The 85199-nt window shown below is 70.0% G+C and carries 75 protein-coding genes and 3 pseudogenes; 40 read left to right on the forward strand and 38 right to left on the reverse strand.

Translation table 11 applies throughout. The features are described 5' to 3' along the window. Positions 1–139: 139 nt before the first annotated feature. Positions 140–808, reverse strand: a pseudogene (locus NMK44_RS35535) (MerR family transcriptional regulator); the annotation flags it as partial. A gap of 203 nt (positions 809–1011) precedes the next feature. Between NMK44_RS35535 and NMK44_RS35540 the strand changes: the two are divergent. After that, positions 1012–1356, forward strand: coding sequence for an alpha-amylase inhibitor (locus NMK44_RS35540; RefSeq protein ID WP_254751010.1), 345 nt, complete (start codon positions 1012–1014; stop codon positions 1354–1356). Between the two features lie 127 nt (positions 1357–1483). Beyond that, entirely contained in the window at positions 1484–3109 is a 1626-nt protein-coding gene (locus NMK44_RS35545) for a serine/threonine-protein kinase (protein ID WP_254751012.1), read from the forward strand. A gap of 21 nt (positions 3110–3130) precedes the next feature. On the opposite strand, the gene NMK44_RS35550 is transcribed toward NMK44_RS35545, so the two are convergent. The 3 genes from NMK44_RS35550 to NMK44_RS35560 form a co-directional block, all read right to left on the reverse strand. Further along, the gene (locus NMK44_RS35550; protein ID WP_254751014.1) at positions 3131–4240 is read right to left on the reverse strand and encodes a helix-turn-helix domain-containing protein; all 1110 of its coding nucleotides are present in this window, start codon (positions 4238–4240) and stop codon (positions 3131–3133) included. Between the two features lie 7 nt (positions 4241–4247). Continuing rightward, the gene (locus NMK44_RS35555; RefSeq protein ID WP_254751016.1) at positions 4248–4409 is read right to left on the reverse strand and encodes a hypothetical protein; all 162 of its coding nucleotides are present in this window, start codon (positions 4407–4409) and stop codon (positions 4248–4250) included. A 538-nt stretch (positions 4410–4947) separates the two neighbouring features. Then, a complete protein-coding gene (locus tag NMK44_RS35560; protein WP_254751018.1) occupies positions 4948–5409 on the reverse strand; it encodes a MarR family winged helix-turn-helix transcriptional regulator in 462 nt (153 codons plus the stop codon). 79 nt (positions 5410–5488) lie between these two features. Here NMK44_RS35560 and NMK44_RS35565 point away from each other — a divergent pair, with 79 nt between their 5' ends. Next, on the forward strand, positions 5489–5860 hold the full coding sequence (locus NMK44_RS35565) for a VOC family protein (protein ID WP_254751019.1): 372 nt from the start codon (positions 5489–5491) through the stop codon (positions 5858–5860). Positions 5861–5898: 38 nt separating this feature from the next. On the opposite strand, the gene tpg is transcribed toward NMK44_RS35565, so the two are convergent. After that, complete coding sequence (tpg, locus tag NMK44_RS35570) at positions 5899–6456, reverse strand: telomere-protecting terminal protein Tpg (protein ID WP_254751021.1); 558 nt, start codon at positions 6454–6456, stop codon at positions 5899–5901. Between the two features lie 27 nt (positions 6457–6483). Beyond that, the gene (gene tap, locus NMK44_RS35575; RefSeq protein ID WP_254751023.1) at positions 6484–8727 is read right to left on the reverse strand and encodes a telomere-associated protein Tap; all 2244 of its coding nucleotides are present in this window, start codon (positions 8725–8727) and stop codon (positions 6484–6486) included. Positions 8728–8954: 227 nt separating this feature from the next. Between tap and NMK44_RS35580 the strand changes: the two genes are divergently transcribed. Further along, positions 8955–9830 (forward strand): aminoglycoside phosphotransferase family protein, encoded by an 876-nt coding sequence (locus tag NMK44_RS35580; RefSeq protein ID WP_254751149.1) that lies wholly within the window; start codon positions 8955–8957, stop codon positions 9828–9830. A gap of 187 nt (positions 9831–10017) precedes the next feature. Here NMK44_RS35580 and NMK44_RS35585 read toward each other — a convergent pair whose 3' ends face one another. The 8 genes from NMK44_RS35585 to NMK44_RS35620 all read right to left on the reverse strand — a co-directional run bounded on the left by NMK44_RS35585 (position 10018) and on the right by NMK44_RS35620 (position 14434). Then, on the reverse strand, positions 10018–10386 hold the full coding sequence (locus NMK44_RS35585) for a peptidase inhibitor family I36 protein (RefSeq protein WP_254751025.1): 369 nt from the start codon (positions 10384–10386) through the stop codon (positions 10018–10020). Positions 10387–10555: 169 nt separating this feature from the next. Continuing rightward, the gene (locus NMK44_RS35590; protein ID WP_254751027.1) at positions 10556–11548 is read right to left on the reverse strand and encodes a helix-turn-helix domain-containing protein; all 993 of its coding nucleotides are present in this window, start codon (positions 11546–11548) and stop codon (positions 10556–10558) included. A gap of 166 nt (positions 11549–11714) precedes the next feature. Beyond that, positions 11715–12098, reverse strand: coding sequence for a hypothetical protein (locus NMK44_RS35595; protein ID WP_254751029.1), 384 nt, complete (start codon positions 12096–12098; stop codon positions 11715–11717). Positions 12099–12195: 97 nt separating this feature from the next. Then, entirely contained in the window at positions 12196–12471 is a 276-nt protein-coding gene (locus NMK44_RS35600) for a DUF4190 domain-containing protein (protein ID WP_254751031.1), read from the reverse strand. Between the two features lie 2 nt (positions 12472–12473). Next, complete coding sequence (locus tag NMK44_RS35605; RefSeq protein WP_254751155.1) at positions 12474–12683, reverse strand: hypothetical protein; 210 nt, start codon at positions 12681–12683, stop codon at positions 12474–12476. A gap of 155 nt (positions 12684–12838) precedes the next feature. Then, positions 12839–13456: a TOPRIM nucleotidyl transferase/hydrolase domain-containing protein gene (locus NMK44_RS35610; protein ID WP_254751033.1), complete on the reverse strand. Its 618-nt coding sequence runs from the start codon at positions 13454–13456 to the stop codon at positions 12839–12841. A gap of 95 nt (positions 13457–13551) precedes the next feature. After that, positions 13552–13926 carry a VOC family protein gene (locus NMK44_RS35615; protein WP_254751035.1) on the reverse strand — a complete coding sequence of 125 codons (375 nt, stop codon included), beginning with the start codon at positions 13924–13926 and terminating at the stop codon, positions 13552–13554. An 88-nt stretch (positions 13927–14014) separates the two neighbouring features. Further along, positions 14015–14434, reverse strand: a complete 420-nt coding sequence (locus tag NMK44_RS35620) for a CBS domain-containing protein (RefSeq protein WP_254751037.1) — start codon at positions 14432–14434, stop codon at positions 14015–14017. A 206-nt stretch (positions 14435–14640) separates the two neighbouring features. Between NMK44_RS35620 and NMK44_RS35625 the strand changes: the two genes are divergently transcribed. The 3 genes from NMK44_RS35625 (at position 14641) to NMK44_RS35635 (ending at position 16333) form a co-directional block, all read left to right on the forward strand. Continuing rightward, a complete protein-coding gene (locus NMK44_RS35625; RefSeq protein ID WP_254751039.1) occupies positions 14641–15030 on the forward strand; it encodes a thiol-disulfide oxidoreductase DCC family protein in 390 nt (129 codons plus the stop codon). A gap of 401 nt (positions 15031–15431) precedes the next feature. Further along, a complete protein-coding gene (locus tag NMK44_RS35630) occupies positions 15432–16067 on the forward strand; it encodes a nucleotide-binding protein (RefSeq protein ID WP_254751041.1) in 636 nt (211 codons plus the stop codon). Continuing rightward, positions 16064–16333: a hypothetical protein gene (locus tag NMK44_RS35635; RefSeq protein ID WP_254751043.1), complete on the forward strand. Its 270-nt coding sequence runs from the start codon at positions 16064–16066 to the stop codon at positions 16331–16333. The genes NMK44_RS35630 and NMK44_RS35635 overlap by 4 nt, the downstream gene beginning before the upstream one ends. A 38-nt stretch (positions 16334–16371) precedes the next feature. On the opposite strand, the gene NMK44_RS35640 is transcribed toward NMK44_RS35635, so the two are convergent. Both NMK44_RS35640 and NMK44_RS35645 read right to left on the reverse strand, forming a co-directional pair. Further along, positions 16372–17832 (reverse strand): UbiD family decarboxylase, encoded by a 1461-nt coding sequence (locus NMK44_RS35640; protein ID WP_254751045.1) that lies wholly within the window; start codon positions 17830–17832, stop codon positions 16372–16374. 115 nt (positions 17833–17947) lie between these two features. Continuing rightward, positions 17948–18574: a non-oxidative hydroxyarylic acid decarboxylases subunit B gene (locus NMK44_RS35645; RefSeq protein WP_254751047.1), complete on the reverse strand. Its 627-nt coding sequence runs from the start codon at positions 18572–18574 to the stop codon at positions 17948–17950. A gap of 63 nt (positions 18575–18637) precedes the next feature. On the opposite strand from NMK44_RS35645, the gene NMK44_RS35650 reads away from it, so the two are divergent. From NMK44_RS35650 to NMK44_RS35665, 4 genes are all read left to right on the forward strand, one after another. Next, positions 18638–19123: a MarR family winged helix-turn-helix transcriptional regulator gene (locus NMK44_RS35650; protein ID WP_254751049.1), complete on the forward strand. Its 486-nt coding sequence runs from the start codon at positions 18638–18640 to the stop codon at positions 19121–19123. A 555-nt stretch (positions 19124–19678) separates the two neighbouring features. Beyond that, on the forward strand, positions 19679–23698 hold the full coding sequence (locus NMK44_RS35655; protein ID WP_254751051.1) for a non-ribosomal peptide synthetase: 4020 nt from the start codon (positions 19679–19681) through the stop codon (positions 23696–23698). Beyond that, positions 23698–33039 carry a non-ribosomal peptide synthetase gene (locus NMK44_RS35660; protein ID WP_254751053.1) on the forward strand — a complete coding sequence of 3114 codons (9342 nt, stop codon included), beginning with the start codon at positions 23698–23700 and terminating at the stop codon, positions 33037–33039. The genes NMK44_RS35655 and NMK44_RS35660 overlap by 1 nt, the downstream gene beginning before the upstream one ends. A 57-nt stretch (positions 33040–33096) precedes the next feature. After that, a complete protein-coding gene (locus NMK44_RS35665) occupies positions 33097–33969 on the forward strand; it encodes a TauD/TfdA dioxygenase family protein (RefSeq protein WP_254751055.1) in 873 nt (290 codons plus the stop codon). A gap of 102 nt (positions 33970–34071) precedes the next feature. Here NMK44_RS35665 and NMK44_RS35670 read toward each other — a convergent pair whose 3' ends face one another. Together NMK44_RS35670 and NMK44_RS35675 are read right to left on the reverse strand one after the other, a co-directional pair. Then, complete coding sequence (locus tag NMK44_RS35670; protein ID WP_254751057.1) at positions 34072–34674, reverse strand: DJ-1/PfpI family protein; 603 nt, start codon at positions 34672–34674, stop codon at positions 34072–34074. An 86-nt stretch (positions 34675–34760) separates the two neighbouring features. After that, positions 34761–35918 (reverse strand): ABC transporter substrate-binding protein, encoded by a 1158-nt coding sequence (locus NMK44_RS35675; protein WP_254751059.1) that lies wholly within the window; start codon positions 35916–35918, stop codon positions 34761–34763. 203 nt (positions 35919–36121) lie between these two features. On the opposite strand from NMK44_RS35675, the pseudogene NMK44_RS35680 reads away from it, so the two are divergent. Next, positions 36122–36631: pseudogene (locus tag NMK44_RS35680) on the forward strand (transposase family protein); the annotation flags it as partial. Here NMK44_RS35680 and NMK44_RS35685 read toward each other — a convergent pair. The 3 genes from NMK44_RS35685 to NMK44_RS35695 are packed head-to-tail and all read right to left on the reverse strand — an operon-like array spanning position 36619 to position 39326. Then, positions 36619–37902, reverse strand: coding sequence for a multidrug effflux MFS transporter (locus tag NMK44_RS35685; RefSeq protein ID WP_254751061.1), 1284 nt, complete (start codon positions 37900–37902; stop codon positions 36619–36621). The pseudogene NMK44_RS35680 and the gene NMK44_RS35685 overlap by 13 nt on opposite strands. Before the next feature lie 3 nt (positions 37903–37905). Continuing rightward, on the reverse strand, positions 37906–38550 hold the full coding sequence (locus NMK44_RS35690) for an NAD(P)-dependent oxidoreductase (protein ID WP_254751063.1): 645 nt from the start codon (positions 38548–38550) through the stop codon (positions 37906–37908). A gap of 23 nt (positions 38551–38573) precedes the next feature. Next, complete coding sequence (locus NMK44_RS35695) at positions 38574–39326, reverse strand: MBL fold metallo-hydrolase (protein WP_124290911.1); 753 nt, start codon at positions 39324–39326, stop codon at positions 38574–38576. A gap of 81 nt (positions 39327–39407) precedes the next feature. Between NMK44_RS35695 and NMK44_RS35700 the strand changes: the two genes are divergently transcribed. The 8 genes from NMK44_RS35700 to NMK44_RS35735 all read left to right on the forward strand — a co-directional run bounded on the left by NMK44_RS35700 (position 39408) and on the right by NMK44_RS35735 (position 47136). After that, positions 39408–40037, forward strand: coding sequence for a winged helix-turn-helix transcriptional regulator (locus tag NMK44_RS35700; protein WP_254751065.1), 630 nt, complete (start codon positions 39408–39410; stop codon positions 40035–40037). A gap of 156 nt (positions 40038–40193) precedes the next feature. Then, entirely contained in the window at positions 40194–40535 is a 342-nt protein-coding gene (locus NMK44_RS35705; protein WP_254751067.1) for a hypothetical protein, read from the forward strand. Positions 40536–40895: 360 nt separating this feature from the next. Beyond that, the gene (locus tag NMK44_RS35710; RefSeq protein ID WP_254751069.1) at positions 40896–41153 is read left to right on the forward strand and encodes a hypothetical protein; all 258 of its coding nucleotides are present in this window, start codon (positions 40896–40898) and stop codon (positions 41151–41153) included. Positions 41154–41306: 153 nt separating this feature from the next. Further along, a complete protein-coding gene (locus tag NMK44_RS35715; protein WP_254751071.1) occupies positions 41307–43172 on the forward strand; it encodes an alpha/beta fold hydrolase in 1866 nt (621 codons plus the stop codon). Positions 43173–43225: 53 nt separating this feature from the next. Next, positions 43226–43786 (forward strand): hypothetical protein, encoded by a 561-nt coding sequence (locus NMK44_RS35720; RefSeq protein ID WP_254751073.1) that lies wholly within the window; start codon positions 43226–43228, stop codon positions 43784–43786. A gap of 99 nt (positions 43787–43885) precedes the next feature. Further along, complete coding sequence (locus NMK44_RS35725) at positions 43886–44614, forward strand: hypothetical protein (RefSeq protein ID WP_254751075.1); 729 nt, start codon at positions 43886–43888, stop codon at positions 44612–44614. Between the two features lie 222 nt (positions 44615–44836). Next, on the forward strand, positions 44837–45538 hold the full coding sequence (locus NMK44_RS35730; protein WP_254751077.1) for a DUF998 domain-containing protein: 702 nt from the start codon (positions 44837–44839) through the stop codon (positions 45536–45538). 95 nt (positions 45539–45633) lie between these two features. Then, positions 45634–47136 carry an FAD-binding oxidoreductase gene (locus tag NMK44_RS35735; RefSeq protein WP_254751079.1) on the forward strand — a complete coding sequence of 501 codons (1503 nt, stop codon included), beginning with the start codon at positions 45634–45636 and terminating at the stop codon, positions 47134–47136. A gap of 88 nt (positions 47137–47224) precedes the next feature. Here NMK44_RS35735 and NMK44_RS35740 read toward each other — a convergent pair whose 3' ends face one another. Continuing rightward, positions 47225–47818, reverse strand: coding sequence for a DinB family protein (locus tag NMK44_RS35740; RefSeq protein WP_254751081.1), 594 nt, complete (start codon positions 47816–47818; stop codon positions 47225–47227). A 70-nt stretch (positions 47819–47888) separates the two neighbouring features. Between NMK44_RS35740 and NMK44_RS35745 the strand changes: the two genes are divergently transcribed. After that, on the forward strand, positions 47889–48248 hold the full coding sequence (locus NMK44_RS35745) for a DUF6204 family protein (RefSeq protein ID WP_254751083.1): 360 nt from the start codon (positions 47889–47891) through the stop codon (positions 48246–48248). 140 nt (positions 48249–48388) lie between these two features. Further along, positions 48389–48847 (forward strand): MarR family winged helix-turn-helix transcriptional regulator, encoded by a 459-nt coding sequence (locus NMK44_RS35750; protein ID WP_254751085.1) that lies wholly within the window; start codon positions 48389–48391, stop codon positions 48845–48847. Between the two features lie 68 nt (positions 48848–48915). Here the strand turns inward: NMK44_RS35750 and NMK44_RS35755 are convergent, their stop codons facing one another. Then, positions 48916–49392 (reverse strand): ArsI/CadI family heavy metal resistance metalloenzyme, encoded by a 477-nt coding sequence (locus NMK44_RS35755; protein ID WP_254751087.1) that lies wholly within the window; start codon positions 49390–49392, stop codon positions 48916–48918. 91 nt (positions 49393–49483) lie between these two features. On the opposite strand from NMK44_RS35755, the gene NMK44_RS35760 reads away from it, so the two are divergent. The 3 genes from NMK44_RS35760 to NMK44_RS35770 are packed head-to-tail and all read left to right on the forward strand — an operon-like array spanning position 49484 to position 51406. Beyond that, complete coding sequence (locus NMK44_RS35760) at positions 49484–49885, forward strand: ArsR/SmtB family transcription factor (protein ID WP_254751089.1); 402 nt, start codon at positions 49484–49486, stop codon at positions 49883–49885. Continuing rightward, positions 49882–50994, forward strand: a complete 1113-nt coding sequence (arsB, locus tag NMK44_RS35765) for an ACR3 family arsenite efflux transporter (RefSeq protein WP_308358714.1) — start codon at positions 49882–49884, stop codon at positions 50992–50994. Before NMK44_RS35760 ends, arsB begins: the two co-directional genes overlap by 4 nt. Continuing rightward, complete coding sequence (locus NMK44_RS35770; protein ID WP_254751091.1) at positions 50987–51406, forward strand: arsenate reductase ArsC; 420 nt, start codon at positions 50987–50989, stop codon at positions 51404–51406. The genes arsB and NMK44_RS35770 overlap by 8 nt, the downstream gene beginning before the upstream one ends. A gap of 31 nt (positions 51407–51437) precedes the next feature. Here the strand turns inward: NMK44_RS35770 and NMK44_RS35775 are convergent, their stop codons facing one another. Beyond that, complete coding sequence (locus tag NMK44_RS35775) at positions 51438–52073, reverse strand: helix-turn-helix domain-containing protein (RefSeq protein ID WP_254751093.1); 636 nt, start codon at positions 52071–52073, stop codon at positions 51438–51440. 98 nt (positions 52074–52171) lie between these two features. On the opposite strand from NMK44_RS35775, the gene NMK44_RS35780 reads away from it, so the two are divergent. From NMK44_RS35780 to NMK44_RS35795, 4 genes are all read left to right on the forward strand, one after another. Continuing rightward, complete coding sequence (locus NMK44_RS35780) at positions 52172–52798, forward strand: class I SAM-dependent methyltransferase (protein WP_254751095.1); 627 nt, start codon at positions 52172–52174, stop codon at positions 52796–52798. Between the two features lie 43 nt (positions 52799–52841). Then, on the forward strand, positions 52842–53342 hold the full coding sequence (locus tag NMK44_RS35785; RefSeq protein ID WP_254751097.1) for a DinB family protein: 501 nt from the start codon (positions 52842–52844) through the stop codon (positions 53340–53342). 223 nt (positions 53343–53565) lie between these two features. Further along, complete coding sequence (locus NMK44_RS35790; RefSeq protein WP_254751099.1) at positions 53566–54015, forward strand: SRPBCC family protein; 450 nt, start codon at positions 53566–53568, stop codon at positions 54013–54015. 545 nt (positions 54016–54560) lie between these two features. Then, complete coding sequence (locus tag NMK44_RS35795; protein ID WP_254751101.1) at positions 54561–55220, forward strand: HAD family hydrolase; 660 nt, start codon at positions 54561–54563, stop codon at positions 55218–55220. Here NMK44_RS35795 and NMK44_RS35800 read toward each other — a convergent pair. Further along, on the reverse strand, positions 55201–56484 hold the full coding sequence (locus NMK44_RS35800) for an NsdA family TPR-like regulatory protein (RefSeq protein WP_254751103.1): 1284 nt from the start codon (positions 56482–56484) through the stop codon (positions 55201–55203). The genes NMK44_RS35795 and NMK44_RS35800 overlap by 20 nt on opposite strands. A 203-nt stretch (positions 56485–56687) precedes the next feature. On the opposite strand from NMK44_RS35800, the gene NMK44_RS35805 reads away from it, so the two are divergent. From NMK44_RS35805 to NMK44_RS35820, 4 genes are all read left to right on the forward strand, one after another. After that, entirely contained in the window at positions 56688–57059 is a 372-nt protein-coding gene (locus NMK44_RS35805) for a DUF6415 family natural product biosynthesis protein (RefSeq protein ID WP_254751105.1), read from the forward strand. A 276-nt stretch (positions 57060–57335) separates the two neighbouring features. Further along, positions 57336–61691, forward strand: a complete 4356-nt coding sequence (locus NMK44_RS35810) for a hypothetical protein (protein ID WP_254751107.1) — start codon at positions 57336–57338, stop codon at positions 61689–61691. A gap of 83 nt (positions 61692–61774) precedes the next feature. Beyond that, positions 61775–61975: a type II toxin-antitoxin system VapB family antitoxin gene (locus tag NMK44_RS35815; protein ID WP_254751109.1), complete on the forward strand. Its 201-nt coding sequence runs from the start codon at positions 61775–61777 to the stop codon at positions 61973–61975. A 194-nt stretch (positions 61976–62169) separates the two neighbouring features. Next, positions 62170–62364 carry a hypothetical protein gene (locus tag NMK44_RS35820; RefSeq protein ID WP_254751111.1) on the forward strand — a complete coding sequence of 65 codons (195 nt, stop codon included), beginning with the start codon at positions 62170–62172 and terminating at the stop codon, positions 62362–62364. A 94-nt stretch (positions 62365–62458) separates the two neighbouring features. On the opposite strand, the gene NMK44_RS35825 is transcribed toward NMK44_RS35820, so the two are convergent. Both NMK44_RS35825 and NMK44_RS35830 read right to left on the reverse strand, forming a co-directional pair. Then, complete coding sequence (locus NMK44_RS35825; protein WP_254751113.1) at positions 62459–62785, reverse strand: hypothetical protein; 327 nt, start codon at positions 62783–62785, stop codon at positions 62459–62461. Between the two features lie 68 nt (positions 62786–62853). Continuing rightward, positions 62854–63390, reverse strand: a complete 537-nt coding sequence (locus NMK44_RS35830) for a PadR family transcriptional regulator (protein ID WP_254751115.1) — start codon at positions 63388–63390, stop codon at positions 62854–62856. A gap of 55 nt (positions 63391–63445) precedes the next feature. Here NMK44_RS35830 and NMK44_RS35835 point away from each other — a divergent pair, with 55 nt between their 5' ends. Further along, a complete protein-coding gene (locus NMK44_RS35835) occupies positions 63446–64891 on the forward strand; it encodes an MDR family MFS transporter (RefSeq protein ID WP_254751117.1) in 1446 nt (481 codons plus the stop codon). A gap of 80 nt (positions 64892–64971) precedes the next feature. Here the strand turns inward: NMK44_RS35835 and NMK44_RS35840 are convergent, their stop codons facing one another. The 6 genes from NMK44_RS35840 to NMK44_RS35865 are packed head-to-tail and all read right to left on the reverse strand — an operon-like array spanning position 64972 to position 71031. Next, positions 64972–65943 (reverse strand): fumarylacetoacetate hydrolase family protein, encoded by a 972-nt coding sequence (locus tag NMK44_RS35840; RefSeq protein ID WP_254751119.1) that lies wholly within the window; start codon positions 65941–65943, stop codon positions 64972–64974. A 17-nt stretch (positions 65944–65960) separates the two neighbouring features. Beyond that, a complete protein-coding gene (locus NMK44_RS35845) occupies positions 65961–66899 on the reverse strand; it encodes a VOC family protein (RefSeq protein WP_254751121.1) in 939 nt (312 codons plus the stop codon). Between the two features lie 19 nt (positions 66900–66918). Next, on the reverse strand, positions 66919–67917 hold the full coding sequence (locus NMK44_RS35850) for an amidohydrolase family protein (protein ID WP_254751123.1): 999 nt from the start codon (positions 67915–67917) through the stop codon (positions 66919–66921). Then, positions 67914–69047: an FAD-dependent oxidoreductase gene (locus tag NMK44_RS35855; RefSeq protein ID WP_254751125.1), complete on the reverse strand. Its 1134-nt coding sequence runs from the start codon at positions 69045–69047 to the stop codon at positions 67914–67916. The genes NMK44_RS35850 and NMK44_RS35855 overlap by 4 nt, the downstream gene beginning before the upstream one ends. 23 nt (positions 69048–69070) lie before the next feature. Beyond that, positions 69071–70036 carry a cyclase family protein gene (locus tag NMK44_RS35860; RefSeq protein WP_254751127.1) on the reverse strand — a complete coding sequence of 322 codons (966 nt, stop codon included), beginning with the start codon at positions 70034–70036 and terminating at the stop codon, positions 69071–69073. Beyond that, positions 70033–71031, reverse strand: a complete 999-nt coding sequence (locus NMK44_RS35865) for a fumarylacetoacetate hydrolase family protein (RefSeq protein ID WP_254751129.1) — start codon at positions 71029–71031, stop codon at positions 70033–70035. The genes NMK44_RS35860 and NMK44_RS35865 overlap by 4 nt, the downstream gene beginning before the upstream one ends. 131 nt (positions 71032–71162) lie before the next feature. Between NMK44_RS35865 and NMK44_RS35870 the strand changes: the two genes are divergently transcribed. After that, the gene (locus NMK44_RS35870) at positions 71163–72098 is read left to right on the forward strand and encodes a LysR family transcriptional regulator (protein WP_254751131.1); all 936 of its coding nucleotides are present in this window, start codon (positions 71163–71165) and stop codon (positions 72096–72098) included. Positions 72099–72313: 215 nt separating this feature from the next. Here the strand turns inward: NMK44_RS35870 and NMK44_RS35875 are convergent, their stop codons facing one another. Then, positions 72314–72532 (reverse strand): hypothetical protein, encoded by a 219-nt coding sequence (locus NMK44_RS35875; protein WP_254751133.1) that lies wholly within the window; start codon positions 72530–72532, stop codon positions 72314–72316. 60 nt (positions 72533–72592) lie between these two features. On the opposite strand from NMK44_RS35875, the gene NMK44_RS35880 reads away from it, so the two are divergent. The 4 genes from NMK44_RS35880 (at position 72593) to NMK44_RS35895 (ending at position 78793) form a co-directional block, all read left to right on the forward strand. Beyond that, entirely contained in the window at positions 72593–72748 is a 156-nt protein-coding gene (locus NMK44_RS35880; RefSeq protein ID WP_254751135.1) for an EthD domain-containing protein, read from the forward strand. Between the two features lie 143 nt (positions 72749–72891). Beyond that, the gene (locus NMK44_RS35885; protein WP_254751137.1) at positions 72892–75168 is read left to right on the forward strand and encodes an ATP-binding protein; all 2277 of its coding nucleotides are present in this window, start codon (positions 72892–72894) and stop codon (positions 75166–75168) included. Between the two features lie 76 nt (positions 75169–75244). After that, positions 75245–76183, forward strand: coding sequence for a LysR family transcriptional regulator (locus NMK44_RS35890; RefSeq protein ID WP_254751139.1), 939 nt, complete (start codon positions 75245–75247; stop codon positions 76181–76183). Positions 76184–76402: 219 nt separating this feature from the next. Next, the gene (locus NMK44_RS35895) at positions 76403–78793 is read left to right on the forward strand and encodes an ATP-binding SpoIIE family protein phosphatase (protein ID WP_254751141.1); all 2391 of its coding nucleotides are present in this window, start codon (positions 76403–76405) and stop codon (positions 78791–78793) included. Between the two features lie 115 nt (positions 78794–78908). On the opposite strand, the gene NMK44_RS35900 is transcribed toward NMK44_RS35895, so the two are convergent. The 3 genes and pseudogenes from NMK44_RS35900 to NMK44_RS35910 all read right to left on the reverse strand — a co-directional run bounded on the left by NMK44_RS35900 (position 78909) and on the right by NMK44_RS35910 (position 83621). Next, a complete protein-coding gene (locus NMK44_RS35900) occupies positions 78909–80003 on the reverse strand; it encodes an RICIN domain-containing protein (protein WP_254751143.1) in 1095 nt (364 codons plus the stop codon). A gap of 244 nt (positions 80004–80247) precedes the next feature. After that, a pseudogene (locus tag NMK44_RS35905) lies at positions 80248–81030 on the reverse strand (phosphotransferase family protein). An 80-nt stretch (positions 81031–81110) separates the two neighbouring features. Next, the gene (locus tag NMK44_RS35910) at positions 81111–83621 is read right to left on the reverse strand and encodes an ATP-binding protein (protein ID WP_308358717.1); all 2511 of its coding nucleotides are present in this window, start codon (positions 83619–83621) and stop codon (positions 81111–81113) included. A gap of 894 nt (positions 83622–84515) precedes the next feature. Here NMK44_RS35910 and NMK44_RS42820 point away from each other — a divergent pair. Then, positions 84516–84875 carry a peptidoglycan-binding domain-containing protein gene (locus NMK44_RS42820; RefSeq protein ID WP_374215392.1) on the forward strand — a complete coding sequence of 120 codons (360 nt, stop codon included), beginning with the start codon at positions 84516–84518 and terminating at the stop codon, positions 84873–84875. A 46-nt stretch (positions 84876–84921) separates the two neighbouring features. Here the strand turns inward: NMK44_RS42820 and NMK44_RS35915 are convergent. Continuing rightward, positions 84922–85199: hypothetical protein (locus NMK44_RS35915; protein ID WP_254751147.1), on the reverse strand; the 278-nt coding region annotated here is incomplete at its 5' end.

Consider the following 85199-nt stretch of genomic DNA (forward strand, 5'->3'; position numbering starts at 1 on the left):
TCGATCACCTGCCGGTGATCACGCCATCGCCCGCCCCGCTTCGGCGTCCGATCCGGCAACAACGGCTCAATCCGTGCCCATTGCACGTCAGTCAACGACACACCCGGTCCAACGACCCGATGATCCGGAAGAAACGGCCTAGCGGGTCACGCCAGTGGTGGACGGTGGAGACGGCCATCGCGACGTCGAAGGAGCAGTCCTCGAACGGCAGGCTCTCCGCGGCGGCGGCCACGCACGGCGCCGATCCGGCGGGCCGCTGCCCCCGCATGACCGCCGATGGCTCCACCGCAGTGACGTCGCGATCGGCGGGCTCGTAGGAGCCGGTGCCGGCACCGACGTTCAGCACCGTTCTCGCGTCCCCGAGCGCGTCCCAGATCTGCGCGGCGATCCGCGGCTCGGTACACCGTGTCGCGGGGTACGCGCCGCCGATCGCGTCGTACAGCCGTGCACCGAGCATCTCCAGTTGCTCCTCCGGGGCCACCTTCCGTCCCTTCGCCCGCGCGTCGAGTTCCCGGTCGATGGACGCCACCATGGCGTCGGCGCGATCACGCTGCTCCAGCAGCAGGCCGCGCAGTCGGCGCAGATGTGCGACCGCGTCGGCGGACGGATCACCGACCAGTTCCGCGATCTCCCGCAGCCCGAAACCCAGCCGCCGATAGGCCAGCACCTCCCGCAGCCGCTCCACGTCGTCCGCCGAATACGCCCGGTACCCGCCCGCGGTCCGTGCCGACGGCCGAACCCGCCTGATCGCGTCGTAGTGGTGCAGCGTGCGGACGCTCACGCCGGCCAGCTCGGCCACCCGCCCCACAGTCCAGTGATCTTCCACGGCACCGACTATGCGGCCTGACGCCACGTGAGGGTCAAGGGACTCACGCACGGTGGCGGGCCCCGAACGCGAAGCATCGGTCCGAGGCGGCTCCTTCGAAATCTCTGATCCAGCGTTGAGCGGACCGTTCGCCTCGATGAGAGTGCGGATGAGGCAATCGCCCGTAGAACAGATGGGATGAGAACATGCGGAAATTCGCTTCAGGCATCGCCGCGGTGGCCCTGGCAGGTACGGCACTGCTGGGCGTCGGCCAGGCGCACGCGTCCTCCGCGCCGACTGCCCCGGCGGCAACGGCCACGCCCGCGCCGAGCTGTGTCAAGGGAACGGGAGCGGTCGTCTTCTTCCGGTTCGTGACCGTCTGGATGACCAACAACTGTGCGACCACGCAGCGGGTCAAGCCGACGTGGAACCTGGAGATGGTTCCGGCACCCGACTGTTACGAGCTCAAGCCCGGTCAAGAGGCGCAGTTCCAGAGGGACAAGCCGATCATGGGCACCAATTGGAAGTTCCAGAGCCTCGTCAGCTGCTGATGCCTCCGCGTCCCTGATCGCACACCCTCGAATCCGCTGCTCGACACGGTGACTCAGCGCTTCGGGCGGCGAGTTGAGCTCTCACACGAACGCGGCATGCCGCGGGAGTGATCTATCGTCTACCGCTGTGGCGCGGCATGATCTGTGCCGGGAGGTGGTGGCGGTGGAACTCCTGACGGAAGCCGACCCGCGGGAGATCGGGCCCTACCGATTACTGGCCGTACTGGGCCATGGCGGTATGGGCCGGGTCTTTCTGGGGACTGCGTCGGACGGCCGGCTGGTGGCGGTCAAACTCATCCGTGCGGCTCTCGCCGACGACGCGCGTCATCAAGGGCGGTTCAGGCGGGAGGTCGCCGCGGCACGCGGCGCCCACACCGCCCCGGTGCTTGACGCGGATCTCGACGCGCCCACTCCTTGGTTGGCCTCGCCCTTCGTTTCCGGCCCGTCGTTGCAGCAGGTGATCGATGGTGGTGTAGCCGACGACGCCACTGGCGGGGTCACCGCCGATGACGCCACCGTCGGCGTCGCCGCTGCCGGGACACTTCCGGAGGAGGCCGCCCTGCGGCTGGCAGCCGGTCTGACCGCCGCCTTCGATGAGATTCATGGGGCAGGTCTGGTGCACAGAGACCTCAAGCCGGACAACATCCTCCTCACCGACGACATCGCCACGACGGGCATCCCGCTCATCGGCCAGGATGGCGTGCCGGTCGATGACGAGGGCGTCCGGGTGGTGGATTTCGGTATTGCGCTGGCCACCGACGACGCCCCGGGCAGCACCAGGCTGACACGGACCGGGTGGGTGGTCGGCTCGCCGCCCTACATGTCCCCCGAACAGGTCGAGGGAGCCACGATCACACCTGCGAGCGACATCTTCTCGCTCGGCTCCGTGCTGGTCATGGCCTGTACGGGAGTGAGCCCGTTCGCGGGAACATCGCTCCAGCAGGTGCTCCACAGCGTCCTGTACTCCGAGCCCGACCTGTCGGCGCTCCCCGACCGGATACGCGGGGTCGCCGCGGCCTGCCTGGCCAAGGACCCGTCCGAGCGGCCCGGCCTGAGCCGGCTACGAGACCTCATCGGCCACGTCGCCACGTCCACGGAGCCCTGGCCGTCGCATGTCATGCGCCTCATCAGGGACCAGCGCGCCGGAGTCGACCGGATTCTCGGACCTGCCGACGAGGCGACCACCACCGGACCAGAGGGAGGCGGCACGATCGACGCAGAAGCATGGAACAGCAGGGCAACGGATCCGATCCCGTTCACCGCGGACGCCCTGCTGCCCCAGCGGTTCGTCAACGATCTCGACGGCGAGTACGTGCGGGTGGCGGCAGGCCCGCGGCCGGCCGAGGAGGCCGGGCCGAGGAACCTCGCCTCCGTACTCACCTCCTGCGGCTGCCCGCAGGTGATGGCCGGGGTCTACCTGGAGCAGGGCAGCCCGAACCCACCGGCCCTGATCTCCGTCACCGTCTTCCCGATGCCGGACAGTGCGATGGCTTCCATGGTCTACAACTTCTGCCTCCAGGAAGGCGTGTGGCACGAAAAACTGACGTTGTGGTCCGCCCAGTCCCACAGTGACGGCAGCCCGCGCAGTGGCGACTACGGCGACGGATTCTTCGAACGTGGCCACATGCGCCCCTCCGGGCGCTACGTGATCGCCGTCCGAACCCTGCGCACCGACCTCTCCACCGAGAACTGGCTCTACCCGTACCTCTATGCTTCACGCTCATGCGGTCCGGAGAACTACGGAAAGTGCTGACCGAGCCGTCGGGTGAGGTGGTCAGAAGCCCGGCCAGTGGGACCAGTCCTGTCGCGGCTTCCTGCGGAACAAGTGGTCGACGGCACGGCCTATCCGTCCACGGGGAACCGGTGGCATGGCGCTCCTCACCGGGCGGTACTCCGTGGTCTCCGGGAGCGAGGCTCCGACGGTTGCGGGGTGACGGGGAGGCACTTCTCGGGGCAGCAGCGTGATGAGTCCGATCGTGCGGTTGCCGGGCGGCACATGCGACTGCTGCGACCGAGGTGAGAGGGTGAAGCGGTGAGGTGTCCTGATGGGCAGGCCGGAGCGGGTGAATCCGGCTACGGGGCGCGCGGGCTGAGGGCCCTGCAGTGCGTCCGGCCCGGTGAGGAGCACGGTCTCCAGGAGCACCTGGCCCCGGAGGAAGTCGAGATGCGCGGTGCTGATGTCGGGCGGCGGTCGGTGGCCGTCGGGTTCTTCGGCCGGCGGGGTGTCCACCACTTTGATCGTGACGGCCACGGACGACTTGCGGGCCGTGGTGTCCGCGAGGCGGTCCCACACCTGTTGCCAGCGCCGTACATTGCCTGGCGAGACGTTCAGCGCTTCCATGAACGCCGTGAGGTGAGCGCGTGAGGGAACTGCCTCACCTCGGAGGATGACACTGAGACTGCTCTTGGGCAGTCGGTGCCGCCGACCGTCGGAGGTTCGCCCCGCCGCTGCCTGTAGGTCACTGAGGGATGGCTGCCCCTCTCTGGCCCGCATCTCCACCATGACGTCGTGCAGCTTGCCGAAGCTGTCGATGAGATCGGGGTGGGTCATCACCGAGCGGAGTGACACGGCCAAGTCCCGGAACTCCGGAGAGATTCCCGCGCGGCGTCGACGCTCTTCTTCAGCCCTGCGTGCGGCCTTCCACAGGCGCATCCCTTCTTGGGTGTCCGCGTCGCAGGCGGTCGCGTACGCCACCATCAGGCGACGGGACGGAATCCTGCCACTGGCGCCGCGCGAGAGTGCCGACGCGGTGAACTGGTATCCAGTCAGTCTGGCCATTGCCGCATAGGTGAGGCCTCGGCGCTCGCGCTGAGCACGTAGCCACAGCGCGAGCGCTTCGGACTGCCGGGTGTCGGCGGCAACGGCGCTCTCACGCCGCCCCATGGGACCGTCAGACAGCCTCGGACGGCGGCATTTCCGCTGTGCGCACGGTCTTGACGGACCGGCAGGCGACGTAGAGGGATCCGGCGATGAACTCAAGGACACCGAAGACCGGCATCCCTGAAACCGCGAGGGCCGCTGCCACCACGACAACCACGACCACGACCATCATTTCCGTCGTCGTCAGAGCTCCCTGTGAGGGGCCGTGCCCGGGACCCGATGGGGAGGGGAACAAACGCATGCTCATTACCTGCCTGACGTCATGTCACGCCCTTTACAGACGCGACCGATTGGCTGCACCGTGAACTGCCGGCGGCGACTTCCAGGTCTGTCCGCCAACGGCGTTGATCCTCTCACCGGCGACCTCACCATCACAATGAATGGCCCCCGGGGCGGGATGGTTGATGCATACGCGTCCAGGCGTTCAGGGCCATGAGATCGCGAATGGGTGGACATGGAGAACCCCGACCATCCGAAAACCGCAGATCAGAGCGAACGAAGCCGCAATTTTCATTCATTTTCGTCCAGGTGCCATTGCCGAAGCGGGGCATCGGATGCCATCGTCCCATCAACGCCGCCTCCAGCACTCGCTGCCGAGGCCCCCTGGCGTCATGGCTGCACCATGAAACAGGGACCGGGCCCACCGCGTTCCAGCGCGGCGCCCACGAGGGGCGCATCCCTACGCGGATGCGCCCCTTCCACACGGTGAGTCAGTCCTCCAGAGCCGCCGCGATGCGGTCGAGGTCGCCGAGGAGAGCCGCGACGCGCTGGGGCGGGATCGCCTCGACCATGCGCTGCTCGATGGCGTAGACCGAGGCCTGGACCGCGGTCAGGCGCGCATGGCCCATTTCGGTGAGGCGGGCGGGCCGAGCCCGGCCGTGATCGGCGGTGGCGGGGCGGGCGATCAGTCCCGCTTCCTGCAGGCCCCGCAGGACGACGTTGCCGGACTGCCGGGTGACGAAGGTCGCGCGGGCGAGGTCGGCGTTCGACATACCCGGGTGCAACGCCAGCAGTTCGAGGGTGGCGTATTGCGGCACGGTCATCCCGTGCTCGCGCAGAACCCTGTCCATGGCGCCGCGCAGGGCCGCCTGGGCGCGTTTGAGCAGATATCCCACATGGTGGGTGACGTCATCCGTGGGGCCGGACGGCTCCGTCGGCACTCTCGCGTTCATGTCAGCATTTTGACATGGCAACTCCGGAACCCTAACCTCACCCATGTCAAAGTCCTGACATCACGAGTGAAGGAAGCCCATGCCTGTTGCTGTCGACGGTCCCGACTTCATCGCCCTGCAAGTCCACGATGTGGAAGGCGCGGCGGCCTTCTGTGAGCAGCACCTGGGTCTGCGCCGAGCCGCGGTCTCGCCACCGCACGCTGTCGTGTTCGACACCGAGCCGATCCCGTTCGCCGTCCGCGCGCTCCTGCCGGGCGTCAGCCTCACCGACACCGCACGACCGGGCCTCGGCGTGGTGCTCTGGTTCCGGACCCCCGACGCCCATCAGCTTCACAAGCAGCTCGTTGCCGCGGGTATCAAGATCCTCGCACCGATGACGGACAGCCCCTTCGGACCGGTGTTCTCCTTCGAGGGTCCGGAGGGTTACACGCTCACCGCGCACGGAGGCTGATCACGGACACACACGTCGAACAGCTCGCAGCAGCCTGCTCACAGATCGAACTCCACGTGTTCGAGATCGGTGAACTCCACCTCGAGGCCATGGGCGCGGCGGCCGTTGTCGCGGAAGTAGGTCTCGCCGAGGGCTTCGGCGGCGATGTCGCGGAGTTGCTGTTCGGTCGCCCCTTGTTCCTGGGCGTCGAAGAGGCGGGCGGCGTGGTGGGGCGGGAGGGCGAGGGTGAGGTGGCGCAGGCGGGCGTCGTCGGTGCTGCCGGGGGCGGCGGTGTAGCCGAAGCGGGCGCGGGTGTCGATGACGATGCCGTCGGTGGTGGCGGCGGTCTGTTTGGCCCTGGCGCGGATCTGGGGTTGCCATCGTTTCCTCACCTCCCGCTCCATGCGGGCGGCGAGGTCGGCACGGGGCCGTCTGATCTGGTTCTTCACATAGCGCTCGACGGTGCGCTGGGTGATGCCGAGCAGCTCGGCGACGCGCCTGGTGCTGCCCTGGTGCTGTTTGACCAGGTAACGCATCTGGGCGCCGGCGCTCTTGGGGATGGGGCGGGTGAAGGCGCCCTGCACCGCCTTGTCGAGACCTTCCCCGACCGTGGCCATCGGCTCGCTCCCTCTGCTGTCCTCGTCCTACTGTCCGTCGTCCTTGGCGGTGACCTCGCCAGTCTTGATGTACCGGGCGAGGTTGAGGACCTGGCCGTACTCCTCGCGTACGGCTTCGGACCACAGCACGCTCTGGGTGCCCTCGTGCTTGACCATTCCCGGCGAGACCCCGAGGCGGAAACTGCCGGGCACCGTCTTGCCGTCGGCGTCGTAGGGCAGCAGGTCCAGGGGTGAGGGTCCGGTGGCGGCGTAGACGGCACAGTCGGAGAGGATCGCCACCGGGTACTGGCCGGTGGCCGCGGCCAGCGCGAGCATCTTGCGGTGCATGTTGATCCGGGCCCGGGAGATGACGGCGGCGCGGATGTCGGGGCGCCAGGTCGGCCGGGCCAGGGCGGACCATGGCTGTCCGGGCCGCCAGCCGCCACCGCGCGGGCGCTCCCGCAGTTTGCCGATGCCGCCCTTGACGGTGGCTTTGATGGCGTCCAGGACGATGGCCATCTCCGGGTCGCGCTGCTTGTGGCCGTCCATCGCCTCCAGGAAAGCGTGCGGTGGCAGCTTCTCCCCCACGCCGAGGTCACCCATGGTGCCGACGTAGGCGTTGCGCAGCCGCTTGTACCAGCCGTCGAGGAACTTGCCCTTCTCCGGGCGCACCCAGGCTTCGAGCGGGGCCACGTCGTAGCCGAGCTCCACCGCGTACGCCACGGTCGGGGTGGCGTACCACGCCGGGCCGGTCGGCCGTTCGCCGGTGGGGGTGAAGGGGCTGGGCAGGAGTTCGGCGTCGAGGTGCTGCCACTGCTTGCCGACCAGAACGCGGGAGAGGTCGATATGGGAGAGGTCGACCAGCCACGCCCCCGGCAGCGCGGGGTCGAACTGGGGGTTGGCCACGTGGACCGGTGGTTGGGAGAGGCCGACGACCGCGCCGTTGGCGGCCGCGCCGAAGGCGAGGTTGACGTCGATACCGACCAGGAACCGCTTCATGCACTCGGCGTCGGTCAGCTCCCGCGCCCAGTCGTACGCCTCCTCGAACAGCATCTCCTCGGGCCCCCGCTGGTGGAAGCGGGGCAGATCCGCCAGCAGCGGATGCCCATCGGGTGCCTCACACGGCGCGCAGTCCATCGCCACCTCGCCCAGCGAACCGGGCCGGTGTTCCTTGTGCCGCCTGCCGCTCGCGTCCGGTTCACTCGCCCGTGTGGGCGGGTTCAGTGCGGTCATCAGCTCCAGGCCGGTCACCGCGGTGGAGCCACGTGGTGTGATCACCCGCTGCGCGTACGCCCCCAGCAGCCGGACCAGTTCCGCGGGCGGGAGCTGGGCGGCGGCGCCCCAGGTACGGGTGTCCAGTGCGCCCCAGGACGGGAGGCACAGCTGCACGCACTGTCGCTGATTGGCCTTGGCCGGACGGTAGATCCGCGCCCATGGCCCGAACCCACGCCTGGTCAGCTTCCATTCGGCCCTCTCGAGCTGCCCCAGAACTTTGTGGCCCTCCGGGAGCCGTCCGGCCAGCCGCTCCGATTCCGACAACGTGACCGGCAGCCCGTACCGCTCACACGCCGCCTCCGTGAACACCAGCAGCGGGTCGGCGTCCTTGCCGCAGCCGTGCAGCTTCACCGCACCGAGCCGCGCCTCCGTCAGCGTCCACTCCACCAGGGCCGGGAGGGACTTGGCGGGCACGTCCAGGAGAAGTCCGCCTACGCAGTACGCCACGACGTGTCCGTCCTGGCAGTCGACCACCGCCAGGGGCCCGTTCTCGAAACGGGGGTCGAGGGTGGCCGAGGCCGCGGTGGTGGACTTCCGCGCGGTGGCGGGCCGTGCGGCCGCGCGCCGCGTGGTCGATGTCTGCCGGGTGACCGTCGTAGGACGAGAGGGCGCCTGACGCGGCGGATTGGCATGGGGAGGAGCGGTCGCGGCCTCGACATCGTCGCTTGGAGACGGATGGGCCGAGCGGGCCGGTTCCGTGCTCTGCGGAGCGACGGTCGTCCTCTCGGGCGCCGACGGCTGCGCCGCGGTGGCCCTCGAGGCGTCGACGGGGTAGAGCTCGGCGAGCTTGTTCAGGAGGCGTGCGTAGGCCTCGCGCTCCGGCGGGCGCGGTTCGGTCTTCCCCGCCTCCCAGACACTCACCGTGGCCCGCCGCACCTTCAGCGCACCGGCGACCTGGTCCAGCGTCAGTCCATGCGCCTGACGCAGACGCTTCCGCTCGCTCGGCGAGGGCAAGGGAGAGGCGGAGGCGACCAGCGCGTCGACCGCCTCGAACAACCCGGTCTCGATCTCGGACATCGAAACACCTCCCGCGCCGACCCTATCCCAGGAACCGCACACACCGCGATCACCTTCCGTACTGATGGCGAACATGTCGCGTACGTGCGGGGAGCCGGTGCACGCGTACGGCGACCCCGTGAATCTGGTTCGTGCGTCGGCTCGCGTTAACGACGAGCGGTGGAAAAGCGGTGGACAAGGATCGCGCGGGCGGCAGACTGGCCCGTGTGAAACGACTGCCGGTGGATGTGGAGAGCGTCACCACGCGGTTGGTACATCGCTTCGGTCCCCAGGTTGCCCAATGGTGCGCCAGGACGCCGGATCTCATCGCGCGGCTGACGTCCCAGTGGGGACTTTCGCTCGGTGAGTCCCTCCCGGACGGTGCTTCGTCGGTCGCGTTGCGGTGCCGTTGGCCCGATGGCATGCCTGCGGTGCTGAAGATCAGTCCGGAGCGGGCCCTTCTGGCCGAACAGGTCGCAATGCTGGGGTGGTTCGCCACCTCGGGCCGGGTGCCCACTGTGCTGGCTTTCGACGAGGAGGCGGGCGCCATGGTGTCGGAGGAGATCGTGCCCGGAACGCCGGCGGAGGACATGCCTGCTGCTGCGCTTACGGGACAGTGGTCGGATCTGCTCGCCGCCTTGCACGGGGTCGCTCCGCCTCCGCTGCTGACACGTGTACTGCGCGGGCGGTGCGAGGAGGCCTTCGCCCGGGTCGGCAGGCGGCTGTCCGAGCCTGCGGTCAGTGCACGGATGGACGTCACCGCGTGGGACAGGGCCATCCAGCGGTGCGAGCGGCTGCTGGACACGGAATCGACCACCGTGCTGCTCCACGGTGACCTGCACCTGGGCAACGTGCTCGACGGCGGTGCGGATCGCGGTCTCATGGCCATCGACCCGAAAGCCTGTGTCGGTGATCCGTGCTTCGACGCTGTGGACTACGTCGTAGCGGGCGCCGGGCTGGAGGGCATCGATACCCGTTGCGCGCGCGTGGCGGCGGCGTGCGGGCTCGATGGCGACCGGCTCCACGCCTGGAGCCAGGTGATCGCGCCGTTCGCGGCCATCGCCCACCTCAGTAGCGGTGGTGAGAAACCGGTGATCGATGAACTGCTCGCGTTGACCCGGTGACCACACCCGGTATTCCCGATCGCCTCTCGCCCCGCGGCCAACAGCAGTCGACGCGCCTCCCGCCGCCTCCGGCGCCGCGGATGCGGTGCCGGAGGCGGCGGGACGGGAGTGGGCGGCGGCGACGGAACAGCCCGGCCAGACCGAGGGCCCATGGTCACAGGGCATCGGCGCCACCGGGGCCGCCCCGCTACTGCGGCCGGAAGGAGCGGATCTGGTACGTGCCCGCCAGGTTCCCGCCCGTGCCGGCCGCGGTGGAACCGATGCGGTCCTGATAGGACACGCCCTTGTAGTACTGCTTGCGGTGCCCCGTGCTGTTGGCCACGGACAGGACGTTGTGACCAGCCCGGATGAAGCCGCAGCCGACCGTGTCCGGACGGCTGTCGGTTGCCCAGACGCAGCGTTCCCCGGCGTAGTCGGCGCCGCTGAAGATGCAGAAATACCCCGTAGGGCAATTGGGGGCGGCCGGCGCGGGCGCCGCAGCGGCCGGGAGCGCCAGGCCGATTGCCGCCAGGCCCGAGACGGAGACCATGGCCAGGGTGGTCAGGGAGCGACGCATACCGGCTCCCTCCCCGTCGTCTTCCAAGTACCCACGTCTGTGATTCCCTTCGGTCGGGAACGGAAGGCGCGGGCCACAGCACCGTGCCTTCCGTCCTCTCGGTCCCCCGTGTGTTCGCCCTCACATCGTGGCGCGCTCGGTCGGCGGCGAGTTGGTGATGCGTGCGCAGTTATTTGTCACTGGACGCGGTCCACCGGCCGTCCGGCGGAGTGGGCAGCGCGGCCCTCCGGAGCTCGCTGGGCGTCATGCCGTACGCGGCTCGGAAGGCGCGGCTGAAGTCCGGGAGACGCAGAAACCCCCACCGGGCGGCGATGGCGGTGATCGAGCGCCGCCGCAGACGGAGGTCGGTGAGGTCGGCATGGCAGCGTTCCAGGCGGCGTCGGCGTATCGAGGCCGCCACGGTCTCGCCCTGTTGCCGGAAGAGCGTGTGCAGGGAGCGCACGGAGATGTGATGGTGCGCCGCGACATCCGGCGGACTCAGGTCCGGATCACCGAGGTTGTGATCGATGAAGGCGTTGACGCGGGCCAGCATGGCCTGCTGGCGGGTCTCGGCCGGAAGGTCGTCGTAGGCTCCGAGGTACTGGGCCAGGCAGGCGCCCGACAGATCACGCGCCATCACCCCTAATCGGCTCAGATCACGCGGTTCGCAGTCCGGGCCGTAGGCGTCCAGTGTGGTCAGGAACCGGGAGAGAATCGCTCCCATGCCGGTGCTCGTCGACAACGGCTGGGCGAGGAGGCCGTGGACCTTGTCCGAGGGAAGTGGCAGCTCCTCGCGCGGCAACTGCACGATGACCACCTGGGTATGGAGGCCGTGGTCGGGCACCGCGCCCTCGAACGGGTACGAGAGGTCGAAGAGCACCATGTCGCCGATCACCAGCCCGGAATCCTGACGCCGTTGGCTGATCCACAGAGGGGTGCCGGAGACGAAGGTCAGCTGGTAGGTGTCCGGGTCGGCCCGCCGGATGTCCGCCCAGGTGCGCCTCAGATACGCGGGCGGGCTGTTGAACGCGGCCACCCGTACCGGGCCGAGGTCCAGCACCGACGCCCGCGCGGGGAAGCCCACGTCGTTCGCACTGGTGAGGGTGAGCGGTGCCAGCTCACGGGAGACCAGCTCACCCCAGAAGGGCAACTGCTCCTTCGCGGGCAGATCCTCGTTCGACACTTCCAACCACATGGCACACCCCCGGAATCGCGGTACCGACGACCGTGTACGGACTCCTTCCATGCCCGGCCGGGGACGTCGACAAGCGGTGGCCATCAGCGCTCACGAGCAGAACTCGAGGTTCAGCGACGGCATACGGCCTCAACACGACGGGCGGCGCCGGCAGTCAGACGCCGCGGAGGGTGATCACCTCGTCGAAGAGGCTCCAGCCGTCGAGCTCCTCGACCACGGGGTCGTCGGCGCACCAACCCTGGTGCACGGCCAGGTCGAGGAAGGCCCTGACGGTACCCGGTTCGTGCAGGTTCAGGGTTCTCCCGAGGTCCGTGCCGACGGCTCCCGACGGCATGAACCCGTCCGGGACGAGTCGGTCGGGGCCGCCACGGAAGACTATGTGAAGGCGCCCTCGCGCTTGGAACGCACGGATGATGAGGGTTTCGCGACAGCCTTCGTAGCGGCCGTCGCCCAGCGCGCTGTGGGTGTGGCTCAGCGACCAGAGGAACGTCTCCTCTCCGACCACCAGGCGCCGTGCCTTCTTCTCGCTGCGAGCCATGCGTCCGATGCTAACGACAGCGATGGCACCACCACCCTGCGCCCGGCGGCACCATCGGCTCCGGGCGCAGCGGCCCACCGGCCCGTGGGCCGCGGTGTCAGCCGCCGAAGATCGACCACGATGTCGTACCGTGCACGGCCATCAGGACGGCGAGGATGACCAGATCGGCGATGCCCAGTCCGAGGCCGAGCAGCGCGCGGAAGCGGCGTGGAGTGTCCCGCCGAAGGGCCATGATGGCCAGGGTGATCGCGATGGGTCCGAGGACCAGGTTGAGGACGAGCAGTCCGATGAGTCCGAGGACGAAGGAGGCCACCGCCATGCCTTCGGTGTCCCGCCGACCGGTACGGCGTGCGGGCTGCGCGGTGAGATGCATCGTCAGACCTTCCTCGCGCGGTATCGGCGTCGTCGTTCGCGTCCCGCGAAGACGACGAGCCAGAGGGCGATCAGCGAGCCGATCACCACGGTGACCGGCCACGGGATGTAGGCGGCCGTCCCCAGGACGATCGCCAGCAGGAGCAGGCTCACGATCAGGAAGAGCACGGTCACCTCCCCGCGCCGTACGTACGGGCGTTGGGCGTCGGCCACTTCTCCCAGGCCTTCGGCAACCTCTTCGTCAACGGCTTCATGACATCGCGGGTAACCCGTCAGCGGGTCTTCACACGGCCTGTTCCTCCAAGAGTTACCCGCGAGTTACCCATCGGCTCGAGAACGGAGGGGGATCACCGGCCTCGTCCCGACGGTCAAAGACTGTTGAGGAGACCGACGAGCGGGGCGGGCACATCGTCGGGGGCGAGGGCCTCCACGAGGACACGACCGTAGTGGATCTTGCGCCCCTTCTTCGTGCCGAAGAAACGCCGCAACCGCTGCTGATCGGTGCGGTCCCGCTGTGCGGGCTGGTGCAGGAAGGTGCGCAGGGCGCGCTGGTCGCCTTCCGCCCGGACGAGTTCCTCGACCCGTGTCACGCCCAGCGCCCGGATGAGCTCGTCCTCCAGGTCCGCCGCACAGACGAAGAACGCGTGCTGCGCCGTACCGGCCCGCGCCATCCCGCGGGCGTAGTAGCCACGTTCCCCCTCGTCGCAGAGTCCGGTGAGGCGGAGACCCAGACCGGGTGGCCCGAGCAGCCGGGCGAAGCGCCCGATGTTCATCGCACCGCCCATCGGCAGCACGCACACTCCCTCGTCGGCCAGGTTCCGGCCGTGGAGCGCGGCCAGCGCCCTGACCGCGGCGGCGTCGCTCAGCCCCTCGAGCAGGACGGCCGTCCGGACGGAGAGCCGTCCGGCCAGCTCGCGCGCGGGCTCCTCGGGACCACCGGCCGCCCATGCGGTGACCGCCTCCCGGAACGACTCCATGTCAGCCATCAGACGAGTCTCCGCCCTTTCCGGCCCGGCGCGGTAGGGGTTTTCCGTGGGGTGCCGATCGGCGGTGCGCGGTTCCCGTCGCGCATGGGGTGTCCTCAGGCGCCCGGGAGGAACAGACAGAACGGGTGGCCGTGCGGGTCACGAAGAACGCGTACGCCCTCCTGGGGCTGGTGTGCTTCCAGCGTCGCCCCCAGGGCACAGGCCCGCTCGGTCTCCGCCTCCAGGTCGTCGACCTGGACGTCCAGGTGCGCCTGCATCTGCTGGGTACCGGGGCGTTGCGGCCACACCGGGGGCGTGTGACCGGCCTCCAGCTGGAAACTGAGGCTGGGGCGTTCCCGTTCCGGGGCCCGCAGGCGGACCCACTCCGGTTCACGGACGATCTCCTCCCAGCCCAGCAGGGCCCGGTAGAAGTCGGCCAGCGCGGGCGGATCGGGAGTACCGAGAACGAAGGCACCGAGCGTCGTCGTCATGCCCCCACCCTTGCCCACGACACCCGCCCTCACGCGTCGGCACACGCCCGGGCGGACCCGTGGCTCGTACCACCGCCCCGCGGGCCGGTCAGGCGTTGGGCCCCGCGGCGCTGATATCGCCCAGGGCGGAGCCGGGGTCGCGTTCCACCGCGAGATCGCCGAGCGCCACGATGCCCACGGCCTCGCCGTTCTCCACGACCGGCAGACGGCGAACGGCCTTGGAACGCATCAGTTGCACCGCCCTCTCGATGTCGTCGTCCGGGGCGACGGACACCAGCTCGCTGCTGCATGCCTCGCCCACGGTCCGCCCCGAGACATCGCCGCCGTCGGCCAGGATGCGCACCGTCAGGTCCCGGTCGGTGACCAGACCACGCAGCCGACCGTCCTCAACCACCAGCACCGCGCCGATGCCCTCGTCCCGCATGGCCGTGGCAACCTGCTGAACCGGTGTGTCCGGCCCCACGGCGGTGGGGTGTGCGGTCATGACCTCACGAACCTGCTGTGTCACGTATCTGTCCTCCTCGTCACCATCTGCATCGTTCGGGCCGACCGGGCCCGTCAGGCTCCGGCACGCCCTTCACCAGCGCATTCCACCGGTTCGTCATCCCTACGCCCCCCATCTGTCTCTTCACCCGCGCAGCGCCCCTCGACGGTCGCCCCCTCGAACCCGGGGCCACATGATCACCTTCCCGAAGGGCACGCGATGATGGGGCCATGCGGACTCAGCCAGTACTCGTCTTCGACGGAGATTGCGGTTTCTGCACCAGCTCGGTGCACTTCGCCGAAGGACGTCTCCGACCGCGCTGCGACTTCGTCCCGTGGCAGCGCGCGGACCTGCAAGCCCTCGGCATCACCCAGGAGCGGGCCGAGTACGAGGTGCTGTGGGTGACACCCACGGGGACGGTGTACGGAGGGGCCCGGGCCGTCGCGAAGATCCTGTTGAGCGCGGGCCGAGGATGGCCGGTCCTGGGTGCGTCGCTCATGCTGCCGCCCGCGCGGTGGGTGGCTCAGGGGGCCTACCGGCTGATCGCGGCCAACCGCCACCGGATGCCCGGGGGAACCGCGGCGTGCGCGCTGCCGGACCGCCGGGCCCAGGGGGCGTAGGGGTCTCCCGTAGCGGATCTCGCATCCCCGGGCAGTCGGGTCAGCCGTGCACCGGCCCCGCGGGGCTCAGCGCACGCTCCACGCGCTCACCGCGGACAGCGGCACCCGGAAGAACTCCCCCCGTGCGGCAGGGAGGCTGCCGGCCGAGCCGCCGGGCGTGGCGGGCCGTTGCTCTGGTTGGGCCTTTCCCGGAATACGCCACCTGGCAGTACGGCCATGGACGCCTCCGGACCGCTGCCGGAGGCGGTGGCGACACCTCCTGGCGGCCCGCGATGCGGCCCGGTGGCGGACCGCCGCAGCCTCCGGGGAGGGCCATGGACCCGGACCGCTTGCGGGTGAACGGAGGAACCGCGCGCTCGTGGCTGTGCCCTGCGGGAGAGCGGGTCACGTAGCTTCGGTTTGTGCTGCTGAGCTGTGCGTTCGTGAACCTCAAGCCCGGGGTCGGCAAGACGACCAGTGCCGTCTGGCTGGCTCACGCCCTCCATGAGTCGGGCTATTCACCCCTGCTGGTCGACGGCGACCCGGCCTCCTCCGCGCTCCGCTGGAGCGAACTGGCCGACGGCTTTCCCTTTCCGGTCATCGCCTTGCCGACGGGAGACGTCCACCGCCGTGTGAACGACTTCCTGGGCAACCGGCAGGCCGTGGTGCTCGATGCGCCGCAGTTGGAGGACCACCCGCGCATCGCCCGCAGCATCATGAGGTACGCCGGTGAATGGATCGTGCCGGTGACCCCCGCTCCCATCGAGCTGGACCGCATGGCTCCCATCCGGTCCGAGATGGACGATGTGCAGTCACTGCGTGCCACGCCCGCCCGTGCCGCCGTGCTGCTGAACCGCACCAACCGTCCCGACGCCACACGCACCGGCCCGGACTCCGACGCGCGTGAAGCGCTCACCGAGTGGGGCTTCGTCGTACTGGACACGCAGATCGCCCGGCTCGAGCTGTACGCCCAGTCGTTCGGGAGCACGGTCCAGGCCACGGGTTCGGCGTACATGGACCTCGCCAATGAGCTGATCAAGCGTCAGGAAGAGCGATGAAGGAACGGAAGGACAAGTACCGGGCGGCGCTGGACCGGTCGGCGGACACCGCCACGGCCCGGTCCGCGCGCGTCACCACGCTGCACAGCAGATTCGTCCGCGTGACCATCGAAGTCGACCCCGATGTGGAGCGCAGTGTGACGCGCTGGGTCGGCCCGCCCCTCTCCGCGCTGGCGCTCGCCGGTACGACGGTCCTGCGGACCCTGGCCGACACGGCCGCGCGGGTGCCGCGGGCCGTAGGCGGAGCCCGGCGCAGCGAGCCGTAGGCTGCCCGACCGTACGGATCGCCCCTGGCGCCTGTCCGTCAGGCGTCCCAGTGGGACAGGACCCGCTCCTGGATGTCCGGGGGGAAGATGTACCGGAACGAGCTGCGCCGCTCCCGGACCACGGGGAGCAGGGCGTCATAGGTCACCTTGGGGCCCGTCTGGCTGCGCCGTTCCTCGGCGGTGTAGACCGTCAGCAGGTGCAGGGCCTCACGCGTGCGGACGATGCGCCGCCCGGTCGGATGGACGCGGGTGGCGAGTGCCCAGGTGAGTTCACGTGGGTCGGAGGCGTCGACGTCGTCGTCCAGGACGAAGATGCGCGGAACCATGACCTGGAACCGCTGTGCGTCGATCACGTCGGTGATCCGCTGGGCGAGTTCGATGCTCTCCACCCCCGGCTGCCGCTCCCGCCAGTCGGCGGCGACGCTGACGACCAGCGCGTGCGCGGCCATGTCGAAGGGCTCCCACGCCGAGGTGACCGGCAGACCGGCGGACCGCAGCGCGGCGAGGGCCTCGGCCGCGAGCGTCAGCCCGGTGACCGTGTGGAACTCGTCGACCGGCTCACCCTCGACCACCGTGGGCCAGATGGGGTCGTCCCGGTGGGAGATGGCGTTGATGGTGTAGACGGGCTGCAGCGAGGTCCCCTGGGGCTGGTAGCCCGCGAACTCGCCCATCGGCCCTTCCACGGCGGTGCGCTCGCAGGACAGATGTCCCTCGATGACGATTTCCGCGCCGGCGGGCACCTCGAGGTCGACGGTCTCGCAGGGGACGAGTTCCAGTGGCTCCCCCAGCAGCGCACCGAGGTATCCGGTCTCCTCGATGCCGTCGGGCAGGGGCATACCCGCGACGAAGGGCACGGCCGGGTGGCCGCCCTGGACCAGTGCGAAGGGCATGGCCTCGCCACGCTCGGCCCACTGCTGCCAGACGTGGTGGATGTGCTGCCCGGGAACGACCAGGCCGGTCATGTGTTTGCCGTCGATCATCATGATGCGTGCGATCGACCAGTTGGTGAACGAACCGTCCGGGGTGCGGGCGACGATGGTGCCCCAGGTGTTGACGTAGGGCCCGCCGTCGCCTTCGTGCAACAAGGGGGTCGGGAAGCGGTCGAGCGTCGCCTCGTCGCCGAGCAGGACGTTCTGCTTGCAGGGTGCGGTGGCGGCGTCGACCAGCACCGGCTGTATCGGCTCCCGCGAGCGTGCCTCGGCGAGAGTGTCGATGATCTCTCGTGCGCCGGCCGCGATGTCGAGGCCGAGTGAGAGCGCGATGCGGGCCAGCGGCTTCCCGGGAGCCGAGCTGAGGGCCGCGGGCGCGCCGAGCAGCCGGAAGCCGGGGGCGGTCCCGTCGATGTTCGTGAACAGGGGCGCGGGTGCCACGGTTTCGTAGGCGCGGCGGATGACGGCGCCCGCTTCCAGGTGGGGGTCGACCCTGCGGTCGATGACACGTATGTCACCGAGTTCTTCCAGTGCGGCGATGTAGGTACGCAGGTCCTTCGGACGGGGCATGGCGTTCTCCGTTTCTGCGTGTGCTCGGTGCTGTTCGTGGGCTCGGTCCGACGCCCGCGCGGGGCGTCGGACGGCGGTGGGGGCGGGTTGCGAAGGGGAGGTGCGGGCCAGTGGCTCAGCCCGTGGCGGTACCGCCCGGTGGCTGGTTCACCGGCGTTGTGCGCCGTGCGCGTGCGGCGGCCGTACCGGTCCAGCGCACGGCGCGGGAGCTGTCGAGGTCGAACTGGTCCATGACGCGCGTGACGGTGTGATCGACGACGTCATCGACACTGGCCGGACTGTTGTAGAAGGCCGGCATGGGCGGCAGGATCGTCGCGCCCATCCGGGACAGGGCCAGCATGTTCTCCAGGTGGATCGTGGACAGCGGGGTCTCCCGCACGACCAGAACCAGCCCACGGCGTTCCTTGAGCGTCACATCCGCGGACCGCGCGATCAGATCACTGCCGTAGCCCGTCCGGACGGCGGCGAGCGTCTTGGCACTGCACGGCGCGATGATCATGCCGTCCACGCGGAATGAGCCGCTGGAGATGGCAGCCGCCTGGTCCTCCGGGCCGTAGGTGACATCCGCGAGCCGGGCGACCTCGCGCGCGGTGCGGGGCGTCTCCAGCTCGATGGTGGCTCTGGCCCAACGGCTCATGACCAGATGGGTTTCGACATCGGGCTGCTCACGCAGCTCCTCCAGCAGACGGATACCGATCTGCGCACCGGTGGCGCCCGTCATGCCGACGACGAGCCTTCGCATACCCCGCCCCTATGTTCGTGCACGAATGATTCGTGCACGAACATAGGGGTCGCGCCTGGCAGAATGCAAGACACCACGTCGTTGTTGCGTTCCCCGGAGGCAGTCATCGCCGCCCATCGCGTACCGGACTCCATGCGGCAGTCCCCACTGCATCTGCTGCGGCGCGCCCTCCAGCGCTATACGGCCCAGTGGCAGGCCACCGTCGGCGATGTCACCCCACCGCAGTTCGCGGTGCTGACGAGCGTCGGCGAGTACCCCGGCATCAGCCAGATCGACCTCGGCGAGGTCACCGGCATCGATGTCGCCACCCTCGCACCCCTGGTCCTCCGTCTCGAGCAGCGAGGGCTGCTCAACCGGGACGTCGATCCCGCCAACCGCCGGCGCAGACAACTCCATCTGACCCCGGCGGGGGTGGCCGAGACGGAAAGGATCCTCCCGCTGGCCGAGCAGGTCGACGGAGTCATGCTCGACGGCCTTTCCACTCCCCAGCGCGCCGCGCTGCTGGCGGCGCTCCGCTCCCTGAGCGGAATGGGCGGACCGGCGGACTGAGTCCGGGCGGCACCCACTATCACACCACCGCCGGCCCGCGCATCCCTGCTGATGTGGACGCGACATCCGATCACACACCCGACGTGGCAGGAACGCACCCTTCCTGCCGGAGCGCCGGCTCGACGCCCAGTGGGGCGCCCGACAGGGCGGCGGTCCACCCTGCCGGACGCCCAAGTCACGGGCGTGACCTCCCGATCGGCGGCGGTGGAGCGAGAGGTACGCCCCCGCCGAGGGCCGGGGGCGGGCGCCACGGAGACCACCGGTGCCCTCGGCGTGGCACCCAGAGGGTCACCGACGGCCGCACGGCTGTCCGGAATCACAAAATCCAGGCGGATCACCAATCTGCCAGTGATCTCATTGACTTGGTCATCGCACTGGCAAAAACTCGTCCCCCGAACGGCGTCATGATCCCCCGTCCATGGCCTTGGATCGTGGTCCCAAGCTGCCGGTGAGCAGGTTCCGGCCCGGCACACCGTCGGCCGGACGGCTGCCGATTCGCCGTACCCGGCTTCCATACGTTGTCGGATCCACGAGTGGAAAGGGCTGCTCCCGTCGATGACATCGTTGTCCACCTCCCCCTCTTCAGCGGCGGCCGCGGTTCCGCAGACCTCATCGGCCCCGGCCGACCGCGCCGAGCGGCCGGCCGACCGGCCACCGCTGTCTTTCGGCCAGCGTCGGCTCTGGGCGCTCTCCCAGCGGGAGGGTGCCAGTGCCGCGTACAACGAGCCGATGGCCTTCCGGCTGCGGGGGCCGCTGGACCGTGCGGTGCTGGGGCGGGCGCTGGACGCGCTGACCGCCCGGCATGAGGCGTTGCGCACCCGGCTGGTGCCGTTCGAGGGCGAGGCGTACCAGCACATCGATCCCGCGGACACCGGCTTCGCACTCGCGGTGGACGACCTGACCGACTGCCCTGATGACGAGGACCGGCTGGCCGAACTGCTCCGCCAGGAGACGGTCGTCCCGTTCGACATGGCCGCCGAACCGCTGGCCCGTGGCCGCTTGGTGGTGTTCGGCCAGGACCACCACGTCATCGTGCTGACGGTGCACCATGCGATGTTCGACGGCTGGTCCCGGAGCATGATGCTGCGTGAGACCGGTGCGCTCTATTCCGCCCTGCTGCGTGGTGAGCCGGATCCGCTGCCCCCGCCACGGTGGCAGTACACCGACTTCACCCGGTGGCAGCGGGAGTGGATGACCGGTGCGGAACCCGCGGCACAGGAGGAGTACTGGGCCGGGAAACTGGCCGGTGTGCCGCCCCTGCTGGAGCTGCCGACCGACCGGCCGCGTCCGGCGGAGCAGGAACACACCGGTGACCGGGTGCACCTGGAGATCGGTCCGGAGTTGACCACGGCGCTCAAGGCGGTCACCAGGGAGCATGGGGGTTCGCTCTTCTCGACCCTGCTGACCGGCTGGTCGATCGTGCTGTCCCGGCTCTCCGGGCAGCAGGACCTGGTGGTGGGCACCCCGACCGCCAACCGCCGGCGCGGCGACGTCGGCGGCATCATGGGTTTTGTCGTCAACACCCTCGCCCTGCGAGTGGAGTTGGGTGACGCGCCGACCGGCTCGGACCTCCTGCGGCAGGTGCGGACCACGGTCCGGGCCGGGGTGAAGAACGTCGACCTGCCGTTCGAGCGGGTGGTGGAGCTGGTCAACCCGCCGCGCAGCGCCGCGCACACCCCGCTGTTCCAGACCATGCTCGCCTGGGTTCCGCCCATGGAGGCGGTGATGCGGCTGCCGGGGATCTCGGTGCGGCTGTTGCCGATGCCGTTCGCCCCGGCCAAGTTCGACCTGGTCCTCGCGCTGGAGGAGGCGGACGGGCGCATCGTCGGCGATCTGGACTACGCCACCGCGCTCTTCGACCGGGAGACCGTCGAGCGCCATCTGCGCTACCTGGTCCGGGTGCTGGAGCAGCTCGCCCGGGAGCCCGGACGGCCGGTCACCGCGTACACGCTGCTGGACGAGGCGGAGACGGCCGAGCTGCTGGCCGACTGGGACGCCACCGGCACCCCGGCGGCCGCCGCGACGGGTACCGGCCGAGGGGCGGGGAGGACCACCGAACCGGCCGGACTGGTGCAACGGTTCGAGGCGCACGCACGATCGGCCCCGGGGGCCACGGCGGTGGTGGACGGGGAACGTCGGCTGACCTACGCCGACCTCGACCGGCGGGCCAACCGGCTGGCACACGCCCTGATCGCCCGCGGGGTGCGCCCGGACCAGGTGGTCGCCCTGCACCTCGGCCGGTCGGCCGAGCTGGTGGTCGGTGTGCTGGGCGTCCTCAAGGCCGGTGCGGGCTGGCTTCCCCTGGATCCGGGCCAGCCGTCCGAGCGGCTGGCCGCGATGGTGGCCGACGCGCGCCCGGCCCTGGTACTGACCGACCAGCGGGACACACCGGAGGACTGGCACCCGCTGACGGCTGTGGAGGCCGAGGACGGACGGGACAGCGCTCCGGGTGTCATCGTCCCGCCCTCACATCTGGCGTACGTGATCTACACCTCCGGCTCCACGGGCCGGCCCAAAGGTGTCGCGGTGACCCACGGCAATGTGCTCAACCTCTTCGACCAGTGGCTGGCCCGGTTCGGCGCCACCCCGGGCGAGGCGACCTCGGTCTGGTCCAGCATCGGGTTCGACGCCTCGGTCCACGAGCTGCTGCTGCCACTCGTCACCGGAGCCGAAGTCCACCTCGTACCGGAGGAGTTGCGCGGCGACCCGGCCGCGCTGATGCGCTGGCTGGGTGAGCACCGGGTGGTGCAGGCGTTCCTGCCACCCGCCTACATACGGTGGATCGACGAGGACCCGGAGGCCAGGCTGGCCGGGCTGGACCTGCGCCAGTTGCTCACCGGGGTGGAGTCACTGTCCGAGGCCGCCCTGCACCGGATGACCTCGGCCCTGCCCGGGCTGCGGATCTGTTTCGGCTACGGACCGACGGAAACCACGCTGTACAGCACCGCCTATCTGGATCCGCAGCCGGTGGACCGGCCGTGTCCGATCGGCAGGCCACTGCCCGGCACCCGGCTCTACCTGCTCGACGAACGGATGCGGCCGGTGCCGCCCGGTGTGGTGGGCGAGGTGTACATCGGCGGCGCGAGCGTGGCCCGCGGATACCTCAACCAGCCGGAGCTGACCGCCGAGCGGTTCCGCAGCGACCCGTTCGTCACCGGCGGCCGGATCTACCGCACCGGCGATCTGGCCCGCCGACTGCCGGACGGCAACGCCGAGTTCGTCGGCCGTCGCGATGACCAGATCAAACTGCGTGGCTTCCGGATCGAGCCCGCCGAGGTCGAGGCGGCGCTGCTGGCGCTGCCGGGGGTGCGGGAGGCCGCGATACTGGTCGACCGCGACCCCGCCGGTGAACCACGGCTGGTGGCGGGCATCGGACGCGGCGAGGCGCCGTCCCGGCAACCGCACGAGTGGCGGACGGCCCTGGCCGAGCGGCTGCCGGACTACATGATCCCGGCGGTCTTCGTGGAGCTGCCCGCCCTGCCGCTGGGCCGCAGCGGAAAGCTGGACCGGACGGCCCTGCTGGAGCGGGCACGGGCGGCGCAACCGGTACAGGTCAACACCACGACCCCGCGCGACCACGTGGAGATGGCGCTGCGCGGCATCTGGACCCGGCTGCTGCTGCATCCCGGCATCGGCATATCGGACAACTTCTTCGACGTCGGCGGCACCTCCATCTCCGCCATCAAGATGGCCCATGCGATCGGCGAGGAGTTCGGCGAGACACTGCCGATCCGGGAGGTGATCCGCCACCCGACGATCGAGGCACTCGCCGGACGGCTGCGCCGGGGCGCCGCCGGGACGCCGGGTACGAACCTCATCGAGTTCCGGGCCGGCGCCGGACGGCGACGGCTGGTCTGCGTCCACCCGGCGGGCGGTACCGCCTTCTGCTACCTGCCGCTGGCCGGCGCCCTCCCCGAGGACATCGGGGTCTGGGGCGTCCAGGCGCCGGGCCTCAACCCGGACGAGACGCCGCTGCCCACCGTAGAGGCGATGGCGCAGGCGTACCTGGAACTGATCGACCCCCGCCCGGACGAGTCGTTGCTGCTGTGCGGGCTGTCCTACGGCGGCCTGATCGCGCATGAGATGGGCCGGCGGCTCGCGCCGGCCGGCCACTCCCGGCTGAGCGTGGTGCTGCTCGACACCCAGGCCACCGACGACCCGGCAGAGCGGGCCGCGATCCAGCCGGTGGAGTACGAGGAGTTCACCGAGAAGCTGGTGCGGTTCAACGGCATGTACCCGGGCATCGAAGCCGACCAGCTCACCCGGTACTTCGAGACGTACAACCACAGCAGGATGACCGCCCGCGCACACGAGCCGCGGCCGACCACCGCCCGGCTGACCCTCGTCGAGGCCGCCGCCGACGGGCCAGGCGCCCGGGGCCCGCACCCGACCCGCGACTTCTGGCGGCGGCGGGCCGGGGCGGGGCTCTCGGTGGTGCCGCTCGACTGCGGCCACTGGGAGCTGCTGGAGGGAGCACAGGTGTCGTCGGTGGCCGAGGTGATCGTCGCGGAGCTGAACCGGCTGGACACGGACCCCGGCGAACCGGCCGCTCCGACGGTGGCGGTGGAGCTCTGATGGCGATGCCGACGCACGGCCTGCCCCCGGCCGAGCGGCCGGGCCCTCATGACCCGTCGGTCCCGTCCGGGGCACCGGAGGACGGGATACCCGCCCGGGCGGCGACCGGTCTGGCACACGGCGTACACCTCCAGGCCCAGCGCACCCCCCACGCGGTCGCGCTGGTGGACGGCGGCCGCCGGTTCAGCTACACGGCGCTGGACACCGCGGGAGCCGATGTGGCCACGGCGTTGCGCCGCCACGGGGTGCGCCCCGGCGACGCGGTCGCCGTCGGTCTGCCTCGTTCGTGGCACCTGGTCGTGGTGGTGCTCGGCGCACTGCGGCTGGGTGCCCGCGTGGTACCGCTGGACACACAGAGCCCACCGGAGCGGCAGGCGCACATCCTGACGGACTCGGGCAGCGTCGTGCTGGTGCACGGCGCCACGGCGCCACACGATCCGCCCGCCACCGTGCGTACGCTGCCCGCGGTAGGGCTGCTGGCCGCCGTGACGGACGCCGATGAGCCCGGCGACGGCGAAGCCCCGGCGGATGATGTCGTCGACGGGTTCCCCGAGCGGCCGGGCGGGCTGATGCTCTACACCTCGGGCACCACCGGCCGGCCCAAGGGTGTGGAGCTGCCGGAGGCCGGTGTGATGCGGATGGCCCTGCCCGGCTGGCTTCGGCTCGAGGCGGGGGCACGCTACTCCTGTCTGTCCAACCCGGCCTTCGACGCGATCAACTTCGAGCTGTGGACACCGCTGCTGACCGGCGGTTGCTGTGTGGTGCTCCGTGATGAGGACGTCCAGTCGCCGCACCGGCTGGCCGCCGCGCTGCTGCGCGAGCGGATCGACACCGTGCTGGTCACCACCGCGCTCTTCCACGCCGTGGTGGACACCGTGCCCTCCTGCTTCGCCGGAGCACACCAGGTGCTGGTCGGCGGTGAACAGCTCAACCCGGCCGTGGTGCGGCGCTGGTACGAGCACAACGCGAGCGGTTCCACCGTGCTGCGCAACGCCTACGGGCCCACCGAGGTGTGCACCATCGCGCTCAGCCACCCGCTCCCCCGCGACGTCGACGCGGAGGTGGTGCCGGTCGGCAGGCCGATACCGGAGACCGGGGCGCTGCTGGTGACACCGGACGCCGAACGCGTCGCCGGACCGGGCGAGGTGGCCGAACTGCTGCTGTCCGGGCCCGGCGTGGCGACCGGCTACCGCGACCTGCCGGAGGAGACCGCCCGCCGGTTCGTCCGGCTGCCCTGGTACGACGACGGCCGGGAGCGCTACTACCGCACCGGTGACCTGGTACGGGCCGATGACGACGGCGTCATCAGCTACCTGGGCCGGGTGGACCGGCAGGTGAAGGTACGGGGGTTCCGGATCGAGCCCGCCGAGGTGGAGCGGCGTATCGCCGCGCATCCGGCGGTGCGGCAGGCGTACGTCTGCACCCGGGAGGTTCCGGCGACCGCCGGACACGAGCTGGTGGCCTATCTGGTGGTCGCCCCGGAACTGGACTTCGAGGAGTTCGACCGGCATCTGACGTCCGCCGTACCGGCGTATATGAGACCGCACCGGGTTCACCGGGTGGACGCGCTGCCGCTGACCGGCAACGGCAAGGTGGACCGAGCCGCGCTGCTGCGCGGCTCGGACCGCCCGTGGCAACCCTCCGCCGGGGCGGGTCCGGTGGCTCCGGTCACCGCCCTCCAGCGCGAGGTGCTGGAGATGGCCGAGGAGGTACTCGGCACCTCCGGACTGCGCCTGGCCGACCGCTGGATCTCCAGCGGCGGCGACTCACTGCGCGCCCTGCGGTTCCGGTTCGAGATCCGCCGCCGCTGGGGCCATGAGCTGGGTCAGGCGGCGGTGATGCACGCCGACTTCGCCGCCATCGCCGAAACCATCGAGCAGGCGGGCTCGGGGGCCGGTCCGCGCTATCCGGTGCCGACCCCGCCGTCCGGTGCCACCCGTGGCCCGGCCACCAGCGAACAGCAGCGGCTCTGGCTGCACCACCAGCGCTTCCCCGGTACCCGTGGCTACACGGTGGGCCAGACCCTCCGGCTGGACGGCGCGGTGGACCGGACCGCGCTGCGCCGTGCCCTGTGCGACCTGGTGGCCCGGCATCCGGCCCTGCGAACCGGTTTCGAGCCGTCGCCGGACGGTCTGCTGCAAGTAGTGGGCGAGCCGTACGACCCGTGGACCGAGCCGGAGGCCACGGCGGCCGCCGGTGAGGAGGCGGCGGCCCGCGCCGACCGGTTCTTCGCCGAGCCGCACGATCTGGCGTCTCCCCGGATGCTGGCCGCCTGCTGGCTGCCGGACCCGAACGGCGGCACGCTGCTGCTGCGGCTGCACCACATCGCGGTCGACGGCTGGTCGCTGACCGTGCTCTTCCGCGATCTGTCCGCCTGCTATGCCCGGGCGCTGAGAACACCGAAAGCCGCGCTGCCGGAGCCCTCCGCCGCGCCCACCCCGCTGGACCACGCCGCCTGGCAGGCCGACTGGTTCGCCGGGGACGGGTACCGGGCACTCCGCGCCGGGCTGCGCGAAGTCCGGGCCACCGGCGAGGAGCCGGATGAACCGGCGCGGCAGAGCCACGAGCGATCCCTCCCCGAGGGCAGACTGCTGCACACCGTGCTGGACCCGGACCGCCGCGCCGCGGTGGACCGACTCTGCGGTGAACTCGACCTGAGCCGCTTTGAGTTGCTGCTCGGGGTGTTCGCCTGGAGTCTGTACGCGGTCACCGGCCGGACCCGGCCGCGGATCGCCACTCCGGTGACCGGCCGCCCGGTGCGGGAGTTCGAGTCGAGTGTCGGGATGTTCGCCAACACCGTGCTGCTGCCGGTGGCGGTCGCGCCGCGCGGCGAGCTGCGCGCCGAACTGCTGCGGCTGGGCACGGCGGTCCGCGAAGCCCTGGAGTGGCAGGACGTCTCGCTCGCCGATGTCCTGGAGGACCGTGACCATCCGCCCGGCCGGCCCCCGTTCGACGTGCTGTTCGTGCTGGAGAACACCGACTTCGGCGCGCTGGAGCTGCCCGGGGTCACCACCCGTCCGGTGTGGCGGGCACCAGCCGAGGCCAAGACGCCGCTGACCGTCTCGCTGGTGGAACACCCGGACGGCTTCGACTGCCTGTGGGAGTACGCGGCCGGCCACTTCACGGCCGCCGAGATCGACGCTCTGGACCGGCTGTTCCGGACCGGACTCGACCTGCTCGGCGCGGGCCGGTCCGCCACCCCCGTCGAACTGGCGGCCCCCTACCGGCGCGGACTGCCGGAATTCGGCCGCGGCGCCGCGCCGGCCGAGGGCTGGACCACGGTGGCCGAGGGCTTCGCTCTCCAGGTCACCCGGACCCCGGACGCCCCGGCCCTGATGGCGGCGGACGGCCCCGTCACCTACGCGCGGCTGGACGGGTGGGCCGCTGCGCTCGCCGAGGAACTGCGCGCCGCGCACCCCCTGCCTGCCGGTGACGCGCGACCGCGGCATGTGGCGCTGTACCTGGAGCCCTCGGTGGAACACGTGGTGGCGCTGCTGGCGCTCGCCCGGCTCAACTGGACCGCGGTACCGCTGGACCCGGCCTACCCGGCCGGGCTGGTGCGGCAGATCCTGCACCAGGTCGACCCGGTGTGCGTGCTCCTCGCGCCGGGCCACGGACCGTCGTTCGACGTGGTCGACCCGGGCGGCGCACCGCGCCGGACGGTCACCCTGGCGGAGGGCGAGCGGCCCGCCGTGCCGCTGCCGCCGCACACCGGCCGTCCGCTGTACACGCTGTTCACCTCCGGCTCCACCGGGGTGCCCAAGGGGGTCCAGGTCTCCGACCACACACTGGCCAACCTTCTGCACTGGCAGACGGCCGAGGGCGGACTGGGCGCACCGGCGGTGACCCAGCAGTTCTCCATGCTGTCCTTCGACGTGTCGTTCCAGGAGATCTTCACGACCCTGTGCGGTGGCGGCTGTCTGCACCTCGTACACCGTGGATGGCGGCAGGACGTCCCGGCCCTGCTGGACCAACTGGAGTCGGCCGGTGTGGAGCGGATCTTCATGCCGTACGTGGCGCTGCAGCTGCTGGCCGAACACGCCGTCCATCTGGGCCGCTACCCGTCCCGGCTGCGGGAGGTGGTCACCGCGGGCGAGCAACTGGTGTGCACCGACGCCATCCGCCGCTGGTTCGCCGGTCTGCCCGGCGCCCGGCTGTTCAACCACTACGGGCCGACCGAGACACATGTGGTCAGCGCACTGTGCCTGGACGGGGATCCGCAGCGGTGGCCGGAGCGTCCGGCCATCGGCACCCCGGTGGCGGGCGCGCTGCTGCGGGTGGTGGACCCGGCGGGCGAGCCGCTGCCCGCCGGTTGCGTCGGTGACCTGCTGATCGGCGGCACCATGGTGTCGCGCTGCTATCTGGGCGACACGGCGCTGAACCGGGAGCGCTTCGCCGAACTGCCCGGCGCGGGCCTGTTCTACCGCAGCGGCGACCGGGCGTCCTTCGGCCACGACGGACTGCTGCACCACCACGGCCGGGACGACCAGCAGATCAAGCTGAGCGGGCACCGGCTGGAGCTGGGCCAGGTGGAAGCGGCGCTGCTGCGCCACCCCAGGGTGGTCAACGCGGTGGTGGTCCCGGAGGGCGGCGGGCTGACCGCCTGTCTGGAGTGCCGCGACACCACCCCTTCGGCCCGTGAGCTGGCCGACCACCTCGTGCCACTGCTCCCGCCCCATGTGCGGATCGACCGGTTCCGTCGGCTGGAGTCGCTGCCGCGCACACCGAGCGGCAAGTTGGACCGCCGTACGGCGCTGCGCACACCGGGCGAGGAACTGCGCCACGCCCCCGCCGACGGGCAGCCGCTCTCGCACGCGGAGAGCGAACTGGCCACCGCCTTCGAGACGGTGACCGGTCTGCCCATCGGCCCGGACCAGACGTTCTTCGCGGCCGGTGCGTCCAGCCTGGCGCTGATGCGCTTCCATCTGCGCTGCACCACCACGCTGGGTCTGCGGTTCGAGATCGCCGACCTGTTCGAGCATGTGACGGTACGTGCGCTGGCCCGCTTCCTGGACGGCACGGGGCCGGACCGCCGCTCCGTCGCGAGCGCCACGGACCCCGCGGACGCCGCGGATCTCCCCGCACCTGCCGGCCGTGCTCCGCTCGGGCGCGCCGGGTCCGGCGCGTCATCGGCGGAGGTCGCCGGGACGGCGGGCCCGGAGCCGATCGCTGTGGTGGGGATGGCGGTGCGGCTGCCCGGCGCTCCGGACCTGCGGTCCTTCTGGGAGCTGATCCGGCACGGCGGCCGGGGCATCGAGTACTTCGACGCCCCGGACGGGCTGGTGGGAGCACGCAGCCAGATGGACGGGCTGCTCGAGTTCGACCCGGAGCACTTCGGCATCAGCCGGCAGGAGGCCCGGCTGATGGACCCACAGCAGCGGCATACGCTGATGACCTGCGTCGAAGCGCTGGCGCACGCCGGTATCGCCGACACCTCGGACCTCCGGGTCGGGCTGGTGGCGAGCGCGGGCGAGAACACCTACTTCCAGGGGATGCTGCGGCAGACCGATCCGGACCGGTTGCCGGACGGGTTCCAGCTCGCGCTCCACCACGACAAGGACTTCCTGGCCACCAAGGCCGCCTACCACCTCGATCTGACCGGCCCCGCGTTCACCGTCCAGGCCGCGTGCGCCAGTTCGCTGTTCGCGGTGCACGTGGCCGCCGGGCTGCTGCGGCAGGGCGACGCCGAGGTGATGCTGGCGGGCGGGGCGCTGGTGGACACCGGGCTGAGCGATGGATACCGCTACAAGCCGCAGCACATCTACTCCGAGGACGGCCACTGCCGGTCCTTCAGCGATGACGCCACCGGCACGGTCGGCTCCAGCGGGGTCGGCATGCTGGTGCTCAAACCGCTGAGGCTGGCACGCAGGGCGGGCGACACGGTCTACGCGCTGGTCACCGGGTCGGCCGTCAACAACGACGGGGCGGACAAGCTCGGCTACAGCGCCCCGTCGCTCGCCGGTCAGCGCGAGGTGATCCGCACCGCCCTGCGCCGCAGCGGTCGTACCGGCGCCGACCTCGGCTACGTCGAGGCGCACGGCACCGGCACCCGGCTCGGTGATCCGGTCGAAGTCGGCGCGCTGCGCCAGGCGTTCGAGGTGCCGGAGTCCGGCCGGACCGCACTGAGCTCGGTCAAGAGCCAGATCGGCCACCTGGGCGCGGCGGCCGGAGTGGTCGGCCTGGTCCGGGCGGCGCTGTCCGTCCACCACGGCCTGATCCCGCCCACACTGGACTTCCGCGCCCTCAACCCGCAGTTGGGCCCCGACCCCACACCGTTCTACATCCCCACGCGGGCACTGCCCTGGCCGTCCGACCGACCGCGGGTGGCGGCGGTCAGCAGTTTCGGTATCGGGGGCGCCAACGCGCACGCGGTGATCGAAGCGGGCGAGCCGGGACGCCCGGCCGACCCGGCTCCGCCCTGTCTGCTGCTCTCCGCCTCCAGTGAGGTGGCGCTGCGCGCCGACGCGGAGCGGATCGCCGCGTACCTCACGGAACACCCGGAGGCCTACCCGGCGGTCCTGCGGCACCTCCAGGCCGGCCGGCCCGCCCGCCGCCGGCGGATGGCGGCGGTCTGCCCCGACGTGGCCTCGGCAGTGCGGTGGCTGCGCACCGCCACCAGCACGACGGTCGAGCCGGGGGCCGAACGGGTCACGGCGGCGGACCACGGCGCGCCACGGCTGGTCGCCGACTGGCTGGCCGGCCACCGGATCGACTGGCCGGAGGGGCCCGCGCAGGCGCCGTGGGACTTCCCCCCGCCCGCCTTCGCCCGGGCGGAGTACGACATCGAACGGGTCGCGGCCGCACCGGAGCCGACCACTGCCACCTGGCCCGAACGGCTGGCCGAGGAGGAGTGGCTGCACCAGCCGCACTGGGTCCGCTACCGCCGGGCCACCACCGTCGGCGCCACGGCCACCGGCACGGAGGCCGCCACCCATCCCCTGGTCCTGGTCACGGACGGCCCGGCCGATCCCGGGGAGGTACGGGCGCTGCGCTCGGTCCGTCCGCGGGTGGTGCTGGTGTCCGCGGGGAGCGGATTCGCCCGGCTCGGCGACGACTCCTACCAGGTGGACCCGACCGACCCGGCCTCGCTGGGCGCGCTGCTGGACGCCCTGGGCGACCTGGGCCCCGTGGACTGGCTGCACGCGGTGCCGCTGGGCGTGACCGGTCCGGTCGACACCGAACGGCTGGCCCGCGCCCGCCGGGCCTGTCTCGACGCCCCGGCCGCACTGGTCCGGGCGGCGGCGGGCCGGACCGGTCTCACACCACGCCCGGTGTGGCTGTCGTACCGGGCCCGGCCGGTGGACGGCCCGGTGGAACGGCCCGAGTTGGCACTGCTCGCCGGGGTCACCGAGGTCGCGCCACAGGAAGGCGCCACCGCCGGGCACTGGGTGGACCTCCCGGCCGCCGGGCCGTCCGGCTGGGCGGCGCCGCTGGCGGAGCTCCTGGCCGCCGACGGAGAGCCGCCCGCGCATCTGGCGCTGCGCCACGGCTACTGGTGGCGGCAGGCCACCCTGCCGGTACCGGCACCGCCCGCGGACACCCCCGTGGTACCGGCCGCGGCGGATACGGCCCACCTCATTCTGGGCGGCACCGGTGGAATCGGCGCCACCATCGCCGCATGGCTGCTGGAACGCACCCGCGGCCGGGTGCTGCTGCTGGCCAGGCGGCCGGAACTGCCGGAGTCGCTGATGCCGTGGGCCGACCGGATCGAACTGGTCGAGGCCGATCTGGCCACCGGCACCCCGGATCGGCTCACCTCACTCGTGGCCGGCCGTACGGGCCGGCTGGACACCGTGGTGCACGCGGCGGGTGCAGGAGTGGGAGGGCTGATCGCCCGCCGTGACCCGGCGGCGGCACACTCCGGCTCGGCCGCCAAACTGCACGGCGCGCTGCTGGTGGAGCGGCTGGTGGAACGGTTCCGGCCGCACCTGGCCGTCTACTGCTCCTCCATGGCGGGGACGCTGGGCGGGGTCGGCCAGCTCGACTACGCCGCGGCGGCCGGGGCACTGGACGCCTTCGCCCACCACGAGCCGCCCCGGCCGGCCGGCAGCGGGACGACCCTTCGTCTCGCCATCGGCTGGGACGTGTGGCGCGAGGCCGGGATGGCGCTGCGCGCACCGGCCACGGACATCCGCCACCAGGCCCATCTGGCGGTCGGGCTGACCGTGGCGGAGGGGCGCCGGACCCTCGCGCGGGCGCTCGCCACGCAGCTTCCGCAGGTGCTGGTCTCCACCACCGAACCGATGGCCTCACGCGCCTTCTACACCGGTCCCGCGCCCGCACCGGACACCGCGGACGCGCCACCCGGTCCCATGGCGGCCGTGACCGAACCAGCCGCGCTGCTGGGCGACTGGCTGTGCGAATGGCTGGGCCTTGACACCCTCGACCCGGACGATTCGCTCTACGACCTGGGCGCCGACTCGCTGACGCTGCTGGACCTCATCGGCGAGATGAAACGCCACTTCGACGTGGAACTCGATCTGGCCGAGCTGAGTCACCAGGTCTCACTGACCGAGGTGCTGACCCTGCTGGACCGGGCCCGCGTCCCGGTGCCCGCCGCCACCGGCACGGCCGAGGCGACCGATGACGTCACCCTCGAGGTGTGGCAGCGGGGCACCGGAGCGGAAGTGCTGTGCCTGGTGCACCCCGTCGGCGGAGACATCCAGGCGTACCGCGCGCTCGTCGCGGGCCTCGACCCACGGCTGACCGTGGCGTTGATCGCCGACCCGGCGCTGCGCCGGTCCGGCGGCCCGGAGTGGAACATCGCCGAGCGGGCCCGCCACTACCACGCGGCGCTGGAGGCACGTTTCCCGGCCGCCACATGGCACCGGCAGCTGGCCGGGTGGTCGTTCGGCGCATGGGTGGCCCTCGGTATGGCCGCCGAAGCGGAGGCGGCCGGCCGCCCCGCGGACGCGCTCCACCTGCTGGACCCGCCGCCACCTGGCTCCGGCCCGCTCTACCAGCGTTACGACGAGGGCGAGTTGCAGACGCTCTTCGCACACGAGCTGGGGCTCGGCGGAAGTGGCCGGGAGGGCGAGGCCGCCCGGGAGTACGCCGAGCGGCTCACCCGGCGCTGTCTGGCCAACCTCCGTGCCATGGCGGAACACCGGCTGCCGTTGCTGACCACCACCCCGGCGCGGGTGTGGCTGGCCCGGCTCCCGGTGAACGGCCTGCCGCCACTCGGCTCGCCCGCCGTGCAACGTGCGTCGTGGCGGGCCCACCTGACCGCGCCGGGCGACTGGCGGGAACTGGAGACCACGCACTACGGCCTGGTCCGCCCGCCCCATGTCGAGGCGATATCGGCCGCGGTCAACGCCGTCCACCACGAGGCGGCCGGCTGACCAGCGGTCGCGGACATCCCCCCCACCCACCCTTTGCCGCATCCAGCAGGGAGAGCCATGGAAGCGTACGAACTCGACGCCATCAAACGGATCACCACCCGCCCACGGGAGGCGTACCGGACCATCGAGGTCGCGCCGATCACCCCGGTCATCGGTGCCGAGGTCTCCGGTCTTGACCTCACCCAGGAGCTGACCGAGGAACAGCTCAGCGAGGTCCGCCGCGCCTTCCTCGACCACCATGTGCTGGTCTTCCACGAGCAGGACATCACCTTCGACGACCACAAGCGGTTCGCCGGCCACTTCGGCGAGCTGCGCCCGGTGAACCCGCCGCCACCGGAAGGCGACCCGTACCTGCTGGAGATTCGCACCAGCCCCGACGCGAACAACGTCGCCGGCAACGGCTGGCACGCCGACGGCACCGCGGACGCCGAGCCCTCGCTCGGCTCTATGCTGCACATCCTGCGGACCCCTGAGCCGGAGTGCGGCGGCGACACCATGTTCGCCAATATGCACCTCGCCTACGAGATGCTCTCCCCCACCCTGCGCGGGCTGCTGGACGGGCTGACCGCCGTGCACGACGGCGGGCTGTCGCTGAAGGGGTACACCCTGCCGCCGGACTACGTGGTACCGAAGTCCGAACACCCGCTGGTGGTCCGGCACCCGGAGACCGACCGCCCGGTCCTCTACGTCAACCCCGCCTACACCGACCGCATCCCGCAGCTTTCGGCCGACGAGAGCCGAGCGGTGCTGGACCTGCTCTTCAAGGTGGTCGCCGAACGCCCGTTGCTCTGCTGCCGGGTGCGCTGGGAGCCCAACACCCTGGTGTTCTGGGACAACCGCTGTGTGCAGCACCACGCGATCTACGACTACCACCCGCACACCCGCTACGGCCGCCGGGTGGCCATCAATGGCGGCCCGCTCAAGGGCTGAGCCATCGAGACGGACGTGCGCGGTGTGGGCCACCCGGAGGCCCGGTGGCCCACACCGCGCCCGTCATGTGGTGAAGGGCCGCCCGTCCCGGGTGAGGTCGGCTCACACCGGTGGTTGCGGGTCGTACTGGATACCACGTCGCACCTCCTGCGCGCGCTCCGCGGAGGCAAGCCGGGCCACCAGGTGAAGGGCCATGTCGATGCCCGCCGAGATCCCGGCAGAGGTGATCACGTCGCCGTCGTCCACGAACCGCTCGTCGGCCCGTACATCGATCGTCGGGTCCAGCTCCGCGAGGCGGTCCAGCGAGGCCCAGTGCGTCGTCGCCGACCGTCCCGCCAGCAACCCCGCCGCCGCGAAGACCAGCGAGCCGGTGCACACACTCATCATCAGGCGTACCGACCGCCGCTGGGACCGCACCCACTCCAGATGGCCGGTGTCGTCGAGCTGAGGACGGGTCCCCCGGCCACCGGGGTGCAGCAGCACATCCAGCGGCGGCATCCCGGCCATCGCATGGTGCGCCTCGATGGTGAGCCCCTTCGCACAGGTCACCGGTCCACCGTCGGCGGAGAGGCAGAAGACCTGCCACCCGTCCTGGGGAAAGGTGCGTGTCCAGTACGACAGGACCTCCCACGGACCGACCGCGTCCAGCTCCTCGACATCAGGGAACAGCAGGATCCCCACATTGCGTGTGTCTTCGTTGGCCATGCCGTGATCCAAGCAGAAGCGCTCTCCCCGCCCCGGAATTCCCACGCCGCATCGCCGCACCCCCGCCCCCTGCCACTCCCCGTCCGTCAGCCCTGCCTGCCGTCCTGACTGACCGGTGCGAGTCCGAGGACACCCTCGGGGTCGGCTGGGTTCACACCCCGCACATCGCCCACGTAGAGCCCGACCCGGGCCTTGTAGCGGTCGAGTGCGGTGCGGTCGCTCATGAAGTCCCGCAGTCCCAGCGGGTTCATCTGTGCGTAGTCGAAGATGTTCTTGCGCCCCGACGGAGGAGCGACGTCCTTGCGCGCGCTCCAGGTCCCGATGTCGTTCCGCTGGGCCTCCTTCGACAGCAGCCAGCTCATGTAGAGCCTGGCGGCGGCCTTGTGCGGCGCGGCCTTGAGGATGGCGGCGGTCTGGGGCCAGGCGACCCAGGGGCTCTTCCGGGGCAGGCTGGTGACGGAGCGGCCGGAGAAGCTGCCACCGCTGCCGAAGTTGGCCACGTAGTCGCCGGTGCCGACGAGGTCGGCCGAATCCTGGGTGCCACGGACGAACTTCGGGTTCTGGGCCATGAGCTTCTTCAGGTAGGCGAAGCCGTAGCGATCGGTGAGCTGCTTGAAGTAGTACAGGACGGCGTCGTCATCATTGGGGTAGGTGAAGACGAGCTTGTTCTTGAACTCGGGCCGCAGGAAGTCCTCGGCCTCGACGGGCGCCTCGTCCCCCAGCGTGGTGGCGGTGACATTGCCGAAGGCGTAGAAGAGTGCCCCCGTGAAGTAGCCGTCCGGGTCCTTGACCTGGTCGTACACCTGGTCCCAGCCGACCGGCCGATAGCGCTCCAGTGCGCCTTCCCGCTTCCATCGGGGGAAGTCGTCGAGCGTCTGCAGATGCGTGACGTCCACGACGACCTTCTTCCGGGCGATCTGGTCGTCGATACGGGCGTCGTGGTTCTTGCTGAAGTCCACGACCATGTTCACCTTCATCTTCGGGAACTTCTTGATGAAGGCGTCGCGGAGGTAGTCGGCCTGGCCCGGCTTGTCGCCGCCGGCGTAGACGGTCAGTGTGCCGCCCTCGGCCACGGCCGCCGCGTAGAGCTTCCGGAGTTGCTCCTCCTCGCCACCACCGGTGGTGTGCACGCCTCGTGCGCCGCCCCGCGCCCCGGAGGTGTCGGCCAGGGCGACCGCCATACCGCTGGTGCCCATCACCCCGAGCGCGACGGCTCCGATCAGAGTTCTGCGGGTGGCCTTCATGACAACTCCCCAATGCGTAGATGTACGTCCACGAGGTCGGCCGTGGCCCGGTCAGCATGCAGACGGAACTTCTGTGTTCCCTCTGAGGGGAAGCTGTGAGGAGTGCCCGACGGTGGGGCAAGGCGGCTGATCAGTACCCTCACCGCATGGGGCTGGACATCACGGTGATGATCGTCGACTGGTCATGGCTGGGAGAGGTGGAGGAGCGGCGGCGGCAGCTGGCGTACGCGATCCTGGACGGCACGCTGATCTCGATCGACCGGGTCGCCGACCAGAAGCCGTACTACTCCGGCAAACACAAACGGCACGGCGTGAACGTGCAGGTCATCGCGGACGCCGCCGGCGGGCTCGTCTGGGCGTCACCGGCACTACCCGGCTCGGCGCATGATCTGACCGCCGCCCGGGCCCACGGCATCATCGACGCGCTGACCAGCGAGAAGGTGATGACCTTCGCCGACAAGGGGTACCAAGGCGCCCGCGGAAGCGTCCGCACGCCGTTCAAACGACGTCGATTCAGGCCCGAGCTGTCCCGGCGGCAGAAGGCCGTCAACCGCGCCCACGCGAAGATCCGCGCTCGTGGCGAACGGGCCATCGCTACCCTCAAGACCTGGAGAATCCTGGACAAGCTGCGCTGCTGCCCGCGCCGAGCCACCGCAATCGTGCAGGCCATCCTCGTCCTGCACCACGTCGAGTCACCGCGCTACGAAGGATGAAACGGCTCACTGGATGCCGGCTCGTCTGCGATCGATGTGCCGGCGCGGTCGCCGGTGCCCGGCAGGTCCTGGCGAGCCGGCCTGCGAGTGCGCTCACCGGGCATCGACCGGGTGAGGACGCCGAATGTGAGCAGAGCGAGCGCCGGCAGCACGGCGACGATGATTCCCATCGGCAAGGCGTCGGCGGCGCCACCCGCGCCGGCCAGCGGAGCAAGTGCCCCGCCGAACATGAACTGGCTGAAGCCGAGCAGAGCGGCGGCCGACCCGGCGTGTCCGCCGTGGTCGGCCAGGGCCTGGGCCGCGGCGTTCGGCATGACCAGGCCCACGCTGGAGACCAGGACGAACAGGCCGATCAGGAGCACGGGCAGGGGTGCCCGTGTCAGCACCGCGCCCAGGACCGTGGTGCCACCGGCTGTCGCGCCCAGCAGACCGGCGAGCAGCAGCACGCGGGCTCCGGCCCGGGCCACCAGCCGGCCGCTGATCTGGGCGGCCACAACGAGTCCGGCGGCGTTGACGGCGAACACGGCGCTGTACTGCTGCGGTGACAGGCCGTGGATTTCCTGCAGGACGAACGGCGAGCCGGAGATGTAGGCGAACATCGCCGCGAAGACCAGGCCGTTGGCCAGGACGTACCCGGTGAAGACCCGGTCGCTGAGCTGCTGCCCGACGACAGCCAGCAGCGGCTGGCGTGACGCGGAGGGCCGGGTCTCCGGCAGTCCTGCGGCGGAGGCCGCTAGCATCACGGCGCCGAGTACGGCCAGGCTCACGAAGATTCCAGGCCAGGCCGTGACGCGCAGTAGCTGGCCGCCGAGGACCGGCGCGAACACCGGCGCCAGGCCGGTGATCAAGGTCAGTGCGGAGAAGAGACGTGCGGTGCGGGTTCCGGAGGTGCGGTCGCGGACCATGGCGTTGGCGATGACGATGCCGAACGCCCCGCCGATGCCCTGGACCAGGCGTAGGCCGACGAAGGTCCGGACGTCGGGCGCCACCGCGCAGAGCGCGCTGGCGATCGTGTAGAGGGCGAGGCCCGCCAGCAACGGACGCCGCCGGCCGTAGGTGTCGCTCAGCGGCCCGGCGATCAGCTGCCCGATGGCCAGCCCGGCCAGACAGGCGGTGATGGTGAGCTGGGTGGCCGCGGCGCTGGCGCGCAGATCGCCGGCGAGGTCCGGCAGTCCGGGCAGGTAGCCGTCGATGGACAGTGGTCCCAGGGCCACGAGCGCTGCGAGCAGGACGATGAATCGGGTGTGCCGGCCGGCGGCGTCGTTGCTCATGGCTCAGTACGCCACGGTGATGCGGCGGCGGATCGCGGTGTCGCTCTCGATCGTGTCGGCCAAGGCGATCGCGTAGTCGGCGTACGAGATGCGGCTGTTGCCGTCGTCGTCGGTGAGCAGGGTGTCCCCGGCGCTGCGGTAGGCCCCGGTCCGCTCGCCCGCTCCGATGACCGCGGCGGGCGACACGTACGTCCAGTCGAGGTCGTGCACGCCGCGGTAGAGGTCGAGCGCTTCGGACTGGGCCTCGGCGTTGGCCTTCCACAGCGCGGGGAAGTCCGGGTCGTCCATGACCCGGGCGCCGGTCGGCGTGCGCAGGCTACCGGCACCGCCGATGGTGACCAGGCGGGTGACGCCGGCTCGGCGGAGTCCGTCGATCAGCGCACGGGCGGCACCGACGATCGTGGCGCGGTCGTTCTCCTGGCCGATCCGGGGGCCGACGGCCGACAGTACGGCGTCGTGGGAGGCAGCGAGGCCGGCGACCGCGGCGGCGTCCGTGACGTCACCGGTGGTCACGGTCAGGGCCTTGTGCTCGAGGCCGTCGACGTGCCCGGCTCGGGTGACCGCGGTGACGGTGTGGCCGCGACGCAGTAGTTCCTCGGTGGTGGGCCGGCCGATGTTGCCGCTGGCACCGAACAGGACGATCTTCATGTGTTGCTCCTTGTTTCTGATGGTCAGAGGACGGGCTGGCCGTCGGCGATGATGGCCGCGGTGATGCCCCGCTCGTCGGCGGCGTGCTGGAAGCGCTGCTCGATGTCGGGTTGTTCGGTGTAGAACGGCGGGTTGTGGAACAGGCCGTAGTGCATGGCGCAGACGGTGTCGGCGCCGAGTGCGACGGCGGCCTCGACGCCCTGCTCGGGGGTCATGGTCGCCGGGACGTTGGCCGCGTAGCCCTCGAAGTGGGCGATGACGCCGTTGACCGGGACGAACGCGACGTCGAACGGGCCGTGGTCGCGGGCGATCTGCCACCAGCTGCCGTGCCACTGGGTGTCGCCGCAGTGGATGACCCGCCGGCCGGCGCCTTCGACGACCCAGGCGACCTGGTCACAGTCGTTGCCGCGCCAGTCCAGCGAGGTGACCGGGGTGACGGTCAGCTTTCCGATGCGCCGTGACTGGCCCAGGTCCTGGGCAACGGGGGTGATGCCCGCCTCGCGCAGCCCGGCCGCGCTCGGGGTGTGGCAGCCGATCGTGCCGGTGGCCGCGATCCGGGCGATCAGGTCGTGGTCGTAGTGGTCGGGGTGCAGGTGGGTGATGAGGGCGTGGGTGCCGGGCGGGGTATCGACCGGGTCGACCGGCCGGTGCGGCGGCCCCATCACCGGCGCCAGCGGAGCGACGTTCTCGAGCGGGTCGATCAGCAGGCGGGTGTCGCCGAGACGGATCTCGACGCCGGCCCAGGCCAGCCGACGCACGGAAAGGGTGGTGGTCATGGGCAGCGACGCTAGACCGGCGTTGTTGAGAAAGTCAACAAGAGAGTTTTGAATCTCAACGTCACGATGTAGGGTGGTGGCATGCGCACCTACGGGCAGTACTGCGGCATCGCGAAAGCACTGGACACCATCGGCGACCGATGGACCCTGCTGATCGTCCGCGAACTGCTCGCCCTGGGTCCTTGCCGGCACACCGACCTGCGCAACGGGCTGCCCGGGATCGCCAGCAACCTGCTGGTCGACCGGCTCCGCGAACTCGAGGAAGCCGGCCTGATCCACCGCGAGGCCGCCCCGCCGCCGGTGGCCACCACCCTGTTCTCCCTCACCGAGCGTGGCCGCGCGCTGGAGCCGGTGCTGCAGGAACTGAGCCGGTGGGGCGTGCCGCTGTTGCGTGAGCCGGCCGGCAGCGACACCTTCCGCACCCACTGGCTGGACATGCCCGCCCGGGCACTGACCGACCACCGCCCCGACCAGCCGGCAATCGCCCTGCAACTGCACGCCGACGGCAACGAAGACCTGGTCATCGAAGTCAAGGACGGCTCGGTGCACACCCACGCCGGCCGGGTCGACCACCCCACCGCGTCCCTGACCGGACCGCCGCACCTGCTGGCCGCGACCCTGCTCGGCGACCTCGATCTGAGCGCCGCAGTACAGCAAGGCCTGCGGCTCAGCGGCGAACACGAGGCAGTACTGCGCATCCTGCCCCGCTGAACGACCGGCCGCTCGCGCGACTGCGACCTCAAGCTCTACCGAGTCTGCGCCGGTCTCAAAAACGGTCCATTTGAGTTCCGCCGTACCTGTGGCTCGTTCAAAGCGCACTTCTGGGCCGGGGAGCGCTGGGAGTCCCTGCGTGACCACGCCGATCCGGTGGTGCGGACGGGAGGGGACGCATTCCTGGGGGGACTGGTCTGGGGTGGAGTGGACGGCGAATCGCCCCATATCGACCCGGGATTCTTCTATGCCGATCCAAAAGTCTCCTACGGATTGCTCCTCGCACGGTCGCCGGACAGCGTCCGGGAACTCGCCTCGACATGGGAGGGGATACGACCCCGCCTGGACGGGTTGCGAGAAGCCTTTGCCGAACACGCCGCAGTACCCGATGGCTGGGTCGGTGACTTCGACGCGTTCACCGACCTGCTCGACGACTGGGGCCGCGTCCTCACCGAAGCGTCCCGCCGGGGCTGGGGGGTCGTGGGGCTGAGCGAATAGGACGGGTCAGGGCACCGGCCGTGAACCCTGCTGACCCCAGTTCTATCGAAATCCCTAGTCCCGCGCCCCGGAACGAGCCTGATCAGGCATTGCTGGCGTAGGAATGTGCCTGTTCCCCGAAAGCCCCGAGGGTCCGGCTGACAAATGGTCACTCCATGTCAGGAAAGACTCCTCCGGGGGCCGTACGCGGGGCGGCAAGCCCAAAGCAAGGAGAATGCAAGCTCACGCCAAGGACGATACCCGCCCGGCACCTGGACGTACGGTCCGCAGAGGGAACCTGGGAAATCCCACGGTCATCGAGCATACGGTGACACCGAATTCCTTGAATTCGGAGCAAGAACGACCAGAGAGGTGTACCTGATGTCCGCAACCCACGAATCCCGCATTGCCGGCTGGGCCCAGAGCAATGCCGCGGAGCACACGGACTACCACGTGCCCCACGCCCCGGAGACCGTCCCGGCTCTGGGTGCCACCGATGTGGCCGCCGCTGCGCCCCCGGAGGTCCCGACCGCCTACTGGACCGGCTACCAGGCCGGCGACAAGACCCTTCCGCGCACCGGCCTGGAGCCCGGCGGTTCCGTTCAGGACCTGCTGCGCGGCCACCCCGGGTGGATCTGACCGGCGCACCGGGGCGGATCTGACCGGTAGATCACCCCTCTGACCGCTCGGCGTCCCCGACGGACCACCGATCCGCCGGGGGCGCCGAGCTCTCATTCGCCCGGCACACCGGTGCCGCCCTCCCCACGCCGCCCCATCTGCTCCGGAGCGCATATGCATGACGAAGAGCGCGATGCCGTTGACGCCGTCTTCCGCAAGGTCGAACTCCTCACCTCCATAGGTCAGGTCATCGGCAGTCTGGAACAGCTGGCCACCTCCGCCCAGTTCGCCGACAGCGGCCTCTTCAGCTGGCGCGTCGGCAAGCTCCGTATGTCCCAGGCGTGGCCCGGCGCGGGAGACCGCCTGGACAAGGTCTTCGGCTATCCGAACGTCATGGGACTGGTGCACACCCGCGGCCTCGCCGGTCTCGGACTGCTGCTGCCGGACGCGAGCCGTACCCGGCGCGGTGTCCTCGCCGCCACGATGTGCGCGACGGCGTACGGGTTGCAGACGCGTACGCGGTACGGGTTCGACGGCTCCGACCACTTCGCCTTCGTGAACTACGCCTGTGCGGCCCTGGAGAAGGCGTTCCCGCACGACGAACGCGCCCGGGAGGCCGTCGTGGCCTTCCTCGCCGCGCAGGCGTGTCTCTCCTACGCCACGTCCGGGGCGGCCAAACTCATCTCGCCGGTGTGGCGGGACGGAAGCGCCATCCCCCGCATCTTCCGCACCAGCACCTACGGCGACAGCTCGTTCTACCGGATGGTCAGGGACCGGCCGTGGCTGGCCAAGGCGGTGGCCTGGTCCACGATCGCGGGCGAGCTGGCCTTCCCGCTGGCGCTGGTGGCCCCGAAGCCCGTCGCCCGGGGGATCCTGGCTGCCGGAGCGGCCTTCCACCTCGGCAACGCCCGCTTCATGGGGCTCAACCGGTTCGTGTGGTCGTTCGGCGCCACCTATCCGGCGGTCGCCCATGTGTCGCGCGCGCTGGGACCGGGCTCCAAGGTGGCGCCCCGGTCCCCGCGCCGTCCTGCCCCGCTGAAGTCCTCGGTGGCCGCGCCGACCCGACCAGGTGGGGTGCGCAACGCGGTACTCGCCGGCGCTGGGGCCGCGGTGCTCGCAGGCGCGACGGTCCACCGCGCCGCCGCGCGCCGACGCGTAAGGATGAGGGCATCGGCACCGGGTGAGATGGTCCGTGTGTACGGGCACGAGGTGCACGCGCTGGCGAACACGGACGGCGTCGGACCGACGGTCGTCTTCGAGAACGGCATGGCCTGTCCGGCCACCGAATGGGGCTGGGTGCTGGGCAAACTGGGCCCCGGCACCAGTTACGTGGCGTATGACCGGCCCGGTATCGGCTGGAGCGCCGCGGCTCCGGTTCCGCGCGACGCGGACTGGAGCAGCGCGAGACTGGGGGCGCTGCTCTCCGCTCTCGGTGCGCGTCCGCCGTTCCTGCTCGTCGGCCACTCGGTCGGCGGGGTGCTGATCCGGTGTTTCGCGCGCCGCCACCCCGAACTCGTCGTGGGGCTCGTGTTCGTGGACTCCTCCCATCCGGATCAGCTCAGGCGGTCGACGGGGCAGCGGAAGACCTTGCCGTGGGTCCGGCAGCAGGTGACCACATCGTGGCTCCGGGCCCTGGCCGGAGTGCCGCGCCGGCCGCAGGAGTACCGGCCGTTCGGCTCCCTGCCGGACGACATGGCCGAGGCCACCGAGAGGTGCGTGGAGGCGCCGGGCACCTGGTGGGCGACCCGTCAGGAGATGCACCACTGGCAGCACTCGTGGTCACCCGACGCGGCACGGCTGTCGGCGGTCTCCCGGCCCGTGGCGGTGCTCACCGCGGAGGAGACCGTGCGGGCCGACCCGGCACACGAGGGCCTCCAGCGCGAGCTGGCGGGCCTGTCCACGGTTTCGCGGCATGACGTCGTGCCGGACGCGGGACACAACTCCCTGGTGATGGCGCCGGAGCACGCACCGGCGGTCGTCGAGAGCATCGAGTGGGTCCGCGCCCACGCCACCGGGCTCGCCCACGGCCGCCCAGGCTGAGACACACCACGGTCTTTCGACACGCACACCGACACCGAACGAGGAGAACCACCATGGCCCTCCGTACACCGCTCCCCCGGTACGGCCTGTACGGGCTGCTGCTCTCCTGGTTCGGGCTCACCGTCGCCCAGCAGTTCAAGAAGCGGCCCCGCCTCCTGGACACCGTCGACCCCGCCAACGTGACCCTGCCGATCTCGACGTTCTTCGCACCGAACCCCGGCAGCAACGACACCCACCTGCTGATCCGGAACCGGCTCGCCGACGGCGGGGTGAGCGTATGGACGGAGCAGGCGATGACACAGGTCAGGTCGGTGCGGCAGATGGTCTGGCACTCGGGGCGGCGGGGCGAGAAGGCCCTGCTCGACATCGTCACCGACCTGACGGCGGTGCTGCGTGAGGAGCGGCGGGTGGAGTACGTCCAGATGACCGTCCCGTACCTCAGCCTCCTCAACTTCGTGACGCACCAAGGGGAACACGTGCCGGACGCCGTGCAGGTGCAATTCCTGCTGGTCTCCTCGGCGGGATGCGATGAGGGCGAGGAGCCCACGACCCTCCTGGCCTCCGCGTTCCACGACATCGAGCCCTCGGACATCGCCGGATCATCCGCGCGCTGACGCCGGACCTCGCGCGCGGCACGTCCTGGACCAGGGGTGTACGAGCCCGCGCACGCGGGCATTCCTCCTGTCTGTCGGCTGCCGGAGCCAGGGGGCACAGTGGACACGAGCACGGCCAAGGGCCCAGGCAGACGCATCGGTCGCGCGGTGTTCCACCTCGTCATGACGGTGTTGGTGGTCATGCTCGCCGTACGCACCTACCAGGAGACGGCCATCGCCCACGCCCGGTCGACCGGGTCCCTGCGGACGGCGTGGGCCACCGTGGTGGAGACGACCTCCCACACGACGTCCGGAGAGACCGGCGGCGGTCAGGACGGCGGCGGGAAGCCGTTCATCTCCCAGTCGTACTCGGTCGAACTGCGCGTGGACGGGGAGCGGAAGACCGTCGACGAGGTCGGGCCCGACGCCGTGCACGGCCTCACGCAGGGCCGGACGGTCGGCGTGGGTCTGTGGCACGGACGGGTCGTGGAGATCGCGGGGCACCATGTGTGGCCCGGCTGGCATGTCACACCCGTGGACGGCACCCTGTTCGTGCTGTATCCGCTGATCATGGGCTATCTGATCGCCCTGGCCATGTCCGCTCGGGCGTACGTGGCGCGCCGGACCTCCGGTGTCCGGCTGACACGGGACGACCGGTTCGCAGCGTTGTGGCCCGGCCTCGCCATCGGAACGGCGGCGATATTCGCGCTCCTGATCTGCGGTGCGCTGGGGAAGGGGCCCGTGTACTGGCCGGTCATCCCCGCGGGCGCCGGAGTGACCGTCGCACTTCTGAGGTCGCAAGGGATGATCCGGCGACGCGCCCGCCGCTCCTCCGAGGACGTGGCGTGATCCGCTCGGCGGACCACGTCGACGGATCCCCCGGAAGAGCCAGACGGCATCCCCGTCAGGAGGGAGCCACACTTCACTCCCGGCAGTGATGTACCGGACCTCTCCCACTGCGAGCGTGTCTCACGACCGTTACGCGCTCCACGAGCGCGGCCGATCCACCCCTACGGAGAGACAGTCGTGAAGTCGAGGTTCGTATCGAGTCCCGGAACCCACCGGCGGTGGGTGGCCAGAATCGGCGCCGCCGCCTGGGTCCTGAACGCGGCACAGTTCCTGGTCGTGCAGCTGATCGCGGGGTCCCGGTGGCACACCCCCTACAGCTGGAGGAACAACAACATCAGCGATCTGGGCAACGTCCGGTGCCAGATGTGGGACGAGTCCCGCCCCCGCTACGTCTGCTCCCCGCTGCACACCCTCATGAACACCTCGTTCGCCGCCCAGGGTGTACTGCTGCTGATCGGCATGGTGCTGACCGGATTCATCTGGGGCCGGGGAGCGATGGCGTGGACCACCCGGATCCTGTTCGCCATCGGTGCGGCGGGCTGGGTCCTGGTCGGGATGGTCCCGGCCGACGTCAACGAGGATCTGCACGTCCTGGGCGCGCTCCTCATCATGGGACTGGGCAACATCGGGCTGCTGTGCGCCGGATGTGTCCGCAAGGACGCACCGCTCGCGCGGGTCAGGGTCGTGAGCCTCACTCTCGCCGCCACGGCGTTCCTCGCGACCTGGATGTTCTTCGCGCGCCACGACCCCGGTACCGGTCTCGGTGGCATGGAGCGGATCGCGGCCGGGATGACACAGCTCTGGACACTCGCCGTCGTCCTCGTCGCCCTCCGCGCCACGGGAAAAACCTCTTCCCGGCAGGGGCGGTCCGATCATCAGCCGGACGTTGCCCCGCTCAGAGGCAGGGCCGCCACCAAGGGGTGATGTGCGTATGGTTCGACGCGCCTGACCCCGCGTTCGCCCGGGTCGGCGGCGAGACTCACCGCCATGGATCTCTTCATCGGTGAGGTGAGCGCGCCATGACGGCGGTCAGCAGACGGCGGGTACTCCGGGGAGGTGCGGCCGTCGGCGCGACAGCCGCCGGATCGGCCTTCACCGGATTCGGCGGGCTCGTCCACGCCGCGCCACGCGGCACACTTCCGGACATCGCGTGGGACGAACTCGCGCGCGGCCTCAACGGCACACTGATCCGGCCCGAGGACGACGGCTACGGCGAGTGGGGCCATCCGCAGAATCTCCGGTACGACGCCAGGCGCCCCGCCGGGGTCGTCGTCTGCCACACCGCCCGTGATGTGCGGACCGCGGTCCTGTGGGCGCAGCGGACCGGTATCCATCTGGTGGCCCGGTCCGGCGGGCACAGCTACGGCGGATACTCCGCCACCAGGGGACTGTTGGTGGATCTGGGGCAGTTGAACGACGTGCGGCCGGACCGTGAGGCGGGCACGGTCACCGTGGGGGCGGGTGCGCGGAACAGCGGCATCTACACCGCGCTCCAGCCGCACAACCTGGCCTTCTCCGCAGGCCGTTGCCCCACGGTCGGCGTCAGCGGGCTGACCCTGGGCGGCGGATTCGGCTTCAGTTCACGGCAGCTGGGCCTGACCACCGACGCCCTGGCGTGCACCAGGGTGGTGACGGCCGCGGGCAACTCCCTGGTGTGCGACGAGAGGCGGCACCCGGACGTGTTCTGGGCCTGCCGGGGCGGTGGCGGAGGCAACTTCGGCATCAACACCGAGTTCACCTTCCGCACCACGCCCGTGAACACGGTGGCGGTCTACCAGCTCGACTGGGACTGGCGGGACACACCCGCCGCGTTCGCGGCCGTCCAGGCCCTGGCGCTGGGGGCGCCGAACGCGTTCTCCTGCCGCATCGGCGGGGGCAGCGCCGGCCAGAGCCGCCCGGAGATCGAGGCCGGGCGGAAGGTGTCGGCCCTCGGACAGTTCTTCGGAACCGCGAACGATCTGCGGGACCTGCTCGCACCCGTCCTGCGGACCGCGCGGCCGAAGCGGGTGCTGATCGAGAACCGGACGTTCTGGCAGGCCAAGGACTTCTTCTACCACAGTGTCCCCAGCGGCCGGTATGCCGTGACCTCCCGCTACCTGGACCGCCCGCTGCCCGAGCGCGGGGTCGAGACGTTCATGGAGGCCGTCGACGACTGGCCCGGCAGCTCCAACCCCGACGGCGCGGGCCTCGCCGTGTTCGCGTGGGGCGGTGCGATCGGCGACGTCGCACCCCGGGAGACCGCGTTCATCCACCGCACCGCCGGCTTCCTGCTGGCCTCCGAGACGACCTGGGCCGAACAGGACGACGCCGCCCTCGTCGCGGCGAACCTCCGCTGGCTGCGGGGGCTCAGCCGTGATCTGGACGCGTACGGCAACGGCGAGGCGTACCAGAACTTCATCGATCCCGGTCTGCGCGACTGGCGAAGGGCGTACTACGGCGCCAACTACCCACGGCTCGCCGAGGTGAAGCGGCGGTACGACCCGGGCGACTTCTTCCACTTCGCCCAGGGTGTCACCAGCTGAGAGCCGAGCCCGCGCCGGACCGCCCGCCGTGACACGGACCCGGCGGGTGGTGGCCACCGGCTGACCTCAGTGGCCACCACCCCTCCGGTCAGCCGCGGCCGGCGTCCCGGGCCACCTGCTCCAGTCGGCTCCGGTGGCTCGCCCACCACGTCCGGTCACCCGGTGGCATACCGTCGTTGTCCTTCCACATCCCGACCGTTCCGTCGATGAGTTCCCGGACGATGTCGGCGTGGCCCGCATGCCGATGAGTGTCGGAGAGGACACGGACCAGGATGTGATGCAAGGTCACTTCCCGCCGCTCCCGCGGCCACCACGGGACCTGACCGGCCGCGTCCAGCGCGAGTGCCTCGATGGTGCGGTTCGAGTGCTCCCACGCCTGGTGATAGAGCCCCACGATCTGCTCACGCGACTCCTCCGCGGTCGCCCACATGTCCGCGTTGGGTTCGGCGTCCTCCGTGTACCACCACGGTGGGGGCTCCTCGGTGAAGTACGGCCGTGCGAACGTGTCGCCGAAGTAGGCCAGCTCCACCCCGGCCGCGTGTTTGACCAGCCCCAGCAGATTGGTCCCGGTCGGCGTCAGGGGCCGGCGGACGTCGTACTCGGAGAGCCCGTCGAGCTTCCACACCAGCGCTTCACGGGCGGACTGCAGATAGCGGAGGAGCTCCGCTTTCGGATCGCTCATACCCGGCATTCTGCAGCGGTGGACCGACAACGGAGACCGGCCGAGCACGGCGCACCCGTAGTGTGGAGGGATGAGTACTCGTACTTTCCGTATCACCGTCCGCGGTGTCTTCGACGGACTCAGCACCGATCAGCGGGCCGAGCTCGTGGCCCGCGCCGCGCAGCACGATCCCCTTCGCGCGGCCTTCACCCCTGAGGGACACCTCAGCTACGAGCTGGCCGCACGTGCCGCCTTCACCTTCCGTTTCCAGGACTCCGGGGAGGAAGAGGAGGACATCCTGGAGGCCACCGAACGCGCCGAGGAGGCGGCGAAAACCTGGCTGACCGAACGTGGCTACGGCTACAAGAACCTCAGGAGCAAGGCCGAGGACCTCTCTCAGGCACCGCTGGGCAAGCGGCAGCGACGCGCCGCGGCACAGAAGCACATCTGATCCCCCGGGCGGCCCTCGCTCCGCCCTGTCGGCAAGAGTCCGACCGCGCCGGCCACCTCGGCCGGGCACTCGCCCCTCTCCACAGGAATCCTTGACTGCTCGAGCTTTCGCCATATGCTTGAGCAGTCAAGGAGGTGGCAATGAATGAGGCACTGGACGTGTCGCTACGTCTCGTGCGGGCCCAGACGGCCCTCGTGAAGCGGTTCGACTCCGGTCTGTCGGGACTGCACGGTGTGAGCCTGGCCGATTTCACCATGCTGCTGCGCCTGGCACAGGCGCCCGGCGGCCGGATGCGCCGGGTGGACCTGGCCGAGGCGCTGGGGCTGACCGCCTCCGGCGTGACCCGGGGGCTGGCGCCACTGGAACGGATCGGACTGGTCACACGGGAAACGAACGCCCGCGATGCGCGGGTGGCCTACGCGGCACTGACCGACACCGGCCGGGAACGCCTGGCGGACATGCGCACCACGGCCGAGCAGATCGCCGCCGAGGTCTTCTCCGCCGCGGTGTGGAGCAAGGAGGACCTGGGAGGGCTCTCCCTTCTCCTCACCCGCCTCGGCGGTGCCGGACTCACCGACCGGACGCCCCCGGCCATGTGACCTGACGGGTCCCCAGGGTGCCAGTGGACCGGCAAGCACCTTCTCACCAACCCGTCGTGGACTGCGCATCAGGCTCCGCACCCACAGCCGGAGGCAGCCGCCGCCTCCTCCGCCCCGGGCCGGTCCGTGCAGCAGGTGTCGGCGGCGCCGGGGACCGCGACGCCCTTGCCCAGGTTGTCCGCGTCAGCTTTCACCACGTAAACCTCCCAGGGCTCCTTACCGGGGCCGTGAACCCACACCTTGTCCTGGAGCGCGTAGCAGCACGAGGTGTCGTTCTCCTCGAAGGTGGCGAGTCCGGCGCCCTTGAGGCGGTCGGCGGCGGCGTTGACCTGGTCGGTGGAGGCGACCTCCACGCCGAGGTGATCGAGCCGGGTGTCCTGGCCTGCCTCGCCTTCGATCAACACCAGCTTCAGCGGCGGCTCGGTGATCGCGAAGTTGGCGTATCCGGGGCGACGCTTGGCGGGCTCGGCACCGAAGAGCTTGGAGTAGAACGCCACCGAGGCATCAAGGTCAGGGACGTTCAGAGCAAGCTGTACACGGGACATGGCGGTCTCCCATCGGGTTGCATCGATGACCTGTATCGATGTCCTTCAATTCAAGGTTGCATCTTGGATCGAAGAACGTCAACATAGAAGAATGTCGAAACAAGACCTTGTGGTGCTCGGGCAGGACGGCGCCGAGGGCTGCTGCCCCGGGCTACTGACCGCTCCGCTGGACGAAGCGCAGTCCGTCGAGCTGGCGAAGGTGTTCAAGGCGCTGGGCGACCCGATCCGGCTCCGGCTGCTGTCGATGATCGCTTCCCGGGCCGGAGGCGAGGTGTGCGTGTGTGATCTGACCCCCGCCTTCGAGCTCTCGCAGCCCACGATCTCCCACCACCTGAAACTGCTGCGGCAAGCCGGACTGATCGACTGTGAACGCCGCGGCACGTGGGTCTACTACTGGCTGCTGCCGGAGATGACCGACCGGCTCGCGGGGATCCTCACCCGCCCTGCGGGTGAGCCACGGCCCGACCGCACCACAACGACGGACGTCTCGTGACCGCCGCCCCCTCCACCGGCCCGATCGCCGTGCGCCTGTCGTTCGTGGACCGCTTCCTCGCGGTGTGGATCCTGCTGGCCATGGCCAGCGGTCTCGGCCTGGGGCGACTCGTTCCCGGCCTCGGCGACGCCTTGGCGAAGGTGACCGTCACCGGTGTCTCACTGCCGATCGCACTCGGCCTGCTGGTGATGATGTACCCGGTCCTGGCCAAGGTCCGTTATGACCGCCTCGACACGGTCACCCGGGACCGCCGACTGCTGATCCCCTCACTCGTACTGAACTGGATCCTCGGCCCCGCGATCATGTTCGCGCTGGCCTGGCTCCTCCTGCCGGACCTTCCCGAGTACCGCACCGGCCTGATCATCGTGGGCCTCGCCCGCTGCATCGCCATGGTCATCATCTGGAACGACCTGGCCTGTGGGGACCGGGAAGCCGCCGCGGTTCTCGTCGCCCTCAACTCCGTCTTCCAGGTGATCGCCTTCTCCGCGCTCGGCTGGTTCTATCTCACCGTGCTGCCCGGCCGGCTCGGCCTGGAACAGACCGCTCTCGACGTCAGCGTGTGGGAGATCGCCCGCAGCGTGCTCATCTTCCTCGGCATCCCTCTTGTGGCCGGGTTCCTCACCCGCCGCCTGGGCGAGAAGGCAAAGGGACGGAACTGGTACGAGACGAAGCTGATTCCGCGGATCGGCCCGTTCGCCCTGTACGGGCTGCTGTTCACCATCGTCGTGCTGTTCGCCCTCCAAGGTGAGGCGATCACCTCGCGACCGATGGACGTAGCCAGGATCGCAATGCCCCTGCTGGTGTACTTCGCCGTCATGTGGGCCGGGTCCATGGCGCTGGGCAGGGCCGTGGGCCTGGACCATCCACGCGCGACCACGCTGGCGTTCACAGCGGCGGGCAACAACTTCGAGCTTGCCATCGCCGTCGCCATTGCCACCTTCGGTGCCTCCTCCGGACAGGCCCTGGCCGGAGTCGTCGGCCCGCTCATCGAGGTCCCCGTCCTGATCGGCCTCGTCCATGTGGCCCTGGCCGCGCGCCGATACTTCCCCCAACCGCCCCCCGTGGCCGTCGAGCCCGCACCCGCCCAGGAAGGGCCCGCCCGTGTCTGACCCCACGACTCCGTCCGTGCTCTTCGTCTGCGTCCACAACGCGGGCCGTTCCCAGATGGCAGCCGCATTCCTCACCCATCTCGCGGGCGACCGCGTGGAAGTCCGCTCAGCGGGTTCGGCACCCGCCGAGCACATCAACCCTGCCGTCGTGGAAGCGATGGCGGAGGTCGGGATCGACATCGCAGCAGAGACCCCGAAGGTGCTGACCGCCGAAGCCGTGCGAGCCTCGGATGTCGTCATCACCATGGGCTGCGGCGACGCCTGCCCGTATTTCCCCGGCAAGACCTACCTGGACTGGAAACTTGAGGACCCGGCCGGTCAGGGCGTCGTGGCCGTCCGCCCGATCCGCGACGAGATCCGACACCGCATCGAGAACCTGATCAGCGAACTCATCCTGGAAGACCACGGGTGACCCGCCCGGCATGCGATCCCCTGGCGCCACCTCAGCGACCACGACCCCTCCCGCTGAGTTCACCGCCGCCCCCGGCCTGATCGGATCGATGAGCGTCGGTGCGTACATGCGCACGCACCCCTTGCAGACCGAACAGGATGAGCAGCTCAACCACGCCACCGTCGGCGCTGCCCAGCCAGTGGGGCAGGGACGTGTCGAACTCGGCGGCCTCACCGGACGGCAGTGTCAGGTCACGCTCGCCGATCACAAGTCGCAGCCGTCCGCTGAGCACGTAGAGCCATTCGAAGCCTTCGTGGGTCTGCGGCGTCGGTTCGAGTGGCTCCGGCCGGGCGGGGATGATCATCTTGAACGCGTGCACACCGCCCGGTCGCCGGGACAGGGGCACGAAGGTCATCCCGAACCGCCTGATCGGCTTGAGGTGGATCCGGGGGTCGCCGGTGTGCGGGGCACCGACGAGGTCGTCCAGCGGAACGTCGTAGATACGGGCCAGTGGCAGCAGCAGTTCCAGGCTCGGCCGGCGCTGCCCACTCTCCAGCCGGGACAGGGTGCTCTCCGATACACCGGTCGTCGACGCGAGGTCGGCGAGGGTGATGCCGCGGTCACGACGCAGCGCACGAAGCCGCGATCCCACCGCGTCGAGGACGTCGTCGTCCGTCTTGCGATCCATCGGGCCATCTTGCCGGAACCGCAAGATTCCGTGCCAGTTCGCGGGGTGCCTGGCAAGACTGAGCGCATCCCGACACCCTCCCGACACAAGGAGTCCTGATGAGCCCCACCGATGCGGTCGCGTTCTGGGACGGCGTCTACGCGGCCCGGCCGGCAGCCGGCGACCCGCGGCCGAATTCCCGGCTCACCGAGGTGGTGACGGGCCTGCCCACCGGTGACGCGTTGGACCTCGGATGCGGCGATGGCGGCGACGCGCTGTGGCTCGCCGGTCAGGGATGGCAGGTCACCGCCGCCGACATCTCGGCCGTGGCGGTCAAGCGGCTCGCCTCCCTCGCCTGCTCACACGGCCTGGGTAACCATGTCACCACCGTGCGGGCCGACTTGCACACCTCTTTCCCGCCCGGCGCATTCGACCTGGTCTGCGCCCACTACCTGCACACCCCCTGTGCCCTGGACCGGGCAACCGTACTGCGCTCGGCCGCACACGCACTGCGCCCGGGCGGGCGGCTGCTGGTCGTCGACCACGGCTCGGCCGCACCGTGGTCGTGGAACCAGGACCCCGACACCCGGTACCCGAGCCCGCGGGAGGTCGCCGCCGGTATCGAGCTGGACCCGGCGGTATGGACGGTCGAGCGGGCCGACGCACCCCGCCGGATCGCCACTGGACCGGACGGAAGCACCGCCGAGGTCACCGACCATGTCCTCCTCATCCGCCGCACCGCCTGACACGGTGTCCGACGCCGCCCCCGACGAAGGAAGGCGACCACAGTTGCCCAGCACCACGCGCCGCGACCGCCGCGGCGACACCCCGCCACCCCGGACCGGAAGCAGCGAGATCGAGGTCCTGCGTGGATTCCTCGACTACCTCCGGACCTCGATCGCCGCGAAGGTCGACGGCGCACCCGAACCGCGGGTGCGCACCGCCGCGGTGCCGTCCGGCACGAACCTGCTCGGCCTGCTGAACCACCTGACGTTCGTCGAGCACTCGATGTTCCTCGGGGACGATGTCACCGACTGGCAGGCGACGTTCCAGGCCGCACCGGCGGACAGCGTGGCCGATGTCGTCGCCCGCTACCGAGACGCGGTCGAGCGCGCGAACGACGTTCTCGACGGGTGCATCGACCTCGGCGCACCGATCCCCCGACCACGGCCGGACCGCCCCGCTCCCAGCATCCGCTGGGCACTCACCCACATGATCGAGGAGACCGGCCGGCACGCGGGCCACGCGGACATCCTCCGCGAACTCATCGACGGCACGACCGGCCGCTGATCCGCCGGCCAACTCCCCGCTGACACCGCACACCTGGGCCACCTCGATCTGCCGCTGCCCGGGCCACTGTTCTCTCCCCAGGTCGCGTTCGGCGGCACGGCATTCGGCGGCCCATCCCACACGTCCGCGACACCGCGGCAGCAGCACCGGTACGTGATGCGTCACCGCCGGGCTCCTGCGCTTCCTCGACGGATGACCACACCACTCATAGGAGCCCCCTGCCATGCACACATACGACGTCACGGTGACCACCAGTGCCTCACCGGAAACCGTCTGGAAGCTGCTGGTCGACGCCGCGAGCTGGCCGCTGTGGTCCAAGGTGGACAGTCTGGACATGACACGGTCGTTCGGCCTCGACCCCGGCGGCGACGATGGCGTCGGCGCCATCCGGGCCTTCCGGACCGGACGCACCGTCACCGGTGAGCGGCTGACCGAGAAGGTCGAACAACGCCTCCTGGCCTACGAAGACGCGTTCATCCCGTCGATGCACCATTACCGCGCGCGCATCGAGCTGAGCCCGACAGCGAGCTCAGGCACGGTCATCCACTGGTACGGGGAGTACGAGACGAGTTGGCTGTGGCGCTGGGTCATGCCGCGCTACCTCCAGAAGTTCATGCAGGGCATGGCGGAAGGGCTGGTCCGTTACGCCGAGCAGCCCCATCCGCCCCGGTGAGGCCAACACCGCAACGCGCGTTCCGCCAGGACCCGCCCGAGCATCAAGGCGGATCGCCCAGGAGACGCTGCCGGTCAAGCCCGAGTCGGCGCTGTCCTCGTCCGCCCGCGCCACGGAGCAGCCGACGTGATCTGGTGGCTACGCGCTCATGCCGCGCTGGCCGTGCGTTGGTTCTCGGCGCGTGCTTGATCTGCTCGCCCTGCTCGCCCACTCGAACCTTCCCATGGCGTGACTGTTCAGCGGATCTGCCGGAGGCATCCTCATGCCATTCGTGCTCCCGGTCCTGGCCGGGTCTCACGGCCGCGATCCTCAGCGGTCGGATCGCCGCCCGAAAGGGTGAGCGACCATCGGCATTCCTCACAAGTCCTCGAGGCACGATGGTCGGAGTCAGGAGCTCGTGCACGGTAGATGGTGAAACCTCGCCCTCGTCGTTGATCACGGTCGTGGTGGGGAAACACAACGTGAGCAGGTATCCGCGCCGCTGCCTCTCTTCGGCTCCGTCTCCGAATGGGCAACGCGCGCGCTCCTTGGCCTAGCCTGCTCCCATGATCCGAGCTGTGGTGTTCGATGTCGGTGAGTGCCTGGTCGATGAGACGCGCGAGTACGGCACGTGGGCGGACTGGCTGGGGGTACCCCGGCACACCTTTGTAGCGATGTTCGGTGCCGTGATCGCTCAGGGGCGGGACTACCGCGAGACGTTCCAGGTCTTCCGGCCCGGGTTTGATCTGTACGAGGAGCGGGAGAAGCGGGCTCAGGCCGGCCAGCCTGAGCACTTCGACGACAGTGATCTGTACGCCGATGTCCGACCGACGCTGGCAGCGCTGCGGGATGCCGGGCTGTGGGTGGGCATAGCGGGCAACCAGACCGTACGGGCAGGGGGCATTCTGCGCTCGCTCGACCTCCCGTCTGACTTCGTCGCAACGTCCGATGACTGGGGCGTGTCCAAGCCCGATCCGGCGTTCTTCTCGCATGTGGCGGACGTGGCACCCTGCTCTGCCGAGGAGATCCTTTACGTGGGTGACCGGATGGACAACGACATCCGCCCCGCGGACAAGGTGGGCATGAAGACAGCGCTGATCCGGCGTGGGCCGTGGGCCACGATCCAGTGGGATGAACCGGACGCCGTCGCGGTGCCGACGTTCCGCGTGCACAGCCTCGCCGAGTTGCCGGGGCTGATCGCCGGGGTCAGCGTTGAAGAGCGCTGACGGTCGTTCCCCAGCCGTACATCCGGTCATCGAGATCGCGGACGTACGGCTCGTTGCGCCAGGCATGGAGCCGCTTCCGCACGTCGCGGATCCGGTCCATGCCAGCGGCGTACCAGGTGGCGCCTAGCTGGTCGAGGGCTTCGTTGACCCATCGGCAGGCTTCTTCGGGCTTACCGGCTGCGGCTTCCACGGCCGCCAGGTCGCCGAGGATGATCGTGCGCTGTTTGCCGTCGGTGGCGGGCAGGTTGTCGAGTACTTCGAGCAGCGTGGCTCGGGCCTGGGCTGTGTGTTTGGCGATCAACTGCGTGTTGCCCTTGAAGGCGGCGAGGCGGACGGGGGTGAACCAGTCCATCCATACCGGGCACGGCTCGTCCGTATCGCCTTCGGTGAGCACGTCTTCGGCGTGGGCTATCAGGCGCAGCGCCGTGCGGGTGTCCCCGCACCGCGTCATGCACTCGGCCTCGACGGCGTCGAGCCACGCGATCATCAGCGCGGGGGCGTTCCCCCTGCGGGCGTACGCGCGGGCAGCGGACATCCGCTCCTCGGCGTCTTCCTTGTTGCCCGCCCACCCTGGGATGAACGCGGTGTGAGCGAGGATTGCCGCTCCCAGTAGTGCGTCGTCGGCTTCCCCTGCGGCCTGGAGGCCGCGTACGAATGCGTTCCCCGCGGCCTGCGGCTGTTGGAGATCGAAGAAGTCGATTCGCCCGGCGAGTAGATACGACTCGGCGAGCGCGGCTGCGAGGATGACGCGGCAGCGGCCGGTGGTCTCACCTATGAGAGCTGTCCCGAGGTGGGTGTGTTCCACCACGCTCGCGTGGAGCAGGGAAGGTGGCACGGACCAGTACAGACGTCGGTGAGTGGCGGTGATGGTGGCAAAATCGGCGCCCACGGTCACTGGTTGAGTCGGGCTACTGGTGCTGGGAAGAGGACCGGGAGCAGGTCCGATCCCGGCTGCCCCCGGCGCCGCAACAGGGCGCCGACCGACATCCGGCCGAGCCGGGTCCGTCCTGCCCCACGGCGCCGTGAAGCCCAACTCCTCCATGGACTGTCCCAGCAAGTGCGTCAGCACTCGCTGGACATCAGGCTGCGGCCACGGAGGGCTCGCAGACTCCCAGCGGCGCACCTGACGCACGCTGATCTGCAATGACCGTATGCCAAGTTGTGGCGCGGCGTTACGGATCGCCTCGGCAAACGCCTCCTGAGACGCGTATCCCGACGCCTGCCGGGCGGACTTCAGCCGCGCGTTTCCTACGGGCCTGGGCACTGGGCTTCCTCACCATTCGACTCGCTGACCGACACAGCCACCGTAGCCAAGGGAGGGCCGCTTTGGGGACCCCTTACTTCTCCAGCACTGCGTTAAGTCCTTAAGAAGTCCTTTTTGAGTCCCTTGAGCGGCCTTCAAAGGGACGCATTACAACTCCACCATGTCTAGGGCCAGACAGCAGGCAAGCATGCGGAGTGAAGGGCATGGGCGAGGCGTTGCAGCACGCGAGTGAGCGGCAAGACGATGTGGACATCGACCGAGTCAAGGCCGCGATCGATCGCGCCTTGGTGATGCGGACGGGGCTTCCTCCGTACAGCGAACTGGTGGAGCTGCACCAGACGCTCCGGTGGCATATCCGGACGCTGTTACCGCTGGCTGAGGCTCGGGTTGAGCGGATGGACCGGGGCACGGTGGATTGGTACGACCTGCGGTGCCGGTTGAACACCATCCCGCACAAGGTGGCCCGGGGGCTCGGCTCGGGGTTGCAGTCCGCTGATGACCACGTGCGCAGCCTGGGCTACTCCTGCAAGTTCCTCCTGGAGAACTCCGGACTCACCCCGGAGCCCGACCAGTGAGGTGAAGACCGGGCGGGAGCTGATGTCCGTGGGTCGGCTCACGGCTCCCGCCCTCACACCCCCGGGTGTGGTGGCTGTGCGGCGGACAGCGCCCCGTTCGCCGGATCGCAGATGTCACCACCATTCCCAGATGGGCGGCGGACACTGCACCGTCCGCCGCCAGCGGGGCCGGGCCGCGCACCACAACCGTCCCCGGAAGACCGGACTGTGTGGTGAGGTGTTCCCCTCGGACCATCGCGCCAAGACGACTGGCTACGGACGCAAGGAACACGATCGGTGACATCAGGCTCAGTGACCCGCTACAACCGGACCGGTGCACAGTTGCTCGCCCTGCTGCTGGCCGGGTCCGCTCCCGGTGACGCCGGGCGGATACGCCGCCGGTTGGACGAGGACAAGCCCCGCTACCTCACCTGGGTGCCGCTCACCGCGGAGGCCCGGGCGAAGGCCGCCGCCGACCCCGATGTGCTCGTACGGCGAGCCCTGGTCCGGGCCGAGGGGCTCACCGTCGACGATCTGGCCGCGCTGCTCGAACGCCCCGACCCCGTCGTCGACCAGTGCGTGTACGAACACGCCGAGGCCCGCCCTTGGATGCGCCGTCTGATCCTCTCCCCCGGACGGCACACCGAGCCCACCGCACTCGCCCCGCTGCTGGCCCGGATCCGCGCCACCACCCAGGAAGCACCCGCACTCCCCCACTTCGTGGCCGCGGCCGTGGTGAGCGACATACCCGAGCTGGCCGAACACGCCCTGGTCACCTGTGGCCGTGCGCTGACCACCGCCGAGCAACTGCACGCCGTATGCGGGATGCTCCCGCGACCCGAGCGGCTGCGAGCGCTGCTGGAAGCCACGACCGGCCCCGCTCCCCTGCACCCCGTCGTCGCCGATATCGCACGCGGCGCGCTCGACAGCGTCAGCGGCTCCGGCAGTGAGGGGCTGCGCGCCGCGGTAGCCGCCGCCGAGGGGTCGGAGGGCATGGTGGCCGGGCTCCGCGCGGGCGAAGCCGAACCGGCATGGCGCCGTACCGTCGACTGGGACGCCATCGTGACGGCTCATCGCTGCGCGCCGCTGCCGGATTCCGCCGTCCGTGTGCTCGCCGTCCATCCCGGCTGTCCCGAGCGGTTGCTCACCGACCTGTACCGCACCCATCCGGGCGTCGTCGCCGAGGTGGCACCGCCCAGTCCGGCCGTACTGCGTGCCGCCGTCGGCACACCCGGACACCCCGAACTCCTCCGGTTCGCCGCGGGTCTGGGCCCGTCGGGCGACCACACGGACATCAGCGCACACGTGCTCGAAACCGTCGCCCCCGCGCACACAGCGGTCCGGGCCCTGCTCGAGCTCGGTGTCACCACACCCCTGCGCGTCCTCCTCCACCAGCGGCTCGGCAGCGACCCCCGGCGCTGGGCCACCCTGCGCACCGCCCTGTCCCGCTACAAGGGCACCCTCGCCGACCTGTTGGCCGGTATCGCCGACGGTACGGTCCCCGAGCCCGCGTCCTCGGTCACACCACCGGCGCTGACCAAGCCGTACCGGTTCCTGCTGTACGCCGCCGAACCCGACGATCTGCGCGAGCTGCTCCCGCACCTGCCCGATGAGCTGCTGCACGCCCTGCTCGGCAAGGGCCCGCTCCCGGCACACGTCCTCGACACCGCGCTCGCCGCGTCCGCAGCCCGCGTACGCGCCGCCATCGGCGGTAACGTCGCCCTCACCGCGGGCGATCTGCGCCGGCTGACCGAGGGTGACGAGCCGACGGTCAACGCCGCCGTGTACCGCAATCAGAAGGCCACCCTGTCCCTGCGCCGTGCGATCGCCTCCGGTGCGCCCCGCACCCCGGGACGCACCGAGCCCGTCCCCCTCGACCCGGAGTTGCGCACCGAACTCCTCGCCACCACGGACCGGTTCCGCGGCAGCCCGCTGATCATGAGCGACGACCCCGAGCTGCTCCTGCGTTCCTGGGGTCCCCGGGGCTCGTGGGTGAGCGACGAGGCGCGCCACTTCTCCGTGGTCCGGGTCTGGGAACGCGGTGGCCCGGGCGCCGTACGCCGGCTCCTCGAACTGGCCCCCGCCGGCCCGCCCCCGGTTCTCGCCAAGGCAGCCGCGGCGCTGGAGCAGCCCAACGGTCTGGAGGGGTTCCGGGAAGGGCTGGAGCCCTACGACGACCCCGAGGCGCTGCCCCAGGTCTACGCCACCCCGCGGGGCCGCAACGCCACCCGCCGGTTGATGCGGGAGATCGTGCACGAGCCCTACGTGTACGACTTCCCGCTCCTGATCGCCGCCCACCACGAGCACACCTTCGAACCCGAGCCCGTCGAGGAGCTCCTCCGCCACGAGGACGTCGACGAGGCCATCCGCACGGCGTTCACCACCCGCGCGAACGAGATCGACTCCGAGCCGGTCAACCATCTGCGCTCCACCGCGTACGACACCGGCCTGCACCGCTGGTTCCTCGGCGCCGTCGAGCAGGGTCTGCTCGGGCCCGAGCGGCTCGTCGACACCGCCCAGCCGGCCCCGGCAACCCTCGCGTACCTCTACCGCGACGCGGGGGTCGTCCAGGCATACCGGCATGCCGTGGACCTCGTAGACGAGCACCTGGCCGGTCACACCGAAGCATGGGTCATCGCGCTCAATCTGGTCGGTACCTTCGTCGGCTCACTCGCGGAACTGATCACCGTGGCGGGGCAGGTGGCCGGTCCCCGTCCCGACGCCGAAGAGCTCGCTCGCCTCGACGCGGTCGCCCGCGCCGCCGACACACCGGAACCGGCCACGCCCGTCGTGCCCGCACTCACCCATGCCGAACAGCGGAAGCGGGACCACCTCCTGGACCGGGGCGGGGCCCTCGCCTCCGCACATCTGCTCCGCACCCTCGTGGCGGGCGCGCCACTGCCCACCGACCCCGGCGTGCTGGACGTGCTCACCGCCACCACCACGGCGGACGTCCCCGGACTCCTCCCTCCCGACTGGCTCGTGGAGGCGTGCGACCGGCACGCCTCGCCCGATACTCGTCAACGGCTCGCGGAACGGATGACCGGACGGGCCGGGAAGGACGATCTGCCGGCCTGCCGACAGGGGATCATCGCACCCGGCGAGATGGTCGCCCGGACCCCCGCACGCGAGATGTCCCCGTTCCCGAAGGCCTGGTTCATCCGTGACGTACCGGCCTCCGCAGCCGTGCGCGCCGCGCGCCGGCTGGTCGCCGACCGGCTCGGCACCGAACCCGAGCGGTGGTTGCGCGCGCTCGGTGCGATGGACGGCGCATGGGCCGAGCGGCCCTTCGCCGAACTGCTCGAGCACGGCGGCACGGACACCGTGCCCACGGTGCTCACCCCGGCGGGTGCCGGACTGCTGCTCCACGCGGGCACGGACGCTCTCGCGACCGTACTGCCGCGGCTGGACGCGCGTGCCACGACCACCCTCACCGAGCGCGCGTGCGCGACCCGCCACGTGCCCGACACCCTCCTGGACCATCTCTTCGGCCACGGCGAGCACGCCGCGCTGCTCGTTCTGGCACAGAACTCCCGCAGCCGGGAGCTGCAGCTGCGACTCCTGGCCGTCGACGACCCCACGATCAACGCGACGCTCTACGGGACGGTCACCAACAGCCGCTCGACCGTCGAGATCCGCCGGATCATCCTCTCCCAGCGCCCCCAGGGCCGCACGCCCGAGGGGCCGGAGGACCTCCTCCCGCTCGCCCCCGAGCTCCGCGAACGGCTCCTCGCGAAGCACTACTTCGACAAGCAACGGGCGAAGAACCTCCGCGTTCTGGTCGAAGCGGCCGACCCCGACATCGTGGAGCACGCGCTCACTTCGTTCGGCAAGCGTGTTCCGCTCGCGGACCACCTCATGGCGGCGCGCAACACCCTCCGCCACGGTGGCCCCGACCGTCTCCGCTCGCTGGTCGACCGGGGCCTGCTCAGCGCGGGCGCCGCCAAGGTCGTCACCAAGGCACTGGCCACGGCCGACGCGGACGCCGTCCTCACCGCCCGCCTCGACAAGGAACTGAGCACGGACCGCCTCATCGCCAAGCTCCGTGCCTGCGGGGAGTACGAACACACCGAAGTCCTGGACCTCCCCTACATCCGCGACTGGGACGTCCTGATCCGGGCACACCGACAGGAGCCGTTCCGCTCACGGGTGTGGGGCACGATCGCCCGGCTGCCGGACGCTCCGGACGAGCTCGCGCCGACGGCGTTCGAGTACTGGTCCTGCTTCATCGACCGCAGCCTGACCGACCGCGGCCCCGACTGGGCCCGTGCGGCCATCGGGAACATCCCGAACCTGTCGCTCCAGCGCGGGGAGTGGGCCGCCGTCCTCGACGCCCTGCTCGAACAGGGGCTGCTCTCCGGCAAGGAGCTCGTCCACGGTGGTGCCCTGGCCAACCGTATGCTCCACTACCTCGCCGAAGCCTCCGTCCGCCAGGAACCCCCCGCCGCCCTCCGAGCCGCCGTCCAGGAGGCCACCGACGAACTGGCCGCCCTGGCCGACAAGCTCCTGGGCACGGACCACGACGCATGGCAGCGTCTCTTCGCCGCCCTGGCCGGTCAGGACCCCCACTGGCCCGTGCCCGGCTCCCCGACCACTCCCGCCGCACTCCTCCACCACGTGTCCCGCACACCGCTCGGGCACCCCCGCCCCTGACGTCCACGCCCGCGGAGGAAGCACGGGCCACGGGCACATCGAGCGGCTAGAGTCCGGCCAGGACGCGACGAACGGGGAGCTCCATGGCCAAGGTCAACATCAGTCTCGATGCCGAACTCGTGGTGGAGGTCATGGTCCTGTCCGGAGTGGGATCGCCTCAGGACGCCGTCGAAGCGGTGGTCCGGGACTACATCGCCCGGGGCCACCGCACGGAGGCGCGCACCGAGCTCAGGGACCGGAGTCTGCGCGAATCCGACGCCAGACCACAGGATCCGCAGGGCTGACCGGCCGTGGGCGGGCCGGGCAACGCCCCCCGGCTGTCCGTCTCCACCGCCGGGGATCGGCCCTTCGCCGGTAAGATCTCCTTGCGAGGGCAGCGTCGAGGGGAGGCGTCACGATGAATTGCGCCAACTGTGGGGCGTCCGTCATCCAAGGGCCTGACGGTAGTTGGTCATGCAACAACTGTGGGGCGTCGGGGGTGGCGCCGACAGGGACCGACCTGTACTACCGGACGTACACCTGCACCGGTTGCGAGAGCCAGGTCGATGGTGTCGGTGGCAGGTGGGCGTGCACGAGCTGCGGAACGACATCGCCGTATACACCGCCGCCCGAGGGCTGGCAGTCGGAGCTGGACGAGCACGTCGGCCGCGACGGCTACGTGGGCACGACCTGATCTCACGGCCTGATCCCGCAGCGTGATCCCGCGGCCTGATCCGGGGTCAGCCCCGCGGAATCGGCCCGTGGATGCCGCGGCCGCGACCGCGGTACTAGCCGTGTTCCCGGCCGGGAAGTGGCGCCCCTCGGAGGAACGCCCGGTAGGCGTCCGCGGCGTCATCCTCCACCCGCGGCCCCCCGGGCCCGTACCGAGTGTCGCTCCGGTCGCGTTTCGGTCCGGAGACCCAGAACTCCTCATCGGTTTCCACGTCGTAGAAGTTCGCGTCGGACAAGCCGAGACCCGTGGCACGCCGCAGGGTCCTCCCGTGGAGGTAGGCCGTCTTCCAGGTCTTGGAGAAATCCACCCAGCCGATCCACGAGGGTCCGCGGTCCGTGCCATGGCCCGTCTTGAGCTGGACGAACATGATTCTGCGAGGCATGGTCCCAGCTTGACCGATCGCGCCACTCGGGCAAACCGATTTGTGGACGTGCGAAGCGCGAGGAGTGCTCAGGAGCGGCCGCGCCGCTCCAGGTCGTCAGCGGTGTCGTTGGCCCACTGCTGCAGCACGATGGTGGTGCGGATGCCCAGGTCCAGCGCGTAGGCCCCGAAGACGGGGTCATCCGGCCCGGTGCGGGCGTCCACCTCCGCTTTGATCTGCTCCAGTTTGGCCAGCTTCTCGGCGTGCCGCTCCGCCTCGTCACGCATCACGGCCGCCGCCTGGTCGGGCGGGAGGAGGGGGACGAGGAACCCGCGCAGGGCGGTCTCGTTGCGGGCGCTGCGGTACGGGTCCTCGCCGGTGACCCACTGGACGATCTCGTCCCGGCCCGCTTCGGTGACGGTGTAGACCTTGCGGCCCCGTCCGCCACCGGCGTCCTCCACGGTGACGGCGCCGCTCTGCGCCATCTTGGCCAGCTCGGGATAGATCTGGCTGTGCTTGGCCTGCCAGATGTGGTTGATCGAGGCTTCGAACCGTTTGGCCAGTTCATACCCGGACGAGGGGCCGCGAGAGGCGAGCATTCCGAGCAGGGCGATCCGCAGAGACATGGTCACAGAATACCTCTGGGTTGACGTGTAAGGATTTACATGTAGTTTCTTTCACATGAAACGAGACTCCCGGCCCCACAGCGGGCTCCTCCTGGTCGCCGTGCTCGGTGGCATGTTCCTGGCAATGCTCGACCAGACGATCGTCGGCACCGCCCTGCCCCGGATCACCCAGGACCTGGGCGGCGAGGACCTCTACACCTGGACCGTGACGGCCTACCTGCTCACCTCCACCGTCACCGTCCCGCTGTACGGCCGCCTCTCGGACCTCTACGGACGCAAGCCCATGCTGCTCACGGGCATCGTCGTGTTCCTGCTCGGCAGCGGGCTGTGCGCCCTGTCGCAGGACATGAGCCAGCTGATCGCTTTCCGCGCCCTCCAAGGACTGGGCGCCGGCGCCCTGTTGCCCCTGTCCCTGGCGCTGCTGGTCGACACCGTCCCGGCCGAGCGGCGCGGCCAGGCACAGGGCGCGGTCGGCGGCGTCATGGCGCTGAGCTATGTGATCGGCCCCTACCTGGGCGGCCTGTTCACCGACCACGCAAGCTGGCACTGGGTCTTCCTGGTCAACCTGCCCATAGGCGCCGCCGTCCTGGCCATCGTCTGGCGGTACCTGCCCGCCGGAAGTCGCGTCTCCGGCACCGGGCGCCCCGACTACGCGGGGATCGGCGTGCTGACGCTCGGGATCAGCTCGCTCCTCATCGGCCTGACGATGAAGGGCATCGACGACCACACCTGGACCGACGCCCAGGTCATCGGCCCCATCCTGCTCGCGGCCGTCCTCCTGGTGCCGTTCGTAATGATCGAGAACCGGGCCGCCCAGCCGATCATGCCGATGGGCCTGTTCCGCAACCGGACCTACACCCTGGCCAACATCGCCTCGTTCTTCTCGGCGTTCTCCCTCTTCTCGTCCGTGGTCTTCCTGCCCCGGTTCTTCCAGGAGGCACTCGGCCACAGCGCCAGCTCCAGCGGACTGCGCCTCTACCCGCTCATGATCGCCATGGTCGTGGGCAGCCTGCTCGCGGGCGCCCTGATCGGCGCCTCCGGCCGCTACAAGCCCTGGCTGCTCGGCGGAGCCGTCCTGTCCGCGGCGGGCTCACTGCTGTTCACCGGGCTCACGCTGGACACCTCGTCGTGGACGATGGCGCTCTGGATGCTCCTGATCGGCCTCGGCATCGGGCCCATGCTCTCCGGGCTGAACATCATCGTCCAAACCTCCGTGGACCCTGCACACGTCGGCACCGCCAGCTCCAACATCACCTTCTTCCGCCAGATCGGCGGCTCCGTGGCCCTGGCCATCGCGGGCACCGTCTACGCCGACACCCTCACCGGCAACCTCGACCACGGTCTGCACCAGGCACAGGCCGCCGCCACCGCCAGCGCGCTGCCGTGGCTCTCCACCCTCGGCGCGGCCGCGACCCTCCTCGCGGTGGCGTTCCTGCCCCGTCCCCGCCGCGACCCCGAGCAGCCCTCGACCCCGGCGGCCTCGCTGAGCGCGATGGCGTGAGCCACCCCGCGTCACCGGGGGCAGCCCGTACGGGGGGGACCCGACGACCTGGCCGAGGAGCCTGCGGGGATGCGGGTCGGTCACGGCCGCTCGCGGGTGCGGCGGCGGGCGGGCGGCAGCGGCATCGGATCGGCACCCTTGACCACGGTGTTGGACACGGTGCCGATGCCCTCGACGGTGAGGGTGACGGTGTCACCGGGCCCAAGCGGCGGCGGTGACTGCTCTCCCCGCACACCCCACAACTCCGCCAGACAGCCGCCGTTGCCGCAGGTGCCCGAGCCGAGCACATCGCCCGGCCGGACCACCGTGCCCCGCGAGGCGTAGGCGGTCATCTCCTCGAAGGTCCAGCTCATGTTGGACAACAGGTCCTCACCGACGACGTGGCCGTTCACCGAGGCGGTCAGGGCCAGCCGCAGAAAACCGTCGGCGTCCCGGTACGGCTCCAGCTCATCGGCGGTGACCAGACACGGACCGAGAGTGGCGGCCGTGTCCTTGCCCTTGCACGGGCCGAGGTGGACCTGCATCTCGCGGGACTGCAGATCGCGGGCGGACCAGTCGTTGAAGACCGTGTAGCCGATGATGTGGTCCCGCGCCCGCTCAGGTGTGAGATCCCGCCCTTCCCTGCCGATGACGGCGGCCACCTCCAGCTCGAAGTCGAGCACGTTCGACCCAGGTGGCACCGGCACCTCGTCGTGGGCGCCGATGACCGCGTACGGATTGGTGAAGTAGAAGGTCGGTGCGTCGTACCAGGCTTCGGGCACGCCGCCCACGCCGTCCACGGACCGCCGCACACCTTCGACATGCTCCTCGAAGGTGACGAAGTCCCGGACGGTGGGTGGCTCGATCGGCGGGAGCAGCCGCACCTCGGACACATGGGGCCCCGGCGGGATGCCAAGGGCGGCGGCGCCCACATCGAGCAGCGTGTCCAGTCCGTCGCCGGAGCGGATCAGCTCCGTGAGCGAGCGGTTCCCGGGGACCGGGGAGAGTGTGCCGTCCCCCGCCATGACGGCGACCCGGCGTCGGTGCCGGTGTTCATAGCTGACGAAGCGCATGTACGGCTCCCGGGAGATCAGACCGGCGGGGCGACGAAACAGCCGCGGTCGACGTCATTGAACGACTCCTGGGCCACCAGCTCGTTCATGGCGTTGGCCGTGCCCCACTGGTCGGTGACCTCGGGCCGGGAGAAGTCGTACACGTGCGGATGCCAGGTGTCCTCGTCCAGGACCTCCAGCTCCGTCGTGTACTCGACCGTGTTGCCCTGCGGGTCCAGGAAGTACGTGAACGTGTTGTCGCCCGCGAGATGCCGTCCCGGTCCCCACACCTTGCGGAAGCCCGCCCGGATCACCCGGCCGGAGCCGCGCATGTACTCGTCGAGGCCACGCATCTCGAAGGAGATGTGGTGGAGGGCGGTGTGCGGGCCCTGGGCGATGGCCATGGAGTGGTGCCGGTTGCTGATCCGCATGAAGTGCATCGCCTCGCCCATCCTCGGGTGCCTGAGCGTGTCGGAGAGGCGGAAGCCCAGGTGGCGCTCGTACCACTCCCGGGTGCGGTTCAGATCGGGTGAGTTGAGGACGACGTGCGAGAGCTTGACCGGGATCGCCTCCTTCTCCTCGATCCTGCGGTGCTGCCGTACCTCCACGTCGGCCAGGACCTCGATCGTGCGGCCGTCGACGTCGAAACAGCGGAAGCCGTAGCCGCCGCCGGGTGTGTCGACCTTGCCCGGCTGAGAGATCAGCTCCACGCCCCCGGCGAGGAGTCGCTCGGCGAGGCCGTCCACATCGGCCGCCGAAGCCGCGCCGTAGGAGACCAGGTCGAGCCGCTTCTCATCGGCCTTGCGCAGCCGTACGACGTATTTCTCGGGGGACCCCTCGGCGGCGAGGAAGGAGATACCGGAGTCCTCGGCGACCTTGGTCAGGCCCCACACACCGGCGTAGAAGTCGAGCTGCTTGTCGTAGTCGGGCACGGCGAGATCGACGTGCCGCAGATGGGTGAGCGGACGTGCGCTCATGGTCGTTTCCTCCTGTGGGTCAGGTCAGGCGCAGCAACGCGGCCGCGTTGCCGCCGCGTACGGCGTGGAAGTCGGACTCGGCCAGCCCTGCGGCCCGCAGCGCGCCGACCGGATCGTCCGTGCCCATGTCGAACGGGAAGTCGGAGCCGAGCAGCACCCGGTCGGCTCCCACGGCGGCGATCAGCGCGCGCAGGACCTGCGGGTCATGGACGAGGGAGTCGAACCAGATCCGCCCGAGGTAGCTGCTGGGCGGATGGGAGCAGGCCGCGCCCGCGTCGGAGCGGGCCTGCCAGGCGTGGTCGGAGCGGCCGATGTGGGTGGGGAGGTAGCCGCCGCCGTGCGCGGCCACGAGCTTCAGTTCCGGGTGCCGGTCCAGTACCCCGGAGAAGATCAGGTGGGAGAGGGCGACGGCGTTCTCGGTGGGCTGGCCGACCGTGTTGGACAGGTACCACCGGTCCAGCCGCTCGTCGAGCGTGCAACCGAAGGGGTGCAGGAAGAGGATCGCGCCCCTCTCCTCCGCCAGGGCCCAGAGGGGTTCGTACACCGGGTCCGACAGTTCCCGTCCGGGTGCGTGGCTGGAGATCTCGACACCCGACAGGCCCTGTTCGAGAGCGTGTTCCAGGGCGCGTACCGCCTGCTCCGGATGCTGCAACGGCACGAGCCCCAGCCCGTACAACCGCTCGGGCGCCCGGGAGCAGTGCGCGGCCGTGGCCTCGTTCACCAATCGGCAGAGTCTCTCGGCCGTGTCCTCGTCCGCCCAGTAGTGGTAGTGCGCGGGGGACGGGCCGACCAGCTGTATGTCCACACCCTGCGCGTCCATCTCTGCCAGCCGTACGGTCGCATCGGTCAGCCTCGGGATGCGCTCGGCGACCATGGGGCCGTTGACGGACAGGGAGGCGGCGCCGTTGCGGCGGGCGTCCAGCGCCTTGGCTTCCTCCAGGCCGGGAAGGCCGGCCACGAGGGCCTCGGCCGCGGGGAGCAGGATGTGGGCGTGCACATCGATGGTGGGCACCGTCACGGCAGCTCCTTGAGCGCGGTCATGGCGGTGCGCATCAGCCCGGGCACATCACCTTGTACGCCGTCGAGCTGCCACTGTCCGATCTGCACGGACGCGTCGACGACCCTCCGGACGCGGTCGATCCGTCGCCGGTGATACCTGCTGAGCAGGTCGTCGTCCCAGTCCGCCCCACTGGTGAGCAGTTGGGACAGCACCCAGGCGTCCTCCAGGGACATCGCTGCTCCCTGGGCCATCGTGGGCGGGCAACAGTGCGCGGCGTCGCCGACGAGCACGACCCGGCCCCGGTGCCAGGAGCCCTCGACCAGCATGCGGTCGAACCAGGTGTAGTTCACCTGCGCCGGGTCGGTGATCGACGCGCGGATCTCGTCCCAGGCACCGCCGTAGCGCCCGGCGAGACGGCGCATCTCGTCGGCGTAGGACTCCGGCGGGATGGTGGCACGGTCGCGGGCAGGCTCCACCAGGAAGGCGTAGAGGGTGTCCTCGCCGGTGGGCGTGTAGCCGGCGATGTAGCAGGGCCCGCCGTGGGCCAGGTCGCTGCGCTCGACACCGGCCGGGCGGGGTGCCGGGACACGCCAGATGGCCATACCGGTCGGCTCGGGCTTGTCGTCGATGCCGATGGCCGCGCGGGTCGCCGAGTTCAGCCCGTCGGCGGCCACGACGAGGTCGTAGCGCCGCTCGGTTCCGTCGCTGAGGCGGACGGCCACCGAGGTGTCGTCGTGAGTGCGGATCTCGGCGGTGGTACCGAGCCGGACGCGGGCGCCGGATGCCCGCACGGCGTCGGTGAGGATGCGCTGGAGGACGGGGCGTTGCATGCCCAGGGTGGCGGGGAGGTCGTCGCCGCCGATGCGGATGTCCTCCTGCACATGGAGCACGGTGCCGTCGGGCGCGGTCAGGCCCAGGGAGTCGAACGCGCAGCCGTGCTCGCGGACCTCGTCCCAGACACCGATCTCGTGCAGCACACGCAGGGCGTTGCCCTGAAGGGTGATGCCCGAGCCGCGCACATTCCAGTCGGGCGTGGCCTCGACGAGGTCGACGTCGACGCCGGCCTGCCGCAGCAGGACGGTCAACGCGTTGCCGGCGGTGCCGCCGCCGATGACCAGGACGGTCCGCTGCGGTGCTGGTGCTGCCATGGCCAACTCCTCGGTTGATCGGTTCACTTGACGGCGACCGGGTTGACGGGGGAGCCGACGGCTCCGGTGACGGGCAGGGGCGCGGCGGTGAGCCAGAACTCATGGACGCCGTCGGCCGCACAGTCGCGGGCCAGCGCTTCGGGGTCCCACATCTCGCCGATGAGCAGGCCGATGTTGGGGATGGCGACCTGGTGCAGCGGCTGGAAGGCCTCCTTGAACTCATTGGGCCGCACCTCGAATCCCCAGGTGTCGGTGGCGATCGCGGCGATCTCGGTGCGGTGCAACCAGCTGGCCGTGGTGAACGACAGACCGGGCGAGGCGCCGCCCGCGTAGTCGCCCCAGCCCTCACGGCGGGCGCGCGCCAGCCGTCCGGTCCGTACGACGACGATGTCGCCGCGCCCCACCACGACGCCGTGCGCCTCGGCGGTCGCGGTCAGGTGGTCCTCGGTGATCGCGAAACCGTCGGCCAGTTCTCCGCGTTCGTCGCCGATGACGCGTCCGACGTCGAGGAGGAGGCCGCGCCCGGCGACGTACGGCGCCATGTGCTCGATTCCGGTGATGAGATCGCCTTCGGAGGTGACGACCTTCGCGGCGTCCCGCCCGTTCCAGGCCCTGCCGTGGTCGAAGATGTGCCCGAGGCCGTCCCACTGCGTGGAGCACTGCAGCGGCATCGCGATCACGTCGTCCGCGCCGCCGAAGCCGTGCGGGAAGCCCTGGCTGCCCAGTGCCGCGTCGGTGCCGGTGTCGAGCATCGTGTGCACGGGGTTGGTGCGCCGGCGCCAGCCGTTCTGCGGCCCGTTCATGTCGAACCGCTGCGACAGCGAGAAGCTCACGCCGCGCCGCACCAGCGCGGCGCCCTCACGGCGCTTGGCCTCGTCGAGGAAGTTGAGGGTGCCGAGGACATCGTCCTCGCCCCAGCGGCCCCAGTTGGAGTACGCATGGGCGGCCTCGGCGATCGCGCCCTCGGGGTCGGAGCGGTCCAGGCTCATGCCGATGCCTCCGCCACGCAGCGGGTGCGCTGCGCGCCCAGCCCGGTGATGGAGCCCTCCATGACGTCGCCGTCGCGCAGCAGCCGCCCCCAGTGCATTCCGTTGCCGGCCGGGCTGCCGGTCAGCACCAGGTCCCCGGGGAGGAGCCGGGCGGTCTGCGAGGTGTACGACACCAGCCGCTGGACGTCGAAGAGCATGTCCTGGGTGGATTCGTCCTGCATGGTCTCGCCGTTCAGCTTCAGCGTGACGCGCAGATCCCGCGGGTCCGCGATCGACTCGGCCGGCACGATCCATGGCCCGAGCGGTGTGAAGCCGGGCGCGTTCTTGCTGTGCAGCCAGTCGGTGCCGATGGCCTTCATGTCCCGGCGGAAGACGGTGGCGCGGTCGGTGAGGTCGTTGGCGATCGTGTACCCGGCGACGTACTCCAGGGCCTCCTCGACGGAGACCCGGTGCGCGGGCCGTCCGATCACCACCGCCAGCTCCAGTTCCCAGTCCGGCTGCTCGGCCCACCCGGGCAGCACGACATCGTCGTACGGCCCGGTGATGGCGCTCGGGAGACCGAGGAAGACGTACGGCAGATCCTCCGCCGCCCGCCGGTCCATGACCGCGGCGATCTCCTGCCGCGCCTCCTCCTCCGTACGCGGATCGTCGGGCGCGCGATGGGCGACCTCCAGATCGATCACGTGCTGCCGGTAGTTGGCACCGGACTGGAAGATCTGCCGGGGCTCGACGGGAGCGTGCGCCCGCAGTCCGTCGAGTGGTTGCCAGGGGCCGTCGCTCCCGTCCGCCGCCAGGGCACGCAGCCGCGGGAGTACCTCGTCCCAGCGTTCGAAGATTCCGCGCACCGTCAGAGCGGGGTCGCCGAGGGCGGTACGGAGGTCCAGCACACGCTCCCCGTGGATCACCAGACCGGGGAAAGCTGCTTGGTCAGGGCAGGAGAGGGTGCCGAGGGCGAAGGGTCCGGCGAAGGACGCGGAAAGGGCTGCGGGTGTCACGGGGATGTCCTCCAGATCGCGGTGTGACCAATCTGGCCCCGCATCCCGTAATCTGGGAAATCGATTCTTCAGATGCCGATCATCCGTGGCACGAATATCGCCGCCTCGTGCGGCCACGCTCTGGAGGTGTCGTGTCCCTGTCCGGGCTCGATCTCAATCTCGTCCTGTCCCTGCGAGCCCTGCTGGAGGAACGCAATGTCACCCGCGCCGGGCAGCGCGTCGGGCTCAGTCAGCCGGCGATGAGCGCGGCGCTGGCCCGCCTGCGCCGCCACTTCGGCGACGAGCTCCTCTCCCGCGTCGGCGGACAATACGAGCTGACGGCCCTCGGGCGAGCCCTCCTGGACCGCACCGCCACCGCCTGTGACCTGCTGGAGCGGGTCTTCAGCAGCAGGGCCGAGTTCGCGGCGGGCAGCGAGGAGCACGAGTTCACACTGCTCGCCTCCGACTACGCCGTCACCGTGTTCGGTGCCGCACTCGCCCGGGCCGTGCATGCCGAGGCGCCGGGTGTACGGCTGCGCTTCCAGCGGACCCCGCCCGGAATCACGGAGGGCACGGAAACGGTGCTCAGCACTGCCGACGGGCTGCTGATGCCGCACGGTGTCATCAGCGGCTTCCCCTCCGTCGAGCTGTTCTCCGACCGCTGGGTCTTCCTCGTCGCCGAGGACAACGACGAGGTCGGCGAACGGCTGACCATGGCCGATCTGGCCCGCCTCCCCTGGGTCGTCTACCAGCGCGTCTACGATGCCCCGGCCGCCCGCCAGCTGAGCATGCTCGGTGTCGCCCCCCGCATCGAGGTCTCCGCCGACAGCTTCCACGTACTGCCCTTCCTGGTCGCCGGCACCCGGCGGATCGCCCTGGTGCAGCGGCGCCTGGCCGACCTGATGAGCGGCGTGGCAGCGGTACGCGTCATGGACCCGCCCTACGAAGCGGTGCCCCTGCGGGAAGCGATGTGGTGGCACCCGGTCCACACCCACGACGCGGCCCACATCTGGCTGCGCGAGACCGCCGCGCGGGTGGGAGCGGAGCTGTCGGGGTCCACACCCGGACAGCTTTCCGCAGAGAAGTAGCTCCGGCGCCGAACGGACCCAGCGGACACCCGCTTCCGCACACGCGGCATCCAGGACCTGGATGATCCCCATCCTCGATCTCGATCGGACGAGGGCTAGGCAGGGCCTGCCCGGTCCTTCATAGTCATTTCAAGCCGACGCCGAAGCCGCACACCACACCACTGCCGGGTCGGCGCAGGCGCCCGGCGAGCAGACCCGTCGCGGCGTGACGGCAGTCATCGGTGCTCGCGGTCCCGGTCCTGCCCAGGGCGCCGGGCGACCTCACCGAGGTGGCCGAGTCCCTTCCCCGTCCGATACGCCAGGTGGAGTTCCAGCATGCCCGCACCCAGGCCCCCGGCCCCGGCCACGGCCACGGACGACGCGTCCGAGCCGCTCCGGGAACCGGCCTTCCGACCGGCCGGTTCCGCCGCGAGAACCCCATGAGCGACCGGCATCGCAGGCCTCCCTCCTCCCCAGCGATGCCGGTCACCTCCTCGTCCCATCAGAAAGCAGCCATGCTGAACCTGATCGCCGCCATCCGCCGCAAACCGGGTATGACACACCGGGCGTTCCTGCGGTACGTGCACGATGTACACGGATCACTGGCGGCGGCCAACCCCCTGCAGATCCGCGGCTACTTCCAGGTGACCGTCTTCTGCCACCCCAAGTGAACATCTCTGCGGCCGAGGTGCGAGCTCCGGCGCCACGAACACCGGCCCCGCGGACGGCAACGATCCAGATCACCGTTGGACCACTGACAGGAACGCACCTCTTGACCAGCCATGGTGCCCGTGCGGGGAATCTCCCCCCGGAGTTGACCAGTTTCATAGGCCGGCGCCAGGACATCTCCGAAGCCGGGGAGTTACTCGCGCGCACCAGGATCCTGACACTCACCGGTCCCGGCGGGGCGGGCAAGACCCGGCTGGCCGTGCGAACGGCATCGAAGGTGAGCCGTTCCTACCCCGACGGCGTGTGGCTGGTCGAGCTGGCTGCCCTCGGTGACGGCGACCGCGTGGCGAGGGCCGTGGCAGCCGCTCTGGGAGTGCCCATCGACGATGAATCAGAGCCGCAGACGGCTCTGGAGTTCCATCTGCGCGGCAAACGCACGCTGCTGATCCTGGACACCTGCGAGCAGCGCGTCGAGGAGTGCGCCCGGCTGGCCGACCGGTTGCTGCGCATGGCACCGCGCCTCCAGATCCTCACCACCAGCCGTCAGCGGCTGGGTGTCGAGGGCGAACACGTCCTGTCCGTACCGCCCCTTTCACTTCCCGAACCACACGGGCCGAGCTCCCCGGGCACCCTGATGCAGAGCGATGCCGTGCGCCTGTTCGTCGAGCGCGCCACGGCCGTGCTGCCCGGCTTCACCCTTTCCGACGCCAACTGCGCGACCGTGGCCGACATCTGCCGAAGACTGGACGGCCTACCGTTGTCCGTCGAGCTCGCGGCCACCCGCCTCCGTGTGCTTTCCGTGGACAGAGTCCTGCAGCATCTGCGGGATCCTCTGGAGTTCCTGACCGGCGGGGCACGGTTCGTTCCGGCACGGCAGCGGACGCTCAGGTCCACGATCGACTGGAGTCACCGCCTGTGCTCCCCGGCGGAGCGGCTCTTGTGGGCTCGTATGTCGGTATTCGTCGAGGGCGCCGAACTCGAGGCGGTCGAAGCGGTGTGCTCCGGAGAGGACATCGCACCCCATGATGTGCTCGACCTGCTGGCAGGGCTCCTGGACAAGTCGGTCCTGGTGAAAGAGGAGACCGGCGGACAGGTCCGTTTCCGCATGCTCCGGGCCATCCGGCAGTACGGCCTGGAGTGCCTGGACACCCTGGGCGAGGCAGCGGTTCTCCGCCGACGCCACCTGGCGTGGTGCCTGGATCTGACCGAGCGGGCCGAAGCCGACTGGTTCGGCCCGGACCAGCGGTACTGGTCGGGCCGGCTGAGCCGGGAAGAGGCCGACCTCAGGGCCGCCGTCGCCTTCGGCGCGCAGGAACCGTCCCTCGCACCGGCGGCATTGCGCATAGCGGCCGGGGCATGGCACCTCGGACTCGTCAGAGGACCGCTTGATGAATGGCGCACCTGGCTGGGCACCGCCTTGTCCGCGGGCGCCCCCGAACCCGGTCCGGAACGGGCACTCGCCTTGCGGGCCGACGGCTGGGCGGCACTGTTCGCAGGGGACCACCCCACGGCGCAGCGGCGGTTGAAGGAATGCCAGGACCTGACCCGGCAACTCGACGACGAGGCCGTCCATGCCGCCACCCTTCAGTTCGCGGGCCTGTCCGCCCTCTTCGATGGTGAATTCCTCCACGCCACGGCCGTGCTGAGGGAGGCGCTCGCCGGCCGGCGTGGGGCGCAGGACCACGGTGCCGTCGCGACGACCCTGCTGCTGCTCACGCTCGGCTACAGCCTCATGGACGACCCCCGCGCCACGACGTGCGCGCGCGACCTGATCAAACTCTGTGAGGAGCACCAGGCCCACGGTTCCCTGTCCGGTGCCCTGTGGAGCATGGGCCTGACGTACTGCCGTCAGGGGCAGCCGCAACGCGCCATCACCCTCATCAAGCGAGCACTCCGGACCGGGTCCCTCACAGACCACCTCTGCCGTGCGCACTGCCTGGAGGTCATGGCCTGGGCGGAGGCGGAACTCGGCCATGACGAACGTGCGGCCGTACTGCTCGGCGCGGCACACACCGCCTGGCGGATCACCGGCACATGCATTCCTGGCACCGGCCCGTTCCGCCGGCATCACAACGACGCGGGAAAGCGTGTGCGCCAGGCTCTGGGAAGGACCGCGTTCAAGGACGCCTTCAAGACCGGTGGTCGTATGACACCCGATCAGGCGGTCCGCTACGCCGTGAAGACCAGGAGCCGGCGGGACGCCTCCCACGACCTTCCTCCTGCGCCGATGTCCGACCTGACACCACGGCAGTTGCAGATCTCCCGGCTCGTGGCCCAAGGAGCCAGCAACAAGGAGATCGCGGCCAGGCTCGTGATCTCCCCCCGTACCGCGGAAGGGCACATCCAGCAGATCCTCGCCAAGCTCGGATTCAGGTCCCGCTCGCAGATCGCCTCTTGGTCCGCATCCCAAGCCCATCAATAAACTATGTGGATTGTCTTGATGTGGACCATCCACAGCACAAATGACCCTCGCTGGGTCCGACCCTTTCGGAGAGCGCATGACTCTGCCCAGCCTTGATCTCAACCTCGTCGTGGCCCTCCGGGCGCTGCTGGAGGAGCGCAATGTCACCCGCGCCGGTCAGCGCATCGGACTCAGCCAGCCCGCGACGAGCGCCGCCCTCGCCCGGCTGCGCCGCCACTTCGACGACGATCTCCTCGTGCGCAGCGGGGGCCGCTACGAGCTCACCGCCCTCGGTTTCGCCCTCGTGGATCGCACGGCCGCCGCATGCGACTTATTGGACCGGGTCTTAGCCAGCCGGGCCACCTTCGACCCCGCCACGGAGGAACACGAGTTCACCCTCCTCACCTCCGACTACGCGGTGGCCGTCTTCGGCGCCGAACTCGCCCGTGTCGTACACGAGGCGGCACCCGGGGTCCGGTTGTGCTTCCGGCGGTCTCCCGCCGACATCACCGAGGACACGGACGCACTGCTGAGTACGGTCGACGGCCTCCTCATGCCGCACGGCATCATCAGCGGCTTCCCCGCCGTCGAACTCTTCCAGGACCGTTGGGTCTTCCTGGTGTCCGAGGACCATCCCGACGTCGATCAGGAACTCGCCCTGAGCGATCTGGCCCGCTTTCCCTGGGTGTCCTACCACCGCGCCTACGACACACCGGCCACCCGTCAGCTCAGCATGTTCGGCATCGAACCGCAGGTCGGAGTCTCGACCGACAGCTTCCTCACCCTGCCGTTCCTAGTGGCCGGTACCCGCCGGATCGCCCCCATGCCGAAACGCCTCGCAGGCCTCCTGCCCACGGTGGCCCCCGTACGCATGATGGAACCGCCCTACGAGGCCGTTCCACTCCAGGAGGCACTGTGGTGGCACCCGGTCCATATGCACGACGCCGCGCACAACTGGCTCCGGGAGATCACCGCCCAGGTCGGGACCGCGATGACCGGGCCGAAGGACCTTGCCGACCATCCAGGGCAAGGATGATCCGGCTTCGGAACAGTCATCGTCATCCGTGCCACAGCGTGCGCGGTGAGTGCCTCAGCGCGGAGCGTTCCCGGCGAGGGATCCGCACTATCGTGGTAGCCAAGGCACTACCAGGGCTCGTGGCGCCCAGACCCTCAGGGAAAGTGCAGAAGGACCATGCATTCGACATCCCCGTCTTCGGGAACGCCGCACGGTCAGGAAACGGCCATCCGGCCGGTCATGGTGTCCATCGACAGCATGGGCAAGATCACCGCATGGAGTGCGGACGCCCAGAGATTGCTCGGGTACGCACCCGAGGAGATTCTCGGTACCTACGCGACCGGTCTGCTCGCGGCGAAGCTCCCGGTGGCGGCACTCCGCAGCTTCGTCCGGCGGCGGGAGTGGAGCGGTGGCATCGCCGCACGTCACAGATATGGCCAAGGGGTGCCGCTGACGGTACACGCGAGCCCGGTCCAAGGCGCGGACGGCGACAGCGGCTGGATCGTCATGGCCTCTTCTGCCGAGCCCGTCGTACAGGGCACCGCGGCGCCCGCACTCGCGTCCTGGGTACTGGAACAGCTACCCGTCGCCGTGGCCTTCCACGATCGGCAGAATCGCATGGTGAGCGCGAGCCATCTGATGCTGATGCAGATGGGGATGACCGCGGCGCAGCAGCGCGGACGGCGACTGCGGGAATTCAGTCCCGGCGAAGCCTTCGACACGACGGACGCCCTCACGGAGGAGGTGCTGCGGACCGGGAAGCCGCACGTGCAGGAGCTGTTCAACCAGGCACCCGGTGAGATCGGTCCGCGAGCGCACTCGCTCTACATCACACCGGTGAAGGATCCGGCCGGACAGATCTGCGGAGCCACCGTCACGGTGATCGACACGAGCCCGCATCGCAAGGCCCGGCAGCGCCTGGCCCTGGTCAACGACGCCAGCACCCGTATCGGCAGCACACTGCAGCCGGACCGCACCGCCCAGGAGCTGGCAGATGTCTCATGCGGCGACTTCGCGGACTTCGTCTGCGTGGATCTCCTGGAGCCGGTGCTCCAGGGTGACGAGCCGAACCTGCGGCCCGAAGACGACGGCGTCACGCTGTACCGTGCCGGCCAGGCTTCCGTCCTCGACGGCCACCCCGAATCCCTGATCGAGTGCGGGCGGACCAGCCGCTACCCCAAAGACACCCCGCCCGCAGAGGCCCTGATACAGGGCCGTTCCTCCCGGCACCGGCTGGACGACCCACGCTACCGGGAGTGGGTGGCGAGCCTGCCGGGAGGCTCGCACATGGTGGAGACCCACGGGATCAGCTCGGTCATGATGGTGCCCCTGCGCGCCCGGGGCATCACCTTGGGACTCGCCGTCTTCCTGCGCCACCGGAACCCCGAACTCTTCGACGAGGACGACCTGCTTCTCGCCGAGGAGATCGCCGCACGGGCGGCGGTGTGCATCGACAACGCCCGGCGCTACACCGCCCAGCGAAACACCGCGCTGACCCTGCAACGCAACCTCCTGCCGCGGCATCTGCCGCACGAGCCGGCACTGGAGGTCGCCTCCCGCTATCTGCCGGCGGATCCCCATACCGGAATCGGCGGTGACTGGTACGACGTCATCCCGCTGTCCGGCGCACGCGTCGCGCTCGTCGTCGGGGACGTCGTGGGACGCGGCATCCAGGCGTCGGCCACCATGGGCCGCTTGCGGACGGCGGTGCGCACCCTCGCCGACGTGGACCTTCCGCCGGACGAGCTGCTCACCCACCTGGACGACATCATCCTGCACCACGACGTGGGGCTGCCCGGACGATCCGGCGGGCCGGGTTCCCACGACATGTGGGCGACCTGTCTGTACGCCGTCTACGATCCGATCACACGCCGCTGCTCGGTGGCGCGGGCGGGACACCCGGCACCCGTACTCGTCGCCCCCGACGGCACCGTCGAGGTGCCCGACCTGCCCGCGGGCCCCCCGCTGGGCATGGGCGGCCTCCCGTTCGAGACCACTGAGCTGGAACTGCCGGAGAACTGCCTGATCACGCTCTACACCAATGGCCTCGTCCAGAGCCGCCGCCACGATGTGGAATCCGGACTGCGGCGACTGGGCCAGGCCCTGCACCAGTCCCCCGGCCGTCCCTTGGAGGAGGTCTGCGACACCGTTCTGGACACCGTGCTCCTCGATGAACCCGATGACGACGTCGCCCTGCTCGTCGCACGCCCCTCCCGCTTCGACGCGTCCCAGGTCGCCACCCTGGATGTGCCCCCGGAGCCGTCCGCCGTCAGCCCGGCGCGCCAATGGGCAGGCGCGCAACTGACCACCTGGGAACTGGACGACGCGGCCTTCGTCACCGAACTGGTCGTCAGCGAATTGGTCACGAACGCCATCCGGTACGGTCAGCCCCCGATCCGGTTGAGGCTGATCCGCACCACGTCGCTGATCTGTGAGGTCACCGACAGCAGCAACACCGCACCCCATCTGCGGCGAGCCCGCGTCTACGACGAGGGAGGGAGGGGGCTGCTCCTGGTAGCGCAACTCTCCCAGCGCTGGGGCACCCGGCACACCACCAGAGGCAAGACGATCTGGTCCGAACAGGCACTGCCCGAACCCTTCATGCCAACCACGGCCGCCGGCCGGGCGTAGTGACACCTGGTGGGCTGTCCCGTAGGAGGCGCCCACGCAGAACGCTCGGCTGGGAGACCCCAGCCGAGCGACTGCCGTGCCATGGCCACCGCCCTGCGGCGGCTTCCACCATGGACTACCTCGCGCCGCCGAAGAGTTTGGTGATGAAGGTGAAGGCATTGATCACGACTTCACCGACCGTATAGGCAGTGCCGGTGTTCTCCTTGGGAACCCCGCCCGAGATGGCGCTGGTGATATCGCCGAGGGTGCTCCCGGTGCACCCCCGGTCGGTGTCTCCTATTTGAGCGTCGAGAGCTGTGTTCTTGTCGGACTTCGAGATGGACAGCCCCGGGTAGCAGGTCGTGCCCGTGGCGGAGAAGGTGACGTCCGCATGGGTACCCGCGACCGACCACTTCGCGATCGGCCGGTCGTTGTCACACCCGGCAAAGGCAACGCAATTGCCGTTGCCGTCGCGGTCGCCGTCCCAGAAGGCATACCTGCCCGCGTACCAGGTGGTGAACCGGTAGACCTGCACGACAGCAGCGACCTTGCCGGCCGGCAGCGTGGCCGTCTGGCACTGGCCGACCGGGAAACTGGGAAGGGCGATATGGCCCGTTTTGACGTCCGTGCTGGAGGGCTCCTGCACGGTGTAGTCGACCGTTGCCCGTGCGGCGTAGCCGCCGTTGTTGCAGACCTGCACCTTATTGGGTTCCGAGCCGATCGTACCGCTCTCGTACTGCGCCAAGAGATCGTCGACGGCGGTTTCCGATGTGTCGCCGCGCGGAGTAAGGGACCAATGCTGTGTCGTATCTCCACTGTCGCAGGTGCGCAGTATCACATTGCCCGCAGAGCTCACATCGGCCGGAGTAAGGCACTTGTCGTCGATGACATGGCGGATCAGAAAGTAGTCCGATCCGTCGTTCGCCCGCTGCAACGCCCACGCTCCGGCCGTGGGACACGAGGACGGCATGTGGAGCTGCGAGCCCGACTGTTCCTCCACGCAGCCGGAAGAATTCTGTAGATTGAATGTTCCGTCAGCGGCCGGAGCGACGGTGAGGCCCTCTTCATCAAGCCACGTTTCGAAGAGCTTGAACCAATGCGGCGGCGCAGGTTGAAAGCTCAGGTTGCTGTCGTTCCTTGGACTGACGGTGACCTGGAAGTCGCCCGTTCCACTGTCCGCCTGAGCGGGTGTCGCGGCAAGCGGGGCGGCGGCGATCGCCAGACTGGCCACAAGTGTGGCCGATTTCCTGATGGACGCAGACAGGGGAAAGCCGCGTCGACTCATTGCGGGCATAGCCCTTTTCCTCGCAGTATGGGTGAATGAGCTGTGAGCGCCAGTACTGTCAATGACTTCAGAGCCTTGACGAGTTCACTGGTCAGCAGGAATACGGTAGAGCTGCGGCGCTCACGCGCACCAGCGTGGAATTACCTGTCTTCCACACTCCCGAGGAAATTCGCAGCTGGACCGTCCTGGCTCAGCCCAGCGCGTCCATCAGGACAGTGACGTAGGCGTCCAGCCTTTGCTCCACGGCCCGCGTCGTCAGCTCTGTCCTCCCTGCATCCCGCCACGGCTGCGAAACCCACTGCACTTCTTCCGAGATCGCCAGCACGTCCCGCACATGCCAGTACAGCCGCTCGCTCCGGGCTGAGGCCAGCACCCCGCCGGCCTCCTCATACGCATCGGCGAACCGCAGCCCCCACGCCGGGCCGTGCAGCAACGCGAGATTGGTGGAGCAGTGCGCGACATCCGAGGTCCGCCGGGCCCCAGGAAGTTTGTGCCCAGTCGACGACGCCGGTGAGCCGGGGGCCTGCCGGGCTTGAGGAGCGCACGTCGAACAGCACATTGCCAGGGGCCGCACGGCGGGTCGCAACGCGTGGATCGCCACGAGTTGACGGGCCAGCACAGGGACGCGCGCCTCCAATCCCTCGTCTTCCAGGATCGTCCGGCCCGCCAGATGCGTCATGAGGAGCGACGGGTGCTCGCACTGCGCGGCGGTCGGATCAACCGCGACCAGTCCAGGGGCCGGCACACCGGTACCCCTGAGCAAGGTCAGAGCGTCTGCCTCCCTGAGCAAACCGTCCCCGGCGTGCTCCGTGTTCATGGTGACGAAGCTCCGCAGCACCAGGTCACGGGTGCCTCCGTCCCGCGTGCCGATGGTCAGCCGCTGCATGTCGGCAGTGATGCCGCCGCGCAGCGCCTCGGCGCTGCGGACCCGTTCGCCGACCTCCAGGTGTCGGCTCACCCACGCCAGTGTCATCGGTCGGACGGCCTCGACCGCGTCGTGGTTGGTCACCGTGTCACCTCATCATCCACACGGCAGCCTGGCCGTGATGGTCTCTATGATCGTTTGACAAGGTTCGTTATCGCCCATGTGGCCACCTGAGTGCGCGAGGTGCAGCCGAGTTTGGCGAGGATGCGCCGGACGTGTCCCTCGGCCGTGCGTGGGGAGATCACCAGCTTGGCCGCGATTTGCTTGTCGGTCAGGCCTTTGGCCAGCAGTGCGACAACCTGGTGTTCCCGCCGTGTCAGGGGTGAGGTGGCAATGTCAGCGGGCTGTGTGGTCGCCGGGGTGGCGGCCGGGGCCATCCCGAACGCCCGCTCAGCCGCCTGGGTGGGGCTCAGCGCTGTCCCCGTCTGTACGGCGGTCTCGAATGCGGAATCGCCGAGGGCGCGGCGCAGTCGTTCCTCGCAGGCGGTGTGGTATCGCAGGAGACGGCCCGCGCCAGGCAGGGCGGTGCCCGTCGCAGCCCACTGTGTCCGGGCGGCGCCGAGGACCACAGCTGCCGGCTCCCAACGTCCTTGGTCCGCGATAGCCCAGCCCAGAACTTCCAGGCACTGGGCGCCGATCAGCACATCCCGTGAGGGCTGGGACAGACGCAGTGCGTCCTCAAGGCAACTGATCGCGCGGGCAGGGCGCTCCTCGACCCAGTGGTGCAGGCCCAGCAACCATCGTGCGTAGGAGCGCGACCAACGGGCATCGTGAGCGTCGCACAGAGCCAGACACTCATCGACAGTGCTGCGGGCATGGGAATCACCAGTCAGGCAGCGAGCCAGGGCGAGAAGGAACAGCGCCGTCCACTCGCTCCACAGGTCCTTCCTGGCCCGGTGACTGCGCAGCGCTTCCTCCAGAAGCGCCACCGCCACCTCCAGATCGTCCTCGAAGAGCGCTACCAGCCCACCCAGCTCCGCGGCGTGCGTAACGGTTTCGGGATCGCCGAGGTGATCCGCGAGAGTCCGGCACTCGGTCAGCCGGTCCTTGGCCACATCGTTCTCGCCACGCAGCAGGGACAGCCAGCCATCAACCCAGAGCGCCTTGGCTCTGGCCGGGCTGGGCTGCTGATCCAGCGCCAAGGCCTGGCCCAGCCAGTGCCGTTCTTCGTCCAGATCGTCGGCGCTCAGCACATAGCTCCACAGGGAGCTCAGCATCCGCAGTCCGGCGTGGGCTTCTTCCGGTGTGCTCAGACAGAAATCCAGGGCGGCACGGATATTGCCGTGCTCACGGCACAGCCGGGTGTACCAGGAGTCCTGACGTGGGCTGAACCAGTCGAGCGCCGCACGGGCCGCCAGCCGCTGATAGTGATCGCGGTGGCGTCGGCGCACCGCCGTCTCCTCGTGCGACTCACGTAACCGCTTCACACCGTGGTGACGTATGGTCACCAGCATCCGGTACCGGGGCATTCCGTGGGACCCTTCCCGGATCAGGATCGACTTGTCCACCAGACCACTGATCATCTCCAAGGTCTGGCCTTCCGCGCCCCGGCCCGGCTCTGCCGCGAAGACCGCTTCGGCCGCCTCCAGGTCGAAGCCTCCGGAGAACACCGACAGCCGTGCCCACCCGAGCTGTTCCCGCGTCGTGCACAGCCCGTAGCTCCACGCCATGGCCGAGCACACGTTCTGCTGGCTCCGGGGAGTCGCCCGGCCACCGTAGTTGAGCGCCGAGAAATGATCCTCCAAACCGGACAGCAGTTGCTTCGGGCTCAGCACCCGCAACCATGCCGTGGCCAGCTCGATGGCGAGCGGAATGCCGTCCAGTAGCTGACAGACTCCGGCGACAGGCGGACCGTCCTCCGCGGTGAGCGTGAACTCCCCGACCGCGGCCGAAGCCCGCTCAACGAACAGCAGCACCGCGTCGTACCGTTCCATGGCGGTCGGAGTGGGCGAGGACTTCGGGTCGGGAGCCGAAAGCGGAGGCACCGTCAGCAGGAACTCACCGTCGACTCCGAGGGCCTGCCGACTGGTCGCCACAACCTGGACATCGGGAGCGGCAGCCAGCAGGGTGCGTACGAACGCGGCGCAGGGCTCCAGACGGTGTTCACAGTTGTCCAGGATCAACAACATCCGCCGACCGGCAAGGTGAGAGACGAGCAGGTCCATGGACGGCAGGGGTGAGGCAGGGTCGATTCCCAGCGCCGTCACGACCGTCCGTACCAGTAGCGCCTCGTCATCGAGGGAGCTCAGGTCCACCAGCCAAGTCCCGTCCGGGAACGAACGCCGCACCTCATAAGCGAGCCGCAGTGCCAGACGGGTCTTCCCGATCCCGGCCGGACCGGTCAATGTCAACAGCCTCGACCGCGCCAGTACCTGCCGCGCCCGCGACAACTCCCGCTGCCTGCCGACGAAACTCGTCAGCTCCGCGGGGAGGTTGCCCACCGATCGCCTTGCCTTCGCCACGCCTTCAACCCACCCCCTCAGGGCACGACAACCACAGACTCGAAGCCAAAGGCGACGACTGGACTCCCACGGATACGAAGAGGGCGAGCATGGACAGCAATTGTTCTTTCCCGGCCGATCACATTGGCGCTTGGTCCACTTCGGCCACCGGTTGGACCGATGCCAGTGGACAAACACCAGTATGCGTCCGATGGGCAGGGTCCCGATAGCGTAGTTCTACGGGTTCCCCTACGCGATCCATGCAGTGCTTGGGCCGGTTGATTATGCGTCCGGCAGCTTGTTCACAGAGGCTTCTGACGGTGCATCACACCAGCGCCACAGTAGACGCCTCGCTCGTGACCGGCGGTTACCGGACAGACCACAACCTCAAGCGCGCCTTAAGGCATCCCTAAGCATGATCGTCCGGCCATTCATTACCAAGGGTTACAGCACTCCGCACGGCTAGCATCCCCATGGCTGAAACCCAGCGGGACCGGGTCGTGCCATCGAGATTTCCGTCCCCTCTCAAGGAGCCGATCACAGCGCCAAGGTCCGCGCCATTCACCCAGTCGTCAACTCACGCTCATTCTCGTGCCATTCCGCCACCATGCCGACCGGATCCGATCCACGGTCACGGCATAGGGCGATGGACGTCTGTCCTGGACGGTACAGGAAGCATTCCCTCAAATGACTGAACCAAGGCCCATGTACGGCGCCACTCCAGGGCCGTACACCCGTTTCGTGCGGCCAGTGCTCCGGCACCAGGTGGAGGATGTGCCGCAGGCTCGGCTCTTCGACGACCAGAGGTCCGCGGCCGAGGCCACGACCGGTCCGAGGGTTCGGGAAAGACGGGCGGAGCCCCGTCCTCCCCGTCACAGGCGCAGACGGCACCGCCGTCGTCGAACGGCGGGCTGGAGCAGGTCGGCCCTCCTGTACTCGGAGACCGTGGGCGCCGGTCTCCTGGCAGTGGTGGCCTTGACGGTGACACTGTGCGATGACGGTGAGAGCCCTCCCCCCATCACCCACGGAAGGGCGCCGGTCATGACCCCCACCCCGACGACGACGCCGCCCACCGCATCGGGGACGCCATCCATGCCGACGACCGGGACCGCGACGGAGTCGTCCGGACCGGGCAGGCGACCGACACCGACGTCCGGATCCACGCAGGAGTCACAGGCGGGCTACTGCCGCGACTCGTCTTCCTGCCGCACCCACGGCCACTCTCTCAGCCGGGGCGACGTCGGCCCCGATGTCCATCGGCTCCAGCAATTCCTGTTCGGACAGGGCTTCACCTACGTGTCCGCCTCCGGCGTGTTCGACGAGGCGACCGTCCGAGGCGTCGCTCAGTACCAGCGCAACCGCGGCATCACCGGCGACCCCTTGGGAGTCTTCGGTCCAGCGACCAGTGCGTCCGCACAGGCCGCCGCACGACAGAAGAACACATGGCGATAGTCGCCGGACCACGGGCGCGGTGTCACGCCGCGCTGGAGAGGTACCGCTACTGCTTGCTCTTCGCCATGATCTCGGCCACCCGCTGGTCCAGAGCCTTCCGCTCGGCTTTGCACGCGCGCTCCGACGCTCGCAACTCGGGGGTGTCCTTGATGATCACCTTGCCGTCGCTGTCAGCGGTCGGCTGGGTGTAGCCACTTTGCTTCTGACACCGCTCCCACTTCGTCCGCAGTGTCCTGACCGTGGTGTCGGTGTCCAGTTCCGGCGGCAGCTTGCTCTCCCGTGCCTTACCGGTGGGGGCCCCGCCGTCCGGCCCCCCGTCGGGGG

The organism is Streptomyces cucumeris (assembly GCF_024295805.1).
Taxonomy (GTDB): Bacteria; Actinomycetota; Actinomycetes; order Streptomycetales; family Streptomycetaceae; genus Streptomyces; species Streptomyces cucumeris.

Excerpts from the sequence above, each read along its gene's own strand:
- NMK44_RS35540 (WP_254751010.1), top strand. The coding sequence starts at position 1,012 with ATGCGGAAATTCGCTTCAGGCATCGCCGCGGTGGCCCTGGCAGGTACG.
- NMK44_RS35550 (WP_254751014.1), bottom strand. The coding sequence starts at position 4,240 with ATGGGGCGGCGTGAGAGCGCCGTTGCCGCCGACACCCGGCAGTCCGAA.
- NMK44_RS35555 (WP_254751016.1), bottom strand. The coding sequence starts at position 4,409 with ATGATGGTCGTGGTCGTGGTTGTCGTGGTGGCAGCGGCCCTCGCGGTT.
- NMK44_RS35560 (WP_254751018.1), bottom strand. The coding sequence starts at position 5,409 with ATGAACGCGAGAGTGCCGACGGAGCCGTCCGGCCCCACGGATGACGTC.
- NMK44_RS35565 (WP_254751019.1), top strand. The coding sequence starts at position 5,489 with ATGCCTGTTGCTGTCGACGGTCCCGACTTCATCGCCCTGCAAGTCCAC.
- tpg (WP_254751021.1), bottom strand. The coding sequence starts at position 6,456 with ATGGCCACGGTCGGGGAAGGTCTCGACAAGGCGGTGCAGGGCGCCTTC.
- tap (WP_254751023.1), bottom strand. The coding sequence starts at position 8,727 with ATGTCCGAGATCGAGACCGGGTTGTTCGAGGCGGTCGACGCGCTGGTC.
- NMK44_RS35585 (WP_254751025.1), bottom strand. The coding sequence starts at position 10,386 with ATGCGTCGCTCCCTGACCACCCTGGCCATGGTCTCCGTCTCGGGCCTG.
- NMK44_RS35595 (WP_254751029.1), bottom strand. The coding sequence starts at position 12,098 with ATGGCTCGCAGCGAGAAGAAGGCACGGCGCCTGGTGGTCGGAGAGGAG.
- NMK44_RS35600 (WP_254751031.1), bottom strand. The coding sequence starts at position 12,471 with ATGCATCTCACCGCGCAGCCCGCACGCCGTACCGGTCGGCGGGACACC.
- NMK44_RS35610 (WP_254751033.1), bottom strand. The coding sequence starts at position 13,456 with ATGGCTGACATGGAGTCGTTCCGGGAGGCGGTCACCGCATGGGCGGCC.
- NMK44_RS35615 (WP_254751035.1), bottom strand. The coding sequence starts at position 13,926 with ATGACGACGACGCTCGGTGCCTTCGTTCTCGGTACTCCCGATCCGCCC.
- NMK44_RS35625 (WP_254751039.1), top strand. The coding sequence starts at position 14,641 with ATGCGGACTCAGCCAGTACTCGTCTTCGACGGAGATTGCGGTTTCTGC.
- NMK44_RS35635 (WP_254751043.1), top strand. The coding sequence starts at position 16,064 with ATGAAGGAACGGAAGGACAAGTACCGGGCGGCGCTGGACCGGTCGGCG.
- NMK44_RS35640 (WP_254751045.1), bottom strand. The coding sequence starts at position 17,832 with ATGCCCCGTCCGAAGGACCTGCGTACCTACATCGCCGCACTGGAAGAA.
- NMK44_RS35645 (WP_254751047.1), bottom strand. The coding sequence starts at position 18,574 with ATGCGAAGGCTCGTCGTCGGCATGACGGGCGCCACCGGTGCGCAGATC.
- NMK44_RS35650 (WP_254751049.1), top strand. The coding sequence starts at position 18,638 with ATGCAAGACACCACGTCGTTGTTGCGTTCCCCGGAGGCAGTCATCGCC.
- NMK44_RS35655 (WP_254751051.1), top strand. The coding sequence starts at position 19,679 with ATGACATCGTTGTCCACCTCCCCCTCTTCAGCGGCGGCCGCGGTTCCG.
- NMK44_RS35660 (WP_254751053.1), top strand. The coding sequence starts at position 23,698 with ATGGCGATGCCGACGCACGGCCTGCCCCCGGCCGAGCGGCCGGGCCCT.
- NMK44_RS35665 (WP_254751055.1), top strand. The coding sequence starts at position 33,097 with ATGGAAGCGTACGAACTCGACGCCATCAAACGGATCACCACCCGCCCA.
- NMK44_RS35670 (WP_254751057.1), bottom strand. The coding sequence starts at position 34,674 with ATGGCCAACGAAGACACACGCAATGTGGGGATCCTGCTGTTCCCTGAT.
- NMK44_RS35675 (WP_254751059.1), bottom strand. The coding sequence starts at position 35,918 with ATGAAGGCCACCCGCAGAACTCTGATCGGAGCCGTCGCGCTCGGGGTG.
- NMK44_RS35685 (WP_254751061.1), bottom strand. The coding sequence starts at position 37,902 with ATGAGCAACGACGCCGCCGGCCGGCACACCCGATTCATCGTCCTGCTC.
- NMK44_RS35690 (WP_254751063.1), bottom strand. The coding sequence starts at position 38,550 with ATGAAGATCGTCCTGTTCGGTGCCAGCGGCAACATCGGCCGGCCCACC.
- NMK44_RS35695 (WP_124290911.1), bottom strand. The coding sequence starts at position 39,326 with ATGACCACCACCCTTTCCGTGCGTCGGCTGGCCTGGGCCGGCGTCGAG.
- NMK44_RS35700 (WP_254751065.1), top strand. The coding sequence starts at position 39,408 with ATGCGCACCTACGGGCAGTACTGCGGCATCGCGAAAGCACTGGACACC.
- NMK44_RS35710 (WP_254751069.1), top strand. The coding sequence starts at position 40,896 with ATGTCCGCAACCCACGAATCCCGCATTGCCGGCTGGGCCCAGAGCAAT.
- NMK44_RS35715 (WP_254751071.1), top strand. The coding sequence starts at position 41,307 with ATGCATGACGAAGAGCGCGATGCCGTTGACGCCGTCTTCCGCAAGGTC.
- NMK44_RS35720 (WP_254751073.1), top strand. The coding sequence starts at position 43,226 with ATGGCCCTCCGTACACCGCTCCCCCGGTACGGCCTGTACGGGCTGCTG.
- NMK44_RS35735 (WP_254751079.1), top strand. The coding sequence starts at position 45,634 with ATGACGGCGGTCAGCAGACGGCGGGTACTCCGGGGAGGTGCGGCCGTC.
- NMK44_RS35740 (WP_254751081.1), bottom strand. The coding sequence starts at position 47,818 with ATGAGCGATCCGAAAGCGGAGCTCCTCCGCTATCTGCAGTCCGCCCGT.
- NMK44_RS35745 (WP_254751083.1), top strand. The coding sequence starts at position 47,889 with ATGAGTACTCGTACTTTCCGTATCACCGTCCGCGGTGTCTTCGACGGA.
- NMK44_RS35750 (WP_254751085.1), top strand. The coding sequence starts at position 48,389 with ATGAATGAGGCACTGGACGTGTCGCTACGTCTCGTGCGGGCCCAGACG.
- NMK44_RS35755 (WP_254751087.1), bottom strand. The coding sequence starts at position 49,392 with ATGTCCCGTGTACAGCTTGCTCTGAACGTCCCTGACCTTGATGCCTCG.
- NMK44_RS35760 (WP_254751089.1), top strand. The coding sequence starts at position 49,484 with ATGTCGAAACAAGACCTTGTGGTGCTCGGGCAGGACGGCGCCGAGGGC.
- NMK44_RS35775 (WP_254751093.1), bottom strand. The coding sequence starts at position 52,073 with ATGGATCGCAAGACGGACGACGACGTCCTCGACGCGGTGGGATCGCGG.
- NMK44_RS35780 (WP_254751095.1), top strand. The coding sequence starts at position 52,172 with ATGAGCCCCACCGATGCGGTCGCGTTCTGGGACGGCGTCTACGCGGCC.
- NMK44_RS35790 (WP_254751099.1), top strand. The coding sequence starts at position 53,566 with ATGCACACATACGACGTCACGGTGACCACCAGTGCCTCACCGGAAACC.
- NMK44_RS35795 (WP_254751101.1), top strand. The coding sequence starts at position 54,561 with ATGATCCGAGCTGTGGTGTTCGATGTCGGTGAGTGCCTGGTCGATGAG.
- NMK44_RS35805 (WP_254751105.1), top strand. The coding sequence starts at position 56,688 with ATGGGCGAGGCGTTGCAGCACGCGAGTGAGCGGCAAGACGATGTGGAC.
- NMK44_RS35815 (WP_254751109.1), top strand. The coding sequence starts at position 61,775 with ATGGCCAAGGTCAACATCAGTCTCGATGCCGAACTCGTGGTGGAGGTC.
- NMK44_RS35825 (WP_254751113.1), bottom strand. The coding sequence starts at position 62,785 with ATGCCTCGCAGAATCATGTTCGTCCAGCTCAAGACGGGCCATGGCACG.
- NMK44_RS35830 (WP_254751115.1), bottom strand. The coding sequence starts at position 63,390 with ATGTCTCTGCGGATCGCCCTGCTCGGAATGCTCGCCTCTCGCGGCCCC.
- NMK44_RS35835 (WP_254751117.1), top strand. The coding sequence starts at position 63,446 with ATGAAACGAGACTCCCGGCCCCACAGCGGGCTCCTCCTGGTCGCCGTG.
- NMK44_RS35840 (WP_254751119.1), bottom strand. The coding sequence starts at position 65,943 with ATGCGCTTCGTCAGCTATGAACACCGGCACCGACGCCGGGTCGCCGTC.
- NMK44_RS35845 (WP_254751121.1), bottom strand. The coding sequence starts at position 66,899 with ATGAGCGCACGTCCGCTCACCCATCTGCGGCACGTCGATCTCGCCGTG.
- NMK44_RS35855 (WP_254751125.1), bottom strand. The coding sequence starts at position 69,047 with ATGGCAGCACCAGCACCGCAGCGGACCGTCCTGGTCATCGGCGGCGGC.
- NMK44_RS35860 (WP_254751127.1), bottom strand. The coding sequence starts at position 70,036 with ATGAGCCTGGACCGCTCCGACCCCGAGGGCGCGATCGCCGAGGCCGCC.
- NMK44_RS35875 (WP_254751133.1), bottom strand. The coding sequence starts at position 72,532 with ATGCCGGTCGCTCATGGGGTTCTCGCGGCGGAACCGGCCGGTCGGAAG.
- NMK44_RS35880 (WP_254751135.1), top strand. The coding sequence starts at position 72,593 with ATGCTGAACCTGATCGCCGCCATCCGCCGCAAACCGGGTATGACACAC.
- NMK44_RS35890 (WP_254751139.1), top strand. The coding sequence starts at position 75,245 with ATGACTCTGCCCAGCCTTGATCTCAACCTCGTCGTGGCCCTCCGGGCG.
- NMK44_RS35895 (WP_254751141.1), top strand. The coding sequence starts at position 76,403 with ATGGTGTCCATCGACAGCATGGGCAAGATCACCGCATGGAGTGCGGAC.
- NMK44_RS42820 (WP_374215392.1), top strand. The coding sequence starts at position 84,516 with ATGCCGACGACCGGGACCGCGACGGAGTCGTCCGGACCGGGCAGGCGA.